Genomic DNA, 115,343 nt, shown 5'->3' with positions numbered 1-115,343 from the left:
TTTTCTTTGCCCAAATGGCGTGTAAAGTCGGTTTTAACCCGGCGTAACCAACCAGAGCCGTCAGCACCACATCAATTTCTGTTGCTTCTACCACCTGGCACAAAGCTGCTTCTCCGCAGTACACATGAATGTCGTGTGACCAGAGCGTATCTTTGACGTACTGGTACTGACTTTCGTCCGTAATGACGACCGTATTGGGTTGAAACCGGATGGCTTGTTCAATCAATAAAGCAGCATTTTTTCCTGCGGTGATGACCTGCAGATCAAATTTGTCCGGATAGGCCTCAATGACTTCCAATGCCTGCGTTCCGATCGAACCGGTTGATCCTAAAATCGCGACGCCTGTTTTTTTCTGCATGGAACAAAGGTATAAATTTTATTACTGGTTTAAATTCCTTCCGGTCAGTTCAAAATTTCTGAGTTGATTCAAATTTCCCGGTCTTTCAGAAACGGTAATTTTCCTCTCAAATCCTGTAATTTTTTGTGCGACAAACGGATGCTGACCACCTGCTCTTCCTGCGTAATATCCATCAATCGGTTTCCCAGTAAGTCGATCACACAGCTATCTCCTGAATAGGTCAAACCAGCCTGATCATTTCCGACACGGTTGACCGCAGCGACATATACCTGGTTTTCAATCGCCCGGGCTGGAAGTAAACTTCTCCAGTGCACACTGCGTCGTTCCGGCCAGTTGGCTACATACAGTAATAAATCGTATTGAGGAGCATTGTCCAGTTGGTGATTGAGTGAAATTTCCGGAAAGCGGAGATCGTAACAAATCTGCAAACGAATGCTCCAACCTTTGTAGTTGACAATAACGGATCGCTCTCCTTTGGAATAGACTTTGTCTTCTCCTGCAAGTCCAAACGTTTTTCGTTTGTCATATACCGAAATCGTTCCGTCCGGTTGAACAAATACGCCACGGTTGTAATAGTTGCCGTTTTCTTCAATAATCAATGATGTATAAATAGCCGCATCCTTTGTACGGGCAAGTTCTTGTAACCATTGAACCGAAGTAGAATGATTGAACGGTTCCGCCAATGCCGGGGCATTCATGGAAAAACCGGTGTTGAACATTTCCGGGAGCAAGATCAAATCTGTCTGATCAATTTCGGATAACAGACGTTCATAGTTGCGGAAATTTGCAGCTTTGTCTTCCCAGATCTGATCAGCCTGTACAAGTGTTACGTTTAAATCTTTCATTGGAATTGAAAAGAGGTGTTAGATGTGTTTTAATTTCTCAGCAGCCTGAATCAATGTTTCATCTGTTTTTGCAAAACAGAAACGAATGTGTTTCAAATCCCGCCCGTCTGCATTGAAGACAGAAACAGGAATCGTTGCAACCTGATGCTCGGTTAAAATCCGCTTGGTAAATGTGACATCATCTTCATTGCTGATGTTGGCATAGCTGGCCAACTGGAAATATGTTCCTTCCGAAGGAAGCAGTTCGAAACGGCTGCCGTTCATCAACGATTGGAATACATCTCTTTTTTGTTGGTAAAACCGGCCCAATTCGTTCACGTTTACTACATCCAGATAAGCGGCTAATGTTGCCTGTGCAGTACTGTTCACACAAAATACCAGAAACTGATGTACTTTTTTAATTTCATCCATCAGGTGTTGCGGAGCAACAATATAACCAATCTTCCAACCTGTAATGTGAAACGTTTTTCCGAACGAACTCACTGAAAGAGCTCTTTCGTGCAATTTAGATCGTTGATTGATGGAAATGTGTTTCTTTTCAAAGGTAATGTACTCGTAAACTTCATCCGAGAGAACCAGTAAATGCGGATTTTTCTCTACCAATGTTTCCAACGCTTCATAATCACGCTCCGACCAGATTCTCCCCGAAGGATTGTGCGGATCATTCGTAAGAATAAAACGGGTATTGGGTGTAATGGCCTTTTCAATAGCGTTCCAGTCCGGGAGATAGTGCTCATTCAGGGCGACATGTACCGGTTTTGCGCCCGATAAAATTATTGCGGATTCGTATGAATCATAGCACGGATCGAGCACAATGACTTCATCACCTTTGTCGGCTAATGCCTGTAAAATGGTAAAAATCGCTTGTGTAGCACCTGCGGTTACCAATAATTCAGTTGCAGGATTCACGGTTCTGCCGTACGATTGTAAAATCAATCTCTGTAAACCATCCAGTAATTGCGGATGACCTGTCATCGGGCAGTATTGATTGCTTTGAGCTTCCAGGACGATTCTGCTGTGGATTTCTGTCAATCGCTCATCAATCGGGAAGTTGGGAAAACCCTGAGATAAATTAATGGCCTTGTGCTCCAACGCCATTTTCGACATCACGCTGAAGATACTTGTTCCTACAGAAGGTAATTTTGACATATTGAAAAATAATTACAAGCACGAATATAGCGATTTTATCGGTCTGTTGATTAGTGGCGGGATGGCAGTTACCTTAATCGGTCGGAAAGCCAGTTTCCAATATCTTCGTATACCGTCTCTTTTTCCGTTTCATTTAAAATTTCATGGCGCATGTTCGGATAGATTTTCACCGTTACATCCTCAAATCCGTCTTTTTTCAGTTGATCAACCGTTTGTAAAACTCCCTTGCTGAAAGCTCCGATCGGGTCATCAACCCCACTTACAAACAGCAGGGGGAACTTACGGATCATCGTTTCCGCCCAATCCCTTTTTGTGGCATCCATATTGACAGAGATCAAGGTGTGAAATCCATTGTTTGTAAACGGAATTCCGCACAATTCATCGGCGAGAAAAGCATCCCGATTCTCTTTGCTGACACTCAGCCAATTGGTGTTTTTATAATTCCCCTCCTGTTTAAAACGGGAATTATTCATCTTCGCAAACACATTATTGATCAACCGGCTGCGGTAGCGTGGAGCAATTGCATTCAAAACGGAAATCAGCACTTTCCCGATCGCGATTCCCTTAATTTTCCCACCCGTTCCTACAATGACAGCACCATCAAAGCGTTGATGTGCTTGTTGCAATAAACAGCGTGTAATAAAAGAACCCATGGAATGCCCCAGCACAAAATGAGGAACATACGGGTATTTTGTTTCCAGGTATGCAGCTAAGTTTTCCGCATCAATGACCACTTGTTCACGGGCATTTCGGGGGATAAAAAATCCGAGATCTTCTTTCCGCTGTGCCGTTTTTCCGTGTCCCAGATGGTCATAGGTCACAACAACAATTCCACGGTTTTTCAGGAAGCGGGCAAACGCAGCATAGCGGCCACTGTGTTCCTGCATTCCGTGTAATACCAGCAATGTCGCTCTGACAGGTTGATCTTCCGGTTCAAATAAGGTATAAAACAGTTTATGTTCGTCTCCGTCTTTCGTTACACTTTGTATAAATCCTGATTTTTCCATTTTCCTGAATTATCGCTGACTAAAAGTAAGAAAAATGTACAGAAATGAACCTCCTCATTCCAATTAAGCACTCTCCCGATCGACTTTTAAGAAAATTTAATCATCACCAGAACAGTTAAAACCAATGAAAGAATGTAATTTAGCACTTATGAGTCACAGAAAAAAACAAAAGAAAGATAAAAATACCAACGGAAAAAAGAAAAACAACCTCAAAGGAAGCCTTACAGTACTGGTTCGTAAGTTGTTTGAGAAAAACGAAGGAAGCGAATTAACACACCGGCAGGTGTGCACATTACTGGACATGCGGGACGGAGCTCTCAGAAAATTAGCATATTCTGTGTTGCAGGAGTTGGTTGAACAAGGATTTTTGCGGGCGGTGAGCCACAGCACATATACGTTGAACAAAACGGCTGCTTTCCTGGAAGGATACCTGGATTTAAACAATCGGGGGGCTGGATTTGTAACCGTGGAAGGACATGAAAAAGACATTTACATCGATCCGAAGTCGGTAGGAAAAGCCATCGGTGGGGATAAAGTAAAAATACGATTGACACGCTTTGGTAAAACCCGGGTAGAAGGAGAAGTTGTTGAGGTTATCGAGCGTGAGCGGACACATTTTGTGGGGACAATACAATTACACGATACGTTTGCGTTTTTAGTTCCGGATAACCAACGGGTAGGAACCGACATCTTTATTCCAAAGGAAAAACTGAACGGTGCCAAAGACGGAGAAAAAGTATTAGTGAAAATCACCGTTTGGCCGGAATCTGCAGCCAGTCCGTATGGAGAAGTTGTAGAGCGATTAGGCCAGCGAACAGCCAATGACACGGAGATGATTTCCATTCTGGTAAACCAGGGGATTGATTATGTATTTCCGCAGGAAGTCATTGCACAGGCGGAAGAAGTCACCATGGACCTGGATGAAGAGGAAATCAAAAATCGACGCGATATGCGGGATGTCCTTACCTTTACCATTGACCCGTTTGATGCCAAAGACTTTGATGACGCCCTGTCGTTTTTACGACTGGAAAACGGTGATCTGGAAATCGGGGTACACATTGCCGATGTAAGTCACTATGTGCGTCCCGGGTCGCCGATGGACAAAGAAGCATTGCACCGGTCCAACTCCGTTTACTTAGTCGACAGAGTTGTGCCGATGTTGCCTGAGCAATTGTCAAATTTTGCGTGTTCACTGCGTCCGAATGAAGATAAATACAGCTTCTCAGTTGTGTTCAAAATGGATGAAAACGGAGCGATTAAAGATGTCTGGTTTGGAAAAACCGTAATTCATTCCGATCGTCGTTTCGCGTACGAAGAAGCACAGGAGATCATCGAAGGAAAAGAAGATGAGTTGAAAGAACAGATTTTGATGCTGGACAAAATCGCAAAAGTTTACCGAAAAAAGCGATTAAAAAAAGGAGCGCTGAACATCGAATCGGAAGAGATGCGTTTCAAGCTGGATGAGAATAAGAACCCGGTTGAGGTGCTGATCAAAACATCGAAAGATGCACACAAACTGATTGAAGAATTTATGTTGCTTGCCAATCGCCACGTTGCTGAATTTATCGGGAAACCTTCAAAAGACCGTGATCCGATTCCGTTTGTATACCGGGTACACGATGAACCGGACCTGGCAAAGATCGAATTGTTCAAGGTGTTCATTGACAAATTCGGGTATGACCTGGAATCAAGTGATCAGAAGACCGTATCCAAAAGTATCAATGCATTGTTAAATGATATACGCTATGAAAATGAATATTCGATTATTCAATCCATGGCGATCCGCTCCATGGCAAAAGCGACGTATGAAATGGAAAACATCGGGCATTACGGATTGGCATTCGAATACTATACCCACTTTACGTCACCCATTCGCCGCTACGCCGATTTGGTTGTTCACCGGATTCTGATGGAAGAACTGACGCATAAAAAACACATCTACGGAAGTGGTCTGGACGATGTTTGTAAGCGCATTTCCCGCAATGAGCGAAAAGCGGCAGAAGCAGAACGGGAATCAACCAAATACTTCCAGACAATTTTTGTGCTGGACAAGATCGGGCAGGAATTTGAAGGAACCGTTTCGGGAATTGCCGAGCAGGGAATGTATGTCCGCATGGATGAAAATCAATGCGAAGGAATGGTACCGATGAACCAGATTCCGGGTGACCGCTATTATTTTGATCCGGAGAAATTCAGAATCATCGGACATAAATACAAGAATGAATTCAATTTTGGTGATCGGGTGAAAGTACGCATCTATGAGGTTTCCCCGAGAAAACGTCAGATTGATCTGGAATTAGTGGAATAAACAGACGCATAACTTTTTTGTTCAGACACCGTGAAACAGTACCGAATCATCGTCATTTTTTCATTACTTGTTTTCAACAACGTAATAGCACAGTTATCCTACACATTCTCACCGGGATTTATTCCGCAGGAATGTGATGAAATTTTGCAGTTGAATGATGCGTTTATGAACAAAGTTCCGGTAGAACGTTTTGCCGATTCAGCAGGACTTACAGACTATCGGTTTGTGTACCGTTCTCCGGCAATGGGATTAGACAATTTGTGGGATTTGTGGGTGCGTTCCGATTCTACGGTTGTATTGATGCTTCGCGGTACGACCGGGGATCCGAAATCACTGCTGGCCGATTTCTATTGTGCCATGATGCCCGCAACAGGAACAGTAAAATTGTCAGAAACACAATCCTTTCAGTATAAGATAGCAGAACATGAGCAGGCAGCCGTACACGCCGGTTTTTTAGCCGGATTTGCTTACATTGCCAACGACGCGCAACAGAAAATCGATTCTTTGTACAAGGCCGGATACCACAACTACCTGGTCGGAGGACACAGCCAGGGAGGTTCGTTGGTCTATTATGTAAGTGCCTGGTTATACTATCTGAAAAAAGATGGTGTCTACCCGGACATGCAGGTAAAAGCATATGCAACAGCTCCTCCGAAAATGGGAAATATGTATTTTGTATACAATTACGACCACATCATGCGCTCGGAATGGGCATTCAGCGTGACAAACTCCAAAGATCCTGTGCCCGAAATGCCGTTTACCACGCAACAGCTCGCACCGGATATGAATGAACCGAACCCGTTGGTGGATGCCAGACAAGGGTTGAAAAAACAACCGTTGATCAAACGTATGTTTTTGTCTTCCGCATACAATAAAATGAATAAAAAAGCCATCAAATCGGCAAAAAGTTACCAGAAATACTTAGGGAGATATGTTGGTAAATTTATCAACGGAATGGTACCCGGATTGCAACTACCGGATCCGGTAAACAGTGCATACTTTCTCCGTCCCGGAGTGCCGATTTCGTTCGTTCCGGAACAAAATTATTTTGACTTTTACAAAGACAATAAATCACCCTATTATCATCATGGAATAGAGCCGTACCGTTTTTTGCTGCGCCAGCAATATGAAGGGCTGATGCCGATTGGAGAATAAATGATTGAGATAATTACATCCTCCTCCTTAATCGCCCTTTGGAGAGGCAAGGGGAGGATAAACCAATCATACCAGTAAAAATGAAAATTTTACAATCTCCGATAGAAAAATAAATAAAAGAAGGGGTTTGCTCAATTACCTGAAATAATAAGGATGAATGAATTAGTTTCATCTTATGAGACAGGTTGTACTGATCGTTATGTTGTATATTTCTTCTGTAGGTCTCTCACAGAAACCGGATCGGTTTATTTACAATTCTCAACAATATTCAGGCAAATTGACTACGATTAATCAACCATGGCCAGTTGTGTGTGGAGCATCATTTCCGGGAGGGGAAAATGCTTTTGCAAACTACTTCAAAGAAAATGTTGTCTATCCGGATGAGTTAATGGAATATGGAGTATCAGGAAAAATAATCATTCAATTTTCAATAGAGCCGGATGGTTCAATATCAAATGTGTTTGTGAGAAGGGGTATGTCGGGATGTCCGGAATGTGATAAAGAAGCGGTCCGATTACTTGAGAATATGCCCAAATGGACTCCGGCAGTTACCATTAAAAATCAAACAGTAAAGACTACCTATCAAATTCCGGTCTTTTTTCGGAATCATTAAAAACGGAATTTCGTAGTTACTTCACCGAATACCTCACTACCAGGTTATCCACCACCGTAAACAATGCTCCGTTGTGGTAACGGACAATCTTGCTACCGTCCCATTGCTGTTTACTGTACAATTCCCCGTTGGATTTCCACAGATATACTTTGTTTTCCAGTGCATCAATTACGGCGATAATCGTATTTCCGTTACTTGTGGAGAAGACCTGTACATCGGAGACATCCGAAAACGGCAGTTTTAGTGTCGCCCACTGGATTCCTCCGGAATTGAATAATTTCAACTGCTGCTGATCTTTTACAACAATTCCTTTGTCCGCATTGATTGTAGGTAGAAGTTTCGCATTGACAAATTTCTCATAGCGTGTAATTCCTCCGCGTTGATCATAGGAAACCAGCTGATTATTTACCACACCAAATAATTTTACTTCGTTTGGAAGTTTGATGATTGTGGTCATTTCTCTTGCATCAAAAATACGCAGCGATCGGCGGTTGTCGGCCTGGATCATTTCAAAACGTCCGTTTCCGTAAAGACCGATAAATGGTTTTCCGGCACTTACCCAGACAACAGGTTGTTGCCCGATCTCTGAAAGTTGATTTCTCACGATTGCCAGTTCCCTCCCCTGGTTGTCATATTGCAATAATTTTCCGTCGGTTCCCGCTATAGCGAAAAAGCCATTTCCTTTCCAGCGATAAAACAACGGTGTCTGCACATTTGTCTGGTCATCCAATTCAATCGGGAAACCACCCGGTTCATTCCCGTTGATGTCAAATACGTGTACCTTTTTCCCGGAAGAAACCAACAGCTGGTATTTCTCATTGGCAAAAATATCAATGATTGCAGCATCTCCGACAATTGCTCCGTCCAGTGTTTGTTCCCATTTCTTTTTATCGTTTTCAAAAAACAGCACTTTGTTATCGTTGGTGGTGACAAAAAATGCGTTTTCATCAATAATGTGGATGTCCTTGATATTTCCTGCTACGAATGAAGTTGCTGAACCGGTTGTTGCCTGGTTGGTTGGTTCAATTGATCCCGCCTTTCCTCCGACAACGGTGGTCAGTAAGTTGGTATCATAAACAGAAACGGATTGCTTGACAGTACCTGAAACCGTCCGTTGATTTACTTTCTGCGGAAGCTGTCCGTAAATTTCGTTGGCACGATCGGAGCGTTGCGCCAATGTATTTCCGAGTTTGTAATCACCGACAATGGTCTCACAAACAGCCCGGTTTCCTGAAATAACAACAAAGTCATCTACCTGATAACAATAAAATCTCCTGGTTGCTTTCATGAGTTGTGTTAACGGCTCTCCTTCAAAATATTCACTTTCGGTATCTGTGGATTCTTTTTTATAGAAATCATAAAGCACCTGGATGGGTTCCTGCCCTTCAATATAATCTGTAATAATTGCTTCCTGCCCGTTAACAGTAACGCGAACCAATCCATACTTTAACCAGGTATTCATCGGGCTTTTTTTCAATTCGGGGTCGATGAACCGCAGGTAATCTGTCTCATAAAATTCATAGGAAGTAACAGTCGCCGGAATAACAGCTGAAAAAACAACCTTGTCATTTACTTTTGAACCGAAGACCGCCTGTTTAACAGCGGTTTTGTATTCAATAATCCCATTTTCCTTGATGTAAATATCTGTAACAGATGGTTGTTGCTGTTTATTGCTGAATTGAAGGATAGACGCATCACTGTTTTTATCATAGTGAAGTCCCTGCCACGGATGTTTATTCAACTCAATGGATTCAGTGGAAAAATAGATGGCATGTTTTGAGAAAAGGCCATTGAGTTTACCGAACGAAAGGGATTGATCGTTGATACGAATACCGGATTGATTGCTGAAAACAGTCAGAATAGTTTTTTCGTCCAATGTTTCTTTCGTGGTAATCAGTACCTGCCCTCGTTTTTTTGAAATATACAGATCATCAATTGCGTCCGGATTCAGTTGTTCGAGGAATGCAATCATTTCGGTGTGTTGAATCCCGAATTGCTCTGAAAGCAATTGCAGATTCGCCGGGTTGAGTACAATCAGCACTTCTCCGTCTTCCTGTCCGAACAAATATTCCGGGTTAAACTGTTTTCCCTGGTTCACACGGTCGTATGTAGCATAGCCCAGCCACAACAGGCTTATGAGTGTCAATAATCCCAGAAAAACGCGTCCAAACATGTCCTCAAAGTTATCGGAATTTAGCCTCCGCATGGATTCCTTTTCCCAAAGAAATCAACAGGTGATTGTTAGAGGGCTGCAATTATTCAAATAAATTCAACTGCGTGGGAGCAAGGAGTGTAAAACTCATTCGGTGAAAAGGAGTAACGCCATATTGTTCAATCCCGCTGCGGTGTGCTTTGGTCGGATAACCTTTGTTTTGATCCCAGCCGTAGACTGGAAACTGCTCGTGTAATGCATTCATCAGGTCGTCGCGGTATGTTTTTGCAAGGACAGAAGCTGCGGCAATGTTCATGAATCTTCCGTCTCCTTTGATCATGCACAGGTGAGGGATTCCGGGGTAGGGGATAAACCGGTTTCCGTCGATGAGCAGCTGTTCCGGCCTGACATCCAGTTGATCGACTGCTTGGTGCATGGCTTTGAAGCTTGCTTTGAGAATATTGATTTCGTCTATTTCTGTATTGTCAATGATTCCGACAGCCCAGGCAATTGCTTGTTCTTCGATAATGGGACGTAAGGCATACCGTTGTTTATCTGTCATTTTCTTGGAGTCATTCAGCAGGGCATGTGAAAAATCTTCCGGTAAAATCACAGCTGCTGCAACAACCGGACCGGCCAAACAACCCCTTCCGGCCTCATCACATCCTGCTTCGATAATTCCTTTTGTATGACAAACTTGTAACGACATTTTCAGGCAAATTTTTATGCTAATATAATTTATTGTTGTATATTGGTACAACTTTTGGATGTATAAAAGCGTCTTAAAAATAAAATACATAGAAAATGAAAACAATCGTTTCAACTCTCTTCATCGTTTTTGCTTTCCATTTTGCTTTCGGACAAAATACGGCATTCGTTAAAGCTCCTTCCGATTTGACTTCCATCAAGGAAACAGGAAAAGGGTATATCACGTTACCGGAACGGCTAACAAAAGAAGAAGTTCAGAGTAAGGCAAAGTATTATACACTTTATTTTACGGTTGACTTTGATGAAAAGAGCAAAGTAGCAACCATTAATATGGTGGATAACAATGAACGCTCACGCGCTATTATTGTACGTTTTCTTGCAGGATGTGAAGTTCAAAACGTTACCGTCGGAAGCGAAACAATTAACCGCGACCTGGTGTTTGAAAAATACTTGAAGTAATTAATTACACATACGAATTGTGATGGAGGAGCTTGTTAAAAGCTCCTTTTTTATTTTCCGCTAAAACGCCCCGATTAATTTCCCGGTACATTCTATACAATAAAATCCAACCGGACAGATGAAATAAAGAGTAACGCAGCACTCAAAAACAAATGTAGCGTAAGAAATTTCTTTTGGAGAGATTGGGGAGTGTTTAATAAGATGATCATAAAATGAAAAAGGAGGGCAACCGCCCTCCTTTCCTAAATCAATCAATTATTGATTAATATCTGTAGTGTTCAGCCTTGTACGGACCTTCCACGTTCACACCGATGTAATTTGCCTGATCTTCTGTCAATGTTTCCAATTCAACACCGATCTTAGCAAGGTGCAGTTTCGCAACTTTTTCATCCAGGTGCTTCGGCAACATGTATACATCATTTCCGTATGCAGCTGCGTTTGTCCACAACTCTAATTGCGCCAATGTCTGGTTCGTAAATGAGTTAGACATTACGAAAGAAGGGTGTCCTGTCGCACATCCTAAGTTTACCAAACGACCTTCAGCCAGGATGATTACCTCTTTTCCGTTTACGTTGTAGATATCCACTTGCGGTTTCACTTCCACTTTTGTAGATCCGTATGTTTTGTTCAACCATGCCATATCGATTTCATTGTCGAAGTGTCCGATATTACAAACGATTGTCTTGTCTTTCATTTTTTCAAAATGACGTCCGACAACGATGTCTTTGTTTCCTGTTGTTGTTACAACGATATCTACATTGTGAACAACAGAATCCAGTTTTCTCACTTCAAATCCGTCCATTGCAGCCTGTAACGCACAGATCGGGTCGATTTCCGTAACGATTACACGAGCTCCGGCTCCTTTCAAAGAAGCAGCAGAACCTTTACCAACGTCACCGTATCCGCAAACAACCGCTACTTTTCCTGCCAACATCACATCTGTTGCACGACGGATAGAGTCAACCAATGATTCTTTACATCCGTACTTGTTATCAAATTTAGACTTGGTAACAGAGTCATTTACGTTAATTGCAGGCATTACCAATGTTCCGTTTTTCACACGCTCATACAAACGGTGAACACCTGTTGTTGTTTCTTCAGAAAGACCTTTGATGTCTTTTGTCAATTCAGGGAAACGGTCAAACACCATGTTTGTCAAATCTCCTCCGTCATCCAGAATCATGTTCAATGGTTTTCCGTCTTCAAATGCAAACAATGTCTGCTCAATACACCAGTCGAACTCTTGCTCGTTCATTCCTTTCCATGCGAAAACAGGAATTCCCGCAGCAGCGATTGCAGCAGCAGCATGATCTTGTGTTGAGAAAATGTTACAAGAAGACCAGGTTACTTCCGCGCCCAATTCCACCAATGTTTCAATTAATACAGCAGTTTGAATGGTCATGTGCAAACATCCTGCAATACGTGCTCCGGCCAATGGCTTGGATGCACCGTACTCTGCTCTCAGTGACATTAATCCGGGCATTTCCGCCTCTGCCAGTTTGATTTCTTTTCTTCCCCATTCAGCCAGGCTGATGTCTTTTACCTTGTAAGCCAATTTTTCTGTTGTATTACTCATATTCAATTTCTTTATTTCAAATTTTTCTGATGCAAAGTTACAAAGTTCCTTTGGTTTAAAAAAATTGTTTTACGATATCTGTTCTGTATCTTTGAAATGCAAAAAAGAAATACATGACAAAGACAATAACGATGCTTATCTGGTGCGTCGGATATTTGACCACAATTTATTCCCAACAAATAGATGGAGGAAACGGACATGCACTTATTCTTGACAAAAACGGACACGTATGGGCAATCGGAAGAAATAATTACGGACAGCTTGGTGACAGTACACGAATCAATTCGTCTACACCGAAAAAAGTAAAGGATCTTTCCGATATTCAAGCGATCTCAAGAGGGTATGATCACAGTATCGCAATTGATAAAAAAGGAGATATGTACTTGTGGGGACGGAATAATTACGGGCAAATCGGAGAGCACTTACTGAGCGACCAGCTTCAACCCTATAAATTACCCAATCATACAAATTTTATAGCAGCAGAAGGAGGATACTGGCATACAGTAGCTTTGAAAAAAGATGGAAGTGTCTGGTCATGGGGACATAATTTTTATGGGGAATTGGGTACCGGAAACAGAGAACACACGGAATACCCGGTCCGTGTATTGCAAAAAGAAGAATCACGGATTTCAGAATTGCAATCTGTGATTAAAATTGCTGCTGTTGGTTGTCATACACTGGCACTGAAACGAGATGGTTCTGTTTGGGGGTGGGGGACCAATACGTTTGGTGAAATCGGTGACGGAACAGAAAAAAACCAACCCTATGCGCAACGAATCAACGGGCTACCCGGAATGCAAGAAATTGCTGTTGGCTGGCACCATTCTGTCGGCTTGGACAGTAACGGAGTTGTTTGGATCTGGGGATCGGATCCTGCATTTCAATATGGCGAAAGAACGGAAAAACAGTATCAAACTCCCGTGAAGCTGGAGAGGTATCCGAAATTCAAAAAAATAGCGTGCGGGAGCTGGCACTCTCTGGCCATTGATGAAAACAATGAAGTCTGGGGATGGGGTAAAAATCACTACGGGATGCTGGGACTGAACGACACCATCAGCCGGTCATTACCTGTAAAAATCCCATCATTGAAGAATATTGTTGATATAGGTGGAGGATGCTTTCAATCCATTGCTGTGGACCTTTCCGGGAAAATATTTACGTTTGGTGACAACCCTTCCGGTCAGTTAGGTATAGGAAACAATGAACGATGCTATGCTCCCGAACTGATGAACGTCGATATGAACGGAACGCTGACAGAACTAAAACAAAAAAAAACCAAAGTTGATGTTGAAAAGACGATTAAATATACACTTTTCGCATTGAGTGTGCTGCTTAACGGTCTGTTTATTTTCTTGCTGATAAAAAAGAAGCGCCGTATGATCAACGGCTGATTTCCAGGAAAAATTCCATCATGGAGTCATAGCGGTAATCCGCCACAATTAATTTCGGCTCCGGATGGTGGGTTTTTTCGGGGATGCAGACTACACTCATTTTTGCAGCTTTCCCGGCGATAATACCATTCAACGAATCTTCGATCACCAGGCATTTTACCGGATGCACACCCAGCTTATCCGCCACCGTCAGGTAAACGGCGGGATGGGGTTTCCCATAGTGCTCATGCTCAGCGGAATGTACGAAGTGAAATGCATCTTCCAGATTCAATGTCTGTAGAACTGCCGCCATCAGAATGGAATAGGAAGAAGTTCCCAGTCCGATGCGTTTTTCGGAATGCTTTAAAAAATTCAATGTTTCGACTACACCTGTCAGCGGTTTCCCGTTTTCCTCGATTAACGTAATCATCCGTTGAATAATGCGATTTTCCACTTCTTTTTGCGTTGCTCCCCCCCATCCGACGTGATTGTACCAGTATGCGACAACTTCATCGATCCGCATGCCGGATGTTTTTTGGAAATCCTGTTTGACCAGATTGCAACCAACTTCCCGGAACGTTTCTTCCATGGCAATTTTCCACAAAGGTTCAGAATCAATGAGAACACCATCCATATCAAAGATCACAGCATCGTATTTTTCCAGGGAAACCATCTATTTTTTGGCACAAAAATAGGCATTATCAACCAGATCGTATGTTAAGGAACGACAAACAAATGTTGGCATTATTTTTAGATTGTATATTTGTTACCAATTAAAACGATAAATTAAAGATCATGAGAATCATTTTTACATTTCTAATCGCGGTTGTGCTGCATTTTTCAGGAAGTGCGTCCGAGTTGTATATTCGTGTGAATGCCAGTGGAGAATACTTTGCTTCGGTTTCCACTCAGACACATTACAATGCAAATAATATCTTCAAATTCTCTGACCTTCCGGGAGGAATTGCGACCATACAGGTGTTTAACAGGATGACAAATGCGATCCTGTACAATGGGAGTTTATCGTTGAAAAATAATGAGCGGATTGTTGCTCAGATTGATGGATTCGGGCAATTGACAATTATCCAGCGGGTACAAATTCAGGAACTGAACTGGTATACCACTATTGCAAATACAGATGGATATCCGAATAACCCATACCCCAACCCGACGAATCCATATCCGGGCAATCAGGCAGGAAATGCGGAGGTTTTTCAAAAATTCATGACCTCCCTGAAAAATGAATCGATTGACGGGAACAAATTGACAATGGCAAAAAGTTTTGTAAAATCGAATTCACTGTCAGCAGATCAGATTGCACAGATCAGCAGACAACTTTCATTTGACAGCAACCGGCTTGAATTTGCAAAATATGCATACGATTATTGTTTTGACAAATCCAATTATTTTTTGCTGAAAGATACGTTCTCATTCAGTTCCAACTACAATAACCTGTTGAAATACATTGAATCGAAATAAAATCAGAAGGCAGAATCAAAAACAAATGAAAAATAAATGCCCTTCGGATACATTCTAAAGGGCATTTTTAATTGTTTCTTCAATGATAAGCCGGTGGTCAAATGCCAATGGGGGCAAGTCGTCTAGTGGAAACCAATGAACAGATTTGGCATCATCCCGTGCTTTTGCTACTGTTGTTTCATCTACCGTTCCGCTGAAAACGATTGACACCGTATGTCCCCTCGGATCACGTCCCGGTTGACCGTATGCCTTTACCTGCCGGAGAGATGGAATGTGAACAGACGTTTCTTCCAGGAGTTCCCGTTTGGCGGCATCTTCCAGGTCTTCTCCCGGATCGACAAAACCTCCGGGCAATGCCCAGCAATTCTTAAATGGTTCTTTCAGGCGCTCAATGAGCAAGATTTCCCGGGTTCCGTTGACCGTTCGAAAAAGCAGTACATCGACGGTAACAAAAATAGACGGAAGAAAATTCATTGTTTATGCAAAGTGCTGCTGTAATTTGTTGGACATGTAGTTGAACAGGTTCGTCAACGGTTTTTCAACCATCATTTTTAAGAACATGTTAACCTCTCCGTCAAACGCAATGAAACCGTTTGATTGTTCGCCGATCTGATCAATGTGAATCGTCAGATTAAAAGGAAACGGAGATTTCTCTCCGGATTTCAAAAATAATTTATTGGGTTCTTCACCACCGTTCTGCACAAGCGTAATGGTAACGCCACCCTGTACTTTAAAGGAGCACTCAGATTCTGTTGCCTTAAAATCGGAAATATTATCCTTCGGCAACAGGTGCACCAGGTTGTTGGAATCTTTCAGGAAGTTATAAATGATCGATGGTGTCGCATTTACGTCCACCTTTGTACTTTCTATTTTCATACTATTGCATCCATTGAGAAGGATTGATTTTCCACTCCTTCAGTGATTCGACATCATCCTTTGAGATATAGGTATCGTGCAGTGCCTTTTCAAGCAACACGTCATAATTCGTCAGTGTAACAAACGGGCATTTTGCTTCTTTAAAGTTGTTTTCAGCCACCTCAAACCCGTATGTAAAAATCGCAACCAGTCCTTTCACATCCAGTTTCGCTTCACGTAACGCCTCAACAGCTTTTAAACTGCTTCCTCCGGTGGAAATCAGGTCTTCAATCACAATTACTTTTTGTCCTTCTTCAAAGTGCCCTTCAATCTGATTTCCCATTCCATGCCCTTTCGGAGAACTCCGGACATAGATAAACGGCAATCCGAGTTCTTCGGCAACCAGGGCACCCTGTGCAATACCTCCTGTAGCCACTCCGGCAATCACATCCGGCTTTCCGAAATGATCCAGGATTAAATCACTGTAATTTTGGCGGATAAATGTGCGGATATTTGGATAAGAGAGTGTTACTCGGTTGTCACAATAGATGGGAGACTTCCACCCGGAAGCCCACGTAAAAGGATTTTTCGGCTGCAGCTTTACAGCTTTGATTTGTAACAAAAATTCTGCTACTTTTACAGCCCTATCGTTATTCAAAATCATAGCGACAAATGTACAAAGTTTTTGTTGAAAATAGACCGATAATTATTTGCGAAAAAAACACCTTCGCATTTGACAGCAAACTATTGTTTTCCGAGAGCATTCACTCCATTGAAAAAGATGTATTTCCTCTTTTTGAAAAAAACTCTCCCAAGACCCCGATTGTTTTACTGACCACGTCTCCGGAAACAGAATTTAAACGCTTGTTTGCAAAATATGCCATGATCTATGCAGCCGGCGGTATTGTCAGAAAAGGAGAAGAGTTTTTGTTTATTAAACGCTTTGGAAAGTGGGACATTCCGAAGGGAAAGTTAACGAAGACAGAAGACCCGCAAACGGGAGCTATTCGGGAAATAGAGGAAGAATGCGGAATTTCCGGTCCTGTGATAGAACAATTTATTTGTGAAACTTACCACACGTATCGGGATAACCACAAAGGAAAAAACAAATTAACCCTGAAAAAAACATCCTGGTACGGAATGACTTATTCTGGTGATGAGGTGTTAATTCCACAGGAAGAAGAAGGAATTACCAAGGTGAAATGGTTTAAAAAGTCCAAACTGGATAAAATCCGTTCCAACACCTATGAATCGATCCTGGAAGTGATGGACAGTTACTTTGGAACAACAGAAGATATTTTACCGAAAAAGAGATAATTAGATAGCGCAGCTGTAAATATAAGTCCTAAATTTGCAACGGAAAAAGTTAGAAACACATGTTGTTACCAGGCTCTAAGGGGTGGATAAACAAGTACTTTTCTTTGATTGAAGAGGGAGAAGTATCTTTGAACTATGCGCACATGAATGGAATTACTGCTCAGCATCATTTGCACTTGTTGAGCGGGAAAACAGGAATTGTTTTCGGATATGCCTCCCGGTTTTTGTTTTTTAACAAGGAGGACAGTTCAAGATGGACAGATGATGAAAAACTGAAGTTTTTGTTGTTTGAAACATTGTTGTTGGTCTATATTCAAAAAAACGGAACCCCACCAACCCTAAAAGCGGATTTTATCGATTCATTGTATACCTATTATTCAAAATACAACAGCAAAAGCATTCAAAGCTGGCTTTTGTTCTGGGTAAAAGAAGATAAGATTACACGGCTGGAAAATATTTTTTCAAAACGCATTGATGTCTCAAAGGGAATTTTTGACAACCGCTGGTGGTTTAAAACCATGAGCAATGTGTTTGTCTACCTGGATGTCATTTTGTTTGACCGCTTTTTGAATGATGACGATCACGAAGCATTACGAAGTTACTCAGAATACGCATACAATTCACTGATCGCTATTTTGCTGGCAGCCGGTTCGGATGGTTTGGTCGATGAAAAAGAACAATCCATGTTCAACGTATTCCTTTCTTCTGCTAACCTGGAAGGAGAATACAAAGAAAATGCGTTGTACCACCTCAAGCATGGTGCAGGATATGCTTCCTTTACGGATCTACCGAAAAATGACAAACTGTTCTGCCGGTTTTTACTCGATTTATCGCTGCTGACCATCTTTGGAAATCATGAGGTTGAAGAAACGGAAATGGAGTTTATCAATGGCTTGTCGCGGGAACTGGAATTGGAAGATTATGACATGGAGGAATCCATGGCAATCATTGAACATTTCCTGCTGTACAGCGATATAAAAAACAGTTTTCTCAGCAATAAAAATGTATATGAGAAAGTGTACGGAAGCCTTTCCTCCCGGTGGACAAAGGTGATTCTCAGAAATAAAGATAAACTGGCGGTAGAACTTTCTCAAAGCAAAGAACTTGTTGGCCTGATCAAAAAATCTGCTACGCAGGAACTGACTTCCGAAGAAAAGGAAAAAGTTAAAATGCAATTTATGGACATTGTAAAATCCATGCCTGCCCTCGCGATCTTTATGCTTCCCGGAGGAGCGATTTTGTTGCCGTTGATCTTGAAAGTACTTCCCACATTGATTCCTTCTGCATTCCGGGATAATGAAGTAGATAAATAAGGGAGGTATTCCGGATGAGGGGGGTAAAATATCGGAAATGAAGAATGAATCACACATTGCAGTAGCCACAATTGTTGGCTTACCGGACACATTGATCCGATCTGAACAGGTTGATTTATTTGCTGAGCTGAGTGCTTATCTCAATGAGCTTGTCCTTTCCGATTTTAATCAACTGGTTTCTATTTTGTACCGCATGGATGTTTCGGAATCAAAAGTAAGGGCCGCCCTTGCAGATGCATCCGGAACGGTTTCTGCCGGAGAAATCATCGCTCGCTTATTGATTGAGCGGGAACAGGAGAAGATGGAGTGGAGAAGAAAATTCAGAGACGGGGAGTTGTAGGCGAAAAAGTATTTTTTAAACGGAATTCAGTTATTCATCTCAGGCAACAATTGTTATACAGATGATTCCAATTATGTAAATAATGAAGGCAAACCAGGAATCGATTCCCATACCCAGTATTCGTTTTTTGGGTTTTAAAAGTATCCCGATTAAGTAGATACAGGTTAAAATAATTGATAATGCTGTCAGGTAGATATCCGAATGCCCTGCGTCCGGGAGTAAGGTGTTGTGATTGATAATGGAAGCGATAAGGAATAATACCGGAAGGAATGCATTTCCTCCAAATATATCGCTTATAATGGGTTGGTAGCTTTTCTGTTTGATAAAAGCCAGGCCTCCGGATATTTCAGGTAAACTTGTGACAAATGCCAATATGGTTGCACCAAAAATAACACCGTCTATATGATAGTGATTGGCCAGCGCATCACTTGTGACTCCAAGCAAGTAACCAAAAATGAGGATACATGTACTCAAAACAGCGAGTAAAATCAGCGCTTTTGTCGGTGTAAGTTGAATGCCAATTACTTTTTCGTTGATCTCTGTTGCGGGAGGAGTACCGATTGTCTTTTTTCCTTTATGAAGTAAGTACAAGCTAAGCAGCCAAAAGATAAAAATAAAGATTTCAGCAACTGGAAAATCAGGACTGATTTTGGTTTTGTTGAACTGTGTGCCCATAATAACGAAAGCCAAAATCGAAACTAAAAAAACGCCTTGTAAAATAGAAACGGGATGTCCGACCAGCGTGGAAAACGGTCGCTGTTCATTTTTTCCGGAAGCAAAATCAAACAGGCTCAGTAAGATTGTTTGCAATGCAATACCACCTAAAATATTTCCGATCGCCAGAGAGGTATCCTGCTGTAAAACACCCTGCACAACAATTGCAAGTTCAGGAAGATTTGTAGCAATAGACAAAATGATTGTACCACCAAAAGCTGCACCTAACTTAAATCTGTCATCAACATAATCAACAATGTCTGAAAGCTTGTTTGAGCAATACCAAATGATGATACCTGACACGCAAAATAAGGATATATTTAGCAGTAAACTATCCATAAACGGGAAATTAAAAACAAATCAAAAATAACAATTGTTTGGTTCACAAACCATCAAGCAGAGAATAAGTTTGCGAATATCTCCCATTGCAGAGTCGTAAATGTAACCAACAAGACGTATGATTATACGTTGCGTTTTTTTTGCGGATGACGCCGCCAGATTGGTGAAAAGTAGTAAATAAATTACTTCTGAAAAAGATAGGTATGAAAAGAACAGAACAGGATGTCAGGTACCTGCACACCCTGTTGCTTTCCTGGTTTAAAAATCCCACCCGAATCGTTCGTGTAATGCAGCATGTACATATTCCACAACGGATTCGTTGTCAATTTTATCAATTACATCTCCGATGAATGCCGTGACCATTAATGCCTTGGCTGATTTTTCAGAAATTCCGCGTGCACGCAGGTAATAAACAGCATCTTCGTCCAACTGTCCGGTTGTTGAGCCGTGCGAACATTTCACATCGTCTGCATAAATTTCCAGTTCCGGTTTCGAATTGACCGAAGCAGTATCGGACAACAATACATTTCCGTTGGATTGGTATGCGTTGATTTTTTGCGCATCTTTCCGAACAAAAACTTTTCCGTTGAATACCGCTGTTGCGCTTTCATCAACGACACCTTTGTACAGTTCGTTGGATTCACAATTCGGCTTCAAATGGTCAACCGTTGTGTGGTTATCTACGTGCTGATTTCCTTTCAGAACATACGTTCCGTTGAGGTGTGTTTCCACATTTTCCCCTTCCACGTCGATGAACAGGTCATTGCGAACCAATCCTCCGTTCAGTGTAATGGTATTGATCTTGAAATTGGAATGTGCAGCTTGTTTGACGTGCTCCGTTGAGATATGGAAGTTTCCTTCCGTTTCATTTTGTAATTTATCAAACGACAGGGTTGCATTTTCTTCTACGAAAATTTCCGTCACGTTGTTTGAAAACGATTCAGTTGCATTCCCGGCCAGGAACACCTGTACGATTTCAGCTTCTGAAAAACGTTCACTTACGATCACATTTCGTGTTGTGGCAATAGTATGCTCTCCCGTTAAAACGTGAACGATCTGAATTGGTTTTTCAACGATGGTCTTTGCCTTCAGATGCACGTATGCTCCATCTGTTGCATGAAGCGTATTCAATGCAGGAAAAACAGCAGTATCTACGCGTACATTTTTTCCCAATAATTCAGTTGCTTCAGTTGCTGATGATAATGCGGTGATCGTTACTCCTTCAGGGCTCTCTGATGAAGACAACTCCTGGTTGTAGAATCCATTGACGAAAACAATGGTATAGGCATCTGCAACAGGAAGGTGCAAGGTTCCGATGATTCCTTCCTTTGCGGTGAATGATTTAGTGGCAATTTTAGCAACGCGTGTGTACTTCCAGCGCTCGTTTCTTGTTGTCGGGAAATCAAGTGTGGAAAGCGTATTTTCCGCTGTTTTCAATATGTTTTCACGAAACGGGAGACGTGTTTTTGGCAACCCCTCTCTGAATTTCGCGATTTTGCTTTCTTGAATAACTTCAGTCATTGTGTATTTCTTTTTGGAAAACCGTTCTTAAACCGTTTCTCCCAATTCAGCTTTAATCCAGTCGTACCCTTTTTCCTCCAACTCCAACGCCAATTCTTTCGGCCCGGATTTTACAATTTTTCCATTGTAAAGTACGTGCACAAAATCAGGAACGATGTAATCCAGCAAGCGCTGATAATGTGTAATGACAATCGTTGCATTCTGATCACTTTTCAAGGCATTCACACCCCCCGCAACAATCCGCAGTGCATCAATGTCCAACCCGGAATCTGTTTCATCCAGAATGGCCAGTTTCGGTTCCAGCATGGCCATTTGGAAAATTTCATTTCGTTTCTTTTCTCCTCCGGAAAATCCTTCATTCACGGAACGGTTCGCCAGTTTAGAGTCCAGTTCCACCAACTTTGATTTTTCTTTTACCATTGCCATGAAATCCTTTGCAGAAACAGCTTCTTCTCCTCTGTATTCGCGAATTTCATTCAACGCTGTGCGCAGGAAATTGATATTGGAAACACCCGGAATTTCTACCGGATACTGAAACGCTAAAAACAACCCTTCACGTGCACGATCCTCCGTACTCAATTCCAATAAATCTGTACCGTTAAAATCAACGGATCCTGCTGTAATTTCATATTCTTCACGTCCTGCCAGAACAGATGCCAACGTAGATTTCCCGGCACCGTTTGGCCCCATAATCGCATGTACTTCTCCCGCTTTTACTTCCAGGTTCAATCCTTTTAATATCTCTTTGCCATCAATAGAGGCGTGTAAGTTTTCTATTTTAATCATATGTTGCAAATTACAAATTGCAGATTCGTTGATGCCTGCAACCTGAGTTTATTTCTTATTTTTCCTTCAAAATTAATTACCCAACCGAGTTTTCCAGGCTGATAGCCAACAACTTCTGTGCTTCCACAGCAAATTCCATCGGCAATTGATTCAATACATCTTTGCAATACCCATTCACGATCAGGCTGATTGCCTTTTCTTCTGAAATACCACGTTGCAAACAATAGAAAATCTGGTCTTCACCGATTTTTGACGTCGTTGCTTCATGCTCAATTTTCGCGGTACTGTTTTTACATTCAATGTACGGAAAAGTGTGCGCGCCGCATTCATCTGTCATCAGCAGTGAATCACACTGAGAAAAATTGCGGGCGTTTTCCGCTCCTTTGTGAATCTGAACTAGTCCGCGGTAAGAGTTTTGTGATTTTCCTGCAGAGATTCCTTTCGAAATGATGGTACTTTTCGTGTTTTTCCCCAGGTGAATCATTTTTGTACCTGTATCTGCCTGTTGGAAATTATTGGTAACGGCAACGGAATAAAATTCACCTACCGAATGGTCTCCTTTCAGAATACAAGACGGATACTTCCAGGTAACTGCTGATCCGGTTTCAACCTGTGTCCAGGAAATTTTGGAATTGCGTTCGCACATTCCGCGTTTCGTTACGAAGTTAAAGACACCTCCTTTCCCTTCTTTGTCTCCCGGATACCAGTTTTGAACTGTTGAATACTTGATTTCTGCATTTTCGAGTGCAATCAGCTCAACAACTGCTGCGTGTAGCTGATTTTCATCCCGCTGCGGAGCAGTACAACCTTCCAGGTAAGAAACATAAGAACCTTCGTCTGCAACAACCAATGTGCGCTCAAACTGTCCGGTCCCTCCTTCATTGATCCGGAAATAAGTAGACAATTCCATCGGGCATCTTACTCCCTTTGGAATATAACAAAATGAACCGTCAGTGAATACAGCTGAGTTTAATGCCGCGTAGAAATTGTCTGTTGTCGGAACAACTGTCCCCATATATTTTTTCACCAAATCCGGGTATTCCTGAACGGCATCGGAGAATGAACAGAAAATGATTCCCAGTTCTTTTAGCTTTTCTTTGAATGAAGTAGCAACAGAAACAGAGTCCATAACGAAATCAACGGCTACGCCTGTAAGACGCTTTTGTTCTTCCATTGAAATCCCCAGTTTTTTCATGGTTTCTTTCAATTCCGGATCCACGTCATCCCACGACTCGTATTTTTTTGTTTGTTTCGGCGCCGCATAATAGGTAATTGCCTGAAAGTCGGGTTTTTCATACCTTACATGCGCCCACTCAGGCTCAGTCATCCCCTGCCAGATTTTGAACGCATTCAAACGGTATTCCAATAACCATTCAGGTTCATTTTTTTTCGAAGAAATCAACCGGATGATGTCTTCATTTAACCCTTTTGGCGCCTTATCTGACTCTATATCTGTTGTAAAACCAAATTTATATTCCTGGTTCTTCAGATCTTCAGCTAATTCATTTTCTGTATATCCCATACTACATTTATCAGTGAAGCACGTTTGCTTCTTTTTCAACTCTTAGAGAGAAAACGACTCTCCACAACCGCACGTACGTTCTGCATTCGGGTTTGAAAAAATAAACCCCTTACCGTTCAAACCACCTGAAAAATCAAGTGTAGTTCCAACGAGGTAGAGAAAACTTTTTTTATCCACAACAACCTTGATTCCGTTGTCCTCAAAACTTTTATCGTTTTCTGTTTCCTGATTGTCAAACGTTAATTGATAGCGCAAACCGGAGCATCCGCCACCTTCTACGCCGACACGGATGAAATACCCATCCTTTCCGTCTTCGCTCATCAAACGAATCGCTTGATTTTTAGCGTTTTCTGTAACCGTAATCATAACCCCTCTAATATCTAATTATTTAGATTAAATATAAATAACCGTAAAATTCACCACAAAAATACCTTTTTTGTGGTATATGAACAAAGAAAAATAGATTTATTTTTTGCGTGCGCGAGATTACGGCGCAGGAGAGAGCAGATCGGTTACTTCTTCTTCTTACCGATTTTTACAGTATCTAACCGCTCGATGAAAGTAGCAAGAAGTGTTGTCAGGTCATTGACTTCCGCAAAGGACAAATTTTCGAATGTGTCGGAGGTGTCATGATAGTGGCGGTTTAATCCCATTGTATAAATGAAAAATGAAGGAACGCCGGCATCTGTAAACCAATAATGATCGGAATTGGCTGCGTATCCCCTCGATTTGATTTGGGTCAGCAGTTGTTTTTCTTCATTGATAGCTGTCAACAGGTCAAAATGCTCCAGGAAAACACTTCCATTGACGACCGTAACACCATCTTCACCGCTCCCGAAGATGTCCAGATTCAGCAGGAAGGAAATTTCTTTGAGTGGTTTGACAGGGTTTTCAACATAGTACTTGGAGCCAAGCAGTCCGATTTCCTCACCTGCAAAAGCAATAAACAGGATGTTATAATCAACAGGGTGCTGACGGAAATAATTGGCAAGAGCAATCAACATGGCTGTCCCGCTGGCATTGTCATTCGCCCCCGGGAAATAGGTTTCCTGTCCCAGTCGCCCCAGGTGATCATAGTGGGCAGTGAAGACAATGGTTTTTTTTGTGTTTTTGGCGGAAGGAAGGTATCCGATGACATTTTTTGTACGGTGTTCTTTGTTTAGAACCGCATCCAGTTTTACCTGTATAGGAGTGCCATCTGCGATCGCTGACTGCAATTCAAAGATCGGATGGGCGAGTTGTTTATCGGCAACTGACCAGACAAAGTTTTTATCTGTAATGATAATGACGGGGACAAATTGTACCAGTTCGTATTGAAAATCTTTAATGATTTTAAAGGTGTCCGGGTGTACATTTCTAAAATCAATCGCGATGCTGTTACAGGTTTCTCCGGACATCGCTTGCTGCAGTTTCTCAATCACCTTGTCGGCATCTAAAATAGTAGATGCGGGAAGGATGGTATACTTTAGCAGTCCGTCATAAGAAGGAGACGCGGGATCAACAATAATGTCTTTGCCGACTACCAGCTTCTGTCCGTTGGCGAAAAACTCCGCTTTTCCGGGGAACGTATTTACCGGGAAGGAAAAATACTGGAAATAGCCGGGGGTCAGGTTGTGGAGTCCGGCCTTTTGAAACTCAGAGGCAATGTATTCCGCAGCAATCGAATCGCCACCATTGACATACCCCCTCCCGTGAAATTCGGGAGAACACAATTGCTTGACAACCCGTTTTGCATCTTCTACCTGTGCAAAAGAACTGACAGCAGCGATTAAAAAAATAATAAGAACGCCAAACGTTAGTTTATGCGTAACGGCGACAGAGTTTTTGTATAAATTCTTCAACGGTTTCACTTTCAATATCCCAATTAAACTTTCCGGCAAGGTTTTCCACGTAATCAGCAGCTTCTGAAAGGTTAGAGCGAGCGTCCAGGTGCTTGATCGACTCCGAAAAAGATTCACTTGAACCATCAAAAAGTTCGTTAATATACAATAACCGTTCATTTAATCCAAACGATCCGATCAGTGACGGAAGTGAATTAAACCCAATCTGGTTGCGGATTTCACGCTCTACCTCAAAAACTTTATGGACAAATGCGGAACTTTCCGGCGAGCTAATTTCTTCTGCTACAAAACGATCCTCCGGAATTACAGCTGGTTCGGTTGGCTCTGAATCCGGTTCTTCATAGGTGGATTCCGGCGCTTCATTTTTTAATAAATCGGTTGTTTCGGAAGAGAAAAAATCAGTTGCAGGTGCTTCGGTTGTTGGTTCTTCAGGAATTTCCGGTTCCGGGGAACTAAAAAAATCAAATTCAATTTCCGGCTCGGTTTCTTTTTCTTCGGTAAAAACATTATCTGAAAATTCAAGTGAATCGATTCGCTCCGAAGAAATTATTTCTTCATGTGCTTCCTGAGCTTCGATCACCGGGGCGATTTCTTCAACCAAAGGTGCTTCGGAAACAGCAATCTGAACGGAAGAGTGGTGCTCAAATGCTTTGTAACGAAGTACAATTGTCCGTTCGTATAATTCACGAACCAGGTCTAAATGTGCTTCTATCGATAACAAGTCAAGTGCCCCTGCCTCTAATTGATTCAAATTTGATTCAATTTTTTTAATCAGCTCTTTTTGAGAAAGATATTCTGCCATAATCCTTTTGATTTTTCAACATTTCGGTAAAGTTGCCAACGAAGCACGTATTTTTTGCTCCGGAATAACGACTTTTATGGTGTAAAAATAACCAGATATAATTACTTCGGGGTAATGGCGGGTAAATTTTATGGTAAACGGATTGTTAATAACTGTCAAGAGTAAAGAAATATGTTTTTAGAGCAATTTCCGGGAGGAGGACGAACAAACGGGTGGATAGAAGTAATTTGCGGATCTATGTTTTCCGGTAAAACGGAAGAATTAATCCGTCGCCTGAAACGGGCGGAATTTGCCAATCAGCAATTGATCCTGTTCAAACCGGCAATTGACAACCGGTACAGCGAAGATAAAGTTGTAAGTCACCAGGGAAGCGATTTTCAGGCAGTTGTGGTCAACCATTCTTCGGAGTTGTTAAAAAAGTGGAACGGTGAGCAAGTTGTGGCGGTTGATGAAGCACAATTTTTTGACGCGGGAATAGTTGCTGCAGTAAGCCAGCTGGCAAGAAACGGTGTGCGTGTTATCATTGCAGGGCTCGACATGGACTACAAAGGAATGCCGTTCGGGCCGATTCCACATCTACTGGCAGTTGCCGAATATGTTACAAAGGTGCATGCTATTTGTGTTGAATGCGGGAATCTGGCTCAGTTTTCACATCGTACGGCAGCAGAAAAAGAACAGGTATTGGTGGGTGCAGTTGAGAAATACAAACCGCTTTGCAGAACGTGTTTTAATAAAGTAAACGGGGGAGTAACGGAATAACCAGGTTATACAATGGTCAACTTTGACCGTTTATAAATTAAGCGAATTTATTTATCCCTGCGATCCGTCTGATTACCCTCTGACCAATGCTGAAAGCAACAGATCAATCAGGTTGGGAGTTTTAATCTCAAATGTTGCTTGTTCCAAATCAGAGAAAGAAGATTGTGCACCAACACTTCCGCTGGATTTTGTTTCGGATGAAGTCGTTGTCTTTTCTTCCGCTTTATAATCCGAAACCGTAGATGATCCGATGGAGAACTGCTTGTCGTTTAATTCTGAGATAATTTTCGAAAGTTCCTGCTCTGAAATCTTACTGTCGTCAAAAGATATTGTTGCTGTATTGATATCCCGACCCATTTTGAAATCGAATTGAACACGCTCAACGGCTCCTGTTGCCAATAATCCTTTGCGGATAGCGCTTCCACATCCCATTTCACACGACATTCCTCCTATTTCCATAGAAAGCAATTTCGTAGGTGTTACATTGGAAACTTGTTCTGTTTCAACAACTGTGACCTCTTTCTGTACCGTTTTTTCAGAAGCATTTTGAGAACAGGCACTTAACAGCAGGATTCCGGTAAAAGCAACAATTGTGTTTTTCATAATCATCAGGTAGAAATTCATTGGAATGGTAAAAGTAAGGGGATTCAGCTATAAAATAACGATAAAAAATGTTAAAACAATCTTAGTCTTCCCCCTAATTTGTTAAAAAGGAAGAATTCAAGCCAATAATCAGCTGTTTTTCAGTGATTTATTTTTAAATATATAAACGAGTTCCATGAGTCACTAATTTAAACTCTGTCTAAATTAGGCGTCATGTGAATAATAAAGTCACAGAACTGTTAAATTTGCCGGTTAGTATTTATTTCAGACAATTATTATTTATGAGCAAATCTGCAATTTTATCATCTTCGATTGCCAAAAAATGGTGGATGGCATTAACGGGGTTGTTTCTGTGCGTGTTCCTGATCGGGCACCTTGCGGGGAATCTCCAACTATTGAAAGATGGGGTAGAAGCAAAGCGCGCTTTCAATGAGTATGCGCACTTCATGGGAACAAACATTTTCATCAAAGTATTAAGTTATCTTACGTACATTTCAATTTTATTCCACGCTATTGATGGTATCTTATTAACGGTGCAAAACAAAAAAGCACGTCCGGTAAAGTATGCCTATGAAAAACCGAATACCAACAGTAAATGGTATTCCCGCAGCATGGCGGTTTTAGGAACGCTTATTCTGATCTTTATCGTCTTGCACATGCAGCATTTCTGGTACAAGATGAAAGTTTCATCTGCACCGATGCCCTTGCATACGGAAAATATGTACCAACCGCGAATGGTTTCCCAGGGAGTGATAGAGGACACAGTTGTAAAAGTGTATTACACCACAAACGGTTCGTATGTTCCTGTTGCTGAAGTGACGGTGAAAGGAAAGGATTTCTATAATAATATGGAAGAACAGATCAAACAGATCCAAAATCAATACGATCCGAATTACCAGCCAAAAGGAGAGAATCCGAAAATCGGTGAAGGTTACAAAGATTTACATTCATTGGTGTATGCGTTCTTTGGGCACAACAAATCGGATGAAGGAGTGACAGCAACAGATAAAGTTGGTCTTTCTGCCAACAAGTACGCCTTGCCGTTTGTGATCCTGTATGTTGTTTCCATGGCGGTTCTTGCGTTCCACCTGATGCATGGATTTGCTTCTGCGTTCCAGTCACTGGGATTAAATCACAGAAAATACAACAAACTGATTAAAATTACAGGGACAGCATTCGCGATCATTGTTCCGTTATTATTTGCAATCATTCCGGTAGTTATTTACCTGACGAAATAATTTAAAAATAGTGAGATTATGTCAAACGTATTAGATTCTAAAATTCCGGAAGGACCGTTAAAAGATAAATGGACAAACTATAAAAGTCATGTTGATCTGGTAAACCCTGCAAACAAACGTTCAATCGACGTAATTATCGTTGGTACCGGATTGGCAGGAGGTTCTGCAGCAGCATCGCTGGCTGAAATGGGATACAATGTAAAAGCATTTTGTTTCCAGGATTCTCCGCGTCGTGCGCACTCTATTGCGGCACAGGGAGGAATCAACGCAGCAAAAAACTATCAAAACGACGGAGACTCCGTTTTCCGTTTATTTTATGATACAATTAAAGGAGGTGACTACCGTGCGCGTGAAGCAAACGTTCACCGTCTGGCAGAAGTTTCGGCAAACATTATTGACCAGTGTGTTGCACAGGGCGTTCCGTTTGCACGTGATTACGGAGGCTTGCTGGACAACCGTTCATTTGGAGGTACACAGGTACAGCGTACGTTCTATGCAAAAGGACAAACAGGACAGCAATTATTGCTGGGAGCATATTCCGCAATGAACCGCCAGATCGGTTTAGGAAAAATTAAAATGTACAACCGCCACGAAATGCTTGAATTGGTCGTGGTAAACGGAAAAGCAAGAGGAATTATCGCACGCAACCTGGTAACAGGTGAGTTGGAACGTCATTCCGGACATGCTGTTGTGTTGGCAACAGGTGGGTACGGAAACGTATTTTTCCTCTCAACGAATGCGATGGGATCCAACGCTTCTGCAGCGTGGAGAGCACATAAGAAAGGAGCATTTTTCGCAAACCCTTGTTACACACAAATTCACCCGACGTGTATTCCACGCTCAGGAGATTATCAGTCCAAGTTGACATTAATGTCAGAATCACTGCGTAATGACGGACGTATCTGGGTTCCTAAGAACATGGAAGACGCAATTGCGATTCGCGAAGGGCGTTTAAAACCAACAGATCTGAAAGAAGAAGATCGGGATTACTACCTGGAAAGAAGATACCCTGCATTTGGTAACTTAGTACCACGTGACGTTGCTTCACGTGCTGCAAAAGAGCGTTGCGATGCAGGATACGGAGTTAACAAAACAGGAGAAGCGGTTTACCTGGATTTCGATGCTGCAATTATGCGTTACGGACAGGAAAAAGCAAACTTATTGCATGAAACGAATGCCTCGGAAGCGCGGATCAGAGAACTGGGAGAAGCCGTAGTTGAATCAAAATACGGAAACTTGTTCCAGATGTATGAAAAAATTGTTGACGACAATCCATACAAAACACCGATGATGATTTACCCGGCGGTTCACTACACAATGGGAGGACTTTGGGTAGATTACAACCTGATGACAACCGTAGAAGGATGTTTCTCCGCAGGAGAAGCGAATTTCTCAGACCACGGAGCAAACAGACTGGGAGCTTCTGCATTGATGCAGGGGTTGGCGGATGGATACTTCGTGTTGCCATACACCATCGGAGGGTACCTGGCTGCGGATATCCGGACAGGAAAAATTTCAACAGATCTTCCGGAGTTTGTCGAAGCAGAAAATGATGTACGTCGCCGATTGGAACATTTCATCAACAATAAAGGAACAAAATCAGTTGACCACTTCCACAAAGCATTGGGGAAAGTTATGTGGGACAACGTAGGAATGGCGCGAAACGAAGCAGGATTGAAAGAAGCAATCGTAGAAATTCGCCGCATTCGTGAAGAATTCCACAGAGATGTATTTGTTCCCGGAACCATCAATGAATTTAACCCGGAGTTGGAAAAAGCAACACGTGTGGAAGACTTTCTTGAGTTAGGAGAGTTGTTTGCGATTGATGCATTACACCGAACAGAATCATGCGGAGGTCACTTCCGTGAAGAATCACAAACAGAAGATGGTGAAGCGATGCGTGATGACGTCAACTTTACATATGCTGCAGCATGGCAATGGACAGGAAATCCACAGGAACCGGTTTTGCACAAAGAGCATCTGGAGTTTAAAGAAATCGAATTGAAACAACGTTCATACAAATAGACGTTAGCTATCAGAAGAAAGACGTTAGACAAAATGGGGCATAATTTTAGAGAATTGAATGTGTGGAAAAATGCGATGACAATCGTAGAAGATTCTTATGTCCTTTCATCAAATTTGCCCGCTGAAGAACGTTTTTCTCTTGTAAGCCAAATAAACAGAAGTGCAATTTCTATCCCTTCAAATATAGCGGAAGGTTCTGGGAGAACAACAGATAAAGAGTTCGCCCATTTCTTAAATATAAGTTTATCATCTGCCTATGAACTGGAAACCCAAATGATTTTGGCAGGTCGGTTGTTTAAGATAGAAGTAAAGGAAATTGTAGAAAAATTACATGAGTTACAAAAAATGATTGTTGGATTAAAGAATAGCTTAGACAGTAAAAACCTGTCTAACATCTAAGTGTCTGACTTCTAAAATCTAAAGGCAATGAAATTGACATTAAAAATTTGGAGACAAAAGGATAGAAACGACAAAGGAAAAATCGAAACCTATCCGATCGATAATGTAAGTGAACACATGTCTTTCCTGGAAATGATGGACGTTTTAAATGAGCAGTTGATTTCCGAAGGAAAGGAACCTGTTGCATTTGACCACGATTGTCGTGAAGGAATCTGTGGAATGTGTTCGATGTTTATTAACGGAGAAGCACACGGACCAGACAGAGGAGTTACAACCTGTCAGTTGCACATGCGTAAATTCAACGACGGAGATACAATCTACGTAGAACCATTCCGTGCAAAAGGGTTTCCGGTAATCAAAGACTTGGTTGTTGACCGTTCTGCATTTGACAGAATTCAGCATGCAGGGGGATTTGTTTCTGTAAATACTTCCGGAAACACGCAAGATGCCAATGCTATTCCGATTCCGAAAAATGATGCGGATAAAGCATTTGATGCGGCAACGTGTATCGGGTGCGGAGCGTGTGTAGCGACCTGTAAAAATGCATCTGCGATGCTGTTTGTCTCTGCAAAAGTATCCCAATTTGCATTATTGCCTCAAGGGAAAGTGGAAGCGCAACAACGTGTCTTAAACATGGTAGAGCAAATGGACAAAGAAGGATTCGGAAACTGTACAAACACAGGAGCGTGTGAAGTGGAGTGCCCGAAAGGAATTTCGTTGGAAAACATCGCCCGAATGAACAGAGAATTTTTGAAAGCAGCAGTCACCGCTGAATAATAACGGAGATTTAATTTTCTCATAATAATAAAGAAGAGGACCATGGTGTGTCCTCTTTTTTGTTGATATGATTTATTTGTATATATTTATACTGGTTTTAAAAATTTACTTATGAAGAAAATATTACTTTCACTGTTGGCAGGTGCAATTACCTGCATCGTCAACGGACAAATTGCGGTGACGGGAATCTCACCGGCAAGTGTTCAGGGAAATTACAATTTTACAATTGGAGATGCCACCCAATCCTGGGCTCCGGCATTGGACTTTTCTACCCCGGGAGTGTATGTTCAGGGAGAATTAGTCATTGTTAATGACGGTTCTACCGGTACAAACCCGCAAGGAAATCCGATTTCTGCGGAAGGATGTAACACGTTGGTGAATGCCGCTGCAGTAAACGGAAAAATAGCTGTTATTTACAGAAATACATGTAATTTCGGAGTAAAAGCACTGAATGCACAAGATGCGGGTGCGATCGCTGTGATTATCTTAAACCGCGATCCGGAAGTTATCGGAATGAACGGAGGCGCGGAAGGATTGAATGTGACCATTCCTGTAGTGATGCTGTCAAGCCTGGACGGATTGACCCTGACAAACGCCATGCAAAGCGGACCGGTAGAGGTATTTATCGGGAACAAAGCGGGATTGTATCCAAATGATTTAGCATTGAATGAAGAATTAATTGCTGTACCCCAGTACCATGGAGTACACTCTTTGCTGGCTCAGAATGGTTCAGAGTTCAATGTAGATCTGGGATTGAGAGTCTATAACTTTGGTTCAGCCACACAGACAAACGCAATGGCCAACGTAACTATTACAGGACCTTCAGGAGCAGAAGTGTACAATGAAGATGTGACATTTTCTCTGAATGGAGTATCAGGAAATGCAATCGACAGTGTGGACATATTCCCGGGTGAGACCCTGATGTTTCCGCAATTTGCGCTGGCAACATACCCTGCAGGTAAATATACGTTGACATATACATTGATTAACGGAGGAGGTGTAGATGATGATTTTCCGAATGACAATACCTATTCGATCGATTTTGTTGTTAACGATTCATACCTTTCAAGATCCCGTTTGGATGCTACAACATTGAAACCAATAGCTGAATCACAAGTAAAACCGGCAGCACCAACAACTGGAGGATCGTATGCAGAGGTTGTTTATTGTTCTTCTTTCAGAAATGCAAACGCGTCGAGATTAGCAGTGCTTGGGTTCAATGCAACTGTATCTGTAGACTCAGTTGATGCGAACAGCACGTTGGAAGGAAAGTTCGTTTTCGCAGATTTGTATGAATGGACAAATGCCGACGCTGTTTATGCGGCAAATGCAGGAAACACACAATTGGCGTATAACCTGGATTCAAAAGCAACGCTTAATTACGACTTTGTAAATGATGTGATCAAGGAAGAAGTATATTTTGAATTTGAATCACCCGTTCTTTTGGCAGACAACACAATGTACATGGTATGTATCACAGATTTCGGACAGGATTTGAATATTGGTTACGACAGAGCCGTGAGATACAATGTGACGCGACAGTTAACTTCACAATGGATAAATCCGTTGAAAGTAGTTGAAGGTCAAACCGTAACCTGGTATGGAGCAGGATTCGGAGCGGATCTAACACCTGCATTCGGAATCCGAGCAATCGATGTGGAAACTGCTTCGGTTGAAGATTTGTTAAAACTGGAAGGAAAGGCATATCCTAACCCGACAAATGATGTTGTGAGAATGATTATTCCGTTAGATGGTAAAGCAACGGTTGCTGTTACAGATCTTTCTGGAAGAACAGTTGCAAACCGTGAAGTGAATTTTACGGGTAATCAGGCATCAATTGATCTGGCAGAATTGCAAAGCGGCATGTATGTAATTCACGTTGCTTACAATAACGGGTCTAAATCTACATTCAATGTAATTAAAAAATAACAGTTAATGTATTGTGAAACAAAGGGTGCATACATGTGCACCCTTTGTTTTTTTATCATATTTTTTGCGTAATAGTCAAATAAGTTTTATCTTTCCGTTAAATTTATATAATTATATTTTTAGACTTATGAAGAAAATAATACTTTCAATGTTAATTGGCGGAACGGCATTTTTTGCTTCGAGCCAGGTTGTAGTAGTCGGAGTTAGCCCCGCAGCAGTGCAAGGGAATTATACTTTCGCAGTACAAACAGACGCGGGGTGGCCTTCCTATACACCCGGTCAGTTTCCGGATAGCGAAAACTGGGGGATGCCTTTAGATTTCAGTGTAGTAGGAACGTATATTCAAGACACATTGGTATTGGTAAATGACGGTACGGCCGGTACAGACCCAAACTTAGGAAATCCGCTTTCCCAGGAAGGATGTAACCCGACTGCAGGTAACCCTTATGCAGGGAAAATTGCTGTTTTAAGAAGAAATACATGTTCATTTGTAAACAAAGCGTTGTATGCACAAAATGCAGGGGCGATTGCTGTAATCGTTGTTGATAATATCGATGACGCAAACCTGGCAAACAACTTTATGAGTGCGGCAGATACAGATCCGAACGGACCATTGGTAACGATTCCGGTAGTGCGAATTTCGATGTCAGATGGTAACCACCTGATCAATCAAATGGCAAACGGACCTGTGGTGATGTTTATCGGGAATAAAACAGGAGCATTCCAAAATGACCTTTCTTTGAACCAGGATTTGGTGATGACGCCTCCTTACCATGGAGTTCACTCACTACTTGCACAAAATGGAACAGAGTTTAACTTTGATCTGGGGCTGAGAGTATACAATTTTGGTGGATCAAACCAGTCAAATGCAACAGTAAATGCAACAGTTAAAAATCCTTCCGGAGCAACTGTTTATGATGAAGATGTGATGGTCAGTTTGAATCAGGGAGACAGTATTGATATCTTCCCCGGAGAAGCAAATGCGTTCCCGCAATTCTCTTTAGCAACATACCCTGCAGGAAAATATACCGTTGAATATACGATTTTATTAGATGGAATTGCTGATGATTTTGACAGCGACAATACATATATGGCAACATTTGTTGTAAATAATTCATACCTCTCACGAGCAAGACTGGATGAAACAACATTGAAACCAATTACAATGTCTCAGGTAAAACCGGCAGCACCAACAGGAGGAGGCTCATATGCAGAGGTTGTTTATTGTTCTTCTTTCAGAAATGCAAACGCTTCAAGGTTAGCAGTTAGTGGATTCAACGCAACTGTATCTGTAGACTCAGTTGATGCGAACAGCACGTTGGAAGGAAAGTTCGTTTTCGCAGATTTGTATGAATGGACAAATGCAGATGCTGTTTATGCGGCAAATGCAGGAAACACACAATTGGCGTATGATCTGACTTCAAGAGCAACACTTAATTACGACTTTGCAAATGATGTGATCAAGGAAGAAGCATATTTTGAATTTGAAACTCCGTATGTATTGCAGGACAATGTAATGTACATGGTGTGTATTACAGATTTTGGACAAGGATTGAACATCGGTTATGACAGAGGAGTTAATTTCAACGCAACAAGACAGTTGTTGGAAGAGTGGATCAACCCGTTGAAAGTTGTTGAAGGACAAACAGTAACATGGTATGGTGCTGGTTTTGGTCCGGATTTGACACCTGCATTCGGAATTCGTGCAATTGATGCAACAACTGTTGCAGTTGAAAACTTGTTGAATTTGGAAGGAAAAGCATACCCGAATCCGACAGACGATGTTATCAACATGAACATTCCGTTGGATGGTAAAGCAACTGTTTCTGTTACAGATCTTTCTGGAAGAACAGTTGCAAACCGTGAAGTAACTTTCATGGGTAACCAGGCATCAATTGACCTGGCAGAATTGCAAAGTGGTATGTATGTGATCAATGTTGCGTACGACAACGGATCTAAGTCTGCATTTAACGTAGTTAAAAAATAAGACATAGATTTAATAGTTATATTATTTATGGAGAAAGGAGGTTCAGTAATGAATCTCCTTTCTTTTTTAATTTCAATCACTTACTGTAGATCATAATCGGGTTTTTTCTATATTTAAAACATTAAAATAGACCAAACTATATGATGAAAAGGGGAGAAACCGAAAATCCGAAGAGTAGGACAAACTGCTACAAATTATTTTTATTATGGCAAGAATAGGAGATGATCAATTACTTTTTTTATTTGTGCTGGCTATAGGAGCTATTGTGATAGCCATTTTTTATTTGAAAAACTTACAGGACGTGTTAAAGGAATGCTCCTCCCGAAATCAACAAGTACCTCCGGGAAATGTTTGGTTGATGCTTATTCCGTTTTTTAACATTGTTTATCCGTTCATTTTGTATCCGAAAATCAGTGAGAGCCTCAAAAAAGAATTTGAAGAAAGAGGTAATCCACAACAAGGAGACTATCTGAAAAGTATTGGACTGACCATGGCTATTTTAAACATCTGTGGTGTACTTCCGGTAGTGGGAAGTATTGCAGGGTTGGGAAATTTTATTCTACTGATTATTTATTGGGTACGAACAGCCGAGTTTAAAAATAAACTGAGAATGCTTCCGAAAGCGGGTAAGGGTGTCAGAATCTCAGATAATGCAGATATTCTGGATTAAAATTCCTCTCTTTTAATTCATTCAAAGAAAAAGCTCATTTATTCATATAAACGGGCTTTCTTTCTATATTTGTAGAAAGTGTAAAAAATTATGTCAGACGATAAAAAGATCATTTTCTCAATGGTTGGAGTTTCGAAACAGACTCCTCAAGGAAAACAAATTATAAAAGATATTTACCTTTCATTCTTCTATGGAGCGAAAATCGGAATCATTGGTTTGAATGGATCCGGAAAGTCAACTGTGATGAAAATTATTGCAGGATTGGATCAGTCGTACCAGGGGGATGTGGTTTTCTCACCGGGATATACTGTAGGATACTTACCACAGGAGCCGGAACTGGATCCGAAGAAAACGGTGAAGGAAATCGCTATGGAAGGAGCCCAGGAAACGGTGGATGTGCTGAAGGAATACGAAGAAATCAATAATTCGTTCATGGATGAAGAAATTCTGAACGATCCGGATAAGATGGATAAATTGATTGCGCGTCAGGCTGTTGTTCAGGATAAAATTGACGCATTGGACGCCTGGGAGCTGGATACAAAACTGGAGCGTGCGATGGATGCGCTTCGTTGTCCGCCGGATGACCAGTTGATTGAATCCCTTTCAGGAGGAGAGAAACGGCGCGTTGCCCTGTGTAGACTTTTGTTACAAAACCCGGATATCTTGTTGCTGGATGAGCCGACAAACCACCTGGATGCAGAATCAATCGAGTGGTTGGAACAACATTTACAGCAATACAAAGGAACAGTTATCGCCGTGACCCACGACCGTTATTTCCTGGACAATGTAGCGGGATGGATCCTGGAATTGGATAGAGGAGAAGGAATTCCATGGAAAGGAAACTATACTTCCTGGCTGGAGCAAAAAGGAAAACGCCTGGCAGAAGAAGAAAAAACAGAATCCAAGCGTCAGAAAGTTCTTGCCCGGGAGTTGGAGTGGGTGCGCATGAACCCGAAAGGACGACATGCAAAAAACAAGGCCAGAATTGCCAACTACGATAAAATGCTCGCGGAAGATGCGAAAGACAAGGAAGCAAAACTGGAAATTCCGATTCCGAACGGACCACGCCTTGGAACCAATGTTATAGATGCAGTCAATGTAGCCAAAGCATTTGGAGATAAATTGCTGTATGACGATCTGAATTTTAAGTTACCACCTGCGGGAATCGTAGGAATCATCGGACCGAATGGTGCCGGTAAAACAACGATCTTCAAAATGATCATGGGTGAATTGACTCCGGATGGCGGAAATTTCGAAGTTGGCGAAACAGTCAAAATCGGTTATGTGGATCAGACACACAAAGACATTCACCCGGATAAAACCGTGTTTGAAGTTGTTTCAAACGGATTGGAATATGTGGAAATCGGTTCACAAAAAGTCAACTCCCGTGCGTACCTTTCGAAATTCAACTTCAACGGTTCGGATCAGAATAAAAAGGTGGGAGTGCTTTCCGGAGGAGAAAGAAACCGCCTGCACCTGGCGATGACCCTGAAAACGGAAGCAAATGTCCTGTTGCTGGATGAGCCGACGAATGACATCGATGTGAACACACTGCGTGCGCTGGAAGAAGGAATTGAAAACTTTGCAGGTTGTGCGGTTGTTATTTCCCACGACCGTTGGTTCCTCGACAGAATTTGTACACACATACTTGCCTTTGAAGGAGATTCTCAGGTATATTGGTTTGAAGGATCTTATTCAGAATACGAAGAAAATCGCAAGAAGAGATTGGGTGATACAGGACCGAAACGTGTGAAGTATAGAAAATTAATCAAGTAATTTCATCTATATGAAGTCACTGTTAATACTGCTATTTCTGTTTGGATCAAGCTTGTTGATGGCCCAAAAGGAAAAAATCGAAATTGATAAAAAAACCGAAGTTGTATCCGTTGATGGAACTTCGGTTTTTATCCTTGAAGGGCAAAACATAGGGAATACACAAATCCTGAAAGATTTGAATGGCCAACGCTTAGCAGTTTTTCAAGTGATGGATTACTATGATTCCAGGTACATTTCTTCTTCGAATTCAAAAGGAAGAGTTGCTTATTTTGATGTCACGTTTTTGAATGAAACCCTGGATAAATGCGAAATACCCGTCAACGGATTTAAAAAACAGTTGGCGAAGTACATTCTGGATTATAACCTTGTCAACGGAAATGCATTGGACGAAAACGCAGTCCGTCAGTTTGTCGCAATTCACGGAATGAAATTCTCTGAAGAAAAAAATCGTTCAACAACAATCATTATCGTGCGGTAGAGAACAATTTACTGCAAGTATCAGTAAATGGGAAAAGAAAACTACAACAAATACAAAGAACGTCATGACCAGATCAGGCGGGATTTTGAATTCGTTGAAAAGGTATCATTCTGGCTGGATGAAAAATTCCGGATTCCCGGACTGGGATTCCGATTTGGATTAGATCCGCTCATCAATTTAATTCCTTTTCTGGGAGATGTGATCGGTTTTGTTATTTCCGTTTCCCTGGTGGTCATTATGGCCAGAAATGGTGTAAGTCCCAAAGTAGTGATCAAAATGTTGCTGAATGCTTTCCTGGATGCCGTTATCGGTGCTATTCCGCTACTGGGGAAAATCGGGGATTTCTTTTTCAAAGCCAACACGAAAAATATTGACTTGCTCAAATCACATTATTTTGAGGGAACAAACAACGGGTCGGGATGGGAGATCATTCTTACGATTGTGATCATTTTCTGCCTGGTTGTTTTCCTGGTTTTTTACCTGCTATTCACGATCCTCGCATGGATTTATGAATTGATTATGTATTTATTTTAACATCAAACCCTACAATTGTGTCGCTGCGACGTTCTTTTACACAACAAATCAATTGCCCAAAAGACAAGGTGCAGAAAGTTAAAATAATTGCACTTTTTTTTCTGGTGTTTGTTGTTGCAACACCCTCCGCGAGCGCGCAAAAAAAATTCAGAGAGACCAAAATCTGGCGCTATGCAAGTTCCATTCTCAATGATACATCAGAAGCCAGTAAGGCTACATTTATTGTCTACCCTACCTTTGCCTCTTCTCCCGAAACAGGTTTGCAGATAGGAGCTTCCCTGTTACGTCTTTTTTATGCGAAAAAAGATACACTCAACCGATTGAGCGAACTGCAGGCATTTCCTTTTTTTACCATTAAAGGACAATACGGAATCATTTTTGAAAATGCGATTTACGGGAACGAAGATAAGTGGTTTTTCCTGGGAGAAACAAAGATTCAGCGCTTTCCGCTCTCCTATTATGGCGTCGGTCCTGTTACCTCCGGAAACGATCCGGCCTATGTAGATGCGTTTCAACTTTTACTGAAGCAACGGGTACTCCGGAAAATTCATAAGAACTTCTTTTTTGGCCCGGAAGTAGATTATCAATTACTGTCCAATGTTACATTTAAACAACCATCCGATGGAAACCTGCATGAAATACCGTTGGGGGGAGACGGAACTCAAAATTTAGGGTTCGGACTCGGATTTGTGTACGACAGCAGGCACAATGTACTCAATGTCCGGAAAGGATTGTTTGGTGAAATTGCTTACCTGACAACGGTCAAAGGGTTTGGCAGTGAATATGGTTTCGGAGGAGTGAACCTGGATGTGCGTTCTTACCACCCGGTGGGAAAAAACAGTGTCCTTGCATGGCAGGTCAAAGGGCAATTTATGCATGGAGACGTTCCATTCAATCAACTGGCATTACTGGGAGGAGACCGGTTGATGCGGGGGTACTACCTCGGGCGTTACCGGGATAAAAACCTGATTGCTGCGCAGCTGGAATACCGGATGCTGCCATTTCCATTCAGTAAACGATTCGGAGCGGTTGCCTTTGTTTCTGCAGGGACGGTTGCTCCGGACATCAACAGTTTTCAAATCAAACGACTGCGGGTTGCCTGTGGAGTCGGATTCCGGTTCCTGGTCTTTCCTAAAAAAGACATCTATATCCGTCTGGATTTCGGTTTCACAAAAGAAGGACTCAACTTTTATGTCTTTAACGGAGAGGCATTCTGATGATTCAGCATTGATTCATTACAATCTTTCAATCTTCCTAATTTAAACCTATCTTTGCAAAAAAAATTCTTATGTCTAAAGTTGTAACACTTCAGGAATTCATCATGGAAAAACAGGCAGATTTTCCGTTTGCCTCCGGTGAATTATCCCGCTTATTGTACGATATTGTATTTGCTTCCAAAGTAGTCAGCCGAGATGTGCGTAAAGCAGGCCTGGTTGATCACATTCTGGGTGCTCAGGGAAATACAAATGTACAGGGTGAAGAGCAACAAAAATTAGACGTTGTGGCAGACGAGCAGTTCATTCACGTGTTCAAAAACGGAGCGGAAGTCTGTGGAATTGCTTCCGAAGAAAATGATGATTGTGTTATTTTCGATGACGAAAAAGGAAGAAACGGGAAATATGTGGTATTATTCGACCCATTGGACGGTTCTTCTAATATCGATGTAAACGTTTCCATCGGAACGATTTTCTCCATTTACAGACGTAAATCAGAAGTGGGAACCGTTGCCGTAGAAGAAGATTTTTTACAACCGGGACATGAACAAGTAGCAGCAGGTTATGTCCTGTATGGTTCTTCTACCATGCTGGTTTATACAACTGGTAGAGGTGTCAACGGATTTACGCTGGATCCTTCCATCGGTGAATTCTGCCTGTCACATCCGAACATGAAAATGCCGGAGATCGGACGCATTTATGCCATGAACGAAGGGAATATTCACATTTGTAATCCAGGGATCAAGAAATATGTGGAATACTGCCAAAGCGATGAAAACCAAACCGGGAAACCTTATTCCGGTCGTTACATTGGTTCGCTGGTTGCCGATTTTCACAGAAACCTGATCAAAGGAGGAATTTACATTTACCCGGCTACAACCAATGATCCGAACGGGAAACTGCGCTTGATGTACGAATGCAACCCATTGGCGTTTATTGCAGAACAGGCGGGAGGGTTGGCTTCAACCGGCTTTGAACGGATTCTATCTGTCCAACCGGAAAAATTACACCAACGTGTTCCTTACTTCGTCGGTTCAAAACTGATGGTAGAAAAAGCGTTAAGCCTCCTGGAAAAAGAATAACTACAACGGAATAATTGATTCAACTTTGATGACAGGCTTTAGGGAATAAGACCCGTTACCCTGTTCTACGACACTGTTTCCTGCTTCAAAATCAACAACCAGTTGATACAAATGATTGGGAGAAAAAGTGTGATTCAAATTGATTTTTAATCCCGTCATCTGGGCAGAAGGTGTTGCCAACGGATGAATGATGCTGTCTACCATTACCGTATTATTTTCACCCAGCACCAACCGTAACTGATTGATTTTCCCTGCAGGAAGATCTCCCCCGTTGACCAATGTGGCAGAAACATCATGCTGTAGTGTAAGCAAATCATATACACCTGCATTGGTAGGAAGATCAACCCATCCGCCCACTTCGTGGTGAACTTTTACCTGTAACACTTCCACATTCACTTGCTGGAAATCTCCGGGTGCATCTATCATCTTAACGGTTAACCGTGATGTTCCCCCTTCCTCTTTTTTACACCCCATCAATCCGGTGATTATAATCACACTTCCGATTGCTATACGAACAATTGCTTTCATACTATTACCTTTAATTTAATAAACCAAAAAAGGATATGCAAACAACAACCCTAAAACATAAAACATTAAAAATCAATATTTTAAAATAAATCAAATTTTTCAAATTGAAAAAATTCCCGGTAATTTGAAAAACACAACGGTTAGAGTTCAACCCGAATGGCTTCCGGAATTGAAATCCTGTTTTTTTCTTCCTTTAATGAGACACTCGAAATCCCGGAAAAGGCGTCTTTCAGAGGGATGTACAGGTTGTTCGGTGCTTCCAGGATTCGTTGCGGCAGTTCCTGTACCAGGGTAGAACCAATGTAAACCGTATCGATGATCCAACGTGTGGCAACTGTAAAAACCGTATCTGCAGGAAGTTGTTTTACAACCGTATCGTGTACAAATTGAATTGCTGGTGATGTTTTCGAGATCGTAACGGGAGCTTCAGAGTCCCGGGGGAGAAAAAAGAAGAGCAAGAGGACCGCTGCAACACTGCTCACAGCCTGCCACAATGGAATCGGTTTTTTCCAAAACGGTTGACTGGGTTTGGGCATGATCAAAGGAGCTACTTCCGGTATCGCGTAGTCCAACTCAGTTGCCTCCAGAATAATTTTTTGATGTGCGCGGTATTCTTCTTCGGTCATCTGGTTCAAAACGAGCTGGCGTTGTTTCTGTGACAATGCATCAAATGATAGGGATTCCAGTAAATCAACTAGTTCAACAGGGATGTGTTCCATAATCAACTGATTTTAAATAAATGTTCTTCATACTTCGGGTCGAAAGCCTTCAGATTTTCGGTCATTTTTCGTGTTGCATAAAATAACCGGGACTTAACCGTTCCGACAGGGGTTTCGGTAATCTCGGCGATTTCCTGTAACGAAAACTGTTCCAGGTACCGCAAAATAAAAACGGTTTTATGGCTCACTTCCAATGAGTCGATTCCCAGTTTAAGTGCTTCTTGAAACTGTGTTTTATCGGTAATATTTTCCTGAAAGACCTTGCGGTCAAAAACAGGACGTTCCATGTCTTCAGGTACCATTCGATAACAATTCCGGTAATGCGTTTTACACATGTTGGAAGCGATTGTAAACAGCCAGGTATACAGTTTTTTGTCTTCCTGGAAAAGCTGGTTTTTCTCCCAGATTTTTAAAAACAATTCCTGAACAAAATCTTGTGCAAGGTACTCGTCCCGATTCAACATTTTAATGAAGTAACCCAACAGTTTTCTACTGTATCTTCGGTGAAGCTCCGTCAGGGCAGGATGAGACTGATGATCCTTAATCAGGATCATCAGAGCTTCATCACTTTGGTTACTTAGGTGATGCATTAATTTAATTGAGCAGTTTATTTACTTCCTCTTGTTGCCCGCTTTTTTCGGCAACCAATCGAATCAGAGACGCATATTTTTCTTTCATCGTTACATCTTCACTGATTTTATAGTGCTCATACAACCGGATCATAGATGGAAGGTATGTCCCCAGGAAAAAATCACTTGTCTGGCTCATGATATGGTATTCGAACGACTGCTTCAGGTGATCCAGTAAATAACGCGTTTCATAGTTGCGTTTTATAATGCTCAGGTTGTCAATCGGAGATTCGGAATAACGGTATGCAAGCCCAGTCAGGTACAACTTGTCTTTCCAGTTTTCTTCAAATGAACGAATGCCGCTTGTGGCAATATACACCGGCCGGTTTCCGTTGAACACATGCTTCCATATATTTAAATCTGCTGCTGCTACCTCGCTCTCTGTTTTTAATGAGTTGGTTTCTACTGCCAATGCCGGATATCCCCATGACTTTAATAAACGGTTGCGGTATGTATCTGTGGACTTGAAGAGGTATTGGTTGATGACCGTGACATCTGTCCGGAAATTAAGAGCCGCCTGCACCATCCAGGTGGCGTAGGTGTCATTATCACCATGTGTAACGATGATCGCATTCGGCTCAAGCTCTGCCAGTAAATTATATGCCCAGTTCAAAATAGAAGCAGACAATTCATTTCCCTGGAACATTCGTTGCGCATACTGACGGTGCTTTGCTTCATCCCCTTCAATTTTATAATAAATCATCAGTTCATCCCAAATCCGGGGATCTCTGTCATTGATTGCAGCAGCCTTCAGCAATTCTTCACCACCATCCTTGAGATCCTTTTCAGAATAGGTAAGAAAATAAGCCGCGTATGTTTTCGGGATCACTTTATTGACTTCTTCCACGATTTGTTTGCGTTGCTGATGATAAGGATTCGGGTAACTGCCACCGGTTATATTGCTTAATGCTCGTGTTGCGGCATAGTAATTCATCCAGGCTTCCTGGTTTTGTTTGTTTTTATCGATTTCTTTTTTCCATGCTTTTTGTTGATCCAGGTACCAGCTTTCTTCTTTCCATTCTTTTGCAATACTGTGAACCAATTCCGGTTTCTGTGCAGTTGCGTGCTGAAAACCGATCAAGATAAAGGCAAAAATTATTTTTTTCATGTTCTATTTCGTTTAAACTTTTATTGCGCAAAAAAGTATGGTTTGACAAGAATACTCAGAACTTGAAAAAAGGTTCAATAAAATGCAATTTTTTCTAAAAATCAGCAGATAATTCACCTGAATGGGTTTATCCTATCTTAATGAAATCTCTATTTAATCATGTTTCAACTAAAAGCAACTATGTCTCATTCTACTACATACAACAGCTATGTATCTATGCAATCTATGTGGTTCAAAAAAGCTCTAACCACATAGGGACATAGAAAACATAGACTTGTTAGATTCAACTAGTAACACATAGTTGATTCATAGATATGAATGAAACAAATAAACACATTGATTTAGAATAAAAAACAATACAAATAGGACTACTATCAAACGCTGACAAAGTTAGCAGCTATGTGTCACTATCTCTACTACATACAACAACTATGTACCTATGTAATCTATGTGGTTCAAAAAAGCTCTAACCACATAGGGACATAGAAAACATAGACTTGTTAGATCCAACTAGTGACACATAGTTGATTCATAGACATGAATGAAACAAATAAACACATTGATTTAGAATAAAAAACAATACAAATAGGACTACTATCAAACGCTGACAAAGTTAGCAGCTATGTGTCACTATCTCTACTACATACAACAACTATGTACCTATGTAATCTATGTGGTTCAAAAAACTCTAACTACACAGGAACATAGACTTGTTAGATTCAACTAGTAACACATAGTTCATTCATTCTCCGGTGAGTTATAAATAAAAACAATGGAGTTATTGAAAACATCGATTAAAGTCATGGTTAATTGCGCGTTACCTTTGAACCGGACATACAAAAGATCAATAATTAATTAAATCGAACATGAATAAATTGTACCTATTATTTAGTATCTTTATTGCTAACAGCACCATTGCACAACAAAAATCGGACGATATGAGTAAATGCCCTTTTCATCAGGAAAATGCTGCCGCGGAGCAAAAACCCGGCACAGAACGAACAACAAATCGCGATTGGTGGCCCAACCAATTGGATGTATCAGTATTGAGACAACACTCCGGATTATCCAATCCGATGGGAGAAGATTTTGACTATGCAAAAGCATTCAGCAGCCTGGATTACCAGGCATTGAAAAAGGATCTACGCGAGTTAATGACCAGCTCACAGGAGTGGTGGCCGGCAGATTTCGGACATTACGGACCTTTATTTATCCGGATGGCCTGGCACAGTGCCGGAACCTACCGTACGGGGGACGGACGTGGCGGAGCGACAGAAGGACAACAACGCTTTGCACCACTGAACAGCTGGCCGGACAATGGAAACCTGGACAAAGCCCGGCGATTGTTGTGGCCGATCAAACAAAAATACGGGAGCAAGATTTCATGGGCGGATTTGATGATCTTAACGGGGAACGTTGCACTGGAATCAATGGGATTCCAAACCATTGGTTTTGCAGGAGGTAGAGCAGATGTGTGGGAACCGGAATCCAATGTATACTGGGGAGCAGAGAAAAAATGGCTGGCAACAAGCAATGAATCCAATAGCCGCTATTCCGGAGAACGTGACCTGGAAAATCCGTTGGCTGCCGTTCAAATGGGATTGATCTATGTGAACCCGGAAGGTCCGGATGGAAATCCCGATCCGTTGAAAGCAGCAATCGATATCCGAGAAACATTTGCACGGATGGGAATGGACGATGAAGAGACCGTTGCGTTGATTGCAGGTGGACACACCTTCGGTAAGACACATGGTGCGGGGCCGGCAACACACGTTGGTGCAGAACCGGAAGCTGCAGGAATCGAAGAGCAGGGACTGGGATGGAAAAGTGATTACAAATCGGGAAAAGGACAGGACGCAATTACTTCGGGATTGGAAGTAACATGGACCTCCGAACCAACGAAGTGGACAAATAAATTCTTTGAAACACTATTTGGTAACGAATGGGAATTGACCAAAAGCCCTGCCGGAGCACATCAGTGGGTAGCAAAAGATGGTCTTCAGAATATTCCGGATGCATTTGATCCGAATAAAAAACATTTACCGACTATGCTGACAACAGACCTGTCATTGCGAATGGATCCGGTGTATGAGAAAATTTCCCGAAGATTCCTGGAAAATCCGGATGAATTCCAGGTGGCATTTGCCCGCGCCTGGTTTAAATTGACACACCGCGATATGGGGCCGACGTCATTGTACCTGGGACCGGAAGTTCCGAAAGAAGAATTCGTATGGCAGGACCCGATCCCAAAAGCAAATTACACGCCGATTGATGCTGCGGATATTACCAAATTAAAAGCAGAAATTTTAAAAGCAGGTCTGACGACAAGTGAATTGGTGACGACTGCCTGGGCGGCTGCTTCCACCTTCCGTGGTTCGGACAGAAGGGGAGGAGCCAACGGAGGACGTATCCGCCTGGAACCTCAAAAAAGCTGGGAAGTGAACAATCCTGCCCAATTGGATAACGTGTTGAAAGTGTATGAGAAAATCCAAAAAGAATTCAATGCGGCATCCAAAGGAAAACAGGTTTCCATTGCAGATTTGATTGTTCTGGGAGGTTCTGCGGCAGTTGAAAAAGCGGCAAAAAATGCAGGAGTAGCCATCATCGTACCATTTGCAGCAGGGAGAACCGATGCATCCCAGGAGCAGACAGATGTTGAATCAGTTGGATTACTGGAGCCAATGGGTGATGGATTCCGCAATTACCTGAAAGGAAAATACAACATGTCGACAGAAGAAATTTTAATTGATAAAGCACAATTGCTAAACCTCACAGCACCTGAATTGACAGTTTTGGTAGGTGGAATGCGTATGCTGGAAGCGAATTATAACGGCTCGAAACACGGTGTTTTCACAGACAAAAAAGAAACATTAAGCAATGATTTCTTTGTCAATTTGCTCGACATGGGTACTGTTTGGACTGCAGTAGATGACACAAAAGAAGTCTTTGAAGGAAGAGACAGAACAACAGGCACTATCAAATGGACCGCAACACGGGCGGATCTGATTTTTGGCTCCAATTCAGAACTACGTGCGCTGGCCGAAGTATATGCAAGCTCCGATGCAAAAGAAAAATTTGTAAAAGATTTTGTGAATGCCTGGGTAAAAGTAATGAACGCCGATCGTTTTGATCTGAAGCGCTGATAATATTACCAACTGAAAAGAGAGAGAACCCTGGGATATGACTTATTTCCCGGGGTTTTTTGTGTCAGCTGATGAGAAAGTAGTATTTTCCTGTAATTGATGAGGTACATGCTGTACAAATTCATACCCTGGTTTTATAGGAAAAAGATAACATTCTTTCTTGTATTCAGATCAGTAGGATTGCCTTTCTTTCCCTATCTTTGCACCTCTTAAAATTGAATTTTAGTCTGGGGCAACACGATGTTGTTGTTTAGATCACTCATACCATTTGTCAATGAATATAAAAGATTTCCGCAAACATTTTGAACACATACCATTGGTTGAACAAACAGCCAATCAACTACAATTCCACGAATCCCGGATTCATTGGAAAGGGCTGGCAGGAGCCTCTAAGTCAGTCTGCGCAGCGGCAGTCTGCTCGCAGGTGCCCGGAAATCACTTGTTCATCCTGAATGACAAAGAGGAAGCAGCCTATTTTCTAAACAATTTTGAAGGCTTATTCCCTGAAAACAAAAACATTTTGTTTTATCCGGCCTCATACCGTGTTCCCTACCAATTGGAGGAAACGGACAATGCCAATGTGGTAGCACGTGCAGAAGTACTGGACAAGGTGAATTCCGGTAAAAATGCGTGGATTATTACGTATCCGGAGGCGTTATTTGAAAAAGTTCCGACACAGAAAAACCTTTCGAAGAATACATTCCGGTTAGAAGTAGGGAAAACCTATTCCATTGATTTCATTCACGAAGTGTTGATGGAATACCATTTTGAATACGTTGACTTTGTCTATGAACCCGGGCAATTTTCCATCCGGGGAGGAATTGTGGACGTATTTTCTTATTCCAACGACAATCCCTTTCGGATTGAATTCTTCGGAGATGAGGTGGAATCGGTTCGCACATTTGATGCGGCGACACAGCTGTCAATCAATACGCACAAGCATTTTTCCATTGTTCCGAATGTACAGGGGAAAATGGTCCAGGAAGGGAATGGAAGCTTTTTTGAGTTTGCAGGAAAAAACACAACAATCTGGATTGATTCGGTAGATAAAACACAAGAAATCCTCAAAAAAGAATACACCAGATCCGTTGAAATTCATTCAAAATTACCGGATACGGTGAAACACACGATTCCGAGTAACCTTTATGTTGACCAGACAACCTTTTTATCGGAACTTAAAACGTTTTCAACCATTGAGTTGGGAACAGATACGGAATTTAAGATCGGGTTAACCTGTACGTTTGATTTCCAACCGCAACCTTCTTTCAACAAGAATTTTGAATTGCTGCGCGATGATATCCTGGCACGCCAAAAATCCGGGTACGAAGTATTGATTTTTTCCAACCAGCCAAAACAATTAGAACGACTGGAACAAATTCTGGCCGATATCGGTACGGAAGAACAGGAAAAGACCACATTTATTCCCATGCATTTTGCGTTGAGCGAAGGATTTATTTCCCCCTCCAACAAATTGGTGTGTTTTACCGATCATCAGTTGTTCGAGCGTTACCACCGCTTCAAACTCAAAGAAGGATTCCGCCAGGCAAAGCAGGCATTGACATTGAAAGAAATATATAACCTCCAGAAAGGAGATTACGTGACACACATCGATCATGGAGTGGGACAATTTTCCGGGTTGGAAACCATTGATGTAAATGGGAAGCCACAGGAAGCCATCCGCCTGGTCTACAAAGACGGAGATGTCTTGTACGTAGGAATTCACTCCTTGCACCGCATTTCAAAATTTACCGGCAAAGAGGGAAGTATTCCGAAAGTAAATAAACTCGGAACGCAGGCGTGGACAACGCTCAAGAATAAGACGAAAAAGAAAATCAAGGAACTGGCATTTGACCTCATTCAGCTGTATGCAAAACGTAAAAGTCAACCCGGATTCCAGTTTTCACCGGATACGTATTTGCAAAATGAACTGGAAGCTTCCTTTATGTATGAAGATACGCCGGATCAGTTGAAAGCGACACAAGCAGTAAAAGAAGACATGGAAAAACCTGTTCCGATGGATCGTCTGATCTGTGGAGATGTCGGATTCGGAAAAACGGAAGTAGCTATGCGTGCTGCGTTTAAAGCGGTAGCTGATAACAAGCAGGTGGCTGTATTGGTGCCGACAACTATTCTTTCATTGCAGCATTACAGAAGCTTCCGCGAGCGACTCAAAGATTTCCCGTGTCGGGTAGATTACATCAACCGGTTTAAATCAGCCAAGCAAATTACGGAAACACTCAAGGACCTCAAGGACGGGAAAATTGACATTCTGATCGGAACACATGCCATTGCAGCAGATAAAGTAAAGTTCAAAGACCTGGGACTGATGATCATCGACGAAGAACAAAAGTTTGGTGTAGCCGTGAAAGATAAGTTGAAGACACTGCGTGCAACGGTTGATACACTCACATTGACTGCAACTCCGATTCCGCGAACATTGCAGTTTTCATTGATGGGGGCGCGTGATTTGAGTATTATTAATACACCACCACCCAACCGGCAACCGGTATTGACGGAAATCATTCCGTTTAATGAAGAACAGATACGGGATGCGGTCGCTTACGAGGTAAGCCGTGGAGGACAAGTATATTTTGTGCACAACCGGTTGGCGAATATCAAGGAAGTTTCCGGGATGTTGCAACGATTGTGTCCGGGAATCCGCGTGGCGATCGGACATGGGCAAATGGACGGAAAAGACCTGGAGAAAATCATGATGGGATTCATCAATCACGAGTATGATGTATTACTGGCGACTACCATCATTGAATCCGGAATAGATATTTCCAACGCCAACACGATGATCATCAACGATGCACATAATTTTGGACTGAGTGATTTGCACCAGTTACGAGGTCGCGTCGGACGTTCCAATAAAAAAGGATTCTGTTACCTGATTTCCCAGAAATCTTCGTTACTCACAACAGAAGCACGCAAACGTCTGGAGGCATTGGTGCAATTCTCCGATCTGGGAGCTGGTTTTAACATTGCCATGAAGGATTTGGATATTCGTGGGGCAGGAAATATGTTGGGGGGAGAACAAAGCGGGTTTATTTCAGAAATCGGTTTTGAGATGTACCAAAAAATTCTCAATGAAGCCATTGAAGAACTGAAAGAATCTGAATTCAAAGAATTGTTCGAGAACAGAAACACGGATTCTCCATTGCAATTTGTTAACGATACCATTCTGGAAACCGACCTGGAAGTGAGAATTCCGGACACGTATGTAAATAATGTTGCAGAGCGTTTGAGTTTGTACCAGGAGATGGATAATTTCAAAACAATGGATGAGCTGAAAACGTTTGAACAACAGTTAATCGACCGGTTCGGTCCGATTCCGGAAGCGGTGGAGGATTTGTTGCAATCGTTCGAATTGCGCTGGATGGCGCAGGAGTTAGGGCTGGAAAAACTTGTCCTGAAAGGAGGAAAAATGATCGGTTATTTCATTTCCAACCCACAGAGTCCGTTTTATGAAACCCCTATCTTTACACAGGTATTGACTGCCATTACATCCAATCCGTCCCGTTTTAAAATGAGTGAGAAGAATGATAAGCTCCGCGTCATTTCGGAAGAGATCCACGATTTGGGAGAGGCCTACAGAAGACTGGCATTGTTGAAACCATAAAACAAAAATCCCCCTGATAATCTCTCAGAGGGATGGTAATAAAGAGGTGATTTTCTTCTTTATCCGCCGATGTGGTTCAACAGATTGTTGTAGTTGGAGGAGAAGGTAAAGGTGTCTTTCAGAAGAAAGTAATTATTCTTATCGTAACAGCTTGCATAAGCATGTTTTGCAAAATCCAGGCGGTTATTGTCGAAAGAAAACTCCCTACTGATCCCTGCAATTTGTTCTGCTGTAAGCGGATTGGAAGCAACATAGTTCTTTGCCATTCTCAGTTTATTGCTATCCATCGCTTCGTTTCTCAATGTGTTTAAAAACAGGTGATATGAACTTGTATTGCCAACCGTTTGTCCGGGAAAGTTTCCGCCCGGATAGGGGCCGTTTGGATATGGATAACCAGGATACGGATTTCCCGGATTTGGGTTACCAGGCCATGTTGTTCCCGGCCATGTTCCTGCATACGGATCATTTGCCACAACAGTTGTATACCAATTGACTTCCTGAATCGGAACCCGCTGGAGAATGGACAAGTTTCCAAACCCGTTGACCTGTACGATGACCCGCTCATTTTGCATGAGTGATAATGTTCCGTTGTATAAAAGCGTGTTGGTATGCTTGTTGACAATCATCACGGAAGTAATACCACCGGGAAGCCCTGCAAATTGATATACATTGTTTCTGTTTTGATGTGTCTGATCATAAACGGTAACGGAATACTCTCCGGTGGCGTTTACCCGAATGAATAACTCGGATGCGGTACTTGTGAAACACAGGACAAATGCGATTGCGAAAGTAAAAATTGTTCTCATGACACTAAATTTTAATTGTTCTAATAGCGACAATCGAAAAATAATGCCAGAATTTCTTAATGAAATGTTAAAAAATCAAACACTAAACGGTTTAGCTTTGTAAATTAGATTCAACAGAAAATTATTTTTTTACCAACACATATACAGTGTGTTTTACATAGGTTCCTTCTTCAGGTTTTCCAAATACAATATGAGATGTCTGAATATCAAAACCTTGTTTGATCCATTTTTCCAACTCCATTTTGATTACTACGGAATGTCCCATTGTATTGTCTTTCAGAAATTGAGTGGTTTTATTCGGATTGGTTATTTTCACCTGATTATCAGCTGTGGCTTCAACCAAGGTCAGCTCATGCTCATTTTTTGGAGTGATTACTTCGATCTCCATACTTTTGAGGTATTCAGATACATTCATATAAACAACTTCCTGAGCTGAACCGGAATAGCTTACTGCGCAAAAACAAACGGATAAAATAAATGCAACTAATTTCATGAATGGATATTTTGAAACGAAATATACAATTTATTCACGAATCAGTTCGAAGTACCAATGTGTTTTGTCCTGTTTTAGAGGGAGTTTATCCAGGTTTATTTCTGCTACTTTCCATTCAATGGAATCATTACCATACTTCAACAAGAGTGTTTCTTTCGTAATCGAAACCGAAACAGCCTGTTGATTGATGAGGAGATATCTTTTGTCTTCGGATAATTTGAAGGACATAAATTGTTGCTGCTGATTTTCAGTAATGAAGTATCCCCTCGGATGAAAATGAATTCGGGTAACTTCACTCGCAGCTATAAAATCTGCGCCGGTTACCAGAGACTGTACGGAATAACTTTTCCCGCTTTCATTAGGCGGATTCTGCCAGTACGATGCAATTAGATCTGCTAAAAAGGGCGTAAATAGAAGAAAGGTCCATGTCTTTGCCAAAGTTGGCTGCACTTGTTCGGATACTTTTCCATAGATCAGAAATTTTAACCTGGAATCATAAAAAAAGAGACAAACAATACAGGAAATCACTAACAATCCGGAAAGATATTTGACCGTAATATCAAACCCGATATTGATTGCAAAAATATTAAGCAGAATACCAAAACTGAGAATGAGTCCTAAAAACCGGGTTCGGTTAAAGAGCAAAAAAGTTCCTGCTGATAGTTCTGTAATGCACATGAAGGAATTATAGAATGAGCTGGTCCCCATACTCGTCCAGAATAAAATATCTTTCCCCAATTGCCCGGCAGGTGTATGAAGCGTATTGGACGCAGGAGGGTAAAATTGCCTGCCCACTAATTTATCCAACCCGTATCGGATTAAAAAGTAAGCAAGCAATACAACCAACCCGTACAAAAAGACGGTTTGCGTGGTTTGCAAAAGGTGTTTTCCCTTCCGGGATAGAAAAAGTGTGATTATTCCTGACAGAAAGAACAACAGAACCCCCGTGGAATAGAACGCCAATGAATCCGAAACGAGAAATGATTCCCGGATGATTACACCAAACCAAGAGCAAATCACCGTGTTGATTGGTAAAATCAGCTGACTCAACCCGATACCGATATGGGGAAGAAAGGAAAATGAAAACGGTAAAAACAGGAAGGATAAAACCAGCCAGCTACTTACCCAGAATAGAATGATGTTACGCATGATGATTTAGAGATTAATGGATATCCTCCCCTTTATCCCCTCCAAAGGGAGGAGTTTTCCCGGTATAGGGAAAAAGATGATTGATTAGAACCATATACCGCACTAATTTGCACAACCTGTTTTTTTATGACTGATATCCTCTTCTCCTTCGGAAGGGGATAAAAGGGGAAGACCACTGATTGTCAAACAATCCTCAAAAGGTTTTTCTGACAACCAATCCTCCGGCACCCAGTATACTTAAGATGAATAAAAAAGAAAAGGAATTTTGTTTTACACCTCTTTCAGTTGCCAACTTTTCAATTTCCTTAGGAAAACCGATAAACGTTGTTTTTTCAGGATACAATGGGTTCAACCGGATCGCTTTCAGATGTTCCTGTATCATGGAATCTTCTTCGTGGGTATAAAAAGAAGTGTCGACACCATACGTTCTGTAATTAATGACGATTTTCTCTTTTTTTACATACTTCACAGAGTCAACATACCGGTATTCATAAGCCGGGTCCGGAAGTCCGAAATTGTCTTCTTTCTCAAGAAGTTCATCAGCAGTTCCCGCATGGCTTTTCAGCGCGATGACATTGGTTTGTCCAAAACTTAGAGCGGAACAAAGAGTAATTCCCCCTACAATAGCATTTATATTTTTCATAGCATTTATTTTTCAGCAAGGATAACTCATTTGCCAAGGAGCCTTACTGTATAAGTACTTGCAATTGATTGTAAAAACTTTTTTGTTACTTTACAGAGGTTTTACAGTACTATTTTGACATGCTGAAACTACATTTACACACGTTTTGGAATGAATCAACTCACGGCATTTTACGAATTAAAAGAACGGGTGCTTCTGCGCTACCGGGAGGTATATCCGTATGCGTCGACAGAGTGGAAAACAGTTAGCAGCAAGGACATTCAACAGTTGATCGACGACATTGAACAAGCAACAAGACAACGGGTCAGCGAAAAATGGATGTATACCCATTTAAAACCGGCCGAAAATGAGAAACTTCCCCGAAAGGACATGTTGGATATTCTTTCCGCTTACTGCCGCTTTGATTCCTGGGATGCGTTCGTACATACAGTACACACAGCGGAAGAAGTTGTGACGGTTACAAAACAAACACCGACGAAGAGAAGATTGCTCCTGCTCCTGGGGGGTATCCTGCTCGGCGGGGGACTGTTGTTTTATTGGAAGCTGCAACAACCGAAGGGAATCGCAGCGTTCAACAAGCAGGAAAAAGTAAAGGTGAAAGATTTTTATACACAGGAAGACATTAACGATTCGACGATTCAATTGTTTGTAAAAGAAAAGAACACATTGAAACCATTGAATATAAATGACATTCCGGCAACTGTTTTAGAGAAAAAATCAGAGCTCATTGTAGAGAGTCCGTTTTATTCGGAAGCGATTGTTGCTATAAAAGAAGAAACGAAAACCATTGTACTGAAACCGGACGACCATGCAATGATGCTCAAAGCGTTTATGCAATCGGATATAAAAGATTGGGAAACGAGAAAAGTGCAGCTGAATACCATTCTTTCCCCGGATCTGGAAGTACTTATCCATCTGCAAAACGGGTTGGGAATTGAATACATGAACAAAGAAGAATTTACGCAGAAGTTAACCATTCCCACACAGGCCATTAAACGTTGGCAGGTGCTGTCGCTGGAACAGGATACGACACAACGGATCATAAAAATCCGCATAAAACAAAACTGATATGAGAAGGTGGATCATTTTTTTATTGTTTTCTTGTTTGCTGACAAGCAGTTGGTCACAATCGGTTATGGAAACCAGGGAGTTGACAATCAGTAATTCATTTGACAACCTGACGATTCAGTCGTATGCTGCGCAGGGAGAACTGAAAGTGCGGGAATTATTTGAATACCTTCGGCTTGCTTCAGTTGAAACGAACACATCAGAGTTCAACCGGCAGCTTACAATGAATATTGAACAATTGTTTTCGGAATCTGTAGTTCATTTATCCGGAATTGAGAACAAGCAACCGGTTTACACAGTAGCAAAATGGCTGGAAGACTGGAAGGATGCACATGTGGGGGTTACGTCCATGAAACTGACGGATTCGGAATTGAAAAATTCATGCTGGATTTATACTTACCAATTGAATTATACCATAAACGGAAAAAAGAAAACTGCAACCATGAAAGTGAATGTCAATTTTCAACCACAAACCAAAACATTCGGAACAACCAGAAAAGAAGTCTGGGAGTTGAAAATAAAAGAAATTGATTTTACTTAAAAGATAACCGGATTAAAACGAGCTGTCCCGCAATTTCTCCCGGTAACTGTTAAAAACCCCCGTTTTGGTGATCAACCCGACAAATTTTCCGTTATCAACGACCGGAAGGGCCCAGGCATTGGTTTCATCAAAACGTTTCATGACGTTGAGCATGGTATCATCTGAAGACAAAATAGCGGGCGCAGGTGTCATTAATTCCCGCACCAGAATTTGTTGATAGAGTTCGGGTTTGAACATAATTTCCCGGACGTCATCCAGTAAAATTACACCCAAAAAAGTTCCGTCGGTTTCCAACACGGGAAAAATACTGCGCTTACTTTGAGAAATAGCCTGTACCAGGCTGTCGAGGTTGTTTTCTGCTTCGAGTGAAACAACATCCGTTTCGATGAGTTGCTGTGTTTTAATCGTGACAAGCACATTACTGTCTTTGTTTTCCGTAAAAATTTTCCCGGATGTGGCCATCTTTTTTGTGTCCATTGAATAAGGTTCGTAATACCTGGAAATGGCATAGCTGATCGAGGCAACAATCATTAAGGGAATCATCAGGGAGTAACCACCGGTAATTTCTGCAATCAGGAAGATCGCTGTTAACGGCGCATGATAAATTCCCGCCAGCACACCCGCCATTCCTACAATTGTAAAGTTATTGGTGGGAATGTGTGCCAATTGGGTAAGATTGACCGTACGGGAAAACAGATAACCCAGGTAGGCACCTATAAACAGAGAAGGAGCGACATTCCCTCCATTTCCACCGGATCCGATTGTCAGAGCCGTTGCAATCGGTTTGACAAAAATCAAAAGCCCGATACACATCAGTAAAATGTATTCATTGCTCTGATAACTGTGCAGCACACTTTGATCCAATATGTTTTGGGGACGCTTTTCAGCCAGGTCCATGATACTTTGGTATCCTTCACCAAACAAGGTTGGAAAAATAAAAATCAATGCAGCCAGACCGATTCCTCCCCAAAGGACTTTTACATATACATTGGCTTTTTTATGGGCAAACCAACCTTCTGCTTTTGAAAAAACCCGAGAATGGTACACGGCGACGAATCCGGCTAAAATTCCCAACAAGATATAAAAAGGGACATTCATGTATTGAAAATGTTCCTTCAGTGTAAAAGACAACAAAATATGTCCTCCCAATACAACTTTCGAAATTAATGCTCCGGTTGCCGCTGCAAGAATCAAAGGGATAAATGCGGAAATGGTGATGTCAATCATAAAAACCTCGACGGCAAACAAGACTCCTGCGATCGGAGCGTTAAACGCAGCAGCGATCCCTGCTGCAATTCCACAGGCAAGCAATAGTGTCCGCTCATTGTAATTCAGGCGATGGGCTTTGGCAAAATTGGAACCGAACGCAGCACCTGTGATGACGATGGGGGCTTCCAGTCCTGTTGACCCGCCGAAACCAACCGTCACAGAGCTGGTCACAATCTGATCGTACATCTCGCGGCGGGGAACAAAACTCAACCGGGATGCAATGACCGTATGAAGATGTCCCAGCCCCTTTACCAATTGCCCGTTCAGTAATTTTTGGTTGATTAAAACAGTCAGAAAGATGCCGATGACAGGTAGAACGAGGTACAGGTATTTAAAATCACCCCATTTATCATACGTTGCGATGTAAAAAATAAGGTGCACAAACAACTTGAGGACAATTGCAGCAAATCCTACAGAAACACCCACCAAAACACTCGCCAGTAATAAAAACTGGCGTTGAGTTAACCGGTGGTGTGCCCATTCTACGGTTTCTTTGATGACTACAAATGGCCTGACTCTCATGACATCATTGCTACCTTTTTTGAGAAAACGCAACAAATATAGGTTGTTAGAGAGCGAATCCAAATTTTATTTTGAACGGGAGCAGGAAAAATACCACAAAAACGGTATTGTTTAGAATGATTCTAAATAATAATTTTGTATCGTTCAAATTCGCAAATGGTGACAGGTGCGATTTAGATAGATGAGTAAATAGAATAAGTTTTTGAGTATAATACCATATCGCAGATAGATTAGATGAGACAAAAAATGCTAGTTAGGTCCGGTTTAGTTTCAATTCAACAGTCAAAATAGTAATTAGCATAGTCCTGCCTGCCTGAGTTTGAACCCAAATCCCCTGGAAGTTTACTCCAGGGGATTTGTTTTTTACCGGTTGGTGAAGAAAATTTTAATCTTGTCCCCCTAAAATGTTGTTTATACGTTTTAGTATATTAACTTTGTATCTGGTCAATTTTATGAACGAGAAAATTCAACATATCATTCAGGATATTCGCAGGAAAAAGAATGCGGTCAATGAGGTATTGAATCAGGAAAAGCAAAAAGTTCATCAGCTGGAACAGGAAATCGTGCAATTGAAATCGGATAATGAGAGTAAACAGTCGGAGATTTCCCGTCTCAGCAAGGACAATGCGGAGTTACAATCGTTGCTGGAAGAGACCAAAAATCAAATAATCAATTCGAACGTGCCTGAAACGAACAGACACGAACAGATTGATGAATTGGTGAGGGAAATTGAATACTGCATTGGTCAGTTAAAAAATAATGCATGAGTAAGTTGTCGATCAAAGTTGTAGTTGCAGGGCGTTCATATCCTTTGACTGTGCATGAAAGTGAGCAGGAGAAGGTACAACGTGCAGCGGATGATATCAACAAAGCGATCAAAGCTTTACAGGACAATTATGCTGTAAAAGATATGCAGGATTTGCTTGCAATGACGGCGTTACAATTGGCAACAAAAACAGCACCCAAAATTGAAAAAGTGGAGCTTCCAGCTGATTACAGTGCGATTGAAAAGGCGTTGGAAGAGTTGTCAGATGAATTTGACAATCAGTAGCGGTATTCAAAATAAGTATTCCCCACCGGATTTGTCCGTTCCCGCTACCGGGAGAGGAGAGGTCGGTGGGTTTTTGTTTTATTTTAAACTCAAAATGAAAAAATGAATTTAATCATTGGATTGTTGATCGGTATTATCGGAGGAGGTGTTGCTGTCTTCGTATTGCTGAATACTGCATTAAAAAACAAACGGGAGAAATTATTGAAAGATGCCGAAAATGAAGGAGAGTCACTTAAAAAAGAAAAGATTCTCCAGGCAAAAGAACGTTTTCTGAAGCTCAAAGAAGAGCACGAAGAAACCATCAAACAACGCGAACGCAAGTTGCAGTCACTGGAAGATAAAACCCGAAACCAGGAGAAACAACTTTCACAAAAGATAGAAGAGGCGAGTCGTAAGGAGAAAAACGCGGAAAAAGAGCTGAAAGAAATGGAAGCGAAAAAAGAAGCGTTGGATTTGCGTCAGCAGGAACTGGATAAAATCCACCAGAAACAAGTTGCCGAATTATCTAAAATTTCGGGAATGAGCCCTGAAGAAGCGAAAAACGGATTGGTAGAAGCATTGAAAGACGAAGCGCGAACAGCTGCGTTGGCGCACATTAAAGAAATTTCGGAAGAAGCAAAACTGAACGCCAACAGGGAAGCGAAAAAAATTGTGATTCAGAGTATTCAACGTGTTGCGACAGAACAAGCGGTGGAAAATGCGGTATCTGTATTCAACATTGATTCGGATGAGGTAAAAGGCCGCATCATCGGACGTGAAGGTCGAAATATACGTGCACTGGAAGCTGCTACAGGAGTGGAGATTATTGTCGACGATACACCGGAGGCGATCATCCTTTCCTGTTTTGATCCGGTCAGAAGAGAAATCGCCCGACTGGCATTACACCAATTGGTATCCGACGGACGTATTCACCCGGCGAGAATTGAAGAGGTGGTGGCAAAAACACGTAAACAACTGGAAGAAGAAATTGCAGAAACAGGTCGCAGAACATGTATTGACCTGGGAATTCACGGATTACATCCGGAATTGACGCGAATGGTCGGGCGGATGAAATACCGGTCTTCTTATGGTCAGAACTTATTGCAGCACTCCCGTGAAGTAGCCAACTTGTGTGCTATTATGGCATCTGAACTTGGGCTTAATGTAAAACTGGCGAAACGTGCCGGATTGCTCCACGATATCGGGAAAGTTCCGGACGAAGAACCGGAATTGCCGCACGCAATCCTGGGAATGAAATTAGCGGAGAAATACGGTGAAAAACCGGATGTTTTGAACGCAATTGGCGCCCACCACGATGAAATTGAAATGACCACATTAATTTCACCGATCGTTCAGGTATGTGATGCCATTTCAGGAGCACGTCCGGGAGCGCGAAGAGAGATTGTTGAATCATATATCAAACGGATTAAAGAACTGGAAGCACTGGCCCTTTCGTACGAAGGTGTTGCGAGCGCATACGCTATTCAGGCGGGACGTGAACTGCGTGTATTGGTAGAAAGTGAAAAAGTGTCCGACCAGATGGTGGATGAATTGTCATTCAATATTTCGCACAAAATCCAGACTGAAATGACGTATCCGGGTCAGGTGAAGGTGACTGTAATTCGCGAGAAAAGAGCTGTTAATTACGCAAAATAATGACTAAAAACCAGCTGAAGGGAAAAAAGATATTGGTAACAGGAGGAGCCGGTTTTATCGGCTCTAATCTTGTTGAGTTTCTTTTATCAGCTGGAGCTTCCGTCTCCGTTCTGGATAGCCTGGAGACAGGGAAACGGAAAAACATAGAAGCATTTCTTAACCACCCTGACTTTACGTTTATAGAAGGCGATATCCGCTTTGTAGAAGATTGTATGAAAGCGGTAGAAGGGATTGAACTGATTACCCACCAGGCCGCGTTGGGATCTGTTCCCCGTTCCATTGAGTTTCCACATGCCACACATGCTACAAATACGACCGGGTTTCTAAACATGTTGCAGGCCGCCTGCGAAAAAGGCGTGAAACGGTTTGTTTATGCCAGTTCCAGCTCTGTTTACGGCGATTCTACTGTTTCTCCGAAGACCATCGGTTCCGAGGGAAACCTTCTGAGTCCGTATGCGGTTACCAAAAGCCTGAATGAATTGTATGCCGGTGTGTACCATCGTTTGCATGGTATGGAAACCATCGGTTTGCGTTATTTTAATGTGTTCGGACCCAAACAGGACCCAAACGGTGTGTATGCGGCAGCGATTCCGAAATTCATTGACAAATTGATAAAGGGGGAAGAAGTAACCATCCACGGTGACGGAAATCAAACCCGCGACTTTACCTATGTTGCAAATGCCGTAAAAGCAAATTTCCTGGCGCTGACGACAACCAATTCACAGGCATTCGGTTCCGTATTTAATGTTGCCTGCGGTAAGTATTTATCCTTGAATGATGTCATTGAAAGCCTGAGAAAAAATCTGGCAGAAAAAGGTCTGCTACACCCGGATTCAAAAGTAGTCAATGGACCGGAACGTGCAGGTGATATCCGCAATTCATTGGCCGATATCACAACAACTAAAGATCAATTACAGTATGAAGGATTGATCGATTTTGATGAAGGAATCAGGCAGTTGATCAACAGTGTAATTGTCAACAGGTAAGCACCCGGAAATCTTTGTAACCAATGGGCTTATTGCAAAAAATAAAAGAACACGATTTTATTAAATCAGTTGCTGTTTTGATGACAGGAACATTGGTAGCACAAATCGTTAGTTATGCTGTTTCTCCGATTATCTCAAGGCTTTATGATCCGGCTGCTATGAGTGATCTCAACTTATTTATGCGGGTGATTGGTTTTATTTCTGCCTTAGCAACAGCCAGATTCGAATTGTCACTCCCACTGCCAAAACAAGATTCTCATTCTTACTTATTGTTTCGTTTATCATTAAGAATAACCGTCATCACATTATTGGTCTGTGCTGTCGGAGGTCTGATCTATTCATTTTTTGCTGCGACGACCGGATATTATTTTGTGTTTGGAACACTTGTTTTATTAAGTACTTTCTTTGTTGTTTTTATTAACCTTGGCACCAATTGGTCTATAAGAAAAGGAAAATTTTCAACAATATCTTATTCCCGAATTTCCAATTCTATTGTTTCAAATGCGCTCCGAATTGGATTCGGATACATCGGATGGGGCAGCTTTGGAATTATATTGGCAACATTCATCGGGTATGTTGCTTCAAGCTTAGGTTTCATTAAAAATTATCTGGAGAACAGAACAATCTATTCCAACTATAAATCCAGGCATAAAACAATTGTATTAGTAACGGAATACAAAGACTTTCCGTCTGTCAGTTTACCACATGTATTGGTGGATGTCGGGAGAGATTTAATCATTGCTTTTCTGGTCATTCTTTATTTTGGGAAAACAATATTTGGATCATACAGTTTTTCTTTAGTTATGTTAAATGTACCTGTTGCAATTATAGGGCAGGCGATTGGTCAGGTATTTTTCAAAAAATGCTCAGATTTAGTAAAGGATAAAAAAGAGGTAATTTCTTTAATTACCAGTACGATGAAAATGCTTTTTGCCATTTCTATTGTGCCGTTTACACTCTTATTTTTCTATGGAGAACCAATTTTTACATTTGTCTTTGGAAAAAAATGGTCTGAGGCAGGTTATTATTCTGAAATATTAGCAATTTACATGTTTTTTAATTTCATGATTTCACCTATTTCAAACTTACCTATTATTCTAAAACGTCAAAAAACCTATTTTTTTATCGGTTTGACAAACACATTGATTCAATTAGTGTTTTTTGGGTTACTTCCACTTTTTGTCTTGAAGACGGATATAAACTTTGTAAAGTTGTTATGGATTGTTACCATTGCTCAATCATTAATAATGGTATACACGTATTTTATATTTGTGAGGTATGCTAAATTAAGTGGAATGGAGAAGGAGTAGTTTGTGGAATGAGGCCTATAAAATAGAGTTGAGAAACGGGGAAAAGATATCAACAACACACGGGAATAAAATTTACTTTACAGGGCAATTCATACAGACACACAATTATTGTTTGACCGACCGACCATCGGCTTATACAGCTTTAAAAAGACATAATTTTTTAATTATATTTGTTCCCGTTCCAGGTTCCAAGGACCAGGAAGTTATTATCCTTCACCAGGAATAAATAATAGTGAAAAAACAGTAAAAGAAAAAATGAATAACAACAATCCGGGATTAAAAAACAGTAATACAAATTGATATTCTCTGGCATGGAATTTAAGTTCATCATAAATAATGTATTTAAACCGGAAGGTAAATTAACGATTCATTTAGGAGATTCATCGCTGGCAAAAGGTTTACTGAAGTACTTTAACAAGCGTATTTTAAGAAAAGGCGGCATCAAGAATAAAAAATATAACTGTGCGGTAATCAGGTTAGATAAATTTAAAGATGCTGATGAGTACCGAAATTCAATCAAAGGGAAAAATTCGGCAGATTATTTTGCAAGAAGATGCACAAAATTAGGCTATACCTTTCAGAAAATAGACCCGAATCAATTCATAGATGATATTTTTGAAATACATACTTCTGCTTCGGAAAGGCAGGGGCGAAAAATGGAAGAAAGCTATCTTGTGAAAGTTGAAAGGTGGCCGAATGACCATGAAAATAATTGGTTCGGTGTTTTTAATAGTACAAACAAATTAGTCGGGTATATCTGGTTAGTAAAAACAAACGAGTTAGGACTGATGAATCGAATCCTTGGACATAATGATCATTTAAAGCAAAACATCATGTACCTGTTAGCCGTTGAAACAATAGCCAATGAAATTCATCTGGGCGAACATAAAATTATCATGTACGATACCTTCGGGGCTAAAAAAAATGGACTTGTTTTATTTAAAAACAGAATAGGGTTTAAACCATATACCATTCATTTTGTAAAATGATTTGTATGGTTGCTTTTCTAGGACATGGTACGATGGCCACGCTACGGATTGTAAGCATGTATGTGTTGGACAGAAAGATGAATTAGCGATCAAAAGAATTTTGATCAGGTGTTTACGAAGTTCCGTAAAACTGTTGATGAACAGAAGAAACAACAAAGATTCAGGCTTAAAAAAACAGATAATCGCCAAACAAAATTCAGAGTGAGACCTTCCGTGTAGGAGCGAATTTTGTAAAACAAGACAGCAAGAGGGATCATTGATGTATAAAAACAGCTAAAATGGTTACTTTTACGAGAAAGAGATATTTTATAAGTAACCCAACATACTATTATTTTAACAAATTATGCTCAATATTTTGACGAAAGAAAACAACCGTTTTTTTATTCATCAACCTCGCGGGAAACAACCGGGAGCTTTAGATTCAATTTTATTGCTGTTATTATTAACAAGCATTCTCTTTTTTCCGTTTATACCCCTCTCCTCTTCCTTCTTTTTCTCATTAGAAGAGGTGGTTGTTGTATTAATCGGTGCCCGGTTATTGCAGAAACAATTCTTTTGGTTGGACAGGTACCTTTTCGTTATTATTGCCTTTGCTGTTTATGCAACAGTAGTGATTGTGATTAACCCGAATCGTACACATCTTTCAGAATATTTTGAAGTGTACAAGATTTTAAAATACGGCACCATATATGTTTTTGCTATCTATTATTTCCTGGAAGAAAGAAACCATGGAGCCATTAACAAATACTTGTTAGTCAGCTTTTTAATTTTGTTTTTTTTCAATGTTATGCACTATTTTAATATCATTGACTTTAATAAGAACATTACAATACTTTATGACTCAGACGGCCGGGATGTTCGTTCGTTCGGACTCAATTCAATCGGGCAGGCCGGCCCCAAAAGAATTGTAGGAACAATGGGGAATCCAAATGATAATGCCATTTTGTTTTTATTTTACTTCGTCTATTTTCAGTACTTATCTGTAACGGTACATTCGAATAAAAACATGCTGTACAGATGCTGTTATTATGGTGCATTTCTCATGATTATATTGTGTCAGTCGAGAACAGGTATTGTCGCAACGTTTGTCGTTTTCTTTGCAGGATTTTTTATGCGATCAAAAACAATGGAATCAATAAAGTCTTATCTGATTCATTTATTTGTTTTCGTGTTGCTCATAGCACTTCTTTTCTCATTTGAAAAAGAGGCGGGAGGAATGCAGTATCTTAGAAACACAAATGTATTGAATGTTGGTGACAATAATTCTGTAAGGGGTAGGTTTGAGATCTGGTCCTATCTGATCGATATGTGGATGAATAAGCCGGTGTTTGGTTACGGTCCCAATAAAGAATTTATGTATTCCAACTTTATCTACCCTGAAAATGAGTATATCTTTTATTTGTGGAGGTATGGTATCATCGGGTTGATCTTTTATTTATTGATTTTATTTATTCCTGCTGCATTGCTACTCAGAGCGAAACCGATCAACAAATTTATTATTCCTTTTCTGTTGATGCTCCTGACAATCGCCTTGGCTAATAATCCCTTCAGTAACCCAAAATTTTTAATTATAATCGCTCTAATTATTGGATACTGCGTAAGTTTGTATTACAAGAAACAACAAAAAGCAGATGAATAAAATACGTCGACATATTTCCTATCGATTGAGCGTTTTTCTGCAGGGTATTTACAGGCCTAAAATGCTCTATAGAAAACGGAACTTCCAAGGGAAACGAGTTGCAAATTTAAGGATTGGTTCATCTACTTTTATTGATCATCCGGAACAATTGTTCCTAACAGATCATGTGTACATCGGACATCATAATTTTATAGAGGCTAGTAATAAAATCGTAATAGGAACAGGGTGTCAGATCACATCATTTGTTTCAATCACCTCGCATTCCAGCCATCATGCCATCCGACTCTATGGAAGTAGCTATGGAAGTGTTGATGAAAAAATAGGATATGAAAAAGGCACAATTGAAATCGGAGACTTTACATTTATAGGTCCTCATGTTACAATTATGCCGGGTACGATTATCGGAAAAGGATGTATTGTTGCAGCCTATTCCCTGGTGAAGGGAAACTTTCCGGATTATTCGGTCATTGCCGGCAACCCGGCACAAGTTGTAAAAGGAGTGAAAGATACCGATAAAAAATACCTGGAGCAGTATCCGGAGTTGGTCAACCTATATATGAAATAAAATGATTCAAAAAATTCAGCGAAGAGCTATAGGAATAATCAACCGAATCCGGTCTGATTTTTTTATTTTTAATAGAATAGCAGACTACGAGCAAATTATAAAAACAGCACGTGATAACAATTACGAAGTCCTTCCTTTATCTGACTTTTTCAACGATGCCAGAAACAACCGATTAGCGGGACGAAAGATTTTGCTCATCCGGCACGATATAGATTCAGATCCGGCGTATGTGCTGAAATGGCTTGCTGTTAATCAAAAATATGGAGTGAGAACTTCTTTTTATTTTCGATTGTGTACATTGGATTACCCCGTAATGCGAAAGGTACATGACCAACAATCTGACTGTGGTTATCATTATGAAGAATTGGCCACGATTGCTAAACGAAAGAAGATTCTTACAAAAAAAGAAATAGAACAACTGTACCCTGAGATCAGGATGGAATTCATTAATAACTTCAATAAAATTGAACAGGAGTGTGGCTTTAAAATAAGGTCAATTGCCAGTCATGGGGATTTTGCAAACAGGATTTTAAATACTCCCAACAGAGAATTTATAACAGAAGCCATAATGGAACAATGCGGAATTGATTTTGAGACTTACCAACCCGAGATTGTAACTAATTATTCAATTAATATAACAGATTGCGGATATCCCAATTTATACCGGGGTGATACTTCCGTATTGCAGGCAATCGATCAACAATATCCGGTCATCCATATACTGATACATCCCAAACACTGGCGTTCGAGCTGGTACTGGAACATCTATGAGAACGGGAAAAGAATAATTGAGGGACTCAAATACAGATAGTGTATGAAAAAGTTACTTTTAATAGGAACCAATACTGTCCATACCTACAACTACCTGGAATTGGTGAAGGATTATTTTGATGCGGTATTGGTAATCACCAATGAAAAACGGGAAGGGGTGGATATTCCTGTTGAAATTGTTGAGTTTAACCTAACACTTAGAAACCTTATCCGTACACCGAAACGAATTCGTAAGATAATTGCGGAATTTAAACCAACGATAATTCATATCCATCAAGCAAACAGTGTTGCTTTTTTCAGCAACCTCGCATTGGGAAAATACCCAAAGATCCCGTGTGTTTTAACTACGTGGGGGAGCGATATCTTGTTGATTCCGTCTCAGAGTTTTTTACTAAAACAAATGGTAAAATACAACCTTCGGAAGGCAAATGCAATTACATCGGACTCTGTATTCATGGCAGACGAAATCAAAAGGATTCAACCGCTCTCCAGGTCCATTTTGATTGCCAATTTCGGAATTGGATTTACTCCTCCGAAGCAGGTTGAAAAGGAAAAAATAATATACTCCAACCGTTTACACAAACCTTTGTATCGAATAGATGCAATTATTGAAGCCTATAAAAAAATGAAACAACATGATTCATTGCAGGACTGGAAGTTGATAATAGCAGCTGTCGGAGAAGAAACGGATAAACTGAAAAAAATCGTCGGTACGGAAGGAATCGATGGAATTGAGTTTGTCGGGTGGGTTGATGCCAAAACAAATGCACAGTGGTATGCACGGTCTTCTTTTTGGGTATCTATCCCTATGTCAGACGCCACATCTATTAGCCTGTTGGAAGCAATGGCGTGCGGATGTATTCCTGTGGTATCTGATTTACCTGCCAACCGTGAATGGATTGAAGATACCAAAAACGGGTCAGTTGTTAAAGATGTGACCAGTGATTTCTTGACAGATGCAACGCAACTGGATTTCAAAGATGCTGCGGGTATAAACGCCCTACTTATAGAAGAACATGGAACAAAAGCAGCCAATAAAGCAAAATTTATTGCATTGTACGATAAATTACTCAACTAAGAATGGATCGAATTTGTCACATCACAAATATACATGACTGGAATGATACCAGAATCTTCTACAAGGAATGCTGTTCGCTTGCGGATGCGGGTTATCAGGTTAGTTTAGTGGCACCAGATGCGGAAGAAGGAATACACAACGGTGTCTCGGTTTTATCAGTTGCCAGAAAAAGTAAATCGCGGATATACAGAGCCAGCTTTCTTGCGTGGGCAGTGATGCGGAAAGCATTGACAACAAAGGCAAAAATTATCCATTTCCACGATCCTGAATTAATTTGGATAGGCTTTATTCTTCGGTTGTTTTACCGAAAAACAATCATTTTTGATGTACATGAAAACCTTACTGCTCAGATTCAAGATAAACAATGGCTTAAATTCAAGCGACTTATTGCATGGTTGTATGGTCGCATGGAACGCTTTGCAAGCCGGTACTTCCATATTGTTATAGCAGAAGAATCGTACCGTTATTTGTTTGAGAAACAAGCCAAATCGTTGACACCGGTATTCAACTTCCCGGAAGTGGAAAAACTACAACAATTTTCACAGGATACCCGGTCTGACCAAAATGGGATTTTATATGTTGGTGTGGTTTCCGAAATACGGGGAATCATGCAAATCATTCAGGCATTGGGTATATTGAAGCGTAAAAATATCCCGTTTACGTTTCATTGTGTTGGGCCCATCGAAGATGGAATAATATCTAAATTAAAAGCATTGGATGAATATAATGATGTGAAAGAAAACATTATTTTTTATGGAAGAAAACCATTGTTTGAGGCATATCAGTTGGCCGGACAATCAAAAATGGCACTTTCTCTGTTGCATCCAACACCCAATTATATTCGTTCATATTCGACAAAAATTTTTGAGTACATGGCAATAGGACTTCCGTTTGTTGTGTCTGATTTTCCATTATATAGTTTTGTGACAGAGCGAAAAATAGGCGCTTGTGTTAACCCGTTTGATACTCATGGAATTGCAAAGGTTTTTGAGTATCTGTTATCAGATGATCCGGAAATCGCCCGTCAGATAGATCGGGCGCGACATGCCGTGAAAAATGACTTCTCCTGGGAATCACAACGGGAGAAATTATTAGGTTTGTATGCATCAATAACAAAATAATATGAAACAGTTTGTTGTAAGATACGCGTTGGAATTATTGCTTTGCCTGGTCTTTATCTGTCTGTTCAACGTTCCTAAATTTGCACCTGTTTCTCTTGCGCTGACAATTGTATGGATTCTTGTTGCTGCGATCCGAAAACAATTAGTTTTTAAACCCAACTATCCGGCAGCAGGGTTTGTCCTGTTGTACGGTGCATATGCACTTGGCATTGTATGGACAAAGGATGCGGAATTGTCCAGATTTTACCTGGAAAACAAACTGTCGTTCGTCATTATCCCGATTCTGTTTGGGTTTTCTAAGAAATCAGGGTTTAATTTTTCAATTGTTCTAAAGGGATTGATTCTCTCCATCCTGCTTGCGTTTTTCTGGGGAATTGCAAAGGGAATACCGTGCTATCTGCATTATCAGTCATTTCCCTGGTGCTTCATGAAAAGTCACTTATCTTCTACAATTCATCCGACATATATGGCAGCAGGAGCTCAAATGGCCATTGTATCCGTTTTTTTATTGTTGAAGAAGAAAGAACTGAATAAGAAGATGGCAATGAGTATCATTACATTGCTGGTTGTGTATACGTTCTTGTTGATGTCACTTTCCGGCGTTTTATTTTTCCTGTTGCTTTCAGCAACCTATATCTTGTTTAAAATCGCACAACGAAAGAGCCGTCGCTTTGTTGTTTCAATGGTAATCGTACTCCTTGCTTTTTTTTCAGGGTTGTTTTTATTTACTCCGTTTTTGAAAAAAGATATATACGAAGCGGAACAAAATATTCAGTTGTTTTTTTCTTCACAGGAGGAGTTTGTCCATCATTTTCCCGAAACCCCTTCGTCCAGTCAGGTAAGGCTAGTTTTGTGGCTTGCTTCTATTGAAGAAATACAGGAACATCCGCTGGGTGTAGGGACGGGAAATGTAGACTATTACCTGGGAGGAAACCTAAAAGAAAAAGGATTGAATGAGCTGGCAACACATAATTACAACCCCCACAATCAGTTTTTGCATACCTGGTTGGAAATAGGAGTTGCCGGATTTTTCATATTGATCTCTATCCTTGTGGCAGGAATCAGGTGGGGAATCAAAAAGAAAAACATAATGGCTGTTATCCTGTTAGCAAACCTGACGTTTAATTGTCTGTTTGAATCAATGCTACAGCAGCAATCGGGAATTATATTCTATCCCCTTCTGCTAATGATCATCCATATATATGTAGAATCAGAAAAAAAAGCACATGATTAAAATTTCAATTGTAATACCGTGCCGTAATGAAGCTCTTTATATTGAAGAGTGTATTCATGCCATATATGCAGCGGAGGTTCCCGATGAAGTTAAAATCAATGTGTTTGTGGTTGATGGAATGAGTAATGATGGAACGCGGAGGATCATTCAGCAATTGCAGGAAGAATTTTTGACCTTGAAAATTGTCGATAATGTACAACAATTAACACCTTTTGCGTTCAATTTAGGCATCCACGCAACTTCTTGTGATTATGTACAGATTATAGGTGCACGCCATATAATATCTAAAAATTACCTTTCCGTCTGTTTGCAAAAACTAAATGAGGACTCTTCTATCTGGTGCGTCGGAGGGAGATTGGAGAATGAATATGTCAATGAAACGGGAAAGGTGATTGCTTTGGCAATGGGGACACAACTTGGGATGGGAATAGGAAACTTCAGAACGTTGAGTAAATCCGGATTTACGGATACCGTGACAAGTCCCATGTATCCGTATGGTGTCTTTGAAAAAATAGGATTTTTTGATGAGGAACTAATTCGGAACCAGGATGACGACTTTAACTTTCGCGTTACACAAGCAGGAGGAAAAATCTGGTTTGATGCGGACATTTCACTGAAATATTATGTGCGGGGCAATTATAAAAACCTGTGGAAACAGTTTTACCAATACGGTTACTGGAAAGTATACGTGAACCGGAAACACCGGACATTCACGACGGTACGGCAATTGATTCCGCCCTTGTTTGTCATGTACCTCCTGCTGTTTCTATTCACCTGGTTGTTTGGCGCCACTGTCGGCGTTGCAGGTTCCTTCCCGTTGATTGTTTATCTTGCTTTAACGGCAATAACCACCAACCGACTTGTTCAGCAAGACCATCAACTCCGGTTCGGAGATATATTCAAAACATTTTCCATTCTACATATTTCCTATGGATTAGGTTATCTGAAAGGTGTGATTGATTTTGTGTTGCTCAACAAGAAACCATCGGATAAACAAAAACAAATGTCAAGATAACAGCAATAACACGTTATTTATCATAGATACTGTTCTAAACAGTTGGCTGATGAAATAGTGTTGGACAAATTGCACAAATACTTGAGTGTGTTGAAGCTGTTTTGTACAGCTCTGTTCGTTGTTCCATAGCCACAGATACCTTTTAGTATTTTATGCCTAAAGGAATCTGTGGTGAAAATATCACCCGACTTATAGAATAGTGCCGTGCCAGAAAACAAAAAGAGGCTCTGAATCAGTGGCCTCTTTTTTACTATGTATTGTATGCATTAAATCCCCCAATCGTCACCATCGTGTTCTGCAATGCTGATTTTTTGGATAATCTCATGTGCTTTTGAATCGGAATATATTCCATAACCGTTTACAAAAATTCCTTTCACGCCGTCTTTTGTATTGCGCAGGGCATACAGGATGGATTCATCATCCAAATCACTTAAACCGGTAAACCGGTAAATTCTGTCAATAACAATATCTGTCAATTCAACTTTCTCTCCTCCTGCGATGTAAGAAATGTTTTCTTCAAGCAGGTTAAAGTCTGCTGTATATCCTCGTTCGCGCAAAATCGCTATGACTTCCGTAAGGGGTTTTTCTGTAAATTTCATTTGTACGGCTTTTGTTTCCCTAAATGTACAAAAAATACGGCTTAAAACTGCGATTTTACTTAATTAATAACTTAAATCCTTTACCATGAATGTTCATGATTTCGATGTTCGGATCTTCTTTTAATAATTTACGCAATTTGGCAATGTAGACATCCATACTCCTTCCGTTGAAGTAATTATCATCTCCCCATACAGCGCGTAAAGTTGCCTGTCTGTCCAGCACTTCGTTTTTATTTTTTACCAGTAATTCCAGCAGTTGATTTTCTTTTGTTGTCAGCTTTTTGGCTTCCCCCTCCGTATGCAACAAACGCAATTCCGGCTCGTATTTGATGGTACCGACAAATAAATCCCCGGCAACTTCAGCTTCGTCCGAACCTGTTCTTCGTGCGATTGCGTTGATTCTTGCCACCAATTCTTCCATGGAAAAAGGCTTGGTCAAATAATCATCTGCCCCGGTTGCGAAACCTTCCAGCTTATCCTCCTTCATGTCTTTTGCTGTCAGGAAGAGAATCGGAATTTTCTTATCTAACTCACGTACCTCTTTTGCCAGGCTGAAACCGTCAATTTTAGGCATCATGACATCGAAAATACAAAAATTGAATTTCCCGCTATTGAATGTATCCAGTGCGATCTGACCATCAGTAGCCAATGTAACATTGAATCCTTTAGATTTTAAATACGTGGACAATAGTTGTCCTAAATTGACATCGTCTTCTGCTAGTAGAACAGCTAATTTTTTTTCCATAGTTATTGTTTTATTTCAATTGTAAATGTAGATCCTTCTCCAAACTTACTTTGCACATTAATTTTCCAGTTATGCATTTCGCAAATTCCCTTCACATAACTCAATCCCAAACCGAATCCTTTTACATTGTGAACGTTCCCAGTTGGAATACGGTATAATTTATCAAATATTTTATTCAGGTGCTCTTTTTTTATTCCCAGCCCTTTATCACTGACTGCTATTCGAACAATTCCCGACTTTTGTTTCATTTCAATTTTTACTTCCGGAGTTTCCTGCGAATACTTGATCGCATTGTCGATCAGGTTTGAAATCACATTGGTAAAATGCATTTTGTCCGCGTGAATGTACACCAGCTCCGTACAAATATCCACCTCAATTTTACCTCCCCCGTTTTGAATGCGGAACTGTGCCCGGTGTACAATGTCATAGATGATTTCATTGACAAGGATTTTTTCGATATTGAGGCGTACCTCTCCTTTCTCAATGGTGGAACTTTGTAAAATTCCGTCGACCAGCGTTCCCAACCGGTTGTTTTCGTCTGCGATCATTTTTACAAACGGTTGCGCCTGTTCGGTTCCCGTTCCCATCATATCCGGGTCACTCATGGCCTGGCACGCAAGAGAAATCGTTGAAATCGGTGTACGGAATTCATGTGTCATGTTGGAAATGAAGTCGTTTTTCATTTCTGCCAGTTTCTTCTGCGTCAGAATAGTCCGGAACATGTAGATTAAGGCCCAGAAGATGAGCAATACCAGCGAAAGATTGACCAGCAACGGTACCCACAATTCTCCCAGCAGAATGGTGCTCTGCCGCGGAAAAACAATGTGTAGTTGTAAATTGTTATCAAACAGGTTGCTCGGGAACAAATGCGTTGAAAAAGACTTGTCGACTTCCAGGTTCGGGTCGTAATGCTCTACAAAAACTTTGGATTTTAGAGGCTTTCCGGATTCATTGGTAACAACGAAGCTGAATTTTGCCGGCAATTTATCGTCTTTAAACTCGGTGCGGATTACCGAATCCAGGAATGCAATGTCAAAGGTGTTCTCCGGGCTTTCAAATACATTATCCCGGAATGCCTGCATCATCATATCATTGACGAATTTTGCCTTTTCAAACATCTTCTTAATTACTTTCTGATCCAGCTGAATGGAAACCCCGGTTGAATCGCCGGCAGTTTTATTACCGTAATAAAAATCCCTCAGTTGCCGTACATCTTTTGCGAGTACACGTTGTTCTGCTTTCACCCCGACCAGTGAATCAATACTTTGTCCCTGGATTACCAGGTAGTTTTCCTGCTGCCCGTTCTCCCAGATAATCGTATCTTTTACGGAAATCGTTTCCTTTGCCGATAACAGGTTTTGAAACTCTTCTTTGAGAATATCTTTGTAATGTCCGCTGAAATTTGTGTTGGCAATCCGGAAAAATTTCCGGACATCTTCCGCTTTTTCATGACGCACGGCAATGCGCTCAAGTGTTGTTTCTACTTCTGCTCTGAACTGTCCCGATTTTTTGTCATACAACTGGCGCGTCTGAAACGCTTGTATGATCAACAATGCAATGGATGCAACGACTACGAACGCAATAATTACATTGACCCTGATTTTCCCCACACTTTAGTTTTTTACGAATTTAAAAGTTAGGAAACACTAAATCATACACTTAACGTTTTTTAACAGGAAGAAAAAGAGGTTTTTCGCTCATTTTCAATCCATTTCAATCGCTTTCGGTTCTTTTCTGAAGAGGGAAAATAACAGGTAACTGATTGCTGTTGTCACTACAAATGCGATACATGCGAGGATGATGGCGCCAATGAAATACTGCACGGTATTGGCTTTTATTGTTTCCAGGTCAAAATGCAGCAATTGTGCAGGATCGATGGAATTGGAGGTAAAATACTGACCAACCAGGAAACTGGCATAGACAATAAACGGAATCATGGGGGGAATGGAAATATTGGCGGCAGTGATAAAAAGTACTTTGTTCAACCGGAACAGAATCGCCAACGGAATACCAATCATGAGCTGAAAGCCCCAGATTGGGAAAATACCCATAAATATACCAAATCCAAGTGAAAGTGATTTGCGCAGATTGCTTTCCTGTGGTTTGATGGCTTCATTTTTAATGGCAATCCATGTCTGTTTAGAAATTAATTTTTTCGGATAGAAATAGAGCAGTGCACAGATGAATAATACGCTGTTCAAAACGGAAATTCTGAAAAAATCCCTTCCCGGGCGAAAATGAGAAACCCGTTCATCCGGATCGTACTTTACCTGGATCGGGACCGGTTTAAACGCAACATTCTTCCAGGCAAGCCGTACAATTACTTCAATTTCCAATTCAAACTTGGTGGTAAATAACCGCATTTTTTTCAAGGGTTTCAACGGGTAGACACGAAAACCTGTCTGGGTATCCGGCAGACTGATCAATGTTTCTACCTTGAACCAGAAGTTGGAAAATTTATTTCCGAAGGAACTTTTCCCGGGAACACCTTCCTGTTCCATATTCCGGGAACCCATCAAAACGGTATCCGGGTTTTCGGAGCATTCCCGGATCATTTTCGGAAGATCACTGGGATAATGCTGACCATCGGAATCCATGGTAATCGCATAAGCGTATCCTTTTTCACAGGCATGGTGAAACCCTTTACGGAGTGAATACCCCTTTCCGCTGTTTACCTCATTTTTTAAGACGGTAATACGGTTTTCATAACGAGAGAGAATTTCCGGTGTGGAATCTGTCGCGCCGTCGTTGATCACAATAACGGTATGTGCAGGAACAAACTCCAAAACTCCGTCAATTACACGTTGCAGTGTTTTTTCATTGTTATATGTGGGAATCAACACACATGCATTGATTTGTTCTATTCCTGTTTTTTCCACGATCTCCTGATTAGATGAGCATTTCCCGGCAAAAGTAAAAAAGAAGCATTGAAAAATGAATGATTGGAGAGACAAATAATCGGAAGCCCCGGCATTGTGTTATTTTCGGATCACCTCCACTTGTCCGTTCAAACCTATTTTTATGATCTGTGACGCTTGATTCATTTGCTCAGTTGTGCGTTCTTCAATAATGAGGTCTACTCCTGTTTTAATCTGCTGTGCTATTTCTCCGAATGAGGCCGGGCTTTTTTCCCCGCTGATATTGGCAGAAGTACTTACAATAGGCTTTCGGAGTCCCTGGATTAATTTCAAACAGAGCGGATCGCTGGTGATACGGATGCCGACACTTCCGTCTGCTGCAAGTACACTGGGAGCCAGTCCGGATACATTCGGGTAGATAATGGTAAGCGGCCGGGTGGCCAGATCTGCCAGGTCGTAACAGATCGGGTGAAAATCCGGCACGTAACGCTCCAACATCGGAAAACCGTCTACCAGGACAATAAAACTTTTTTCGGACGGCCTGTTTTTTAGCTTTAAAACCTGCTGACAGGCGTCGTCATTGGTCGCATCACATCCAAGCCCCCAGATCGTATCGGTGGGGTAGAGCATCGTTGCTCCGGCTTTTAACTGTTCAATGATGTGCGGGTAATCTGTTTTCATCGTTATTTTTTTCGGACCATCTGGTACGGTTGTGTTTCTTCCGATCCGTCAATGAATCCTGAAACTTCAATGATCATTAACGTGTCATTCAATTGATTGTAGCGGACGTTACGGGGAAAAGACTGCTGTAAATTTTCTACTGCGATCTGACCGGATGAATGTAGCCGCCCTTTAAACACCTTCGTGTCCAGGTTTGCTGGTTTTTCACCGAGACTTTCATAAAATAAACTGTCTCCATTTAAAGTCAACCGGAGGTGCTCAAAAAAGACGGTGTCCGCGTTCTCAATGTAATAACTTTCACCAACGAATACCGTATCGTTTTCCCTTCTCCAATCTTCATGAAGCACACTTCCTTCCTCTTCGTAGACCCATTCTCCCAACATCCAGTCAGCATCCAGGTTTTTTTTAACCGGAAACGTAAGTACCTGTTTTGTCGTATGCGATTCCGTGCATGCTGTCATACAAAGCGATGTAATAATAGCAGAACGAAAGAACAATGCCTTCCTCATAATGATGTTCGTTTACGAATGCAAATGTACTTATTAACTCTATATTGTCAATTCTATCCCTGGAATAGTTTGGGGATGTTCCTATTTCCTTTTTATCTTTGTGAAGATGAAAATTCCGAAATACTTCAGGAACAAATATGCGGTCGCGATCGGCCTTTTTGTCATCTATACCCTGTTTTTAGATGATGTGGATGTTTTTACGGTGATCCGCCAGAACAGTAAGCTGAGTGAGTTGGAAGAACAAAAAGTAATCACACAGCAGCAACTGGAAGAAACCAGGGAAACCCTTAAAAAACTGGAAAGTATCGGTGGTTTGGAGCGATATGCCCGCGAAAAAAAATTATTTAAGAAAGACGACGAGGACATCTTTGTCATTTCTTACGAATAAGACATAATTTCCCTTTTTTATAGCAAAGCATTCTTAAAAATGCCATCCGTTTTTGTAACTTTGTAGCTTATTGACAAGTTAGAATGATTTTACCGATTGTAGCATACGGAGATCCTGTTTTAAAAAAGCAGGCAGAAGAGATAGATGAAAATTACCCGAATCTGCGGGAGTTAATTGACAACATGTTTGAAACCATGTATGGTGCTCAGGGAGTTGGACTGGCTGCACCCCAGATCGGGTTGCCGATTCGGTTGTTCGTGGTTGACGGCTCCCCTTTTGCAGATGAAGAAGACGAAGAACCGGATCCCAAAGCGGAAGGCATAGACGGATTTAAGAAGGTATTTATTAATCCAATCATCGAAGAGGAAACCGGAGAAAAATGGGGATTCCATGAAGGATGTCTTTCCATTCCTAAAATCCGGGAAGAAGTATTCCGGAAAGAAACCATCCGTATTTCTTATTACGATGAGAACTGGAAATTGAATGAGGAGACGTATACCGGCTACAAAGCGCGCATTATCCAACACGAATACGATCACATTGAAGGAGTTTTGTTTACGGACCATTTGTCAGTGTTGAAAAAGAAAATGCTGGCAAAAAAACTGCAGAACATTTCAAAAGGAGATATTTCTGTCAGCTATAAAATGAAGTTTCCGGCAGTCAAAAAAGGAAGATAATGAAGCAAACAATCCTATTTAGTGTACTGACCATTCTGTTGGTTGCCTGCGGGTCGAAAAACGAGGATGCCGTTTCTGTCCACACACGTATTGAACAATATGAAGACTCTATCCGGCAGTGGGGAGGAGGATCTGGAACGAAAGAAGACATCAGTTCTTTCGCCGATGATTACATCAACACGTTGTTGGAAGCGTACGAGGAAGAGCCGGACAATCCGAAGAACCCGGAATACCTGGATCGGGTACACATGTGGTATTCCACAGTCGGAAATGCCCCGTCAGCATTGAAATGGGCGCTGGTGGTCGAAGAAAAATACCCGAAATACCCTAACCGACAGATGTTGCTGGAAAGTATTGCTGCTTTGTATGACAACGGCATTACTCCGCGTGACAGTATAAAAGTACGGGAGTATTATACACAGATACTGAAGGAATTTCCAACGATGCCGGAAAGCAAAAAACAGGAAATAAACGATCGGTTGAAGCACAACAACCTCACCATGCAGGAATACATGCAAATTCAGGAATAAGAAGTTACGGCACTACCTTAATCCTAAAAAATAAAAGACGGGGCAATCATTCAGGTTGCCCTGTTTTGTTCTATGAAAGTCAGGTTAATTTGATGGTGATATCCTCTACCTCAATGACATCACCGGGAATCAATTTTGCACGTTTGCGCAATTCCACTTCTCCGTTCCGGATCACGATTCCTTCATCCACAATGAATTTCGCATGACCACCGGTTTCGGCAATTCCCGTCGCTTTTAATAACCCGATCAGTTCAATGTAATCGCCTTCTATTTTAAATGTTTCCATTGGATAGCTGTTGTATATATAAGGTGTACAATTTTTCTGCAGCAGAGAACGAAGTTTCTTTTCCTTCAATTACCGCGTTGTCCAGTTGTCTGAGCTGGTGCAGCAGCTCTTCGTTTGCATAAAAACTCCGCAGGATATGTTCATTGAGTGTTTCACGCAGCCAGTACTTGTCCTGTTCTTTTCTGTCGGAAAAAAAGTGCCCGTTGATTTTCGTTTGATTTTCAAAGGATGTGATCGCTTCCCAGATCAGTTCCATGTTGGTGTTTGCCATACTCGAACAGGTAAGGGCTTTCGGAGTCCAACCGTTTTTCTTCGGGGGAAATAAATGCATGGCATTTTGGTATTCCCTTCGTGCCAGGTTCGCTTTTTTGATATTGTCGCCATCTGCTTTTGTAATGACGAGTGCATCTGCCATTTCCATGATTCCCCGTTTGATTCCCTGTAATTCGTCTCCTGCTCCTGAAAGCATGAGCAACAGGAAAAAATCAACCATGGAATGCACCAGTGTTTCCGACTGCCCGACACCGACTGTTTCTACCAGTACCGTATCAAACCCCGCTGCTTCACACAAGAAAATACTTTCCCGTGTTTTGCGTGCTACGCCACCCAGCGTATCTCCTGCGGCAGAAGGACGGATGAATACATGTTTCATTTGAGAAAGTTGTTCCATCCGCGTTTTATCACCGAGAATGCTTCCCCCGGAAGTTCCCGAAGAAGGGTCGATGGCCAGGATGGCTACTTTTCGCCCGGCATTGACCAACAGTTGTCCGAAGCATTCGATGAATGTACTTTTCCCTACCCCCGGAACCCCTGTTATCCCGATGCGGATGGATTGACCTGTGTGAGGAAGGCAACGTTTGATTAAGGCTTCAGATTTGACACGATCGGAATCCAGTGTACTTTCAATCATCGTGATGGCACTGCTCAGCATGGGAATCTCATGATTGAGAATTCCTTCATAGAGTTTTTCAACCGTTAATTCAGCTTTTCGCTGCCGGCGTTTCTTCAACCAATCATCAAAATGTTGTTGCTGATCCATCTCCCTGCAAAAATAATTGAAAAATCGGTACGCGTTGAATATTTGCTGAAGGCATAACAAGTCCGGGGGTAATTACTTTGATTGTGGTGCCGGTAGAAAATTAGTAGTTTTGTTACATGGTAAAAATTGGGTTACTTTCTGACACGCATGGCGATCTGGATCCGAAAATCTTTCATTATTTTAAAGATGTGGATGAAATCTGGCATGCTGGTGATATCGGAACGGTTGAGGTAATCGATCAATTGCGTGCGTTCAAACCGCTGCGTGCCGTATACGGAAATGTTGACGGGTATGAAGTGAGAATGGAAACCCCGTTGCACAACCGTTTCCGGGTAGAGAAAGTCGATGTGCTGATGACACACATTGCCGGGAAACCGGGGAAATATGCGAAACCCGCCTACGAAGAACTGCAAAAAGGGGCCCCGAAATTATTTGTCTGCGGACATTCACATATCTTATTGGTGAAGTTTGATCCGCAATTCAACATGTTATGGATGAATCCGGGGGCATGTGGCAACAAAGGATTTCACCAGGTAAAAACATTGCTTCGGTTTCGCATTACAGGCGATAGAATTCATGATTTAGAAGTAATTGAACTGGAAAAAAGAGTGTGAGATATAATTTTTATCGTTTCTTTGCGTTTGAAATGTCAATGAAAACATCCTTATTATTAATTTCCTTACTCATCGGAAATGTCATTTTTGCACAAATAGGCGGTCAGACAACTTTCGCTCTTCTCGGCTTGAACTATAATGCGAGAAGTTCAGGCCTTGCAGGAAACTTCATTACGGCAAAAGATCAGGATATCAATATGGGGGTGGCAAACCCTTCTTTGCTGAATGCCAAAATGCACCAGGTAATCAGTCTTAGTCAGGCAATTCATGCAGGACGCATTAATTACGGAATGCTGAGCTACGGACATGCATTCAATGAAAAACAGTTTTTGTCTGCCCATATTCGTTACGTTGCCTACGGTAAAATGACCCGTACAGAGAAGAACGGAGTGGAGATGGGAGAATTTAATCCATTCGAATACATCATCGGAGTCGGGTACGGACATCAGCTTAACCCGCGCATATCGGTAGGAGCAAACCTGAACATCATCGGCTCACACCTGGAAGTATACAATTCCTACGGAACTTCTGTTGATTTGTCAGGAACATATCTCAATAAGTCGGAAACAGTTTTAGTGACAGCGTTGTTTAAGAATGTAGGATTTCAATTCAATGCATACAATGATAAACGTGCTCCGCTGCCGGCAGATTTCCAGTTGGGCGTCAGTTATCGCTTAAAACATGCACCTTTCCGCTTTTCGATTCTGGCGCATCACCTGAATAAATGGGATTTGACATATACCGATCCGAATGCCCAACCGACAGTTGATATGCTGACGGGAGATACGATTCCTGTGAAGCGTGCGGGTTTCTTTGAAAAGTTGGGTCAACATTTTACCTATCAACTGGAAGTACTTGCCACCAAAAACATCCACATCAGGGCCGGATTTGACTATTATACCCGTCAATCTATGAAGCTGGAAAGCAGACCCGGAATCGCAGGATTTTCGTTCGGATTCGGGTTGTACTTTAAAAAATTCTCCATCGACTACGGATTTACCACATTTTCACGTGCAGGATTCAATAATATGCTGTCAATATCGGCAAATATCGGCAAAATAAAAAAATAGACAAACATCTAATTTTCAGCAATTTATATTTTGAAGTAGCATTTTAAACATTAAAATGTTGAGATTTTTTGTAACCTTTAACTGATAAAATAAGTACATTTGCCGAAACCAAACAAAAAAAGAAAAATATGAAAAAGTCTATTTTAGCTGTGGCGGTTGTATTAGGAGCAACTACTACTTTCGCACAAGATTTGACATCAAGAAAAGGAGAGAACTATTTGCCAGAAGCTGGTGATTGGGCAATCGGTATTGATGCAGTTCCATTATTGAACTATGTTGGTAACTTCTTTGGAAAAGCGGGTGACAACATGCACGCTGGTAACATCTGGACACCAAGCAACCCGAATTTGGTAATTACAGGGAAATATTTCGCAGAAGAGGATTTGGCATTCCGTGGAGGAATTCGTTTAGGATTCGGAAGCACAAAACAAAGTGTAATGGTTGCAGACCGTCAGGCAGCAGCTCCTACAACAAACCCTTGGCCGGAAAATGCTGCTGAAGTTGAAAACACAGCAAAAATGGGTGCTACAAATGTAGGTTTGACTGTAGGTATTGAGAAAAGAAAAGGAAACACTCGTTTGCAAGGTTTTTACGGAGCTGAGTTAGGATTCATGATCTCTTCTACATCTGCTAAGTACACATACGGAAACGCATTGACTGCAAGTACAGCTGCAGTTCCTGTAGTAGTTACAGCTGATGACAACTTCGGTACAAACTTGGGTACTGCAACTGACGGACAAGGTAACGCAGTTGATACACGTATCTTAGAGTCTAAGTCAGGAGTAGGATTCTCTTTAGGATTGAGAGCATTCATCGGAGCTGAGTACTTCATCATCCCTAAACTGTCTATCGGTGGTGAATTCGGATGGGGTCTTGGTTTGACATTGAGCGGAAAATCAAGCACAACTGCTGAAACAGTTGGTTTGAGAGACGGTGCAACAGATGCTACTGTTGAAACACTTTCTGCTGAAGGAAACAAAACAACATCTTTCGGATTGGATAACTCTATCGTTAATCCATTGTTCGGACCAGTTGGACGTTTGAACTTGACGTTCCACTTCTAAGAAGTAGAAAAAATAAAATTAGAGAGGTCTTCGAAAGAAGGCCTCTTTTTTTATGTAAGGTTCCGTTCTAAAAGTTGTAGGATAAAACCGTGTTGAATAAATTGCACAAATGCTTGACTGTATTGAAACTACTTTTGTACAGCGCTGTTTCATAACCACATTCACGGATTACCTCTGTTGACTGTTAATCGGTGCCATTTTTTCTTTGTTCGTTCCTTTTTAATCGGTGTCCGTGGTGAAAATAACACCCGATTTATAGAACAGAGCCTTGTGTGTACATAATTGAATTGTGTATACAGAAAACAGATAAGTATTTGCTTCTCTGAAATTGATTTTTTGATACAACAGGGAAATGAAAAAGTGTATTATTCTTCAGACAATGCTTCGTATATTAAATCCATTTCATACCCTTTCGATACCAGGTAGCGGATAATTTTAGCTTTCTTTTTGAAGGAATCTTTTTCTGATTTTAATGCGGCCGCCTTTTTTTCTGCGAGTTGCAGTAAAGTGGAGTAGTAGTCATCTCCGTCAATTTGCCCGATTGCTTTTTGAATGCAATATTCCGGAACAAACTTCGCTTTCAGGTGCTGTCGGATTTTAATTCTTCCCCACTGTTTGATTCGGAATTTACCGGAAACATAGCTTTCCGCAAAGCGCTCTTCATCTAAAAAGCGATGTACGATCAGATCGGCGATCAATTGCTCTTTCTGTTCCCCGGAAATACCCCATTGGGTAAGTTTGTTACTTACTTCATAGTGGCAACGATCCTGGTAAGCACAATAGGCTTCTATTTTTTGTTTGGCTTCTAAGAAAGAAAAATTGCGCTCCGACATAATCAAAGCGCAATTTCTTCATTATTTTTATTGATAAAGGAATACTGCAAGAGGTGATAAGCAGTAACTCCTCTGACAGGAATCCATTTTTTGTACTTGAAGAACCATTTCAATTGTTTTGAAATCAATCCCCGTTTAAAATGAGACTCCAGGTACGGGTGTACCAATAAGGTGACATTTTTTTCTTTTCTGTCCGCGACCAGGAAATTCAGGTTGTTTTCGATTTCCTCTGCAAACAGGATGCTTGCCTGTACTTCCCCGGTTCCTTTACATGTCGGGCACGTTTCCGAAGTGTTGATATCCGTTTCCGGACGCACCCGTTGACGGGTAATTTCAACCACTCCGAATTTGGACGGAGGAAGAATATTGTGTTTTGCACGGTCCGTTTTCATGACCGCTTTCAAGTGCTCAAACAGTGCTTTGTTGTTGGCCTTATCATGCATATCGATGAAATCGATGCACACAATTCCTCCCATATCGCGCAATTGAAGTACACGTGCAATTTCTTCAGCGGCTTCCATATTTGTGGAAAGCGCGTTACTTTCTTGTCCGTCGGCTCCTTTTCTGTTTCCGGAGTTGACATCAATCACGTGCATTGCTTCTGTATGCTCAATGATCAGGTATCCCCCACTCTGAAGCGGTACTTTCTTTCCGAAAAGCGTTTTTATTTGCTTGTTGATACCGAACTTTTCAAACATGCTGAGTTTGCCGTCGTACAACTTTAAAATCTTTTCACGTCCCGGTGCAATTCCACTCACATACTCTTTTAACTCATCAAAAGTTGATTGGTTATTGATATGGATATGTGTAAAATCAGCGTTCAGCATATCGCGTAAAATAGACGTTGTTTTGTCCATTTCACCCAATACACGTTTTGGCGGAGTGGCCACCTTCAGGTTTGTATGCATTGTGCGCCACTTGCTCAGCAAATCTTTTAAATCCTGGTCTATTTGCTCGACCTTTTTCTTTTCTGCTACTGTACGGATGATCACTCCGAAATTTTTCGGACGGATGGCTTCCATTAACTCTTTCAGACGTTCTCTTTCTTTGGGATCCCGGATTTTTTGAGAAATAGAGACCTTATCCGAAAAAGGAACTAACACCAGATACCTTCCGGCCAATGTTATTTCTGCACTTAAACGTGGACCCTTGCTGGAAATAGGTTCTTTTGCTACCTGTACCAATATAGGGGAAGACGAAGAAATGATATCAGCAATTTTACCATCTTTGGGAATGTCTTTTTCTATTTTGAAATACAACAAATCCGCAACACCTTGCTTATTGCGCAAGGTATCTTTGGTAAACTTGTTCAAAGAATTAAATTGAGGGCCTAAATCCAGGTAATGAAGAAATGCATCTTTTTCATATCCTACATCAACAAATGCAGCATTCAGGCTCGGAACTACTTTTCTTACTTTCCCGAGGTAAATATCCCCGACAGCAAAATCAGTATTTCCCTGCTCCTCGTGTAATTCCACCAGCTTTCCATCCCGTAACAGAGCAAGCCAGATGCCGTTTGAACGTACATCGACTACCAGTTCTAAACTCACGAAAGCTTAATTTTAATGTTAATAAAACAGAAAAAACTTAGCAAGGAAATCTCGCTAAGTCTTTCTAAACGAATATCTTAAGAATTACTTCTTCTTTTTGTGACGATTTTTTCTTAATCTCTTCTTACGCTTGTGCGTCGCCATTTTGTGTCTTTTTCTTTTTTTACCGCTTGGCATAACTTTATATTTTTAATTATTAATTTCTTATCAACGTTTTATCTCCGTTTTACCGAAAAAAAACACTCCCGTAAATTTAACGGGAGTGCAAAGCTAACAAATTCTGTTGAATAACAATAAATTTATCAACAAAAATAACAACAGTTATTTTACAGATACCTTATTTTTAACTTCCTCAACGAACGTTTTGGATGGCTTGAATGCCGGAATGTTATGTGCAGGAATAATAATTGTCGTGTTTTTTGAAATGTTACGACCTGTTTTTTCAGCTCTTTCTTTTACGATAAAGCTTCCGAATCCACGTAAATAAACATTTTCTCCTTTTGCTAAAGATCCTTTTACAGAAGTCATAAACGCCTCAACAGTTTTTAATACTTCTGCTCTTTCCAATCCTGTCTCTTCTGCAATTCCTGCAACGATGTCTGCTTTAGTCATTTCTTTAAAATTTAATTACTATTGTTCAATATTGTGATTTTCAACCACAAAAGTATAGCAGATATTCAACAAACACGCTTTTTTGTTTGTTATTTTTTCACAATTTAGCCTAAACAACAGGTTTTCATCTACTAACTGGCGGTTGGGATAGACAAACGCACTAAAAAAGTACGATAAAAATACAGCTGTTATAGACGTATAAAGCCATTCAGGGATGCAAAAGCAAGGATTAAATGACCCGTTTTTCGATGTAAAATGAATTCATCGCTCTTAACGCACCCATGTAATTGAGTGAAAATTCCAAAAAGTCACCAACCATATAATCGTTGGGGTTTGCTTTTAAATCCACAACAATCATGTCGGAGCTGGCACCAAAGAATTCAATATCTTTATCAATAGGAAACAGACTCGATTTGTCAATGTCTAAAATTCCCAGGTCAAGAATGGCGCGGTAAGATGTTTTTCCAAGATCTGCCTGGTCAAACGTAAAACGTTCTCCTTCGAGGTTTGTACCAAAATCTCCCTCCGGAACCCGGGGCTTCTCAATCAATTCAATGATCTCTGCTTTCAGTGTGAAAATGTCCTGCTTCAACAACGAACTGGGTTCGTCATTGTAGACATTCGTTCCCAGGAACAATGTTTCCCCTACCCGGAAGTGATTGACTCCCCCCGGAAGCTGATTGGTAAAGATCAGTGGGATGGTAACGGAACTCCCTCCCGACACGTAAGGAATTTTTTTGTTGAATTTTGCTTCAATCAGCTGCTTGTACAACGTGAGCTGGATAAGCTTATCGGTGTTGGGTAAAACACCATACAAACAAGAAAGATTGGTTCCGATCCCCACAATCTCAATATTTTTTAATTCAAAGACCTGTGCATAAAACCGGATCAATTCTTCCCGCATGACGCCTTCCCGCAGTTCTCCCATTTCCACCATAATGATGATTTTGTGCTTCTTTCCCTGCTTTTGTGCTTCTTCTGAGAGCGCCTTTATCGTGTTGATCTCCGTATTGATGCTGATATCGGCATATTTTACTACCGATGCGACCGATCGTTTGGGAGTCGGTTTAATGTAAATGGTTTCTACATCCGGATTGATCTTCTTGATGGTTTTTAAATTACTCACCCGTGAATCACAGACTTGTGTTGGTTCCAATGCCAATACTTCTTTTAAAAACAGTTCATTACCGCATAACATTTTTGTGACAACGGACCACTCAATGTGTTTGTGTTTGAAAAAGGAATTTAATCGTTCGTAATTGTACCGGAGTTTCTCTCTGTTTAATGTGATAACTGCCATATCTGTTAGTGCTTTTTTAAACGCATTTCCAGGTATTTATTGGTAAACCCCAATGATTCGTACAAACCTTTCGCCGGATTGTCAGGTTCTACATGGAGCGCAATGTCTCCCTCAGCAGAATCGATTGTTTTTTTCATCAGGGTTTTTCCGATTCCCTGACCTCTTTTTTGTGCATCGGTAGCAATGTACACCAGGATGTTCTCCGGGATATAATCTTTCATTCCCGTTTTGTTGACAATCACTGCACCGACAACTTCATTGTCCTGGTATGCAGCATTGATGCAACCGCCAAATGAATCACCCTCTTTCAGTGCATAATCAGCACACTTCAGAATGTCCTGACGGGGATCTCCGTATTGCTCCAGATTGGCAAATAAAAAATCTACAATTTGTTCTTTTTCTTGTGTGGATGGTTTGTTTTTTTCGTTAAATGTCTTGATTACTAACATGAATTTTGATTTTTTTCGACTTCTTACAAAGGTAGGGAATTTAAAATTAATGGGCTGTTGACCGGTTTTTCTCCCCGTTTTATAATGTATCTTTGTCGTCAAAATTGATTGTTGACGATGTTCTCAGACCAGATAACTGCATGGTATAAAATTAACAAACGCAATCTCCCGTGGAGAGATACAACAGATCCCTACAAAATCTGGCTTTCGGAGATTATTTTGCAGCAAACCCGGGTCGACCAGGGGATGAATTATTACCTGAAATTTATTGAGCACTATCCGACAGTAAATGACCTGGCAGCCGCGTCGGAACAGGAAGTGCTGAATGATTGGCAGGGACTGGGGTATTACAGCCGTGCACGCAATTTGCATGCAACAGCAAAATTCATAGCACAGGAATGCGGTGGGAAGTTTCCGGCAACGTATGATGAAATTATCCGGCTGAAAGGTGTCGGGCCGTATACAGCAGCAGCAATCGCCAGTTTTGCTTTCAAAGAAGTAAAGGCGCTTGTCGATGGAAATGTTTACCGTATATTGTCCCGTTACTTCGATATCAGCACGCCGATTGACTCCACAAGCGGGAAAAAAGAATTTCAGTTACTCGCCGACTCATTGATTCCTGCAGACCAACCGGATCTTCACAACCAGGCAATTATGGAATTCGGTTCGCAGCAGTGCACACCTGTCAACCCGGATTGTACAGCTTGTATGTTGAATGATTCCTGCCAGGCATTGATCAATCAAACTGTTTCGGCTCGTCCCGTAAAGGAAAAGAAGACGAAAGTACGTAACCGCTATTTTTACTATGCTGTTTTTATGGAGAAGAATCAGATTTGTGTTCAGAAGCGAACACAAGCAGACATCTGGCAGCACCTGTTTGAATTTCCTTTGCTGGAAGCTGCTTCTCCTCTTACCGAACAGGAATTGACAGCGCATTACCTGGAAACCTGTCAGTTGACACCGGAGTACATTTCAGGAGAAGTAAAACACATCCTGTCTCATCAGCGAATCACCACACGGTTTATTCATTTTTCACACATTCCGGAAGAACTGCACCCATTGGCAATCGAATTGACGGCATTGGAAAAAATACCGTTGCCGCGTTTAATTCACCGGTACATCGAAGATGCGGGGCTATGACCTCCTGAATTGCGTTTGTATCAATTTTTTTTTATTTTTGTTTAATAATGATTGCAGACAGTAAAAATGTCTGATGTAATACAAAAGAACAGTGGCAGGAAGTGTAAATAAAGTAATTCTTATCGGTAACCTTGGAAGAGATCCGGAAGTCAGAAGATTGGAAAACGGAGGAATTGTAGCAAATTTTCCAATGGCAACAACGGAAAGCTACACCGACCGGTCGACCGGGGAGCGAAAAGAAATTACAGATTGGCACAACATTGTCGTGTGGAGAGGACTGGCGGAAGTAGTAGAAAAATACGTGCGGAAAGGAACGAAACTCTACGTGGAGGGAAGATTGAAGACGCGCTCATGGACAGACAAAGACGGCAATACGCGGTATACAACAGAAGTACTTGCCGATAACCTGACGATGCTGTCACGTGCCGACAACAATTCTTCTTCTTACAACGAACCGAATTATTCAAATCAGGGAACACCTTCGGCTCCTTCACCAATAGAAACAATTACATCACCGGATTATCCGGCAACGAATACCGGCAACGAATTAGACGATTTACCCTTTTAATACAACGAATGACAGCACCCGCAGACCCTTCCCCCGAACCTCTGGCCAACACCGCACTCATTACATTTGGCAGTGATGATGTGCTTCTGGTTGTGATCATTTTACTACTACTGGCAGCCTCGGCGCTGTTTGCCGGAGCAGAAGTCGCTTTTTTTTCAATTACTCAATCCGAGAAGGAACAACTGAAAAAAAGTGAAGCAAGGGGAGCCAAAATTGCGGAAAAACTACTTGATAAACCCAAAGATTTACTGGCGACGATACTCATCGGGAAAAACTTCCTGAATGTTGCATTTGTGTTGCTCTCAGCCATTGAACTGACTAAACTGTTCCTGTTGTTGCAAATGAATGAGGTTGTTGCGCAGGTGTTGAATATCATTATCATTACGTTGTTTCTGTTGTTCGTCGGAGAATCCTTTCCGAAGACGGTGGCATTTAAAAACAAAGCAGCTTATGCTCGGTTCATGGCATACTCTATTTATTTCTTCCAGATTTTACCCCCGTTTTCCTGGTTGCGGATTCCACTGGCGAAAAGCTCCGGTGTATTGGAACGAAGGGCGAAGCGAAAAGGAATAAAACTGTCTCCGGATACACTGGAGACGGTATTGACGCTTTCTCAGAATGCCAGTGAATCAAATGGAGAATATACGATTCTTCAGGGAGTGATGAAATTCGGAAATACGGATGTAAAACAGATTATGTGTCCACGCATGGATGTCGTCGGGGTGGACGAAAAATACAGCCTGACTGAAGTGATGAAGGTAATTGTTGATGCAGGATATTCCAGGTTGCCGGTGTACCGGGAAAGTTTTGATGATGTAGTAGGAATTATCTTTGTGAAAGACTTGTTACCACTCCTGACAATCGGAGATGCGTTTGATTGGCGCACATTGATCCGGGAGCCGTTTTTCGTGCCTGAAAACAAGAAAATTGACGAACTGCTAAAAGAATTCCAGAGTAAAAAAGTACACATCGCGGTTGTAATTGATGAATATGGCGGTTCGAGCGGTATCGTGACACTGGAAGATGTACTGGAAGAAATTGTAGGCGATATTATTGACGAGTATGATGACGATGAAGTGACTTATACCCAGTTGAATGATGTTACTTTCTTGTTTGAAGGAAGAACTCCGCTAACTGATTTTTACAGGGCACTGAATATTGACGGCACAGCGTTTGAAGAAATCAAAGAAGATGCTGAATCACTGGGCGGATTTATTGTTCAGACAGCCGGTAGAATCCCGAAGAACAATGAATTCCTGACGATTGGGAACATCAAATTGATTGTGGAATTGTCCGACAAAAAGAAGATCAAAAAGGTAAAAGCGGTAATTGAAAATTAAGTCAGTACCAGCGTAACACCATTTTCCCGGTGATAATACAGGGTGTACACCTCTTCTCCAAATTCTACCTGTAAGCGGTTGCCCGGTTCAATAGCCAACAGAGTAACCTCATTTTTCAGGTCGGGAATCATTCCTTCTTTTAATTTGTAAAATGCTTCCTTGGCTCCCCAAATCAGGTGCAGATCTGTCAAACTTCCAACAAATGATTGCTCTTGTTCGTTTACAAAATAAGAAGCCCCCTCTTTGATTCTCGGATTTTCTACTTCAATGTCAATCCCGACAGGGTGACTCGACACATAAACAGCAAACCATCCTTTGGAATGAGAAATCGAAACAAATAGTTCCGGGTAATGTTCCAGGTAGGGTTGTCCGCTCTCGCGATACAAAACAGAAGTATCGAACCCCAGTTCCAAAAGAGATGTACGTACACCACGTTGTTCCAGTTCACGTTTATGCTCGCCCTTTTTCAAGCACTGTTCATAATCTTCCATCCTGCGAATCGAAAGAAACGGACGACCTTGTTTTAAGCTATCAGGAAATTGAACGAACATGACTGAATTGTGAATACGACTTCTGTATGACACCTGCACAGGTGAACAGGTACAAAATTCATAAAAAATTTGATTGGCTGCATCTTTTTTTGTAACTTCATGAAAATCTATCTTTTACGCAATGACAGAAACGTATATCCACTTCATCTGGAAGTTAAAACGACTCCCTTTTCATGCATTACAAACGACCAAAGGAAAACCGGTTTACATCCTCAATAATGGAATCCACAACATCTCCGAGTCAGGTCCTGATTTTTTCAATGCCAGAATGCACTACGACCACATGGAATGGGCCGGACAGGTAGAGATGCACATCAAAAGTTCAGACTGGTACCTTCACGGACACCACCGGGATAAAGCCTACAACAATGTAATGCTGCACGTAGTGTACGAGCACGACCGGGAAGTGATCGTAAACGGAACGGAGCTACCGACCATAGAGGTAAAACACTTGATTGATACAGCACATTACAACAACTGGGAACAATTTGCAAAAGCAATGAAAGCCATTCCCTGTGAAGATGCATTGCACCAGGTTGACCCGGTTTTTTTGAAAGTAATGCTTCACCGCGCTGTCGCTGACCGGTTCGACCGAAAAGTAAATCAAGTGCTGTACATGTACGACGGACTCGACAACCAGGCAGTTTTGTACAATTTTATTGCCCGTGCATTCGGAACAAAAGTAAATGCTGTTCCGTTTGAACTGCTGACCAATCAATTGCCTCTGGTGGTGTTGAAGCGCCTGAATAAAACGTTGCAACGAAACTTACTGGTACAGACAAGTGGTTTGTACCCTTCGGAAGATGCGCCGGGATTACCTGATTGCTTTGGAACACAAAAACTACACCCGTCCGTATGGAAACGGAAAGGACTTCGTCCTCCTTCTTTCCCTGAAAAGCGAATCGTACAGTTTTCAGCATTTGTCGCCGCTTGCGATTTTGAGCTGTTGGCAGAATACCTGCTTCCCGCAGAAGCATACAATTACCTGGTAGCATTCACCGGGAAAATGAATCAACACCCGGAAGAAGTACTATCGGAGAACCTGTTGAACCAACTACTTATCAACGCGATTCTGCCTTATTTCTGGTTCAAATCACTTCGTATGAGCGATGAAAACCTGCAGAAATTTGTGTTAGAATTGATGGAGCAGCTTCGGCCGGAAGATAATTTTATTCTGAAAAAATGGGGTAAAATCGGGGTTCTTGCAGCAAATGCCTACGAAAGTCAGGCACTGATAGAACTGTACAATGAATACTGCTCCCGAAAAAAATGTCTGAACTGCCAGGTGGGTGTAAAACTATTGAACGGATAAAGGGATTGGTTCAACTGAAAATACGTAATTTTGCTAAAAACCTCATTATGCGTTTTATCAAAAAACTTACTTTTTTCTTTGAAATGCGTTCCTATGGTGTATGCGAATGGTGGGCAAGGAAACTGGGAATTCAAACAGATCGCGTACGTGTAGGTTTTGTGTATGCCTCCTTTTTTACGTTTGGTTCGCCACTCATCATCTACCTGATCATGGCATGGATACTGGAACACAAACACTATTTTAAGTTGCAACGGAAAAAACCGAAAACATCCATCTGGGATTTGTAAATAGTTCAATCGAAATCACACAATGAAAATACTGATTACCGGGGCAAACGGACTTTTAGGGCAAAAAATTACAGGGCAGTTAGTGAAGCGAAACATTCCGTTCCTGGCAACCTCTAATGGCGCCAATCGCAACCCGGATTGTCCGGATGCCGATTACAAAACAATGAACATCTGCAATGCGGCAGAAGTAGCGGCAGTTGTTGCAACCTATCAACCAACACACATCATTCATACAGCGGCCATGACCAATGTGGATGCATGTGAACTAAACCCGGAAGCATGCCGGGAAGTCAATGTGGAAGGAACCCGCCATGTCGCTGATGCAGCACGATCCGTCGGGGCGCATTTCCAGTTGCTGTCAACCGACTTTGTGTTTGACGGGGAAAAGGGAAATTATTCGGAAGAAGACGAGGTAGGCCCTTTGAGCGTTTACGCACAATCGAAAGTAGATGCAGAGGAATTATTGTTAAAAGGTACAGACCATAATTTTTCAATTGTCCGGACGATCATCGTATATGGAACAGCACATAACCTGTCCCGCTCCAACTTGTTTTTATGGGCCAGGGAAGCCTTGCCGAAAGGCGAACAGATGAACGTGGTAGATGATCAGTTTCGGGCACCTACCTGGGCAGATGACCTCGCCTGGGGATGTATCCGCATTTGCGAATTAAATGCGACCGGAATTTATCACCTGAGCGGACCGGAAACATATTCAATTTTTGAAATTGTTCAGAAAGTAGCAGCTCACTACGGGTACGGCACGCGTTCACTGAACCGGATTGCAAGTGCTACATTGAATCAACCTGCAAAACGACCTCCTAAAACAGGATTTGACCTGACAAAAGCGAAAAATAAATTGAATTATCACCCGAAAACTATTGAAGAAACATTACATTTGTTTTAAACACTTGATAATTAATGTTTCCCAGGAAAATATCCAAAAGGAATATTCGCGGGCTTGTTGTCCTGGTTGGCTTGCTGGCATTGATCACAATGGCACCGAGGGTATATAGTTGGTTCCGGGCAGGCGAACCTATTCAGGTAAGTGTGGAAGAACTCAACAGAGGTGTTGCAGAGCTGGAATTAAAACCGTTTTCATCCAATTCAAAAAAACAATACGCGAACAACAAGCGGTACAAAATTCCACCGACTGGTTTTGATCCCAATGAGTACCGCAAAGAGGAATGGATGGCGTTGGGATTATCAGAAAAACAAGCGGCTGTAGTGGTGCGGTTTGCCCAAAGGGGAATTGCGGATAATGAACAGTTAAAGCAAATTTTCGTCATCGATGCGGCATTGTTTCAACTGATCAAAGATTCAACACGCTATCCCGTAAAAAAGAAATGGAAGCAGGAAAAAATTACACCCGAAAAGTCAGAAACAATCCGTATTGATTTGAATACTGCCTCGGCAGAAGAATTGATCGCGCTACCCGGAATAGGAACGTTTTATGCCAATAAAATAGTTGAGTACAGAGAAAAATTAGGGGGCTATCATCAAAAAGAACAATTACTGGAATTGTGGAAATTTGATGTGGAAAAACTGAACAAGATCAGCTCCGACATTAGCATTGACAACAAGCGCATCCAACACATCAATATCAACACTGCGACAACAGAAGAACTGGCAAAACACCCCTACATCAGTTGGAATGTCGCAAATTCTATTGTGAAAATGCGTCTAAAAACTCAAAAATATACTAATTTCGACGCGCTTTTAGAATCTGAGCTGATCGACAAAGAGTTGCTCGGAAAAATAAAGCCGTATCTCGCGATAGAAGAATGAAGAAACAAACGGATAGGTGTGTAGCTGACGTCATCCGTGATAAATTATAATTCAAAAATGACAGTAGAAGAAACATTAAAATCAGTCATTCGTGACGTTCCTGACTTTCCGAAACCGGGAATCATTTTCAAGGACATCACACCGATTATGCTCAATCCGAAAGTTTCAGAAGAAATCCTGGATCATTTGGTGGAATTGTACAAGGATCAACACATTGATATCATTGCAGGGATTGAAAGCCGTGGATTTTTATTCGGATTTCCCCTGGCAATCAGGTTGGGAGTTCCGTTCGTTTTAATTCGCAAAAAAGGGAAATTACCCTACAATAAAATCAGTCACGATTATGAGTTGGAGTATGGTACATCAACCATCGAAATGCATGTCGATGCGGTAAAGCCCGGGCAACGCGTTCTGATTCACGATGATCTACTGGCAACAGGAGGTTCCGCTGCGGCTGCGGCACACCTGATTCGTAAGTGTGGCGGTGAAATTGCCGGATTCAATTTCCTGGTGGGATTGGATTTTTTGGAGGGAAAAACAAAATTAAAGGAATTTTCAAACAATATTATTAACTTAGCGACCTATTAATCGAAATTAGGCACAGTTAAGTACCCCAAAACTGATAAAAAGATGGACTTTGGTTTAAACGAAAATCAAAAAATGATCGCGCAAATGGTGCGTGATTTTACAGAGAAAGAGGTAAAACCTTATCTGAATCAATGGGATGCCGATGAGTATTTCCCCGTTGAAACTATGAAAAAACTAGGTGAACTTGGTTTGCTTGGTATCTACATCCCGGAAGAATACGGAGGAAGCGGTTTTTCCTATGACGAGTACGTAACGGCATTGATCGAACTTGGGAAAGTGTGTGGCGGACTCGGATTGAGTGTGGCGGCACATAATTCATTGTGTACAGGTCATATCTACTACCATGGAAGTGAAGAACAAAAACGCAAGTACCTTCCGAAATTAGCATCAGGAGAATTTATCGGAGCATGGGGATTGACAGAGCCAAACACAGGTTCTGACGCAATGCGCATGAAAACGACAGCAAAAAAAGAAGGAAACGAATGGGTGATCAATGGTGCGAAAAACTGGATCACACACGGACTTTCAGGAGATGTTGCCGTTGTCTTGGTGAGAACAGGAGAATTATTAGACAGCCGCGGAATCACTGCTTTTATTATTGAGAAAGGAACACCGGGATTCTCTGCTGTAAAAATCAAAGATAAATTAGGAGTGCGTGCTTCTGAAACAGCGGAATTGATTTTTGACAATGTACGCGTTCCGGAGGAAAATGTGATCGGTGAAGTGGGTATGGGATTCATTCAGGCAATGCAAATCCTGGACGGAGGACGGATCTCCATCGCAGCGTTGAGTTGTGGTGTAGCACGTGGTGCTTATGAAGCATCGGTGAAATATGCGAAAGAACGTGAACAGTTCGGAAAGCCAATCGGTCAGTTTCAGGCAATCGGTTTCAAACTGGCGGATATGGCAACAGAAGTGGAAGCAGCTGAATTGTTGACATTCCAGGCGGCGTATTTGAAAAATAACAAACAACCATTGACACGTCAGGGAGCTTACGCAAAGTATTACGCTTCTGAAGTGGCAGTGAAATGTGGTAACGAAGCAGTACAAATCATGGGTGGATACGGATACACAAAAGAGTACCCGGCAGAGAAGTTTTTGCGCGATGCGAAACTGATGACCATTGGTGAGGGAACTTCCGAAATACAAAAATTAGTTATTTCGAGAGAAATTTTGAAATAAACACTTGATTGTTTGAAAAAAATTATATCTTTGCCGTCCGATTTAGAACAAAAAGATAATAAATAAAGTTTAAAGATATGTTGATTGTACCTGTAAAAGAAGGAGAAAGCATCGAAAGAGCGCTTAAGAAGTATAAGAAAAAATACGACAAGACAAATGTTGTGAAGGAATTGCGTAGCCGTAAAGAATTCATCAAGCCGTCTGTGACTAAGCGTCAAGCGAAAATCAAAGCGATCTACAAGCAAAAAATGCAGGCAATAGAAATTTAAAATATAACTTTTTTAAATTATATTCGTAAAAGGAGTCAGATATGGCTCCTTTTTTGTTTTCCATAGAATTTGAAACGTACGTCCGATCGGAAAAAAGATATTCGGAACATACCGTCATTGCGTATCAAAACGACCTGGCGCAGTTTTTTGAGTATACCGGAATTGAACACCGAAACGAATTACCGGAGATTACCTCAAAAGTAATCCGGGGATGGATGGTAGCACTCGTCAACGAGGGATACACCAACAAAAGTGTCAACAGGAAGCTATCTGCACTCAGAACCTATTTCCGTTACCTAAAAAAAACCGGAGTCGTCGATAAGAATCCGCTTACGGGACTGAATGGCCCCAAGGTGGAAAAACGGTTGCCCCAGTTTGCCAAAGAGTCAGAATTGGAGGAAGAACAGCTCACAGAGACACTCGGATTGCGCGACGCGCTCATTGTTGAACTTTTCTACCAGACCGGAATGCGTTTGAATGAATTGATTGAATTGACAACAGCCAGCCTCAATGACGGAAAGCTGAAAGTAAAGGGAAAACGCAATAAAGAACGGATTATTCCTGTTTCAAAATCTCTGCAGGAACACATAGAGACATACCGTAAAGAATGTGCAGAAAACGGCTTTCAGAGCAATTCACTTATTTTAACAGACAAGGGCAATAAATTATATCCAAAATTTGTCTATCGTAAAATAAATGCTTATCTTGCTTCGGCAACGGAATTGCAAAAGTGTAGTCCTCATGTTCTTCGTCATACGTTTGCGACACACATGTTAAACAACGGAGCCGGATTAGAAACCATTAAGGCACTGTTGGGTCATGCAAACCTGGCGGCCACACAGGTCTATACCCACAATTCTTTTGCGCAATTAAATAATATTTATTCACTTGCCCATCCTCGTGGGCGCAAAACAGGTTAGCCATGGATATTAAAGTAAATTCGGTAAACTTCACAGCAGATCAAAAGTTGATTACATTCGTGAATGACAAGGTAAATAAGCTACAACTGTTTTTTGACAACATCATTGCAAGCGAAGTCTTCCTCCGGGTAGATAAAGACCAGGAAAAAGAAAATAAACTGGCAGAGATAAAAATATTGATACCGGGGAAAGAGTTGTTTGCTAAAAAACAATGCAAGACATTTGAAGAAGCAACGGATTTAGCAGTAGAAGCACTGAGAAGACAAGTGCGTAAACACAAAGGAAAATTAGTCGATTAGACAAATAGATAATCACTCAAAGAAAGCAGGGAATCAATTTTGGTTCCCTGTTTTTTATTTAATGTGCATTCAGTTCCAAATTACTAAAAAGCGACTACTATCAAATGATACCTTTGCGCCTTGGCGTCTTTGTGATCCAAAAGAAATTCCCAGAAACAGAGTTAGTTATTTTCACACTATTGATTCCTTCCATCTAAGCATCAGTATTATTTGCTTTCGTATAAGAAGAAGTTCTCTCGCCAAGTCGCTAAGTCGCCAAGTGAGTTGTTTATTAATATTGGGTCTTTGCGAGCTAAAAAGAAAGTCCAGAAAACAGAGTTAGTTATTTTCACTCTACCGATTCATCACATCTGGATTTTGTTATTATTTGCTTTTGTAACAAAGAAGTATCTCACCAAGGTACTAAGTCACTAAGTGAGCTATTTATTAATATTGCGTCTTTGCGATCCAAAAGAAATTCCCAGAAACAGAGCAAGGTATTGATTCATTCCATCTAAGTATGGGTATAATTTGCTTTTGTACAAGAAGAGGTTCTCTCGCCAAGTCGCTAAGTCGCCAAGTGAGTTGTTTATTATTAATATTGCGCCTTTGTGAGTAAAAGAAAACCAGTCAGATTTTACCTACTCATACCACATGAATTACGTCTTTATTTTACAAACGCGCGAATCTCGAGTAAATGTGTTTTATTTTCCGTATTTGCTGTTACAGTAACGGTTTTCTTTTGTTCTCCGGATTGTCCCGGGTTGGATTTGAACGTTACGGTAATGTCATCCGATTCACCCGGTAAAATCGGTTTCTCCGGTTTTTTGGGCGTGGTACAACCGCAACTGGCTTCTACATTTTCAATAATCAATGGTTTTGTTCCGGTATTTTTTACCCTAAACGTGGTTGTATTCGGAGTCTCTGGTTTTACATTTCCAAAATCGTGCTTCAGCTTATCAAATTCCAATGTTGTTTGTGCTTCTTTTGCTTTGCGCTCTTTTTCCTCCTCTTTCTGGCGGATTTTCGCAAGGCTTTCTTCCAACTCTTTTTGAGACAGTTCGTCTGCTGCAATGGTGCTGGAAACGTCTTTTCCTCTCAGGTCTTTTAGTTCGGAATCAGAACTGCAAGCGTACAACAGCGAAAATAAACATCCGAAAACAACTATTTTTTTCATACGTATAATTGATAAAGATATATGTTAACATTATCAAACGGCTTCTTGACTATTTCCGTTTTGACCATCGATAAAAGTAGACAGATTTTGATAACTATCCAATAAAAACCAGGATGAAATATCATTCATTGATCAATAATTCGATCAGTTGCTCCGTTTTTTCTTTATAATCAGTGTAATATTTCCCGGTGGAAGGGCCTGAAAAACCGGTATGAATGCGCACAACTTTGCCGCTTCTGTCAATAAAGATTGAAGTGGGGAAGGAAGTAAAATCCGACAAGAAGCCAAAATCATTTTTAGCACTTGACTTATTGGCTGAACCACCAACAACAATCGTATGTTTCAGATCGAACCGTTTTTTGTAATTGGAAAGGTGTCTGGCAAAATCATCAAAATCTTCTCCCAATTCATATCCTACAGAGATGATCTCCAGTCCTTTTTCATTGTATTTTTTGTGTAATTCTTTAAAATACGCTGTTTCATCCATGCAATTTCCACACCACGTGCCCAGAATTTGTATGATCACGACCTTTCCGTTTAGCTGGTCATTGGGGTATGAAAAAGTTGTTCCGTCCAGGTGTTTGAATTGCAATGACAAATCATTCGGATCTCCAACCAATCGGGTCAGTGAGTCGGGATGGCGTAATTCAAATACTTCGTTCCGTTCGGCCTGCCAGTTTGTTTTGTAATGTTTACCACTTAAAAACCTTCCGTCAATTGTTCCGTCAGCAGTTAACTTTCCCTTGAATAAAAACGCATGACTACCGTCAAAACCAGACAAATACATTTGTTGACCTTCTGTATTTCCGGATAAGAACCGGTAATCACCTGTTTCCGTTAAAAAAGTACCGGTTAAACTGTTTCCCTTTTGATCAAATACACCAATGGCATCAAATGCTTTTTCTCCCGGAGAGAAAACAGCTTTCCACTTTCCGGAAAAATCAGCAGGGGATTCTGTATCAGCGACAGGAAAAATACTACTATTACTCAACGATGCCCAAAAAGGGATCGAATAATTTGTTTTGAGATGGTTGACCCATTTTCCTTCAACACTGTTTTTATTCTTTACCCGGAAGACCAGTTCCGAATTAAAATTAGTAAAAAAGATATGTATACTGTCTTTTTCCACATAAGGACGATTCATCGGAACCTTTTCTTTTCCATTCAGTACCGTAAATGAATACGTATTATCTTTTCGATGGAGTTCCAACTCGAAAAATAAATGATCATCAGCAGAAAGCTCCAGGCATCCCACCCATCTTCCTTTTTTCAGTACAGGTATTTTTTGTGATAATGCGCAAAAACCTGTGAAGAGCGCAATAAATAATGGAAGAAGAAGTTTCATTTATTTTTTTGGAATGCTAATTTAGTATTTTGGGAACGCAATTTACAAATTTTCAAACAGCATGCAACTATATTCAAAAAAATGTAGTCTATAACACGAGTTGAATGATGGATGAGCAGACATTAATAAGAGATTGTTTGAAGGGAAGCCCCATCGCTCAACGCAAGTTGTTTGAAACGTTCGCGCCCAAAATGATGTCCGTATGCCTGAGGTATATGAAAGATCATCAGGAAGCGGAAGATATTCTTCAGGATGGATTCATCAAAGTATTTCAGAAACTGGGAGCGTATGAAAGTACCGGTTCGCTGGAAGGATGGATCAGGAGAATTGTTGTTAATACGGCATTGGATCAGATTCGGAAGAATGCTAAATTCGGTTACACGGAAGACGTTACCGAAGTCGGGTACAAGATTGAGAACAATGATTTTGCGTTTGAGGGATTAGTGGCGCAGGATTTGATGAAATTAATCAATCAGATGCCTGAAGGGTATAAAGTGGTATTCAATATGTTTGCAATAGAAGGATATTCACACAAAGAAATTGCAGATTTGCTGGAAATTACAGAAAGTACATCCAAGTCGCAATATTCAAGAGCAAGAGCTTATTTGAGAGAAAAATTAGAAAAGATAGAAATTGAACAAGGAAGATAAAATAAAAGAACTGTTTGCGGAAAAACTGGGAGCACACGAAGCTCCGGTGAACCCTGAATTGTGGAACGCGATTGCTTCACAACTGGGAACCGCTGCGACGGTAACTTCCACCGGATTATCTATTGTTACAAAAATCATCATCGGTATTTCCGCAGCAAGCGTGATTGGTACAGGAGTGTATTTTCTGTCCGGAGCAGCTGATTCCGATCAGCAAAAAGAGTCGGTACAACATTCACAGTTGACAGGAAAAAATACAGGTGAAGAAGACAATACCGATTCCAAACAGCTGGAGTTGACAACCAATGGTTCTTCGGATCAACAAAAACGCGCAGACGATGGTGGAACTGTCATTTCCGAACAAACGATTAAAGAAGATAAGAAAACGACTGCATATAAATCGTCGGAAGCAACTACCCCGCCTGTCGTTGGAAAAGGGGGAGAAGAGAAATCGACTTCACGTGCACATGAAATGATGCCGCCGTATAGAAATGAACCGTCACCCAACCTGATCGGAGAAAAGCCGGCAGTGATGATCCCCGAAACAAAAACTCCTGTCAAAACAGAGGAGCGTCACGTTATACGAAAACAGGAAGAACAGGTGGCAGACAGGCCAGCTTCCGGACTCGAAGAACAGAAACAGGCGACATTTGAAATTACAAAATTGCCGAATATTTACGTGTTGAATGCAAGTGGTTATTTCTCCATCGGCCACAAAGGAGAATACAGTGATTTCCAGTTTACAATCATGGACAATAGAAACAATGTTGTTTTCAGAAGTGACGATCCTGATTTTGAATGGAGAGGAACGGATTTGTATGGTAATACCGTTGAGCCGGGGAATTACATCTATATTGTGACGGTAAAAGACCAAAACGGTAAAGCGATCAACAAGTACAGTGCATTGACAGTGATCAATCAGTAAGCAATTAATCTTTTTTCAGTTTCTCAGCAACCAATTGATCAATTGGAAAGGTAAATTGATGCGCTCCGACCTGATCCAGCGGAAGCCATCTGAATAATTCCCGCTCTTCACGGGAAGGAAGCGGATAAGAATCAAACATTAATTCATTCACCAGCGGATACTCCACCAGGTAGTAGATACTAATCAACTGATCTGTCGCTTTCCAGGCAGATGTAACGAAAAAATCGGTGCAATAAAATAATTCTCCCGGTACGATATCAATCGACAATTCTTCTTTGAATTCACGGATCAAACAATCCCTGGTGCCTTCTCCCCATTCTAAACCTCCTCCCGGAAACTTTGTGAAAAACAAACCGCTCCGGTACTCATCCGTAATGAGTACTTCATTTTTTTCGTTGATTAATAGACCGTATACGCGAATGTTAAAGCGATGTTGAGACATGACTCGGATTTTGAACCGAAAGTTACGATTAAAAGCCATTGATTTTTTCAAAATGAAAATTGATTTTTCAAAACAGAATGATTTTTAGTGTTTGGCACAATCTGGATAATTGTTAAGCGCCTTAAAAACAGCAGTTTTGTGTTTTTTCAATCAGATGGCATATAAATTGAAAACAATATTAGTAACAGTTCATAACTGTTTCGAGTTTACATAATAGTTGATAGATGATAATTTTTTAGGTAAGGTTAGGTAATTAGGTGAGTTTAAAAAAAGGCTGTAGATTCTACAGCCTTTTTTATTGAAAATTTTTGAGCGATCAGCTCTGTTAATTACCGGACATCCGGATTCAAAATGAAAATTGATTTTTCAAAATAGAAAGGTTGTCGACGTTTGGCACACACCAAATCGATGTTAAAACGTTTAAAAACAGTGATTTTGTGTTTTTTTAACCGGATGGCATATAAATTGAAAACAGGATTAGCAACAGTGTAAAACTGTTTCGAGTTTACATAATAGTTGATAGATGATAATTTTTTAGGTAAGGTTAGGTAATTAGGTGAGTTTAAAAAAGACCGTAGATTCTACGGTCTTTTTTTATGGATTATTTATTCGTTCAACCCAGTTAAATCAAAAAGAAAAATCATTTAAACACAATTTTTTCGGGTTTGCGGATGTTTTTCTTGAATACCTGGCTACGCAGGTAATCCGTTTCCAGAAAGACAAAGTGCGGAACAACTTTCAGCTTCGCCTGGCAATCTGAAACAATGTGCTGCATCACGGCTGAATTTTCAATTTTCTTTTCCAGTAATACGGTAATGGCATCATTCCCCAGGTAATCTTTGGAAACTTCTACTTTGTAGCAGGTTACAGCTGATTGACCGTCAAAAATTTCATAAATTGCATTGGGAAAAATCGTGGTTCCTTTATACTTAATCATCTGGTTTTTTCTTCCGATGATCGGCCCTACGCGCGGAGATGTTCTTCCGCAGCTGCACGGTGCTGTATAGATACGAGCCAGATCACCTGTCCGGTAGCGAACAAGAGGAGTTCCTTCTGTTCCCAACGTGGTAATAACAATTTCACCCGATTCCCCGTTTTGAGCCGGAGTACCATCTTCTTTCAATACCTCCAGGTGTAATAAGTCAGCATTCAGATGTCCTCCTTTCCGGGCTTCACATTCTGTAAACGCAGCCCCCATTTCCGTTGAAGCATACGTGGAATACAATTCAACATCCCAATCCGCCCGGATTCTTCTGCCGAGAATGTTCAGACTCAAATCATCTTCCCGCAACGCTTCCCCGATGCAGATAATTTTTTTGACGGTTGAATGCTGGTAGTTAATACCGTTATTCTTGGCATAATCAATCAGGGTGATGATAAAACTCGGAACAGCGATAAGTACAGTGACATTGTTTTCGAGAATAGACTTCCACTGCAGTGCCGGAACACCGGGACCGATACGGATCATGCCGGCATCCATTTCCTGTACGCCCAGGTAATAAGCCAGTCCGGCCATGAATTGGCGATCGATGGTTGTCATGAGTTGAAACACATCCCCGCTGCCTGCTCCTGTGCAGCTCAACGAAGCTTTTTCATTTTGTGCAAGTCGCAGCAGGTCATTTTTCGTAAGAAATACCGTCACGGGAGAACCGGAAGTTCCGGAAGTCGTAACGTATTCAGCAACCCGGGATACAGGAACAGCCAGAAAATCACGGTTGCGTTCAGAAAGATCCTCTTTTGTTGTAAATGGTAACCTTTGCAGGTCCGTATCTACTGAATCTTCGGTAATGTGGTAACTACTGAGCTTTTCAGCATAAAACGGAGAATGCGTCCGGGCGTATATTATGGCTTCAAACAGCGCTTTTTTTGATGACATTTCAACTGGAATTACTGGTTCAAAAATAAGGTGAAATTGTCGGATGTGCCTGCTTTTGAAAATAAAAATCAAATTTTTTCTCCGGATCTTGTTACTTTTATTGCAATTGGTATTCTCTTTATAAACTCTCGCCCTTGTTTCGAAAACGACATAGCAATTTGACAGAAGCGGAAATCATTCAGCTGGCAAAGAAGCAGCAGGAATATTTCGGAGTGCTGTATGAGAAATACTTTGAACAGATTTTCCGCTTCGTATTCAAACGGTTGAGCGGAGACGAAGAAACGGCAGGGGACCTGACACAGCAAACGTTTATAAAAGCGATGGCCAATATGGATCGGTACACCGATATGGGATTACCGTTTTCGAGCTGGTTGTACCGGATTGCCCAAAACGAAGTTTCCATGCACTTCCGTTCGGCGAAAAAAACAATTACGGTGAATGTAGAGCAACAGGCAGTGTTGGGATTACTGGATGAAGTAACGGCTTCGCACGGCATGTCGATGGAAGAACAGGAGAAGTTGGTACAATTACTGAATGAATTGGATCAGGAGCAATGCGACCTGATTGAATTGAGGTATTTCCAGGGAATCAGTTTCAGGGAAATTTCCGAAATTTACAATATAACCGAAGCGAACGCTAAAATGCGTGTATACCGGATTTTAGAAAAATTAAAATCGAAGTGGGGGCAATGAGAAAGTTTGGAGTACATAAAAACAACGAAAAAATCGAACCGACGACTGAACAGATCAAGCGTCAGAAAGATTTTGCGCGCCTTCACCACCAATACGAACAATTAACAAAAAGAGGAAAGAAACCATTGTATCGCAATCCGAAATTGTTATTATTCTGGATTGTGATCGCAATTATCCTCTTTTTGGTGTTTTACGAATAGACCCTGTTCTAAAAATTAGGTGATATTTTCACTACGGATACATGTATTCAAAAGGAACAAACAACGAAAAAATGACACCGACTTAACAGTCAACAGAGGTAATCCGTGAATGTGGTTATGGGACAACGAGCGGCACTGCGAAAAAACAACTTCAATACAGTCAGGGATGTGTGAAATTTATTCAACACGATTTCATCACCTAACTTTTAAACAGAGCCTACGAATAAAGTCATTAGTGAGCAACAGAATGCTCCGGCCTGCTACTCTTAGATTGCTATTTTTTACCGATGAACACAAAAAAAGGATGTCTGAAAAGACATCCCTTCGTAGTTTATCGGGAGAAGATTACTTCTCTTTGTCCAATTTTTCTTTCAATTCAGCCAATGCATCCAAATCTCCCAATGTCGATTTTTCATTACTTTGGTTAATTGCATTTACAGCAGAAGACGATCCACCTTTCTTACCACCTTTAGCAGCTGCTGGTTTGTCATCTCCTTCTTCAAATGTACGTGTGTGAGAAAGAACGATTTTCTTCGCTTCTTTATTAAACTCGATCACTTTGAAATCAAGTGTCTCATCTACTTTCGCGTTTGTTCCGTCTTCCTTACGCAAGTGTTTCACAGGGCAAATTCCCTCAACACCGTACGGCAATGCAACGATTCCTGATTTGTCTTTTGTATCGATGATTGTTCCCTGGTGAACAGATCCTTCTCCGAAGATTGTTTCAAACACATCCCATGGATTTTCTTCCAATTGTTTGTGCCCCAAAGAAATTCTTCTGTTTTCACGATCGATTTCCAATACAACCACTTCCATTTCATCTCCTACTTTGCAGAATTCAGATGGGTGCTTGATTTTCTTTTGCCATGAAAGGTCAGAAATGTGGATCAATCCATCAACTCCTTCTTCCAATTCTACGAATACACCGAAGTTTGTAAAGTTGCGAACTTTAGCATTGTGCTTAGAACCAACTGTGTACTTGTTTTCGATGTCATTCCATGGATCCGGGAACAATTGTTTGATACCCAATGACATTTTTCTTTCTTCACGATCCAAAGTCAATACAACTGCTTCAACAGTATCTCCTACTGAAAGGAAATCCTGAGCAGAACGTAAATGCTGTGACCAGCTCATTTCAGAAACGTGAATCAATCCTTCAACTCCGGCAGCGATTTCAACAAACGCACCGTAGTCAGCGATCACAACAACTTTTCCTGAAACTTTGTCTCCAACAGCAAGGTCTGCATTCAATGCATCCCATGGATGTGGTTGCAATTGTTTCAATCCAAGAGCAATACGCTTCTTATCATCATCGAAATCTAAGATTACGACGTTCAGTTTCTGATCCAATTCAACAATTTCTTCAGGGTGGTTAACACGTCCCCATGAAAGATCTGTGATGTGGATAAGACCGTCAACTCCACCCAAGTCGATGAATACACCGTAAGAAGTGATGTTTTTAACAGTTCCTTCCAATACCTGACCTTTCTCAAGCCCTGAAATAATTTGTTTCTTTTGTTCTTCCAATTCCGCTTCGATAAGCGCTTTGTGAGACACAACAACGTTACGGAATTCCTGGTTGATTTTAACCACTTTGAACTCCATGTTTTTACCAACGTATACATCGTAGTCACGGATTGGTTTCACGTCGATTTGAGAACCTGGCAAGAATGCTTCAATTCCAAATACGTCTACGATCAAACCACCTTTCGTACGGCACTTCACATATCCTGTGATGATCTCCCCTGAACGCAATACTTCATTCACGCGGATCCATGCTTTGTGCATACGTGCAGTTTTGTGAGAAACGATCAATTGACCAAATTTGTCTTCTTGAACTTCTACGTAAACATCTACTTTGTCTCCGACTTTCAATTCCGGGTTGTAACGGAATTCAGAAGAAGGAACAACACCCTCGGATTTGTACCCGATGTTGATGATTACTTCTCTTTTTGTGATTGCGACAACTGTACCTTCAATTACTTCTTTCTCATTGATAGAAGTTAATGTTTGTTCGTACTTGTCGGATAATTCTGAACGTTGTACTTTGTTGTACCCGTCCAATTCTAATGCTTCCCAATTGAAGTCCGCAATTCCTTGCGCTTGATTAAGATTTGCCATCTTGGCTTTTATTAAATTGTATTTCGGAATCCCTCCGTTCCGAAAGTGTTTTACATACCGCAGGAGGGGTACGGTTTTGATTTTAAGGGTGCAAAGGTATGAATATTTTTAATAGAAACAAAAAAGAAAACAGATAAATTGACGTACATGCCTGAAAACAGTCGGTTTATAGAGAAAAACCGGAGGTGATATGATGGTGTGAAATGAAAATAACCGGTCAATTTTTAATGAACTTGCTGTATACACAAAAAAATTACCAAAGCGAAATTTTTATATGTCAATTCAACTAACTATATTCGCACCCTTGTAACAATTAACAGCTTATGGCAATTATAGGAAAAATACGTGAGAAATCATGGTTATTGGTAGGTCTGATCGGACTTGCATTGTTTGCTTTTATTCTTACTGACTATCAAAGTTGGTTTGGTCAGCCAAAACAAATAGGTTACGGTTCCATCGACGGAGAGGCAATTGACCCGAAATTATACGAGTTGGCAAGTAAGAATTACCAACAGGCCGATGAGCAGGAATTCCGTGCTCAGCAACGGGAATATACTGTGCGTGATCAGGCGATGTCTGAGAACAAAGCGTGGAATGCAATCGTAGACTCTATTTTATTGCAAAAAGAATTCAATGCACTCGGAATATCTGTAAGTGATCGTGAGTTTGACGCTTACTTATATGGTCACGAAGGATTTTCTGTAATTCCAAGTATCGCAGAAAACTTTAAAGATCCGGCTACCGGTTTATATAGTGAAAAATTGCTGCGTAAGCGTGTCGATGAACTGAAGTCTTCAACCAATGCAGATGAGCAACGCGCATGGGAGCAAACCAAAACTTCTCTGACATTGCAACGTTTGCAGGAAAAATATTTCCAGTTACTCGGACAGGGAGTGTATGTAACAAAGCTGGAAGCAAAAGATACATATGTTGCTCAAAAACGCATTAAGAATATTTCATTTGCAATTAAACGTTTCTCTGAAATTCCGGATGCGGATATCAAGATTACCGATGCAGAGTTGAAAAAATTCTATGAAGAAAACAAAGGAGACGTGAAGTACCGTGTTAAATCAAATTCACGTGACATTAAATATTTTGCGGTCAATATTGCTCCTTCAAAAGAAGACTCAACAACGTTCTTCAACGACATGAACAAATTGAAAGGGGAACTTGCAAAACAAAGTACGGCAAAAGCAGATTCTATTTTTGTGGTTCGAAACAGTGAGTGGCCGTATTATATTCCGAAAGCAGGATACCGTTCTGAGAACACACCGAAAGCAAATCCGACATTTACATATCCTGCATTGATGGATTCCGTTTTCTCAACAGCAGAAGTGGGATCAGTTGTAGGACCTTACCTGGATAAAGGAAAATACCGTTTGGCAAAAGTGATCGCGATTGACAACAACATTTACTCTGTTCGTCACATTTTATTAAGAGCACAAAAGACAGATACAGTAGGAAGCCAGGCGAAACTGAAAATGGCAGATTCCCTGATTGCGCAAATCAACAAAGACAACTTTGAAACATTTGTTGCACAATACAGCGAGGATCCGGGGTCGCAACAAGACGGAGGTAAAATTGAAAACTTTATCTACAATGAAATGGTTCCGGAGTTCAGTGAGTTTGCGAAAAACAATCCTGTTGGAAAAATTGGACGGGTACAATCAGATTTTGGTGTACACATCATTGAAGTGTTGGAAAAGAAATCCGGAAGAGTACCAAGCCTGGTTATCGTGGAAAAAACGTTAAAACCAAGTTCAACTACGCTGGATGACATCAACTTGTTGGCAAATGACCTGGTGTCGGATGCAGTAGAAGCAGTTGAGAAAAAATCAACGCTGAAAGATAAAAATGATGCATTTGATACATTGGCATACAGAAAGGGATACACTCCGTTGAGCCTGACAATTGATGAGAAAAACATCCAGGTATACGGAATGAAGACATCCATGGCGGAAGACCGCTTGATTGCTCTTGCATTCGGAGAAAAAAATGAAGCGGGACAGGTAAACCTGACGCCGTTGAAAGACGAAGACCGATACATCATCGCAATGTTGTCAATGAAACGTGAGAAAGGAGAACCTTCTTTTGAAGCAGCTGAAGTTGCAATGAGAAGAGAATTGATGAACGACAAGAAGGCGAATATCCTGAAAAGTAAAATGACCGGGAAATCCGTAGAGGAAATCGCTTCTAAAAACAATATCCAGGTTCAGAAAGCAGACATTACGTTTGCAAACCCTTCCATCATGGGTGGTGGTTACGATCCGGAAATTGTAGGATCATTGTTCTCAAAAGGAATCAAAGACGGAACGACAACGTTGCCGTTGAAAGGAAGAAACGCAGTGTATGTTGTACGTGTGGATAAAACAATTTCAGAACCGGCAACAACATCTTACGAAACTGAGATTCAGTCAATGCTTGGACAGGCAAAATCTTCTATTCAAAACGATGCGATTAATTCACTTCGTGAAAAATCAAATATCGTTGACAACAGAAGATTCTTAAAGGTTGGTGTTCGTTACTAATCTTAATGGAAAAACAAATTTTAAAACCGCTTCAAAAGAGCGGTTTTTTATGCAATAGAAAGAGAGAAAAGAACCCTGAAGAAAGGGTAGAATTTCATCAACAGAACAAGTGAAGCATCGAATAACGCATCGTGTTTAAATCTGGGATTTTATAAAAGAGAGAATACGTGTAATTCGCAAATGAAAAAGGTACGCTATTGTTGGCCCTTATTAAAAGGAGAAATAAATACGTCACAAAAGAAAATTGACATTGCTGCCCGATGCAATTCTTACTGCTTTATTTTCTGGATAAGATTGGTTGTGGAAAAACCTTCTACCAACGGAATGGAAACAACTTTTCCTCCTGTTGCGTCCATCAGATCTGCTCCTACAATATATGTTTTGGAATCAGTGTTCCGCTCGTCAGCATCATAATCACTTCCTTTCGCTACAATATCGGGTTGCAGGGTTTTGATCAGTTCATACGGGGTATTTTCATCAAAAATTACAACCAGGTCAACAGCACTCAATCCGGCCAATACAATTGCTCTGGATGCTTCTGAGTTGATCGGACGATTATCTGCTTTACCCTGTCTTTTTACAGATGCGTCGGAGTTTAATCCGACAATTAACCTGTTGGCCAGGTCTGCAGCCTGAGTCAAATATGTTACATGGCCTGTGTGGAGAATGTCAAAACATCCGTTTGTAAAGGTAATTTTCATTCCCGTGTTACGCCAGATCCCGACGCGTCGGATGGCTTCTTCCAGGGTAACAATCTTATTCTGCAGGTTCTCCTGACGTGTCATCATTTGTTGAGTAATTTTTAGGTAAAAGGGCAAGGGAAATCAATCCCAGTAAAATCATGATTGCTGTATTTCCCAACCAGATAATCATTCCCAACGCATTTCCGAGTCCTTTTGCATCATCTGGATGTTCTCCCTGTAAGTAGAAGGAAACAACCAGACCGACGAGCAATGGATAGACACCGATTCCTCCGTTGGTAAATGACATTCCGACCGATCCGACAACAAAGCCGATCAGCATCCCGGTAAATGGAATATTACTGGTTTCCGAAAGGGAATAAAACGGTACAATAAACATCAGCACCCAGCAAATCCAGATAATAAATGTATGTACAATAAATCCTCCCGGATTTTTTGTTTTAAAAATAGCGAAGACCCCGTTCAGAATTCCCTTGATGAACAACGTCAGTTTTTCGCGGATTTTTTTACTGAAAAAGTAAGCCAGGAGCCCCAGGGCAACAATGCTGATGATGACTCCGTAAATGATTTGCTTCAATCCGACACCACCGGAAGCGGCAGTATCACCTCCCCCTAATTGGTGTTCGATTTCATTGAAAATGGACATCAGGTCGCTGTAGCCGATGAGCATGGCAAGACAGGTAACAAGTCCGAGCATGATTACGTCTACCGCACGTTCGGCAATAATGGTTCCGAATGATTTGGCAAACGGAATACCGTCTGACCGAAATAACATCGCTGCGCGGGTCGGTTCTCCGGCTCTCGGAATGGTATAGTTGGCAAGATAACCGATCATCATTGCGTGATAACGGTGTTTCCACGGAGATTGATACCCCATGGGTTCCAACATGTATTTCCAGCGAACGGCACGCGACCAAAGTGATATAAATTCCAGCAACATTGCAAGGAACACCCAGAAATAATTGGCTTCTTTTAATGCTTTTTTGAAGCTGGCAATATGCTCTTCAGACATACTGGAGAAAAACAACCAGAACAAATAAACACCAATCCCCAAAGGAAGTAGTGTTTTGACAAGTGTTAAGATCGTTTTCTTCAGCATAAATTAATTATTAATCCAGTCGATTGGTTGTTTCATTCGGAAATGCAAGCGACGGTTTGAATGACTTCGCTTCTTCAAAGTCCATGAATCCGTAACCGATGATGATGATGATGTCGTCAATCGCTACTTTTCTCGCAGCAGGACCGTTCAGGCAAATCGTACCTGAATCACGGTCTCCTTTGATCACATACGTCTCAAAACGTTCTCCGTTGTTGATATCAACAATTTGCACCCGCTCCCCCTCAACCAGGTTGGCAGCTTCCATTAATGTTTCATCAATGGTAATGCTTCCGATGTAATTTAAATCAGCCTGTGTTACCCGTACTCTGTGGATTTTTGACTTTACAACTTGTACTAACATATTCTTAAATTCAGGACAAAGTTAGATAAATAAAAAACAAAGCAACACTTTTTTCAATGCTTTAATAGAAAGAGATATGGCGAAACGAAGACTTTTACGATCAAAACTTCCAAAAATTTACCTTACCTCACATGAATAACATATCTTTGTATCCTAAAAAATAAAAGAATGAGTTTATTGACAGTCGGAAGTGTAGCCTTTGATGCAATTGAAACACCTTTCGGAAAAACAGATAAGATTATTGGTGGTGCAGGAACGTATATTGCGTTATCTGCGTCGTTTTTTGAAAAAGACCAGAAAATTGTTTCTGTAGTAGGGGAGGACTTTCCGCAGGAAATGATTGACCTGATTGCTTCGAAAGGAGTAGATACAACAGGATTGCAGATCAAAAAGGGTGAGAAAACATTCTTCTGGTCGGGGCGTTATCACAACGACATGAATTCCCGTGATACATTGGTGACGGAATTAAATGTATTGGGAACATTTGACCCGGTGATTCCGGATTCATACCAGGGGGTGGATTACCTGCTGTTGGGGAATCTGAGTCCGCAGGTACAGCGACAGGTGATCGAGCGTTTGCACGAACGTCCGAAACTGATCGCAATGGATACAATGAATTTCTGGATGGACATCGCCATGGATGATTTGAAACAGACATTGGCATTGGTAGATGTATTGATCATCAATGATGAGGAGGCGAGACAGTTGTCAAACGAATATTCATTGGTGAAGGCATCGAAAGTCATTCGTGCAATGGGGCCGAAATACCTGATTATTAAAAAAGGAGAGCACGGCGCATTGTTGTTCCATGAAGATAAGGTTTTCTTTGCTCCGGCACTTCCGCTGGAAGATGTATTTGATCCGACAGGAGCGGGAGATACATTTGCAGGAGGATTTATGGGATACATTGCATCAACGGATGATAGTTCTTTTGAGAATATGAAACGTGCAATTATCGCCGGTTCCGCTTTGGCTTCTTACTGTGTGGAGAAGTTTGGAACGGAGCAACTGCAAAACATTTCACGCGAAGACGTGGATAAGCGAATTGAAAAATTTGTGCAGCTTGCCAATTTTGACATGCTGCAGACTATTTGACCGGATTTTAATAAACAAGATATGGAAAGTACTGCATTTTTAGAAGAGTTGAAAGCCCTGACTTCGCAAGAAGATGTGATTTCGGCTGGTCGAGAAGTGAATGAGTTGAACGCTCGTTTCGAGGACTATGTGATCGAAGAAGAACGCAAATTACAAATTGCGCAATTGGACGCGGAAGAAAAAGGAGAAGAAATTCCCGAAAACCTTGAATTGTTGCAACTGAAAGAGGCATTCAAAGAAGAATTAAGAGCTTTTCGTGAGAAAAGAAAAACACTTGTTGATGCTAAAAACGCAGAAGAATCTACCAATCTTGCGAAGAAAAGAACACTGATCAACAAACTGAGAGAAACCATCCAGAACGAAGAAAATATCGGAGCTGCTTTCGGTGCATTGAAAGAAATACAGGAATCCTGGAAAGAAATCGGAGACATTCCACGTGAAAAACGCGATGAAATTCAAACCGAGTATTCCCGTTTGATCGAAGATTTTTTCTACAATATCAACATTTATAAACAGCTAAAAGATCACGACCTGAAGCGCAATACGCAGATGAAGCAGGAAGTGATTGAAAAACTGAAAACGCTTTCCGGACTGGCTTCTGTCAAAGAGATTGAACACCAGCTGAAAGCACTACAAAACGATTGGGAGGACATCGGACCTGTCAGCAATGATGAATGGGAACTGCTGAAAGATGAATACTGGAAAGCGGTACATGCATGTTACACCAAAATCAACACACATTATGAGGAACAACGGGCGGTTCTGACAAAAAACCTGGAGGCAAAACAAGAATTACTGAATACCATCACGGCCGTTGTTGCTGCAATTCCGGAGACGACGGATTTGAAGTTCTGGGAAGAAACAACGGGGAAAATTCTTCATTTCCAGGAAGATTGGAAGAAAATCGGGTTCGGACCGCGAAAAGAAAATGAAGAAATCTGGTTGTTATTCCGCGCGCAATGTGATCGTTTCTTTGAACTGAAAAAAGAATTTTTCGGAGACATTCAGCAAGAATTTGACAAAATCGCTGAAAAGAAAAAAGAACTGATTGCCAAAGCGAATGAGTTGAAAGAATCAACAGATTGGAAAAATACAGCCAATCAGCTGGTTCAACTGCAAAAACGGTGGAAAGAAATTGGAAATGCCGGACAACGTAATGAACAACGTTTGTGGAAACAGTTCCGTGGTGCCTGCGATGTATTCTTTGACAACCGACAAAAGCATTTTGAAGCGGCTGATGCGGAATTTGAAACCAATCTGGCAGCGAAGAATGACATCATCGGAAAAATCAACGCGTATGTTATTCCCGAAGATAAAAAACAGGCATTGAACGACCTGAAACAATTTGCAAGTGACTTCAATGCTGTCGGAAAGGTTCCGATGAAACAGAAAGATACTGTCTACAACGCATTCAAGACGGCACTGGACAAACATTATGCGGAGCTGAAGCTGGAAGGAGATGAGAAAAACAAGGTCATGTTCCAGGCACGTTTGGATACCCTGGCGGGAAGTCCGGATTCAGGACGTTTGTTTGCTCGCGAAAAAGCGGATTTACGCAAGCGGATCGATCAGTTGAATCACGATATCCTGCAATTGGAAAACAATCTGGGCTTCTTTGCAAAGTCAAAAGGAGCGGATGCATTGAAAAAAGAAGTAGAGAAAAAGATTGAAAAAGCGAAAGACGAAATCGTAGCAATTCGTCAGAAAATCAAGCTGATTCCAAATGAATAAATTTTTTAACGTCTTACTGTTACTGGTTTTCTTTCCGACAATGCTTTTGGCTATTGTTGTCGGATTTGATATTCCGCTAACATCTTTGCACACGTCCGGGGCCAACCTGATGTACCGCCGGGAAGCATTTCTGGTGCTGGGCATCTTTTTGTTGTTTATTACCATCAGGAGAAGTGTCAGACGTTGGGTTGCATTGAGGTTGGTAAACCAGTTGCCTAAGTATAAATGGAACACGGCCGTTAGCACAAGCCGCATTCAACGCATTTATACCTACAATTCCCTGGAAGCAGTTGTCATGCTGACTGCTGGGTACGGTGTTTATTACTTAACAGAAGAAGCATGGATGCCCTTCGTTTCATTGGTAATTGGAGCACTGGATACGCTGTTTTTTGCTTTTTACGGTGCAGCAGCAAAGAAGTTCAGAGTTGGAATAACAACCAAAGCACTGCTGGCAGGAGACCGGGATGTAGCATTGATTTATTTCAAAGGTCTGCGACGTGTTTCCGTACAACAACAAACTATTTTCTTTGATTTTAAAGATGATCTGCACCTGCGTTTCCCATTGGATTTGATTCCTGAAGAAAAGCGAAGTGAATTTTTCAAAGAATTGAAAAGTTGCGTAGATGAGACGAAAGTCTATTTCCAGAATAATATTTGAATTAAACACCTGACCAGTCCTAAAAATAGTTGACAGGTTAATAAAGCAAAACTACATTAAAGTCTCGAGTTTCTGAAACTCGAGACT

At 41.1% G+C, this 115,343-nt stretch carries 115 protein-coding genes (1 of these 115 running past the window's edge); 65 read left to right on the top strand and 50 right to left on the bottom strand.

From position 1 onward, the window contains the following. The 4 genes from dxr to H9Y05_RS05930 all read right to left on the bottom strand — a co-directional run. A protein-coding gene (gene dxr, locus H9Y05_RS05945) for a 1-deoxy-D-xylulose-5-phosphate reductoisomerase (RefSeq protein WP_216713756.1) crosses the window boundary here: on the bottom strand, positions 1 to 358 show its 5' portion. 806 nt of this gene lie to the left of the window's left edge; the window shows 358 of its 1,164 coding nt (coding positions 1–358); it begins with the start codon at positions 356 to 358; its stop codon lies off the left edge, out of view. 68 nt (positions 359 to 426) lie between these two features. Beyond that, positions 427 to 1,203, bottom strand: coding sequence for an amidohydrolase (locus H9Y05_RS05940; RefSeq protein ID WP_163490230.1), 777 nt, complete (start codon positions 1,201 to 1,203; stop codon positions 427 to 429). 18 nt (positions 1,204 to 1,221) lie between these two features. After that, on the bottom strand, positions 1,222 to 2,352 hold the full coding sequence (locus tag H9Y05_RS05935; RefSeq protein ID WP_216713755.1) for a methionine aminotransferase: 1,131 nt from the start codon (positions 2,350 to 2,352) through the stop codon (positions 1,222 to 1,224). A 68-nt stretch (positions 2,353 to 2,420) separates the two neighbouring features. Further along, a complete protein-coding gene (locus tag H9Y05_RS05930) occupies positions 2,421 to 3,359 on the bottom strand; it encodes an alpha/beta fold hydrolase (protein WP_163490232.1) in 939 nt (312 codons plus the stop codon). Positions 3,360 to 3,507: 148 nt separating this feature from the next. On the opposite strand from H9Y05_RS05930, the gene rnr reads away from it, so the two are divergent. The 3 genes from rnr to H9Y05_RS05915 all read left to right on the top strand — a co-directional run bounded on the left by rnr (position 3,508) and on the right by H9Y05_RS05915 (position 7,435). Beyond that, positions 3,508 to 5,667 (top strand): ribonuclease R, encoded by a 2,160-nt coding sequence (gene rnr, locus H9Y05_RS05925; RefSeq protein ID WP_216713754.1) that lies wholly within the window; start codon positions 3,508 to 3,510, stop codon positions 5,665 to 5,667. Positions 5,668 to 5,697: 30 nt separating this feature from the next. After that, on the top strand, positions 5,698 to 6,822 hold the full coding sequence (locus tag H9Y05_RS05920; protein WP_216713753.1) for a lipase family protein: 1,125 nt from the start codon (positions 5,698 to 5,700) through the stop codon (positions 6,820 to 6,822). A 175-nt stretch (positions 6,823 to 6,997) separates the two neighbouring features. Further along, a complete protein-coding gene (locus H9Y05_RS05915) occupies positions 6,998 to 7,435 on the top strand; it encodes an energy transducer TonB (RefSeq protein ID WP_216713752.1) in 438 nt (145 codons plus the stop codon). A gap of 16 nt (positions 7,436 to 7,451) precedes the next feature. Here H9Y05_RS05915 and H9Y05_RS05910 read toward each other — a convergent pair whose 3' ends face one another. Both H9Y05_RS05910 and H9Y05_RS05905 read right to left on the bottom strand, forming a co-directional pair. Next, entirely contained in the window at positions 7,452 to 9,608 is a 2,157-nt protein-coding gene (locus tag H9Y05_RS05910) for a hypothetical protein (RefSeq protein ID WP_216713751.1), read from the bottom strand. Positions 9,609 to 9,690: 82 nt separating this feature from the next. After that, positions 9,691 to 10,296 (bottom strand): ribonuclease HII, encoded by a 606-nt coding sequence (locus H9Y05_RS05905; protein ID WP_216713750.1) that lies wholly within the window; start codon positions 10,294 to 10,296, stop codon positions 9,691 to 9,693. 95 nt (positions 10,297 to 10,391) lie between these two features. Between H9Y05_RS05905 and H9Y05_RS05900 the strand changes: the two genes are divergently transcribed. Continuing rightward, positions 10,392 to 10,754, top strand: a complete 363-nt coding sequence (locus H9Y05_RS05900) for a hypothetical protein (protein ID WP_163490238.1) — start codon at positions 10,392 to 10,394, stop codon at positions 10,752 to 10,754. 262 nt (positions 10,755 to 11,016) lie between these two features. Here H9Y05_RS05900 and ahcY read toward each other — a convergent pair whose 3' ends face one another. Then, entirely contained in the window at positions 11,017 to 12,330 is a 1,314-nt protein-coding gene (gene ahcY, locus H9Y05_RS05895) for an adenosylhomocysteinase (protein ID WP_163490239.1), read from the bottom strand. 113 nt (positions 12,331 to 12,443) lie between these two features. Here ahcY and H9Y05_RS05890 point away from each other — a divergent pair, with 113 nt between their 5' ends. Further along, complete coding sequence (locus H9Y05_RS05890) at positions 12,444 to 13,721, top strand: RCC1 domain-containing protein (protein WP_163490240.1); 1,278 nt, start codon at positions 12,444 to 12,446, stop codon at positions 13,719 to 13,721. Here the strand turns inward: H9Y05_RS05890 and hxpB are convergent. Continuing rightward, positions 13,711 to 14,373 (bottom strand): hexitol phosphatase HxpB, encoded by a 663-nt coding sequence (gene hxpB / locus H9Y05_RS05885; RefSeq protein WP_216713749.1) that lies wholly within the window; start codon positions 14,371 to 14,373, stop codon positions 13,711 to 13,713. The two genes, H9Y05_RS05890 and hxpB, sit on opposite strands and share 11 nt — an antisense overlap. A gap of 122 nt (positions 14,374 to 14,495) precedes the next feature. Here hxpB and H9Y05_RS05880 point away from each other — a divergent pair, with 122 nt between their 5' ends. Beyond that, positions 14,496 to 15,179, top strand: a complete 684-nt coding sequence (locus tag H9Y05_RS05880; RefSeq protein ID WP_216713748.1) for a DUF4476 domain-containing protein — start codon at positions 14,496 to 14,498, stop codon at positions 15,177 to 15,179. A gap of 54 nt (positions 15,180 to 15,233) precedes the next feature. Here the strand turns inward: H9Y05_RS05880 and H9Y05_RS05875 are convergent, their stop codons facing one another. Genes H9Y05_RS05875 through pyrE form a run of 3 tightly spaced genes read right to left on the bottom strand, consistent with a single transcriptional unit; the run spans position 15,234 to position 16,698 of the window. Next, on the bottom strand, positions 15,234 to 15,653 hold the full coding sequence (locus tag H9Y05_RS05875) for an NUDIX domain-containing protein (protein ID WP_216713747.1): 420 nt from the start codon (positions 15,651 to 15,653) through the stop codon (positions 15,234 to 15,236). A 3-nt stretch (positions 15,654 to 15,656) separates the two neighbouring features. Next, complete coding sequence (locus H9Y05_RS05870) at positions 15,657 to 16,055, bottom strand: hypothetical protein (protein WP_163490244.1); 399 nt, start codon at positions 16,053 to 16,055, stop codon at positions 15,657 to 15,659. A 1-nt stretch (position 16,056) separates the two neighbouring features. Then, positions 16,057 to 16,698: an orotate phosphoribosyltransferase gene (gene pyrE / locus H9Y05_RS05865; RefSeq protein WP_163490245.1), complete on the bottom strand. Its 642-nt coding sequence runs from the start codon at positions 16,696 to 16,698 to the stop codon at positions 16,057 to 16,059. Positions 16,699 to 16,706: 8 nt separating this feature from the next. Here pyrE and H9Y05_RS05860 point away from each other — a divergent pair, with 8 nt between their 5' ends. The 3 genes from H9Y05_RS05860 to H9Y05_RS05850 are packed head-to-tail and all read left to right on the top strand — an operon-like array spanning position 16,707 to position 19,004. Then, positions 16,707 to 17,351, top strand: a complete 645-nt coding sequence (locus H9Y05_RS05860) for an NUDIX hydrolase (RefSeq protein WP_163490246.1) — start codon at positions 16,707 to 16,709, stop codon at positions 17,349 to 17,351. A 59-nt stretch (positions 17,352 to 17,410) separates the two neighbouring features. After that, positions 17,411 to 18,664, top strand: a complete 1,254-nt coding sequence (locus H9Y05_RS05855; RefSeq protein WP_235992144.1) for an LETM1-related biofilm-associated protein — start codon at positions 17,411 to 17,413, stop codon at positions 18,662 to 18,664. Between the two features lie 37 nt (positions 18,665 to 18,701). Beyond that, the gene (locus H9Y05_RS05850) at positions 18,702 to 19,004 is read left to right on the top strand and encodes a hypothetical protein (protein WP_163490248.1); all 303 of its coding nucleotides are present in this window, start codon (positions 18,702 to 18,704) and stop codon (positions 19,002 to 19,004) included. Between the two features lie 39 nt (positions 19,005 to 19,043). Here the strand turns inward: H9Y05_RS05850 and H9Y05_RS05845 are convergent, their stop codons facing one another. From H9Y05_RS05845 to H9Y05_RS05815, 7 genes are all read right to left on the bottom strand, one after another. Beyond that, complete coding sequence (locus H9Y05_RS05845) at positions 19,044 to 20,057, bottom strand: sodium:calcium antiporter (RefSeq protein ID WP_163490249.1); 1,014 nt, start codon at positions 20,055 to 20,057, stop codon at positions 19,044 to 19,046. A gap of 258 nt (positions 20,058 to 20,315) precedes the next feature. Beyond that, on the bottom strand, positions 20,316 to 21,578 hold the full coding sequence (sufD, locus tag H9Y05_RS05840) for a Fe-S cluster assembly protein SufD (protein ID WP_216713746.1): 1,263 nt from the start codon (positions 21,576 to 21,578) through the stop codon (positions 20,316 to 20,318). A 27-nt stretch (positions 21,579 to 21,605) separates the two neighbouring features. Then, positions 21,606 to 22,364 (bottom strand): Fe-S cluster assembly ATPase SufC, encoded by a 759-nt coding sequence (gene sufC / locus H9Y05_RS05835; protein WP_163490251.1) that lies wholly within the window; start codon positions 22,362 to 22,364, stop codon positions 21,606 to 21,608. 76 nt (positions 22,365 to 22,440) lie between these two features. After that, complete coding sequence (sufB, locus tag H9Y05_RS05830; protein WP_163490252.1) at positions 22,441 to 23,886, bottom strand: Fe-S cluster assembly protein SufB; 1,446 nt, start codon at positions 23,884 to 23,886, stop codon at positions 22,441 to 22,443. 42 nt (positions 23,887 to 23,928) lie between these two features. Then, positions 23,929 to 24,252, bottom strand: a complete 324-nt coding sequence (locus H9Y05_RS05825) for a HesB/IscA family protein (RefSeq protein WP_163490253.1) — start codon at positions 24,250 to 24,252, stop codon at positions 23,929 to 23,931. A 146-nt stretch (positions 24,253 to 24,398) separates the two neighbouring features. After that, positions 24,399 to 25,727, bottom strand: coding sequence for a M28 family metallopeptidase (locus H9Y05_RS05820; protein ID WP_163490254.1), 1,329 nt, complete (start codon positions 25,725 to 25,727; stop codon positions 24,399 to 24,401). After that, positions 25,687 to 26,529 carry a hypothetical protein gene (locus H9Y05_RS05815; RefSeq protein WP_216713745.1) on the bottom strand — a complete coding sequence of 281 codons (843 nt, stop codon included), beginning with the start codon at positions 26,527 to 26,529 and terminating at the stop codon, positions 25,687 to 25,689. The genes H9Y05_RS05820 and H9Y05_RS05815 overlap by 41 nt, the downstream gene beginning before the upstream one ends. A gap of 171 nt (positions 26,530 to 26,700) precedes the next feature. On the opposite strand from H9Y05_RS05815, the gene H9Y05_RS05810 reads away from it, so the two are divergent. Beyond that, positions 26,701 to 27,288: a thymidine kinase gene (locus H9Y05_RS05810; RefSeq protein ID WP_163490256.1), complete on the top strand. Its 588-nt coding sequence runs from the start codon at positions 26,701 to 26,703 to the stop codon at positions 27,286 to 27,288. 72 nt (positions 27,289 to 27,360) lie between these two features. Here the strand turns inward: H9Y05_RS05810 and H9Y05_RS05805 are convergent, their stop codons facing one another. Continuing rightward, entirely contained in the window at positions 27,361 to 27,891 is a 531-nt protein-coding gene (locus H9Y05_RS05805; protein ID WP_163490257.1) for a heavy-metal-associated domain-containing protein, read from the bottom strand. A gap of 281 nt (positions 27,892 to 28,172) precedes the next feature. On the opposite strand from H9Y05_RS05805, the gene H9Y05_RS05800 reads away from it, so the two are divergent. The 12 genes from H9Y05_RS05800 (at position 28,173) to fbp (ending at position 42,000) form a co-directional block, all read left to right on the top strand. Then, positions 28,173 to 29,129, top strand: a complete 957-nt coding sequence (locus tag H9Y05_RS05800; RefSeq protein WP_163490258.1) for a succinate dehydrogenase cytochrome b subunit — start codon at positions 28,173 to 28,175, stop codon at positions 29,127 to 29,129. Positions 29,130 to 29,147: 18 nt separating this feature from the next. After that, entirely contained in the window at positions 29,148 to 31,154 is a 2,007-nt protein-coding gene (locus H9Y05_RS05795) for a fumarate reductase/succinate dehydrogenase flavoprotein subunit (RefSeq protein WP_216713744.1), read from the top strand. Between the two features lie 33 nt (positions 31,155 to 31,187). Further along, positions 31,188 to 31,553 (top strand): four helix bundle protein, encoded by a 366-nt coding sequence (locus H9Y05_RS05790; RefSeq protein WP_163490260.1) that lies wholly within the window; start codon positions 31,188 to 31,190, stop codon positions 31,551 to 31,553. A 27-nt stretch (positions 31,554 to 31,580) separates the two neighbouring features. After that, complete coding sequence (locus H9Y05_RS05785; RefSeq protein ID WP_163490261.1) at positions 31,581 to 32,330, top strand: succinate dehydrogenase/fumarate reductase iron-sulfur subunit; 750 nt, start codon at positions 31,581 to 31,583, stop codon at positions 32,328 to 32,330. 111 nt (positions 32,331 to 32,441) lie between these two features. Next, positions 32,442 to 34,259: a T9SS type A sorting domain-containing protein gene (locus H9Y05_RS05780; RefSeq protein ID WP_216713743.1), complete on the top strand. Its 1,818-nt coding sequence runs from the start codon at positions 32,442 to 32,444 to the stop codon at positions 34,257 to 34,259. Positions 34,260 to 34,386: 127 nt separating this feature from the next. Continuing rightward, entirely contained in the window at positions 34,387 to 36,246 is a 1,860-nt protein-coding gene (locus tag H9Y05_RS05775; protein WP_216713742.1) for a T9SS type A sorting domain-containing protein, read from the top strand. A 205-nt stretch (positions 36,247 to 36,451) separates the two neighbouring features. Further along, positions 36,452 to 36,916, top strand: coding sequence for a hypothetical protein (locus H9Y05_RS05770; protein ID WP_163490264.1), 465 nt, complete (start codon positions 36,452 to 36,454; stop codon positions 36,914 to 36,916). A gap of 90 nt (positions 36,917 to 37,006) precedes the next feature. Continuing rightward, complete coding sequence (gene ettA, locus H9Y05_RS05765; protein ID WP_163490265.1) at positions 37,007 to 38,692, top strand: energy-dependent translational throttle protein EttA; 1,686 nt, start codon at positions 37,007 to 37,009, stop codon at positions 38,690 to 38,692. A gap of 10 nt (positions 38,693 to 38,702) precedes the next feature. Continuing rightward, positions 38,703 to 39,170, top strand: a complete 468-nt coding sequence (locus H9Y05_RS05760) for a hypothetical protein (protein WP_163490266.1) — start codon at positions 38,703 to 38,705, stop codon at positions 39,168 to 39,170. 27 nt (positions 39,171 to 39,197) lie between these two features. After that, positions 39,198 to 39,704: a DUF4112 domain-containing protein gene (locus H9Y05_RS05755; RefSeq protein ID WP_216713741.1), complete on the top strand. Its 507-nt coding sequence runs from the start codon at positions 39,198 to 39,200 to the stop codon at positions 39,702 to 39,704. 68 nt (positions 39,705 to 39,772) lie between these two features. After that, positions 39,773 to 40,921 carry a BamA/TamA family outer membrane protein gene (locus tag H9Y05_RS16535; protein ID WP_216713740.1) on the top strand — a complete coding sequence of 383 codons (1,149 nt, stop codon included), beginning with the start codon at positions 39,773 to 39,775 and terminating at the stop codon, positions 40,919 to 40,921. 71 nt (positions 40,922 to 40,992) lie between these two features. Next, the gene (fbp, locus tag H9Y05_RS05745) at positions 40,993 to 42,000 is read left to right on the top strand and encodes a class 1 fructose-bisphosphatase (RefSeq protein ID WP_163490268.1); all 1,008 of its coding nucleotides are present in this window, start codon (positions 40,993 to 40,995) and stop codon (positions 41,998 to 42,000) included. Here the strand turns inward: fbp and H9Y05_RS05740 are convergent, their stop codons facing one another. From H9Y05_RS05740 to H9Y05_RS05725, 4 genes are all read right to left on the bottom strand, one after another. Continuing rightward, on the bottom strand, positions 42,001 to 42,528 hold the full coding sequence (locus H9Y05_RS05740; protein ID WP_216713739.1) for a DUF4382 domain-containing protein: 528 nt from the start codon (positions 42,526 to 42,528) through the stop codon (positions 42,001 to 42,003). A gap of 140 nt (positions 42,529 to 42,668) precedes the next feature. Further along, on the bottom strand, positions 42,669 to 43,247 hold the full coding sequence (locus H9Y05_RS05735) for a hypothetical protein (RefSeq protein ID WP_163490270.1): 579 nt from the start codon (positions 43,245 to 43,247) through the stop codon (positions 42,669 to 42,671). A gap of 2 nt (positions 43,248 to 43,249) precedes the next feature. After that, positions 43,250 to 43,837 (bottom strand): RNA polymerase sigma factor, encoded by a 588-nt coding sequence (locus H9Y05_RS05730; protein WP_216713738.1) that lies wholly within the window; start codon positions 43,835 to 43,837, stop codon positions 43,250 to 43,252. A 4-nt stretch (positions 43,838 to 43,841) separates the two neighbouring features. After that, positions 43,842 to 44,984, bottom strand: a complete 1,143-nt coding sequence (locus tag H9Y05_RS05725; protein ID WP_216713737.1) for a hypothetical protein — start codon at positions 44,982 to 44,984, stop codon at positions 43,842 to 43,844. An 866-nt stretch (positions 44,985 to 45,850) separates the two neighbouring features. Between H9Y05_RS05725 and katG the strand changes: the two genes are divergently transcribed. Both katG and mfd read left to right on the top strand, forming a co-directional pair. Beyond that, positions 45,851 to 48,127 (top strand): catalase/peroxidase HPI, encoded by a 2,277-nt coding sequence (katG, locus tag H9Y05_RS05720; protein ID WP_216713736.1) that lies wholly within the window; start codon positions 45,851 to 45,853, stop codon positions 48,125 to 48,127. 274 nt (positions 48,128 to 48,401) lie between these two features. Further along, the gene (mfd, locus tag H9Y05_RS05715) at positions 48,402 to 51,749 is read left to right on the top strand and encodes a transcription-repair coupling factor (RefSeq protein WP_216713735.1); all 3,348 of its coding nucleotides are present in this window, start codon (positions 48,402 to 48,404) and stop codon (positions 51,747 to 51,749) included. A gap of 59 nt (positions 51,750 to 51,808) precedes the next feature. Here mfd and H9Y05_RS05710 read toward each other — a convergent pair whose 3' ends face one another. The 4 genes from H9Y05_RS05710 to H9Y05_RS05695 all read right to left on the bottom strand — a co-directional run bounded on the left by H9Y05_RS05710 (position 51,809) and on the right by H9Y05_RS05695 (position 54,840). Further along, entirely contained in the window at positions 51,809 to 52,555 is a 747-nt protein-coding gene (locus tag H9Y05_RS05710) for a DUF4476 domain-containing protein (RefSeq protein ID WP_216713734.1), read from the bottom strand. Positions 52,556 to 52,676: 121 nt separating this feature from the next. After that, positions 52,677 to 53,048, bottom strand: coding sequence for a hypothetical protein (locus H9Y05_RS05705; protein ID WP_163490276.1), 372 nt, complete (start codon positions 53,046 to 53,048; stop codon positions 52,677 to 52,679). A gap of 30 nt (positions 53,049 to 53,078) precedes the next feature. After that, entirely contained in the window at positions 53,079 to 54,197 is a 1,119-nt protein-coding gene (locus H9Y05_RS05700; RefSeq protein WP_163490277.1) for a hypothetical protein, read from the bottom strand. 193 nt (positions 54,198 to 54,390) lie between these two features. Further along, positions 54,391 to 54,840 carry a hypothetical protein gene (locus H9Y05_RS05695; protein WP_216713733.1) on the bottom strand — a complete coding sequence of 150 codons (450 nt, stop codon included), beginning with the start codon at positions 54,838 to 54,840 and terminating at the stop codon, positions 54,391 to 54,393. A 150-nt stretch (positions 54,841 to 54,990) separates the two neighbouring features. Here H9Y05_RS05695 and H9Y05_RS05690 point away from each other — a divergent pair, with 150 nt between their 5' ends. Next, entirely contained in the window at positions 54,991 to 55,908 is a 918-nt protein-coding gene (locus tag H9Y05_RS05690; RefSeq protein ID WP_216713732.1) for a hypothetical protein, read from the top strand. Between the two features lies 1 nt (position 55,909). Next, on the top strand, positions 55,910 to 56,449 hold the full coding sequence (locus H9Y05_RS05685) for a hypothetical protein (protein ID WP_163490280.1): 540 nt from the start codon (positions 55,910 to 55,912) through the stop codon (positions 56,447 to 56,449). 12 nt (positions 56,450 to 56,461) lie between these two features. Here the strand turns inward: H9Y05_RS05685 and H9Y05_RS05680 are convergent, their stop codons facing one another. Continuing rightward, the gene (locus H9Y05_RS05680) at positions 56,462 to 58,240 is read right to left on the bottom strand and encodes a chloride channel protein (protein ID WP_163490281.1); all 1,779 of its coding nucleotides are present in this window, start codon (positions 58,238 to 58,240) and stop codon (positions 56,462 to 56,464) included. Positions 58,241 to 58,692: 452 nt separating this feature from the next. On the opposite strand from H9Y05_RS05680, the gene H9Y05_RS05675 reads away from it, so the two are divergent. The 13 genes from H9Y05_RS05675 (at position 58,693) to H9Y05_RS05615 (ending at position 71,634) form a co-directional block, all read left to right on the top strand. Then, positions 58,693 to 59,007, top strand: coding sequence for a hypothetical protein (locus tag H9Y05_RS05675; protein WP_163490282.1), 315 nt, complete (start codon positions 58,693 to 58,695; stop codon positions 59,005 to 59,007). Further along, complete coding sequence (locus tag H9Y05_RS05670; RefSeq protein ID WP_216713731.1) at positions 59,004 to 59,291, top strand: cell division protein ZapA; 288 nt, start codon at positions 59,004 to 59,006, stop codon at positions 59,289 to 59,291. The genes H9Y05_RS05675 and H9Y05_RS05670 overlap by 4 nt, the downstream gene beginning before the upstream one ends. A 102-nt stretch (positions 59,292 to 59,393) precedes the next feature. Then, positions 59,394 to 60,926: a ribonuclease Y gene (gene rny / locus H9Y05_RS05665; RefSeq protein ID WP_163490284.1), complete on the top strand. Its 1,533-nt coding sequence runs from the start codon at positions 59,394 to 59,396 to the stop codon at positions 60,924 to 60,926. Then, entirely contained in the window at positions 60,926 to 61,912 is a 987-nt protein-coding gene (locus H9Y05_RS05660) for an NAD-dependent epimerase/dehydratase family protein (protein WP_163490285.1), read from the top strand. Before rny ends, H9Y05_RS05660 begins: the two co-directional genes overlap by 1 nt. Positions 61,913 to 61,944: 32 nt before the next feature. Beyond that, positions 61,945 to 63,222: a lipopolysaccharide biosynthesis protein gene (locus H9Y05_RS05655; protein WP_216713730.1), complete on the top strand. Its 1,278-nt coding sequence runs from the start codon at positions 61,945 to 61,947 to the stop codon at positions 63,220 to 63,222. A 311-nt stretch (positions 63,223 to 63,533) separates the two neighbouring features. Next, entirely contained in the window at positions 63,534 to 64,211 is a 678-nt protein-coding gene (locus tag H9Y05_RS05650) for a hypothetical protein (protein ID WP_216713729.1), read from the top strand. 343 nt (positions 64,212 to 64,554) lie between these two features. Continuing rightward, positions 64,555 to 65,850, top strand: coding sequence for an O-antigen ligase family protein (locus tag H9Y05_RS05645; RefSeq protein ID WP_216713728.1), 1,296 nt, complete (start codon positions 64,555 to 64,557; stop codon positions 65,848 to 65,850). Positions 65,851 to 65,911: 61 nt separating this feature from the next. Continuing rightward, positions 65,912 to 66,415: an acyltransferase gene (locus tag H9Y05_RS05640; protein ID WP_216713727.1), complete on the top strand. Its 504-nt coding sequence runs from the start codon at positions 65,912 to 65,914 to the stop codon at positions 66,413 to 66,415. 1 nt (position 66,416) lies between these two features. Next, entirely contained in the window at positions 66,417 to 67,226 is an 810-nt protein-coding gene (locus tag H9Y05_RS05635) for a polysaccharide deacetylase family protein (protein WP_216713726.1), read from the top strand. Between the two features lie 3 nt (positions 67,227 to 67,229). Next, a complete protein-coding gene (locus H9Y05_RS05630) occupies positions 67,230 to 68,264 on the top strand; it encodes a glycosyltransferase family 4 protein (protein ID WP_216713725.1) in 1,035 nt (344 codons plus the stop codon). A gap of 2 nt (positions 68,265 to 68,266) precedes the next feature. Then, positions 68,267 to 69,385, top strand: a complete 1,119-nt coding sequence (locus H9Y05_RS05625) for a glycosyltransferase (RefSeq protein ID WP_216713724.1) — start codon at positions 68,267 to 68,269, stop codon at positions 69,383 to 69,385. A 1-nt stretch (position 69,386) separates the two neighbouring features. Then, entirely contained in the window at positions 69,387 to 70,619 is a 1,233-nt protein-coding gene (locus H9Y05_RS05620) for an O-antigen ligase family protein (protein ID WP_216713723.1), read from the top strand. After that, complete coding sequence (locus H9Y05_RS05615) at positions 70,612 to 71,634, top strand: glycosyltransferase family 2 protein (RefSeq protein WP_216713722.1); 1,023 nt, start codon at positions 70,612 to 70,614, stop codon at positions 71,632 to 71,634. Before H9Y05_RS05620 ends, H9Y05_RS05615 begins: the two co-directional genes overlap by 8 nt. Before the next feature lie 266 nt (positions 71,635 to 71,900). On the opposite strand, the gene H9Y05_RS05610 is transcribed toward H9Y05_RS05615, so the two are convergent. From H9Y05_RS05610 to H9Y05_RS05585, 6 genes are all read right to left on the bottom strand, one after another. Next, entirely contained in the window at positions 71,901 to 72,233 is a 333-nt protein-coding gene (locus H9Y05_RS05610; protein WP_163490297.1) for a hypothetical protein, read from the bottom strand. A gap of 55 nt (positions 72,234 to 72,288) precedes the next feature. Continuing rightward, complete coding sequence (locus H9Y05_RS05605) at positions 72,289 to 72,978, bottom strand: response regulator transcription factor (protein WP_163490298.1); 690 nt, start codon at positions 72,976 to 72,978, stop codon at positions 72,289 to 72,291. 2 nt (positions 72,979 to 72,980) lie between these two features. Then, positions 72,981 to 74,588 carry a sensor histidine kinase gene (locus H9Y05_RS16530; RefSeq protein WP_163490299.1) on the bottom strand — a complete coding sequence of 536 codons (1,608 nt, stop codon included), beginning with the start codon at positions 74,586 to 74,588 and terminating at the stop codon, positions 72,981 to 72,983. Between the two features lie 93 nt (positions 74,589 to 74,681). Next, positions 74,682 to 75,857 carry a DUF2062 domain-containing protein gene (locus H9Y05_RS05595; RefSeq protein WP_317170280.1) on the bottom strand — a complete coding sequence of 392 codons (1,176 nt, stop codon included), beginning with the start codon at positions 75,855 to 75,857 and terminating at the stop codon, positions 74,682 to 74,684. Positions 75,858 to 75,956: 99 nt separating this feature from the next. Then, positions 75,957 to 76,517, bottom strand: a complete 561-nt coding sequence (locus H9Y05_RS05590; RefSeq protein WP_163490300.1) for an L-threonylcarbamoyladenylate synthase — start codon at positions 76,515 to 76,517, stop codon at positions 75,957 to 75,959. A gap of 2 nt (positions 76,518 to 76,519) precedes the next feature. Then, positions 76,520 to 76,978: a DUF6265 family protein gene (locus H9Y05_RS05585; protein ID WP_163490301.1), complete on the bottom strand. Its 459-nt coding sequence runs from the start codon at positions 76,976 to 76,978 to the stop codon at positions 76,520 to 76,522. Between the two features lie 154 nt (positions 76,979 to 77,132). Between H9Y05_RS05585 and H9Y05_RS05580 the strand changes: the two genes are divergently transcribed. The 3 genes from H9Y05_RS05580 to H9Y05_RS05570 all read left to right on the top strand — a co-directional run bounded on the left by H9Y05_RS05580 (position 77,133) and on the right by H9Y05_RS05570 (position 78,621). Then, entirely contained in the window at positions 77,133 to 77,414 is a 282-nt protein-coding gene (locus H9Y05_RS05580) for a hypothetical protein (protein ID WP_163490302.1), read from the top strand. An 83-nt stretch (positions 77,415 to 77,497) separates the two neighbouring features. Beyond that, a complete protein-coding gene (gene def, locus H9Y05_RS05575; RefSeq protein WP_163490303.1) occupies positions 77,498 to 78,091 on the top strand; it encodes a peptide deformylase in 594 nt (197 codons plus the stop codon). Continuing rightward, positions 78,091 to 78,621, top strand: coding sequence for a hypothetical protein (locus tag H9Y05_RS05570; protein ID WP_163490304.1), 531 nt, complete (start codon positions 78,091 to 78,093; stop codon positions 78,619 to 78,621). Before def ends, H9Y05_RS05570 begins: the two co-directional genes overlap by 1 nt. Positions 78,622 to 78,700: 79 nt before the next feature. Here H9Y05_RS05570 and H9Y05_RS05565 read toward each other — a convergent pair whose 3' ends face one another. Further along, positions 78,701 to 78,907, bottom strand: coding sequence for an RNA-binding S4 domain-containing protein (locus tag H9Y05_RS05565; RefSeq protein ID WP_163490305.1), 207 nt, complete (start codon positions 78,905 to 78,907; stop codon positions 78,701 to 78,703). Next, entirely contained in the window at positions 78,894 to 79,946 is a 1,053-nt protein-coding gene (gene meaB / locus H9Y05_RS05560) for a methylmalonyl Co-A mutase-associated GTPase MeaB (RefSeq protein ID WP_163490306.1), read from the bottom strand. The genes H9Y05_RS05565 and meaB overlap by 14 nt, the downstream gene beginning before the upstream one ends. A 116-nt stretch (positions 79,947 to 80,062) precedes the next feature. Between meaB and H9Y05_RS05555 the strand changes: the two genes are divergently transcribed. The 3 genes from H9Y05_RS05555 to H9Y05_RS05545 all read left to right on the top strand — a co-directional run bounded on the left by H9Y05_RS05555 (position 80,063) and on the right by H9Y05_RS05545 (position 82,694). Then, positions 80,063 to 80,560, top strand: a complete 498-nt coding sequence (locus H9Y05_RS05555) for a metallophosphoesterase family protein (RefSeq protein WP_216713721.1) — start codon at positions 80,063 to 80,065, stop codon at positions 80,558 to 80,560. Between the two features lie 38 nt (positions 80,561 to 80,598). Beyond that, the gene (porQ, locus tag H9Y05_RS05550; RefSeq protein ID WP_216713720.1) at positions 80,599 to 81,630 is read left to right on the top strand and encodes a type IX secretion system protein PorQ; all 1,032 of its coding nucleotides are present in this window, start codon (positions 80,599 to 80,601) and stop codon (positions 81,628 to 81,630) included. A 128-nt stretch (positions 81,631 to 81,758) separates the two neighbouring features. Continuing rightward, positions 81,759 to 82,694 (top strand): hypothetical protein, encoded by a 936-nt coding sequence (locus H9Y05_RS05545; RefSeq protein WP_163490309.1) that lies wholly within the window; start codon positions 81,759 to 81,761, stop codon positions 82,692 to 82,694. A gap of 365 nt (positions 82,695 to 83,059) precedes the next feature. Here H9Y05_RS05545 and H9Y05_RS05540 read toward each other — a convergent pair whose 3' ends face one another. From H9Y05_RS05540 to H9Y05_RS05520, 5 genes are all read right to left on the bottom strand, one after another. Then, positions 83,060 to 83,527, bottom strand: coding sequence for a regulatory protein RecX (locus H9Y05_RS05540; protein ID WP_163490310.1), 468 nt, complete (start codon positions 83,525 to 83,527; stop codon positions 83,060 to 83,062). Between the two features lie 2 nt (positions 83,528 to 83,529). Further along, entirely contained in the window at positions 83,530 to 85,077 is a 1,548-nt protein-coding gene (locus H9Y05_RS05535) for an Rne/Rng family ribonuclease (RefSeq protein ID WP_216713719.1), read from the bottom strand. Between the two features lie 321 nt (positions 85,078 to 85,398). Beyond that, complete coding sequence (locus H9Y05_RS05530) at positions 85,399 to 85,689, bottom strand: HU family DNA-binding protein (protein ID WP_163490312.1); 291 nt, start codon at positions 85,687 to 85,689, stop codon at positions 85,399 to 85,401. Between the two features lie 229 nt (positions 85,690 to 85,918). Further along, entirely contained in the window at positions 85,919 to 86,989 is a 1,071-nt protein-coding gene (locus H9Y05_RS05525; protein ID WP_216713718.1) for an alanine racemase, read from the bottom strand. A gap of 5 nt (positions 86,990 to 86,994) precedes the next feature. After that, on the bottom strand, positions 86,995 to 87,438 hold the full coding sequence (locus H9Y05_RS05520; protein ID WP_163490314.1) for a GNAT family N-acetyltransferase: 444 nt from the start codon (positions 87,436 to 87,438) through the stop codon (positions 86,995 to 86,997). Positions 87,439 to 87,555: 117 nt separating this feature from the next. Here H9Y05_RS05520 and mutY point away from each other — a divergent pair, with 117 nt between their 5' ends. The 3 genes from mutY to gldE all read left to right on the top strand — a co-directional run bounded on the left by mutY (position 87,556) and on the right by gldE (position 90,486). Further along, positions 87,556 to 88,578 carry an A/G-specific adenine glycosylase gene (gene mutY / locus H9Y05_RS05515; protein ID WP_216713717.1) on the top strand — a complete coding sequence of 341 codons (1,023 nt, stop codon included), beginning with the start codon at positions 87,556 to 87,558 and terminating at the stop codon, positions 88,576 to 88,578. A 91-nt stretch (positions 88,579 to 88,669) separates the two neighbouring features. Further along, positions 88,670 to 89,146, top strand: a complete 477-nt coding sequence (locus tag H9Y05_RS05510) for a single-stranded DNA-binding protein (RefSeq protein WP_163490316.1) — start codon at positions 88,670 to 88,672, stop codon at positions 89,144 to 89,146. Between the two features lie 8 nt (positions 89,147 to 89,154). Further along, a complete protein-coding gene (gene gldE / locus H9Y05_RS05505) occupies positions 89,155 to 90,486 on the top strand; it encodes a gliding motility-associated protein GldE (protein WP_216713716.1) in 1,332 nt (443 codons plus the stop codon). On the opposite strand, the gene H9Y05_RS05500 is transcribed toward gldE, so the two are convergent. Beyond that, complete coding sequence (locus tag H9Y05_RS05500; RefSeq protein ID WP_216713715.1) at positions 90,483 to 91,037, bottom strand: 4'-phosphopantetheinyl transferase family protein; 555 nt, start codon at positions 91,035 to 91,037, stop codon at positions 90,483 to 90,485. The two genes, gldE and H9Y05_RS05500, sit on opposite strands and share 4 nt — an antisense overlap. A gap of 121 nt (positions 91,038 to 91,158) precedes the next feature. Between H9Y05_RS05500 and H9Y05_RS05495 the strand changes: the two genes are divergently transcribed. The 9 genes from H9Y05_RS05495 (at position 91,159) to hpf (ending at position 97,679) form a co-directional block, all read left to right on the top strand. After that, entirely contained in the window at positions 91,159 to 92,349 is a 1,191-nt protein-coding gene (locus tag H9Y05_RS05495) for a DUF2851 family protein (RefSeq protein ID WP_216713714.1), read from the top strand. 47 nt (positions 92,350 to 92,396) lie between these two features. Further along, positions 92,397 to 92,636 carry a PspC domain-containing protein gene (locus tag H9Y05_RS05490; RefSeq protein ID WP_163490320.1) on the top strand — a complete coding sequence of 80 codons (240 nt, stop codon included), beginning with the start codon at positions 92,397 to 92,399 and terminating at the stop codon, positions 92,634 to 92,636. Positions 92,637 to 92,658: 22 nt separating this feature from the next. Further along, positions 92,659 to 93,540, top strand: a complete 882-nt coding sequence (locus tag H9Y05_RS05485) for an SDR family oxidoreductase (protein ID WP_216713713.1) — start codon at positions 92,659 to 92,661, stop codon at positions 93,538 to 93,540. 14 nt (positions 93,541 to 93,554) lie between these two features. Further along, positions 93,555 to 94,421, top strand: coding sequence for a ComEA family DNA-binding protein (locus H9Y05_RS05480; protein ID WP_163490322.1), 867 nt, complete (start codon positions 93,555 to 93,557; stop codon positions 94,419 to 94,421). Positions 94,422 to 94,478: 57 nt separating this feature from the next. Next, positions 94,479 to 95,009: an adenine phosphoribosyltransferase gene (locus H9Y05_RS05475; RefSeq protein WP_163490323.1), complete on the top strand. Its 531-nt coding sequence runs from the start codon at positions 94,479 to 94,481 to the stop codon at positions 95,007 to 95,009. 42 nt (positions 95,010 to 95,051) lie between these two features. Beyond that, positions 95,052 to 96,191, top strand: coding sequence for an acyl-CoA dehydrogenase family protein (locus H9Y05_RS05470; RefSeq protein WP_163490324.1), 1,140 nt, complete (start codon positions 95,052 to 95,054; stop codon positions 96,189 to 96,191). 77 nt (positions 96,192 to 96,268) lie between these two features. Next, on the top strand, positions 96,269 to 96,460 hold the full coding sequence (gene rpsU / locus H9Y05_RS05465) for a 30S ribosomal protein S21 (RefSeq protein WP_163490325.1): 192 nt from the start codon (positions 96,269 to 96,271) through the stop codon (positions 96,458 to 96,460). A gap of 41 nt (positions 96,461 to 96,501) precedes the next feature. Beyond that, on the top strand, positions 96,502 to 97,380 hold the full coding sequence (locus H9Y05_RS05460) for a tyrosine-type recombinase/integrase (RefSeq protein WP_216713712.1): 879 nt from the start codon (positions 96,502 to 96,504) through the stop codon (positions 97,378 to 97,380). 2 nt (positions 97,381 to 97,382) lie between these two features. Continuing rightward, positions 97,383 to 97,679 (top strand): ribosome hibernation-promoting factor, HPF/YfiA family, encoded by a 297-nt coding sequence (gene hpf, locus H9Y05_RS05455; protein ID WP_163490327.1) that lies wholly within the window; start codon positions 97,383 to 97,385, stop codon positions 97,677 to 97,679. 646 nt (positions 97,680 to 98,325) lie between these two features. On the opposite strand, the gene H9Y05_RS05450 is transcribed toward hpf, so the two are convergent. Together H9Y05_RS05450 and H9Y05_RS05445 are read right to left on the bottom strand one after the other, a co-directional pair. Further along, complete coding sequence (locus H9Y05_RS05450) at positions 98,326 to 98,835, bottom strand: DUF1573 domain-containing protein (protein WP_216713711.1); 510 nt, start codon at positions 98,833 to 98,835, stop codon at positions 98,326 to 98,328. Positions 98,836 to 98,956: 121 nt separating this feature from the next. Beyond that, entirely contained in the window at positions 98,957 to 100,180 is a 1,224-nt protein-coding gene (locus H9Y05_RS05445) for a TlpA family protein disulfide reductase (protein ID WP_163490329.1), read from the bottom strand. A 104-nt stretch (positions 100,181 to 100,284) separates the two neighbouring features. Between H9Y05_RS05445 and H9Y05_RS05440 the strand changes: the two genes are divergently transcribed. Both H9Y05_RS05440 and H9Y05_RS05435 read left to right on the top strand, forming a co-directional pair. Then, complete coding sequence (locus H9Y05_RS05440; protein ID WP_235992143.1) at positions 100,285 to 100,830, top strand: RNA polymerase sigma factor; 546 nt, start codon at positions 100,285 to 100,287, stop codon at positions 100,828 to 100,830. Continuing rightward, positions 100,814 to 101,752, top strand: coding sequence for a T9SS type B sorting domain-containing protein (locus tag H9Y05_RS05435; RefSeq protein WP_216713710.1), 939 nt, complete (start codon positions 100,814 to 100,816; stop codon positions 101,750 to 101,752). The genes H9Y05_RS05440 and H9Y05_RS05435 overlap by 17 nt, the downstream gene beginning before the upstream one ends. 4 nt (positions 101,753 to 101,756) lie before the next feature. Here H9Y05_RS05435 and H9Y05_RS05430 read toward each other — a convergent pair whose 3' ends face one another. Both H9Y05_RS05430 and H9Y05_RS05425 read right to left on the bottom strand, forming a co-directional pair. Beyond that, complete coding sequence (locus H9Y05_RS05430; RefSeq protein ID WP_216713709.1) at positions 101,757 to 102,194, bottom strand: NUDIX hydrolase; 438 nt, start codon at positions 102,192 to 102,194, stop codon at positions 101,757 to 101,759. Positions 102,195 to 102,834: 640 nt separating this feature from the next. Further along, complete coding sequence (locus H9Y05_RS05425) at positions 102,835 to 104,070, bottom strand: phenylacetate--CoA ligase family protein (protein WP_163490332.1); 1,236 nt, start codon at positions 104,068 to 104,070, stop codon at positions 102,835 to 102,837. Between the two features lie 158 nt (positions 104,071 to 104,228). Here H9Y05_RS05425 and H9Y05_RS05420 point away from each other — a divergent pair, with 158 nt between their 5' ends. Both H9Y05_RS05420 and H9Y05_RS05415 read left to right on the top strand, forming a co-directional pair. After that, complete coding sequence (locus tag H9Y05_RS05420) at positions 104,229 to 104,762, top strand: RNA polymerase sigma factor (protein WP_163490333.1); 534 nt, start codon at positions 104,229 to 104,231, stop codon at positions 104,760 to 104,762. Further along, positions 104,759 to 104,962, top strand: a complete 204-nt coding sequence (locus tag H9Y05_RS05415) for a hypothetical protein (RefSeq protein WP_163490334.1) — start codon at positions 104,759 to 104,761, stop codon at positions 104,960 to 104,962. The genes H9Y05_RS05420 and H9Y05_RS05415 overlap by 4 nt, the downstream gene beginning before the upstream one ends. Positions 104,963 to 105,307: 345 nt before the next feature. On the opposite strand, the gene rpsA is transcribed toward H9Y05_RS05415, so the two are convergent. Then, positions 105,308 to 107,083: a 30S ribosomal protein S1 gene (gene rpsA / locus H9Y05_RS05410; protein ID WP_163490335.1), complete on the bottom strand. Its 1,776-nt coding sequence runs from the start codon at positions 107,081 to 107,083 to the stop codon at positions 105,308 to 105,310. 323 nt (positions 107,084 to 107,406) lie between these two features. Between rpsA and H9Y05_RS05405 the strand changes: the two genes are divergently transcribed. Continuing rightward, a complete protein-coding gene (locus H9Y05_RS05405) occupies positions 107,407 to 109,611 on the top strand; it encodes a peptidylprolyl isomerase (RefSeq protein ID WP_163490336.1) in 2,205 nt (734 codons plus the stop codon). Between the two features lie 269 nt (positions 109,612 to 109,880). On the opposite strand, the gene H9Y05_RS05400 is transcribed toward H9Y05_RS05405, so the two are convergent. From H9Y05_RS05400 to panD, 3 genes are read right to left on the bottom strand one after another with little or no spacing between them, the layout of a single operon-like run. Continuing rightward, the gene (locus H9Y05_RS05400) at positions 109,881 to 110,399 is read right to left on the bottom strand and encodes an adenylyltransferase/cytidyltransferase family protein (protein WP_235992140.1); all 519 of its coding nucleotides are present in this window, start codon (positions 110,397 to 110,399) and stop codon (positions 109,881 to 109,883) included. Beyond that, a complete protein-coding gene (locus H9Y05_RS05395) occupies positions 110,368 to 111,411 on the bottom strand; it encodes a lysylphosphatidylglycerol synthase transmembrane domain-containing protein (RefSeq protein ID WP_163490337.1) in 1,044 nt (347 codons plus the stop codon). The genes H9Y05_RS05400 and H9Y05_RS05395 overlap by 32 nt, the downstream gene beginning before the upstream one ends. Positions 111,412 to 111,421: 10 nt before the next feature. Next, complete coding sequence (gene panD / locus H9Y05_RS05390) at positions 111,422 to 111,772, bottom strand: aspartate 1-decarboxylase (protein WP_216713708.1); 351 nt, start codon at positions 111,770 to 111,772, stop codon at positions 111,422 to 111,424. A gap of 168 nt (positions 111,773 to 111,940) precedes the next feature. Here panD and H9Y05_RS05385 point away from each other — a divergent pair, with 168 nt between their 5' ends. The 3 genes from H9Y05_RS05385 to H9Y05_RS05375 are packed head-to-tail and all read left to right on the top strand — an operon-like array spanning position 111,941 to position 115,256. Continuing rightward, positions 111,941 to 112,867 carry a PfkB family carbohydrate kinase gene (locus H9Y05_RS05385; protein WP_163490339.1) on the top strand — a complete coding sequence of 309 codons (927 nt, stop codon included), beginning with the start codon at positions 111,941 to 111,943 and terminating at the stop codon, positions 112,865 to 112,867. A 21-nt stretch (positions 112,868 to 112,888) separates the two neighbouring features. Then, positions 112,889 to 114,598, top strand: a complete 1,710-nt coding sequence (locus H9Y05_RS05380; protein WP_216713707.1) for a DUF349 domain-containing protein — start codon at positions 112,889 to 112,891, stop codon at positions 114,596 to 114,598. Further along, positions 114,591 to 115,256 carry a hypothetical protein gene (locus tag H9Y05_RS05375; protein ID WP_163490341.1) on the top strand — a complete coding sequence of 222 codons (666 nt, stop codon included), beginning with the start codon at positions 114,591 to 114,593 and terminating at the stop codon, positions 115,254 to 115,256. The genes H9Y05_RS05380 and H9Y05_RS05375 overlap by 8 nt, the downstream gene beginning before the upstream one ends. The last annotated feature ends 87 nt before the right edge of the window (positions 115,257 to 115,343 follow it).

Source organism: Taishania pollutisoli, assembly GCF_014518315.1.
GTDB lineage: Bacteria > Bacteroidota > Bacteroidia > Flavobacteriales_D > Crocinitomicaceae > Taishania > Taishania pollutisoli.
Note: the sequence above shows the minus strand (reverse complement) of the source record. Positions and strands in the feature narration are given on the sequence as shown.

Excerpts from the sequence above, each read along its gene's own strand:
- H9Y05_RS05405 (WP_163490336.1), top strand. The coding sequence starts at position 107,407 with ATGGCAATTATAGGAAAAATACGTGAGAAATCATGGTTATTGGTAGGT.
- H9Y05_RS05490 (WP_163490320.1), top strand. The coding sequence starts at position 92,397 with ATGCGTTTTATCAAAAAACTTACTTTTTTCTTTGAAATGCGTTCCTAT.
- H9Y05_RS05675 (WP_163490282.1), top strand. The coding sequence starts at position 58,693 with ATGAACGAGAAAATTCAACATATCATTCAGGATATTCGCAGGAAAAAG.
- H9Y05_RS05580 (WP_163490302.1), top strand. The coding sequence starts at position 77,133 with ATGAAAATTCCGAAATACTTCAGGAACAAATATGCGGTCGCGATCGGC.
- pyrE (WP_163490245.1), bottom strand. The coding sequence starts at position 16,698 with ATGATTTTGAATAACGATAGGGCTGTAAAAGTAGCAGAATTTTTGTTA.
- H9Y05_RS05555 (WP_216713721.1), top strand. The coding sequence starts at position 80,063 with ATGGTAAAAATTGGGTTACTTTCTGACACGCATGGCGATCTGGATCCG.
- H9Y05_RS05860 (WP_163490246.1), top strand. The coding sequence starts at position 16,707 with ATGTACAAAGTTTTTGTTGAAAATAGACCGATAATTATTTGCGAAAAA.
- meaB (WP_163490306.1), bottom strand. The coding sequence starts at position 79,946 with ATGGATCAGCAACAACATTTTGATGATTGGTTGAAGAAACGCCGGCAG.
- H9Y05_RS05905 (WP_216713750.1), bottom strand. The coding sequence starts at position 10,296 with ATGTCGTTACAAGTTTGTCATACAAAAGGAATTATCGAAGCAGGATGT.
- H9Y05_RS05625 (WP_216713724.1), top strand. The coding sequence starts at position 68,267 with ATGGATCGAATTTGTCACATCACAAATATACATGACTGGAATGATACC.
- H9Y05_RS05935 (WP_216713755.1), bottom strand. The coding sequence starts at position 2,352 with ATGTCAAAATTACCTTCTGTAGGAACAAGTATCTTCAGCGTGATGTCG.
- H9Y05_RS05800 (WP_163490258.1), top strand. The coding sequence starts at position 28,173 with ATGAGCAAATCTGCAATTTTATCATCTTCGATTGCCAAAAAATGGTGG.
- H9Y05_RS05650 (WP_216713729.1), top strand. The coding sequence starts at position 63,534 with ATGGAATTTAAGTTCATCATAAATAATGTATTTAAACCGGAAGGTAAA.
- H9Y05_RS05785 (WP_163490261.1), top strand. The coding sequence starts at position 31,581 with ATGAAATTGACATTAAAAATTTGGAGACAAAAGGATAGAAACGACAAA.
- hpf (WP_163490327.1), top strand. The coding sequence starts at position 97,383 with ATGGATATTAAAGTAAATTCGGTAAACTTCACAGCAGATCAAAAGTTG.
- panD (WP_216713708.1), bottom strand. The coding sequence starts at position 111,772 with ATGTTAGTACAAGTTGTAAAGTCAAAAATCCACAGAGTACGGGTAACA.
- H9Y05_RS05875 (WP_216713747.1), bottom strand. The coding sequence starts at position 15,653 with ATGAATTTTCTTCCGTCTATTTTTGTTACCGTCGATGTACTGCTTTTT.
- H9Y05_RS05635 (WP_216713726.1), top strand. The coding sequence starts at position 66,417 with ATGATTCAAAAAATTCAGCGAAGAGCTATAGGAATAATCAACCGAATC.
- H9Y05_RS05690 (WP_216713732.1), top strand. The coding sequence starts at position 54,991 with ATGAATCAACTCACGGCATTTTACGAATTAAAAGAACGGGTGCTTCTG.
- H9Y05_RS05775 (WP_216713742.1), top strand. The coding sequence starts at position 34,387 with ATGAAGAAAATAATACTTTCAATGTTAATTGGCGGAACGGCATTTTTT.
- H9Y05_RS05790 (WP_163490260.1), top strand. The coding sequence starts at position 31,188 with ATGGGGCATAATTTTAGAGAATTGAATGTGTGGAAAAATGCGATGACA.
- H9Y05_RS05705 (WP_163490276.1), bottom strand. The coding sequence starts at position 53,048 with ATGAAATTAGTTGCATTTATTTTATCCGTTTGTTTTTGCGCAGTAAGC.
- H9Y05_RS05640 (WP_216713727.1), top strand. The coding sequence starts at position 65,912 with ATGCTCTATAGAAAACGGAACTTCCAAGGGAAACGAGTTGCAAATTTA.
- sufB (WP_163490252.1), bottom strand. The coding sequence starts at position 23,886 with ATGGGATATACAGAAAATGAATTAGCTGAAGATCTGAAGAACCAGGAA.
- rpsU (WP_163490325.1), top strand. The coding sequence starts at position 96,269 with ATGTTGATTGTACCTGTAAAAGAAGGAGAAAGCATCGAAAGAGCGCTT.
- ahcY (WP_163490239.1), bottom strand. The coding sequence starts at position 12,330 with ATGAGTAATACAACAGAAAAATTGGCTTACAAGGTAAAAGACATCAGC.
- rpsA (WP_163490335.1), bottom strand. The coding sequence starts at position 107,083 with ATGGCAAATCTTAATCAAGCGCAAGGAATTGCGGACTTCAATTGGGAA.
- rny (WP_163490284.1), top strand. The coding sequence starts at position 59,394 with ATGAATTTAATCATTGGATTGTTGATCGGTATTATCGGAGGAGGTGTT.
- H9Y05_RS05445 (WP_163490329.1), bottom strand. The coding sequence starts at position 100,180 with ATGAAACTTCTTCTTCCATTATTTATTGCGCTCTTCACAGGTTTTTGC.
- H9Y05_RS05540 (WP_163490310.1), bottom strand. The coding sequence starts at position 83,527 with ATGTCGGAGCGCAATTTTTCTTTCTTAGAAGCCAAACAAAAAATAGAA.
- H9Y05_RS05415 (WP_163490334.1), top strand. The coding sequence starts at position 104,759 with ATGAGAAAGTTTGGAGTACATAAAAACAACGAAAAAATCGAACCGACG.
- H9Y05_RS05695 (WP_216713733.1), bottom strand. The coding sequence starts at position 54,840 with ATGAAAAATATAAATGCTATTGTAGGGGGAATTACTCTTTGTTCCGCT.
- H9Y05_RS05590 (WP_163490300.1), bottom strand. The coding sequence starts at position 76,517 with ATGAAAACAGATTACCCGCACATCATTGAACAGTTAAAAGCCGGAGCA.
- H9Y05_RS05385 (WP_163490339.1), top strand. The coding sequence starts at position 111,941 with ATGAGTTTATTGACAGTCGGAAGTGTAGCCTTTGATGCAATTGAAACA.
- H9Y05_RS05805 (WP_163490257.1), bottom strand. The coding sequence starts at position 27,891 with ATGAAAAACACAATTGTTGCTTTTACCGGAATCCTGCTGTTAAGTGCC.
- H9Y05_RS05375 (WP_163490341.1), top strand. The coding sequence starts at position 114,591 with ATGAATAAATTTTTTAACGTCTTACTGTTACTGGTTTTCTTTCCGACA.
- H9Y05_RS05725 (WP_216713737.1), bottom strand. The coding sequence starts at position 44,984 with ATGAAAAAAATAATTTTTGCCTTTATCTTGATCGGTTTTCAGCACGCA.
- katG (WP_216713736.1), top strand. The coding sequence starts at position 45,851 with ATGAATAAATTGTACCTATTATTTAGTATCTTTATTGCTAACAGCACC.
- H9Y05_RS05780 (WP_216713743.1), top strand. The coding sequence starts at position 32,442 with ATGAAGAAAATATTACTTTCACTGTTGGCAGGTGCAATTACCTGCATC.
- H9Y05_RS05400 (WP_235992140.1), bottom strand. The coding sequence starts at position 110,399 with ATGATGACACGTCAGGAGAACCTGCAGAATAAGATTGTTACCCTGGAA.
- H9Y05_RS05630 (WP_216713725.1), top strand. The coding sequence starts at position 67,230 with ATGAAAAAGTTACTTTTAATAGGAACCAATACTGTCCATACCTACAAC.
- H9Y05_RS05520 (WP_163490314.1), bottom strand. The coding sequence starts at position 87,438 with ATGTTAGTAATCAAGACATTTAACGAAAAAAACAAACCATCCACACAA.
- H9Y05_RS05425 (WP_163490332.1), bottom strand. The coding sequence starts at position 104,070 with ATGTCATCAAAAAAAGCGCTGTTTGAAGCCATAATATACGCCCGGACG.
- H9Y05_RS05380 (WP_216713707.1), top strand. The coding sequence starts at position 112,889 with ATGGAAAGTACTGCATTTTTAGAAGAGTTGAAAGCCCTGACTTCGCAA.
- hxpB (WP_216713749.1), bottom strand. The coding sequence starts at position 14,373 with ATGGTTTCCCTGGAAAAATACGATGCTGTGATCTTTGATATGGATGGT.
- sufD (WP_216713746.1), bottom strand. The coding sequence starts at position 21,578 with ATGACTGAAGTTATTCAAGAAAGCAAAATCGCGAAATTCAGAGAGGGG.
- sufC (WP_163490251.1), bottom strand. The coding sequence starts at position 22,364 with ATGATTAAAATAGAAAACTTACACGCCTCTATTGATGGCAAAGAGATA.
- H9Y05_RS05940 (WP_163490230.1), bottom strand. The coding sequence starts at position 1,203 with ATGAAAGATTTAAACGTAACACTTGTACAGGCTGATCAGATCTGGGAA.
- H9Y05_RS05660 (WP_163490285.1), top strand. The coding sequence starts at position 60,926 with ATGACTAAAAACCAGCTGAAGGGAAAAAAGATATTGGTAACAGGAGGA.
- H9Y05_RS05825 (WP_163490253.1), bottom strand. The coding sequence starts at position 24,252 with ATGATTACGGTTACAGAAAACGCTAAAAATCAAGCGATTCGTTTGATG.
- H9Y05_RS05880 (WP_216713748.1), top strand. The coding sequence starts at position 14,496 with ATGAGAATCATTTTTACATTTCTAATCGCGGTTGTGCTGCATTTTTCA.
- H9Y05_RS05735 (WP_163490270.1), bottom strand. The coding sequence starts at position 43,247 with ATGGAACACATCCCTGTTGAACTAGTTGATTTACTGGAATCCCTATCA.
- H9Y05_RS05815 (WP_216713745.1), bottom strand. The coding sequence starts at position 26,529 with ATGGCAGAATATCTTTCTCAAAAAGAGCTGATTAAAAAAATTGAATCA.
- H9Y05_RS05450 (WP_216713711.1), bottom strand. The coding sequence starts at position 98,835 with ATGAAAAAAATAGTTGTTTTCGGATGTTTATTTTCGCTGTTGTACGCT.
- H9Y05_RS05645 (WP_216713728.1), top strand. The coding sequence starts at position 64,555 with ATGCTCAATATTTTGACGAAAGAAAACAACCGTTTTTTTATTCATCAA.
- H9Y05_RS05525 (WP_216713718.1), bottom strand. The coding sequence starts at position 86,989 with ATGGCAGTTATCACATTAAACAGAGAGAAACTCCGGTACAATTACGAA.
- H9Y05_RS05395 (WP_163490337.1), bottom strand. The coding sequence starts at position 111,411 with ATGCTGAAGAAAACGATCTTAACACTTGTCAAAACACTACTTCCTTTG.
- H9Y05_RS05870 (WP_163490244.1), bottom strand. The coding sequence starts at position 16,055 with ATGAAAATAGAAAGTACAAAGGTGGACGTAAATGCGACACCATCGATC.
- H9Y05_RS05605 (WP_163490298.1), bottom strand. The coding sequence starts at position 72,978 with ATGGAAAAAAAATTAGCTGTTCTACTAGCAGAAGACGATGTCAATTTA.
- ettA (WP_163490265.1), top strand. The coding sequence starts at position 37,007 with ATGTCAGACGATAAAAAGATCATTTTCTCAATGGTTGGAGTTTCGAAA.
- H9Y05_RS05680 (WP_163490281.1), bottom strand. The coding sequence starts at position 58,240 with ATGAGAGTCAGGCCATTTGTAGTCATCAAAGAAACCGTAGAATGGGCA.
- H9Y05_RS05485 (WP_216713713.1), top strand. The coding sequence starts at position 92,659 with ATGAAAATACTGATTACCGGGGCAAACGGACTTTTAGGGCAAAAAATT.
- H9Y05_RS05910 (WP_216713751.1), bottom strand. The coding sequence starts at position 9,608 with ATGTTTGGACGCGTTTTTCTGGGATTATTGACACTCATAAGCCTGTTG.
- H9Y05_RS05740 (WP_216713739.1), bottom strand. The coding sequence starts at position 42,528 with ATGAAAGCAATTGTTCGTATAGCAATCGGAAGTGTGATTATAATCACC.
- H9Y05_RS05810 (WP_163490256.1), top strand. The coding sequence starts at position 26,701 with ATGTTTTTAGAGCAATTTCCGGGAGGAGGACGAACAAACGGGTGGATA.
- H9Y05_RS05670 (WP_216713731.1), top strand. The coding sequence starts at position 59,004 with ATGAGTAAGTTGTCGATCAAAGTTGTAGTTGCAGGGCGTTCATATCCT.
- H9Y05_RS05845 (WP_163490249.1), bottom strand. The coding sequence starts at position 20,057 with ATGGATAGTTTACTGCTAAATATATCCTTATTTTGCGTGTCAGGTATC.
- H9Y05_RS05500 (WP_216713715.1), bottom strand. The coding sequence starts at position 91,037 with ATGTTCGTTCAATTTCCTGATAGCTTAAAACAAGGTCGTCCGTTTCTT.
- H9Y05_RS05545 (WP_163490309.1), top strand. The coding sequence starts at position 81,759 with ATGAAAAAGTCTATTTTAGCTGTGGCGGTTGTATTAGGAGCAACTACT.
- H9Y05_RS05930 (WP_163490232.1), bottom strand. The coding sequence starts at position 3,359 with ATGGAAAAATCAGGATTTATACAAAGTGTAACGAAAGACGGAGACGAA.
- H9Y05_RS05755 (WP_216713741.1), top strand. The coding sequence starts at position 39,198 with ATGGGAAAAGAAAACTACAACAAATACAAAGAACGTCATGACCAGATC.
- H9Y05_RS05900 (WP_163490238.1), top strand. The coding sequence starts at position 10,392 with ATGAAAACAATCGTTTCAACTCTCTTCATCGTTTTTGCTTTCCATTTT.
- H9Y05_RS05480 (WP_163490322.1), top strand. The coding sequence starts at position 93,555 with ATGTTTCCCAGGAAAATATCCAAAAGGAATATTCGCGGGCTTGTTGTC.
- H9Y05_RS05890 (WP_163490240.1), top strand. The coding sequence starts at position 12,444 with ATGACAAAGACAATAACGATGCTTATCTGGTGCGTCGGATATTTGACC.
- H9Y05_RS05495 (WP_216713714.1), top strand. The coding sequence starts at position 91,159 with ATGACAGAAACGTATATCCACTTCATCTGGAAGTTAAAACGACTCCCT.
- H9Y05_RS05685 (WP_163490280.1), top strand. The coding sequence starts at position 55,910 with ATGAGAAGGTGGATCATTTTTTTATTGTTTTCTTGTTTGCTGACAAGC.
- H9Y05_RS05855 (WP_235992144.1), top strand. The coding sequence starts at position 17,411 with ATGTTGTTACCAGGCTCTAAGGGGTGGATAAACAAGTACTTTTCTTTG.
- H9Y05_RS05460 (WP_216713712.1), top strand. The coding sequence starts at position 96,502 with ATGGCTCCTTTTTTGTTTTCCATAGAATTTGAAACGTACGTCCGATCG.
- H9Y05_RS05565 (WP_163490305.1), bottom strand. The coding sequence starts at position 78,907 with ATGGAAACATTTAAAATAGAAGGCGATTACATTGAACTGATCGGGTTA.
- H9Y05_RS05730 (WP_216713738.1), bottom strand. The coding sequence starts at position 43,837 with ATGCATCACCTAAGTAACCAAAGTGATGAAGCTCTGATGATCCTGATT.
- H9Y05_RS05470 (WP_163490324.1), top strand. The coding sequence starts at position 95,052 with ATGGACTTTGGTTTAAACGAAAATCAAAAAATGATCGCGCAAATGGTG.
- def (WP_163490303.1), top strand. The coding sequence starts at position 77,498 with ATGATTTTACCGATTGTAGCATACGGAGATCCTGTTTTAAAAAAGCAG.
- H9Y05_RS05850 (WP_163490248.1), top strand. The coding sequence starts at position 18,702 with ATGAAGAATGAATCACACATTGCAGTAGCCACAATTGTTGGCTTACCG.
- H9Y05_RS05915 (WP_216713752.1), top strand. The coding sequence starts at position 6,998 with ATGAGACAGGTTGTACTGATCGTTATGTTGTATATTTCTTCTGTAGGT.
- H9Y05_RS05700 (WP_163490277.1), bottom strand. The coding sequence starts at position 54,197 with ATGCGTAACATCATTCTATTCTGGGTAAGTAGCTGGCTGGTTTTATCC.
- fbp (WP_163490268.1), top strand. The coding sequence starts at position 40,993 with ATGTCTAAAGTTGTAACACTTCAGGAATTCATCATGGAAAAACAGGCA.
- H9Y05_RS05585 (WP_163490301.1), bottom strand. The coding sequence starts at position 76,978 with ATGACAGCATGCACGGAATCGCATACGACAAAACAGGTACTTACGTTT.
- porQ (WP_216713720.1), top strand. The coding sequence starts at position 80,599 with ATGAAAACATCCTTATTATTAATTTCCTTACTCATCGGAAATGTCATT.
- H9Y05_RS05440 (WP_235992143.1), top strand. The coding sequence starts at position 100,285 with ATGATGGATGAGCAGACATTAATAAGAGATTGTTTGAAGGGAAGCCCC.
- H9Y05_RS05475 (WP_163490323.1), top strand. The coding sequence starts at position 94,479 with ATGACAGTAGAAGAAACATTAAAATCAGTCATTCGTGACGTTCCTGAC.
- H9Y05_RS05710 (WP_216713734.1), bottom strand. The coding sequence starts at position 52,555 with ATGAGAACAATTTTTACTTTCGCAATCGCATTTGTCCTGTGTTTCACA.
- rnr (WP_216713754.1), top strand. The coding sequence starts at position 3,508 with ATGAGTCACAGAAAAAAACAAAAGAAAGATAAAAATACCAACGGAAAA.
- H9Y05_RS05610 (WP_163490297.1), bottom strand. The coding sequence starts at position 72,233 with ATGAAATTTACAGAAAAACCCCTTACGGAAGTCATAGCGATTTTGCGC.
- H9Y05_RS05570 (WP_163490304.1), top strand. The coding sequence starts at position 78,091 with ATGAAGCAAACAATCCTATTTAGTGTACTGACCATTCTGTTGGTTGCC.
- H9Y05_RS05770 (WP_163490264.1), top strand. The coding sequence starts at position 36,452 with ATGGCAAGAATAGGAGATGATCAATTACTTTTTTTATTTGTGCTGGCT.
- gldE (WP_216713716.1), top strand. The coding sequence starts at position 89,155 with ATGACAGCACCCGCAGACCCTTCCCCCGAACCTCTGGCCAACACCGCA.
- H9Y05_RS05530 (WP_163490312.1), bottom strand. The coding sequence starts at position 85,689 with ATGACTAAAGCAGACATCGTTGCAGGAATTGCAGAAGAGACAGGATTG.
- mutY (WP_216713717.1), top strand. The coding sequence starts at position 87,556 with ATGTTCTCAGACCAGATAACTGCATGGTATAAAATTAACAAACGCAAT.
- H9Y05_RS05430 (WP_216713709.1), bottom strand. The coding sequence starts at position 102,194 with ATGTCTCAACATCGCTTTAACATTCGCGTATACGGTCTATTAATCAAC.
- H9Y05_RS05760 (WP_163490266.1), top strand. The coding sequence starts at position 38,703 with ATGAAGTCACTGTTAATACTGCTATTTCTGTTTGGATCAAGCTTGTTG.
- H9Y05_RS05620 (WP_216713723.1), top strand. The coding sequence starts at position 69,387 with ATGAAACAGTTTGTTGTAAGATACGCGTTGGAATTATTGCTTTGCCTG.
- mfd (WP_216713735.1), top strand. The coding sequence starts at position 48,402 with ATGAATATAAAAGATTTCCGCAAACATTTTGAACACATACCATTGGTT.
- H9Y05_RS05615 (WP_216713722.1), top strand. The coding sequence starts at position 70,612 with ATGATTAAAATTTCAATTGTAATACCGTGCCGTAATGAAGCTCTTTAT.
- H9Y05_RS05795 (WP_216713744.1), top strand. The coding sequence starts at position 29,148 with ATGTCAAACGTATTAGATTCTAAAATTCCGGAAGGACCGTTAAAAGAT.